Annotated in this window: 106 protein-coding genes, 2 pseudogenes and 1 riboswitch (2 of these 109 cut by a window edge); of the genes and pseudogenes, 54 read left to right on the forward strand and 54 right to left on the reverse strand. The window is 71.3% G+C overall.

Annotation, left to right across the window (positions count from 1 at the left end; translation table 11 throughout):
* From OCS65_RS22740 to OCS65_RS22755, 4 genes are all read left to right on the forward strand, one after another.
* A protein-coding gene (locus OCS65_RS22740; RefSeq protein WP_006936086.1) for a TetR/AcrR family transcriptional regulator crosses the window boundary here: on the forward strand, positions 1–610 show its 3' portion. 26 nt of this gene lie to the left of the window's left edge; 610 of the gene's 636 nt are visible here — the last part of the coding sequence; its start codon lies beyond the left edge, outside the window; the stop codon is at positions 608–610.
* On the forward strand, positions 607–1,302 hold the full coding sequence (locus tag OCS65_RS22745; protein ID WP_006936087.1) for a response regulator transcription factor: 696 nt from the start codon (positions 607–609) through the stop codon (positions 1,300–1,302). Before OCS65_RS22740 ends, OCS65_RS22745 begins: the two co-directional genes overlap by 4 nt.
* The gene (locus OCS65_RS22750; RefSeq protein WP_065922931.1) at positions 1,299–2,627 is read left to right on the forward strand and encodes a sensor histidine kinase; all 1,329 of its coding nucleotides are present in this window, start codon (positions 1,299–1,301) and stop codon (positions 2,625–2,627) included. The genes OCS65_RS22745 and OCS65_RS22750 overlap by 4 nt, the downstream gene beginning before the upstream one ends.
* 88 nt (positions 2,628–2,715) lie before the next feature.
* On the forward strand, positions 2,716–3,003 hold the full coding sequence (locus OCS65_RS22755) for a hypothetical protein (protein ID WP_065922932.1): 288 nt from the start codon (positions 2,716–2,718) through the stop codon (positions 3,001–3,003).
* Positions 3,004–3,080: 77 nt separating this feature from the next.
* Here the strand turns inward: OCS65_RS22755 and OCS65_RS22760 are convergent, their stop codons facing one another.
* The 5 genes and pseudogenes from OCS65_RS22760 to bla all read right to left on the reverse strand — a co-directional run bounded on the left by OCS65_RS22760 (position 3,081) and on the right by bla (position 7,258).
* Positions 3,081–3,434, reverse strand: a complete 354-nt coding sequence (locus tag OCS65_RS22760) for an FKBP-type peptidyl-prolyl cis-trans isomerase (RefSeq protein ID WP_373566478.1) — start codon at positions 3,432–3,434, stop codon at positions 3,081–3,083.
* Positions 3,435–3,455: 21 nt separating this feature from the next.
* Positions 3,456–3,806, reverse strand: a pseudogene (locus OCS65_RS22765) (FKBP-type peptidyl-prolyl cis-trans isomerase); the annotation flags it as partial.
* A 26-nt stretch (positions 3,807–3,832) separates the two neighbouring features.
* Positions 3,833–5,131, reverse strand: coding sequence for a citrate synthase (locus tag OCS65_RS22770; RefSeq protein ID WP_084648665.1), 1,299 nt, complete (start codon positions 5,129–5,131; stop codon positions 3,833–3,835).
* A gap of 273 nt (positions 5,132–5,404) precedes the next feature.
* Complete coding sequence (locus OCS65_RS22775) at positions 5,405–6,343, reverse strand: aldose 1-epimerase family protein (protein WP_263507698.1); 939 nt, start codon at positions 6,341–6,343, stop codon at positions 5,405–5,407.
* Between the two features lie 24 nt (positions 6,344–6,367).
* Positions 6,368–7,258 carry a class A beta-lactamase gene (gene bla / locus OCS65_RS22780; protein ID WP_373566464.1) on the reverse strand — a complete coding sequence of 297 codons (891 nt, stop codon included), beginning with the start codon at positions 7,256–7,258 and terminating at the stop codon, positions 6,368–6,370.
* On the opposite strand from bla, the pseudogene OCS65_RS22785 reads away from it, so the two are divergent.
* Positions 7,221–7,439: pseudogene (locus OCS65_RS22785) on the forward strand (serine hydrolase); the annotation flags it as partial. The gene bla and the pseudogene OCS65_RS22785 overlap by 38 nt on opposite strands.
* 22 nt (positions 7,440–7,461) lie before the next feature.
* Positions 7,462–8,379 (forward strand): MBL fold metallo-hydrolase, encoded by a 918-nt coding sequence (locus tag OCS65_RS22790; RefSeq protein ID WP_006936116.1) that lies wholly within the window; start codon positions 7,462–7,464, stop codon positions 8,377–8,379.
* 4 nt (positions 8,380–8,383) lie between these two features.
* Here the strand turns inward: OCS65_RS22790 and OCS65_RS22795 are convergent, their stop codons facing one another.
* Together OCS65_RS22795 and pdxH are read right to left on the reverse strand one after the other, a co-directional pair.
* Positions 8,384–9,652, reverse strand: coding sequence for an MFS transporter (locus OCS65_RS22795; protein ID WP_006936119.1), 1,269 nt, complete (start codon positions 9,650–9,652; stop codon positions 8,384–8,386).
* Positions 9,649–10,302, reverse strand: a complete 654-nt coding sequence (pdxH, locus tag OCS65_RS22800; protein WP_029541828.1) for a pyridoxamine 5'-phosphate oxidase — start codon at positions 10,300–10,302, stop codon at positions 9,649–9,651. The genes OCS65_RS22795 and pdxH overlap by 4 nt, the downstream gene beginning before the upstream one ends.
* Before the next feature lie 245 nt (positions 10,303–10,547).
* Between pdxH and OCS65_RS22805 the strand changes: the two genes are divergently transcribed.
* The 4 genes from OCS65_RS22805 to OCS65_RS22820 all read left to right on the forward strand — a co-directional run bounded on the left by OCS65_RS22805 (position 10,548) and on the right by OCS65_RS22820 (position 14,809).
* Positions 10,548–11,675, forward strand: a complete 1,128-nt coding sequence (locus OCS65_RS22805) for a citrate synthase 2 (RefSeq protein WP_006936122.1) — start codon at positions 10,548–10,550, stop codon at positions 11,673–11,675.
* Positions 11,676–11,789: 114 nt separating this feature from the next.
* On the forward strand, positions 11,790–12,911 hold the full coding sequence (gene serC, locus OCS65_RS22810; protein ID WP_029541824.1) for a phosphoserine transaminase: 1,122 nt from the start codon (positions 11,790–11,792) through the stop codon (positions 12,909–12,911).
* Between the two features lie 245 nt (positions 12,912–13,156).
* Positions 13,157–14,044 (forward strand): septation protein SepH, encoded by an 888-nt coding sequence (gene sepH, locus OCS65_RS22815; RefSeq protein ID WP_006936128.1) that lies wholly within the window; start codon positions 13,157–13,159, stop codon positions 14,042–14,044.
* Between the two features lie 15 nt (positions 14,045–14,059).
* On the forward strand, positions 14,060–14,809 hold the full coding sequence (locus tag OCS65_RS22820) for a DUF6928 family protein (RefSeq protein WP_420833215.1): 750 nt from the start codon (positions 14,060–14,062) through the stop codon (positions 14,807–14,809).
* A 41-nt stretch (positions 14,810–14,850) separates the two neighbouring features.
* On the opposite strand, the gene OCS65_RS22825 is transcribed toward OCS65_RS22820, so the two are convergent.
* From OCS65_RS22825 to OCS65_RS22840, 4 genes are all read right to left on the reverse strand, one after another.
* Positions 14,851–15,132, reverse strand: coding sequence for a DUF2537 domain-containing protein (locus OCS65_RS22825; protein ID WP_065922937.1), 282 nt, complete (start codon positions 15,130–15,132; stop codon positions 14,851–14,853).
* A complete protein-coding gene (locus OCS65_RS22830; protein ID WP_065922938.1) occupies positions 15,129–15,935 on the reverse strand; it encodes a TrmH family RNA methyltransferase in 807 nt (268 codons plus the stop codon). The genes OCS65_RS22825 and OCS65_RS22830 overlap by 4 nt, the downstream gene beginning before the upstream one ends.
* A 105-nt stretch (positions 15,936–16,040) precedes the next feature.
* Complete coding sequence (locus OCS65_RS22835) at positions 16,041–16,472, reverse strand: Rv0880 family HTH-type transcriptional regulator (RefSeq protein ID WP_029541818.1); 432 nt, start codon at positions 16,470–16,472, stop codon at positions 16,041–16,043.
* A gap of 43 nt (positions 16,473–16,515) precedes the next feature.
* A complete protein-coding gene (locus tag OCS65_RS22840) occupies positions 16,516–18,000 on the reverse strand; it encodes an NCS2 family permease (RefSeq protein WP_006936143.1) in 1,485 nt (494 codons plus the stop codon).
* A 75-nt stretch (positions 18,001–18,075) separates the two neighbouring features.
* Between OCS65_RS22840 and OCS65_RS22845 the strand changes: the two genes are divergently transcribed.
* Positions 18,076–18,324 (forward strand): DUF2530 domain-containing protein, encoded by a 249-nt coding sequence (locus tag OCS65_RS22845; protein WP_065922939.1) that lies wholly within the window; start codon positions 18,076–18,078, stop codon positions 18,322–18,324.
* Positions 18,325–18,361: 37 nt separating this feature from the next.
* Here OCS65_RS22845 and OCS65_RS22850 read toward each other — a convergent pair whose 3' ends face one another.
* From OCS65_RS22850 to OCS65_RS22860, 3 genes are read right to left on the reverse strand one after another with little or no spacing between them, the layout of a single operon-like run.
* Positions 18,362–18,901, reverse strand: a complete 540-nt coding sequence (locus tag OCS65_RS22850) for a phosphatase PAP2 family protein (RefSeq protein WP_006936149.1) — start codon at positions 18,899–18,901, stop codon at positions 18,362–18,364.
* Entirely contained in the window at positions 18,898–21,666 is a 2,769-nt protein-coding gene (locus OCS65_RS22855) for a sacsin N-terminal ATP-binding-like domain-containing protein (protein WP_065922940.1), read from the reverse strand. The genes OCS65_RS22850 and OCS65_RS22855 overlap by 4 nt, the downstream gene beginning before the upstream one ends.
* A gap of 2 nt (positions 21,667–21,668) precedes the next feature.
* Positions 21,669–22,652 carry a DUF3027 domain-containing protein gene (locus OCS65_RS22860; RefSeq protein ID WP_065922941.1) on the reverse strand — a complete coding sequence of 328 codons (984 nt, stop codon included), beginning with the start codon at positions 22,650–22,652 and terminating at the stop codon, positions 21,669–21,671.
* A 49-nt stretch (positions 22,653–22,701) separates the two neighbouring features.
* On the opposite strand from OCS65_RS22860, the gene OCS65_RS22865 reads away from it, so the two are divergent.
* The 3 genes from OCS65_RS22865 to OCS65_RS22875 all read left to right on the forward strand — a co-directional run bounded on the left by OCS65_RS22865 (position 22,702) and on the right by OCS65_RS22875 (position 25,722).
* Positions 22,702–23,496, forward strand: coding sequence for a glutaminyl-peptide cyclotransferase (locus tag OCS65_RS22865; RefSeq protein ID WP_065923527.1), 795 nt, complete (start codon positions 22,702–22,704; stop codon positions 23,494–23,496).
* A gap of 61 nt (positions 23,497–23,557) precedes the next feature.
* Positions 23,558–25,255, forward strand: a complete 1,698-nt coding sequence (locus OCS65_RS22870) for an MFS transporter (protein ID WP_029541807.1) — start codon at positions 23,558–23,560, stop codon at positions 25,253–25,255.
* Positions 25,255–25,722, forward strand: a complete 468-nt coding sequence (locus OCS65_RS22875) for a DUF2771 family protein (RefSeq protein ID WP_006936161.1) — start codon at positions 25,255–25,257, stop codon at positions 25,720–25,722. The genes OCS65_RS22870 and OCS65_RS22875 overlap by 1 nt, the downstream gene beginning before the upstream one ends.
* Before the next feature lie 82 nt (positions 25,723–25,804).
* On the opposite strand, the gene OCS65_RS22880 is transcribed toward OCS65_RS22875, so the two are convergent.
* Complete coding sequence (locus tag OCS65_RS22880) at positions 25,805–26,215, reverse strand: cold-shock protein (RefSeq protein WP_029541805.1); 411 nt, start codon at positions 26,213–26,215, stop codon at positions 25,805–25,807.
* Positions 26,216–26,382: 167 nt separating this feature from the next.
* Here OCS65_RS22880 and OCS65_RS22885 point away from each other — a divergent pair, with 167 nt between their 5' ends.
* From OCS65_RS22885 to OCS65_RS22895, 3 genes are all read left to right on the forward strand, one after another.
* On the forward strand, positions 26,383–26,625 hold the full coding sequence (locus OCS65_RS22885) for a hypothetical protein (protein WP_065922942.1): 243 nt from the start codon (positions 26,383–26,385) through the stop codon (positions 26,623–26,625).
* Positions 26,622–27,014, forward strand: a complete 393-nt coding sequence (locus tag OCS65_RS22890) for a YccF domain-containing protein (protein WP_006936165.1) — start codon at positions 26,622–26,624, stop codon at positions 27,012–27,014. Before OCS65_RS22885 ends, OCS65_RS22890 begins: the two co-directional genes overlap by 4 nt.
* Before the next feature lie 211 nt (positions 27,015–27,225).
* A riboswitch (cyclic di-AMP (ydaO/yuaA leader) is annotated at positions 27,226–27,451 on the forward strand.
* Positions 27,452–27,460: 9 nt separating this feature from the next.
* Positions 27,461–28,045 carry a resuscitation-promoting factor Rpf1 domain-containing protein gene (locus OCS65_RS22895; RefSeq protein WP_006936171.1) on the forward strand — a complete coding sequence of 195 codons (585 nt, stop codon included), beginning with the start codon at positions 27,461–27,463 and terminating at the stop codon, positions 28,043–28,045.
* 64 nt (positions 28,046–28,109) lie between these two features.
* On the opposite strand, the gene OCS65_RS22900 is transcribed toward OCS65_RS22895, so the two are convergent.
* Positions 28,110–28,298 (reverse strand): hypothetical protein, encoded by a 189-nt coding sequence (locus OCS65_RS22900; protein WP_006936172.1) that lies wholly within the window; start codon positions 28,296–28,298, stop codon positions 28,110–28,112.
* A gap of 59 nt (positions 28,299–28,357) precedes the next feature.
* Here OCS65_RS22900 and OCS65_RS22905 point away from each other — a divergent pair, with 59 nt between their 5' ends.
* Together OCS65_RS22905 and OCS65_RS22910 are read left to right on the forward strand one after the other, a co-directional pair.
* The gene (locus OCS65_RS22905; protein WP_065922943.1) at positions 28,358–30,646 is read left to right on the forward strand and encodes a helicase-associated domain-containing protein; all 2,289 of its coding nucleotides are present in this window, start codon (positions 28,358–28,360) and stop codon (positions 30,644–30,646) included.
* 76 nt (positions 30,647–30,722) lie between these two features.
* On the forward strand, positions 30,723–32,381 hold the full coding sequence (locus OCS65_RS22910) for a DNA repair helicase XPB (protein ID WP_006936177.1): 1,659 nt from the start codon (positions 30,723–30,725) through the stop codon (positions 32,379–32,381).
* A 12-nt stretch (positions 32,382–32,393) separates the two neighbouring features.
* On the opposite strand, the gene OCS65_RS22915 is transcribed toward OCS65_RS22910, so the two are convergent.
* The 4 genes from OCS65_RS22915 to OCS65_RS22930 all read right to left on the reverse strand — a co-directional run bounded on the left by OCS65_RS22915 (position 32,394) and on the right by OCS65_RS22930 (position 36,852).
* Entirely contained in the window at positions 32,394–33,062 is a 669-nt protein-coding gene (locus tag OCS65_RS22915; protein WP_006936178.1) for a response regulator, read from the reverse strand.
* Positions 33,044–34,717, reverse strand: a complete 1,674-nt coding sequence (locus OCS65_RS22920; RefSeq protein WP_006936181.1) for a sensor histidine kinase — start codon at positions 34,715–34,717, stop codon at positions 33,044–33,046. The genes OCS65_RS22915 and OCS65_RS22920 overlap by 19 nt, the downstream gene beginning before the upstream one ends.
* Before the next feature lie 67 nt (positions 34,718–34,784).
* Positions 34,785–36,185 carry a CitMHS family transporter gene (locus tag OCS65_RS22925; protein ID WP_065922944.1) on the reverse strand — a complete coding sequence of 467 codons (1,401 nt, stop codon included), beginning with the start codon at positions 36,183–36,185 and terminating at the stop codon, positions 34,785–34,787.
* A gap of 109 nt (positions 36,186–36,294) precedes the next feature.
* The gene (locus OCS65_RS22930; RefSeq protein WP_263507707.1) at positions 36,295–36,852 is read right to left on the reverse strand and encodes a hypothetical protein; all 558 of its coding nucleotides are present in this window, start codon (positions 36,850–36,852) and stop codon (positions 36,295–36,297) included.
* Between the two features lie 358 nt (positions 36,853–37,210).
* Here OCS65_RS22930 and OCS65_RS22935 point away from each other — a divergent pair, with 358 nt between their 5' ends.
* The 3 genes from OCS65_RS22935 to OCS65_RS22945 all read left to right on the forward strand — a co-directional run bounded on the left by OCS65_RS22935 (position 37,211) and on the right by OCS65_RS22945 (position 38,866).
* Positions 37,211–37,495, forward strand: coding sequence for a hypothetical protein (locus OCS65_RS22935; RefSeq protein ID WP_232334102.1), 285 nt, complete (start codon positions 37,211–37,213; stop codon positions 37,493–37,495).
* Between the two features lie 136 nt (positions 37,496–37,631).
* Positions 37,632–38,300 carry a DUF3239 domain-containing protein gene (locus OCS65_RS22940; protein ID WP_006931132.1) on the forward strand — a complete coding sequence of 223 codons (669 nt, stop codon included), beginning with the start codon at positions 37,632–37,634 and terminating at the stop codon, positions 38,298–38,300.
* Between the two features lie 2 nt (positions 38,301–38,302).
* Positions 38,303–38,866, forward strand: a complete 564-nt coding sequence (locus OCS65_RS22945; protein WP_006931131.1) for a GNAT family N-acetyltransferase — start codon at positions 38,303–38,305, stop codon at positions 38,864–38,866.
* A gap of 25 nt (positions 38,867–38,891) precedes the next feature.
* On the opposite strand, the gene OCS65_RS22950 is transcribed toward OCS65_RS22945, so the two are convergent.
* The 6 genes from OCS65_RS22950 to OCS65_RS22975 form a co-directional block, all read right to left on the reverse strand.
* Positions 38,892–39,878, reverse strand: a complete 987-nt coding sequence (locus OCS65_RS22950) for an LLM class F420-dependent oxidoreductase (protein WP_006931130.1) — start codon at positions 39,876–39,878, stop codon at positions 38,892–38,894.
* 7 nt (positions 39,879–39,885) lie between these two features.
* On the reverse strand, positions 39,886–40,320 hold the full coding sequence (locus OCS65_RS22955) for an MFS transporter (RefSeq protein ID WP_102800338.1): 435 nt from the start codon (positions 40,318–40,320) through the stop codon (positions 39,886–39,888).
* A 181-nt stretch (positions 40,321–40,501) separates the two neighbouring features.
* Positions 40,502–41,854 (reverse strand): LLM class flavin-dependent oxidoreductase, encoded by a 1,353-nt coding sequence (locus OCS65_RS22960; protein ID WP_065922945.1) that lies wholly within the window; start codon positions 41,852–41,854, stop codon positions 40,502–40,504.
* A 33-nt stretch (positions 41,855–41,887) separates the two neighbouring features.
* Complete coding sequence (locus OCS65_RS22965; protein WP_006931126.1) at positions 41,888–42,760, reverse strand: ABC transporter permease; 873 nt, start codon at positions 42,758–42,760, stop codon at positions 41,888–41,890.
* Positions 42,753–43,577 carry an ABC transporter ATP-binding protein gene (locus OCS65_RS22970; RefSeq protein WP_029541783.1) on the reverse strand — a complete coding sequence of 275 codons (825 nt, stop codon included), beginning with the start codon at positions 43,575–43,577 and terminating at the stop codon, positions 42,753–42,755. Before OCS65_RS22970 ends, OCS65_RS22965 begins: the two co-directional genes overlap by 8 nt.
* Positions 43,574–44,662, reverse strand: a complete 1,089-nt coding sequence (locus OCS65_RS22975) for an ABC transporter substrate-binding protein (RefSeq protein ID WP_050034701.1) — start codon at positions 44,660–44,662, stop codon at positions 43,574–43,576. The genes OCS65_RS22970 and OCS65_RS22975 overlap by 4 nt, the downstream gene beginning before the upstream one ends.
* 358 nt (positions 44,663–45,020) lie before the next feature.
* On the opposite strand from OCS65_RS22975, the gene OCS65_RS22980 reads away from it, so the two are divergent.
* Positions 45,021–45,950 carry a sigma-70 family RNA polymerase sigma factor gene (locus tag OCS65_RS22980; RefSeq protein WP_065922946.1) on the forward strand — a complete coding sequence of 310 codons (930 nt, stop codon included), beginning with the start codon at positions 45,021–45,023 and terminating at the stop codon, positions 45,948–45,950.
* A 41-nt stretch (positions 45,951–45,991) separates the two neighbouring features.
* Here the strand turns inward: OCS65_RS22980 and OCS65_RS22985 are convergent, their stop codons facing one another.
* Positions 45,992–48,337: a galactose oxidase-like domain-containing protein gene (locus OCS65_RS22985; protein ID WP_065922947.1), complete on the reverse strand. Its 2,346-nt coding sequence runs from the start codon at positions 48,335–48,337 to the stop codon at positions 45,992–45,994.
* A 113-nt stretch (positions 48,338–48,450) separates the two neighbouring features.
* On the opposite strand from OCS65_RS22985, the gene OCS65_RS22990 reads away from it, so the two are divergent.
* Positions 48,451–48,864 (forward strand): VOC family protein, encoded by a 414-nt coding sequence (locus OCS65_RS22990; RefSeq protein ID WP_006931112.1) that lies wholly within the window; start codon positions 48,451–48,453, stop codon positions 48,862–48,864.
* On the opposite strand, the gene OCS65_RS22995 is transcribed toward OCS65_RS22990, so the two are convergent.
* Positions 48,846–49,448: a carboxymuconolactone decarboxylase family protein gene (locus OCS65_RS22995; RefSeq protein WP_006931110.1), complete on the reverse strand. Its 603-nt coding sequence runs from the start codon at positions 49,446–49,448 to the stop codon at positions 48,846–48,848. The two genes, OCS65_RS22990 and OCS65_RS22995, sit on opposite strands and share 19 nt — an antisense overlap.
* A gap of 117 nt (positions 49,449–49,565) precedes the next feature.
* On the opposite strand from OCS65_RS22995, the gene OCS65_RS23000 reads away from it, so the two are divergent.
* A complete protein-coding gene (locus tag OCS65_RS23000; RefSeq protein ID WP_080688542.1) occupies positions 49,566–50,759 on the forward strand; it encodes a pyridoxal phosphate-dependent aminotransferase in 1,194 nt (397 codons plus the stop codon).
* Between the two features lie 2 nt (positions 50,760–50,761).
* Complete coding sequence (locus OCS65_RS23005; RefSeq protein ID WP_006931106.1) at positions 50,762–51,760, forward strand: AraC family transcriptional regulator; 999 nt, start codon at positions 50,762–50,764, stop codon at positions 51,758–51,760.
* A 10-nt stretch (positions 51,761–51,770) separates the two neighbouring features.
* On the opposite strand, the gene OCS65_RS23010 is transcribed toward OCS65_RS23005, so the two are convergent.
* Positions 51,771–52,196, reverse strand: a complete 426-nt coding sequence (locus tag OCS65_RS23010; protein WP_006931104.1) for a VOC family protein — start codon at positions 52,194–52,196, stop codon at positions 51,771–51,773.
* Positions 52,197–52,226: 30 nt separating this feature from the next.
* Entirely contained in the window at positions 52,227–53,270 is a 1,044-nt protein-coding gene (locus OCS65_RS23015) for a zinc-binding dehydrogenase (protein WP_006931096.1), read from the reverse strand.
* Positions 53,271–53,438: 168 nt separating this feature from the next.
* Between OCS65_RS23015 and thpD the strand changes: the two genes are divergently transcribed.
* Positions 53,439–54,326, forward strand: a complete 888-nt coding sequence (thpD, locus tag OCS65_RS23020; protein WP_029541769.1) for an ectoine hydroxylase — start codon at positions 53,439–53,441, stop codon at positions 54,324–54,326.
* Between the two features lie 75 nt (positions 54,327–54,401).
* On the opposite strand, the gene OCS65_RS23025 is transcribed toward thpD, so the two are convergent.
* Positions 54,402–55,283 (reverse strand): glycosyltransferase family 2 protein, encoded by an 882-nt coding sequence (locus tag OCS65_RS23025; RefSeq protein WP_065922948.1) that lies wholly within the window; start codon positions 55,281–55,283, stop codon positions 54,402–54,404.
* A 113-nt stretch (positions 55,284–55,396) separates the two neighbouring features.
* Positions 55,397–56,479 (reverse strand): 3-deoxy-7-phosphoheptulonate synthase, encoded by a 1,083-nt coding sequence (locus tag OCS65_RS23030; RefSeq protein ID WP_029541763.1) that lies wholly within the window; start codon positions 56,477–56,479, stop codon positions 55,397–55,399.
* Between the two features lie 305 nt (positions 56,480–56,784).
* Between OCS65_RS23030 and treS the strand changes: the two genes are divergently transcribed.
* Both treS and OCS65_RS23040 read left to right on the forward strand, forming a co-directional pair.
* A complete protein-coding gene (treS, locus tag OCS65_RS23035; RefSeq protein ID WP_006946891.1) occupies positions 56,785–58,623 on the forward strand; it encodes a maltose alpha-D-glucosyltransferase in 1,839 nt (612 codons plus the stop codon).
* The gene (locus tag OCS65_RS23040; RefSeq protein WP_180987064.1) at positions 58,620–60,017 is read left to right on the forward strand and encodes a maltokinase N-terminal cap-like domain-containing protein; all 1,398 of its coding nucleotides are present in this window, start codon (positions 58,620–58,622) and stop codon (positions 60,015–60,017) included. Before treS ends, OCS65_RS23040 begins: the two co-directional genes overlap by 4 nt.
* Here OCS65_RS23040 and OCS65_RS23045 read toward each other — a convergent pair.
* The 6 genes from OCS65_RS23045 to OCS65_RS23070 all read right to left on the reverse strand — a co-directional run bounded on the left by OCS65_RS23045 (position 59,983) and on the right by OCS65_RS23070 (position 69,180).
* Positions 59,983–62,361 carry an MMPL family transporter gene (locus OCS65_RS23045; RefSeq protein WP_263507722.1) on the reverse strand — a complete coding sequence of 793 codons (2,379 nt, stop codon included), beginning with the start codon at positions 62,359–62,361 and terminating at the stop codon, positions 59,983–59,985. The genes OCS65_RS23040 and OCS65_RS23045 overlap by 35 nt on opposite strands.
* Before the next feature lie 37 nt (positions 62,362–62,398).
* The gene (locus OCS65_RS23050; protein ID WP_006946894.1) at positions 62,399–63,415 is read right to left on the reverse strand and encodes an NAD(P)/FAD-dependent oxidoreductase; all 1,017 of its coding nucleotides are present in this window, start codon (positions 63,413–63,415) and stop codon (positions 62,399–62,401) included.
* Entirely contained in the window at positions 63,408–63,923 is a 516-nt protein-coding gene (locus tag OCS65_RS23055) for an isoprenylcysteine carboxyl methyltransferase family protein (RefSeq protein WP_006946895.1), read from the reverse strand. The genes OCS65_RS23050 and OCS65_RS23055 overlap by 8 nt, the downstream gene beginning before the upstream one ends.
* Before the next feature lie 10 nt (positions 63,924–63,933).
* Entirely contained in the window at positions 63,934–65,073 is a 1,140-nt protein-coding gene (locus tag OCS65_RS23060; protein WP_231771931.1) for a type III polyketide synthase, read from the reverse strand.
* Between the two features lie 365 nt (positions 65,074–65,438).
* On the reverse strand, positions 65,439–66,434 hold the full coding sequence (locus tag OCS65_RS23065; protein ID WP_050034694.1) for an MCE family protein: 996 nt from the start codon (positions 66,432–66,434) through the stop codon (positions 65,439–65,441).
* A 319-nt stretch (positions 66,435–66,753) separates the two neighbouring features.
* Complete coding sequence (locus tag OCS65_RS23070; protein WP_029541747.1) at positions 66,754–69,180, reverse strand: ATP-dependent Clp protease ATP-binding subunit; 2,427 nt, start codon at positions 69,178–69,180, stop codon at positions 66,754–66,756.
* 149 nt (positions 69,181–69,329) lie between these two features.
* Between OCS65_RS23070 and OCS65_RS23075 the strand changes: the two genes are divergently transcribed.
* From OCS65_RS23075 to OCS65_RS23085, 3 genes are all read left to right on the forward strand, one after another.
* Positions 69,330–69,821 (forward strand): MarR family winged helix-turn-helix transcriptional regulator, encoded by a 492-nt coding sequence (locus OCS65_RS23075; RefSeq protein ID WP_029541744.1) that lies wholly within the window; start codon positions 69,330–69,332, stop codon positions 69,819–69,821.
* Positions 69,818–70,240, forward strand: coding sequence for an organic hydroperoxide resistance protein (locus tag OCS65_RS23080; RefSeq protein WP_168579254.1), 423 nt, complete (start codon positions 69,818–69,820; stop codon positions 70,238–70,240). Before OCS65_RS23075 ends, OCS65_RS23080 begins: the two co-directional genes overlap by 4 nt.
* Before the next feature lie 98 nt (positions 70,241–70,338).
* Positions 70,339–72,654: a DEAD/DEAH box helicase gene (locus OCS65_RS23085; RefSeq protein ID WP_263507725.1), complete on the forward strand. Its 2,316-nt coding sequence runs from the start codon at positions 70,339–70,341 to the stop codon at positions 72,652–72,654.
* Here OCS65_RS23085 and OCS65_RS23090 read toward each other — a convergent pair.
* Complete coding sequence (locus OCS65_RS23090) at positions 72,614–73,999, reverse strand: wax ester/triacylglycerol synthase family O-acyltransferase (RefSeq protein WP_029541738.1); 1,386 nt, start codon at positions 73,997–73,999, stop codon at positions 72,614–72,616. The two genes, OCS65_RS23085 and OCS65_RS23090, sit on opposite strands and share 41 nt — an antisense overlap.
* A 395-nt stretch (positions 74,000–74,394) precedes the next feature.
* On the opposite strand from OCS65_RS23090, the gene gvpJ reads away from it, so the two are divergent.
* From gvpJ to OCS65_RS23110, 4 genes are all read left to right on the forward strand, one after another.
* On the forward strand, positions 74,395–74,814 hold the full coding sequence (gene gvpJ / locus OCS65_RS23095; protein WP_006946912.1) for a gas vesicle protein GvpJ: 420 nt from the start codon (positions 74,395–74,397) through the stop codon (positions 74,812–74,814).
* Between the two features lie 114 nt (positions 74,815–74,928).
* Complete coding sequence (locus OCS65_RS23100; protein WP_006946913.1) at positions 74,929–76,305, forward strand: TrkH family potassium uptake protein; 1,377 nt, start codon at positions 74,929–74,931, stop codon at positions 76,303–76,305.
* 19 nt (positions 76,306–76,324) lie between these two features.
* Positions 76,325–76,963, forward strand: a complete 639-nt coding sequence (locus tag OCS65_RS23105; protein WP_029541736.1) for a potassium channel family protein — start codon at positions 76,325–76,327, stop codon at positions 76,961–76,963.
* Positions 76,964–77,059: 96 nt separating this feature from the next.
* Positions 77,060–78,130 carry a potassium channel family protein gene (locus OCS65_RS23110; RefSeq protein WP_006946916.1) on the forward strand — a complete coding sequence of 357 codons (1,071 nt, stop codon included), beginning with the start codon at positions 77,060–77,062 and terminating at the stop codon, positions 78,128–78,130.
* A 64-nt stretch (positions 78,131–78,194) separates the two neighbouring features.
* Here the strand turns inward: OCS65_RS23110 and OCS65_RS23115 are convergent, their stop codons facing one another.
* On the reverse strand, positions 78,195–79,064 hold the full coding sequence (locus OCS65_RS23115; protein ID WP_006946917.1) for an oxidoreductase: 870 nt from the start codon (positions 79,062–79,064) through the stop codon (positions 78,195–78,197).
* A gap of 167 nt (positions 79,065–79,231) precedes the next feature.
* Between OCS65_RS23115 and OCS65_RS23120 the strand changes: the two genes are divergently transcribed.
* From OCS65_RS23120 to OCS65_RS23130, 3 genes are all read left to right on the forward strand, one after another.
* On the forward strand, positions 79,232–79,972 hold the full coding sequence (locus OCS65_RS23120; RefSeq protein ID WP_029541731.1) for a GntR family transcriptional regulator: 741 nt from the start codon (positions 79,232–79,234) through the stop codon (positions 79,970–79,972).
* Positions 79,973–80,099: 127 nt separating this feature from the next.
* Positions 80,100–81,671: an NCS1 family nucleobase:cation symporter-1 gene (locus OCS65_RS23125; protein ID WP_006946924.1), complete on the forward strand. Its 1,572-nt coding sequence runs from the start codon at positions 80,100–80,102 to the stop codon at positions 81,669–81,671.
* Positions 81,672–81,676: 5 nt separating this feature from the next.
* Complete coding sequence (locus OCS65_RS23130; RefSeq protein ID WP_029541727.1) at positions 81,677–82,423, forward strand: aspartate/glutamate racemase family protein; 747 nt, start codon at positions 81,677–81,679, stop codon at positions 82,421–82,423.
* Here OCS65_RS23130 and OCS65_RS23135 read toward each other — a convergent pair.
* Positions 82,398–83,276: an oxidoreductase gene (locus OCS65_RS23135; protein ID WP_006946928.1), complete on the reverse strand. Its 879-nt coding sequence runs from the start codon at positions 83,274–83,276 to the stop codon at positions 82,398–82,400. The two genes, OCS65_RS23130 and OCS65_RS23135, sit on opposite strands and share 26 nt — an antisense overlap.
* Positions 83,269–84,270: an alpha/beta hydrolase gene (locus OCS65_RS23140; protein ID WP_174824773.1), complete on the reverse strand. Its 1,002-nt coding sequence runs from the start codon at positions 84,268–84,270 to the stop codon at positions 83,269–83,271. Before OCS65_RS23140 ends, OCS65_RS23135 begins: the two co-directional genes overlap by 8 nt.
* Before the next feature lie 129 nt (positions 84,271–84,399).
* On the opposite strand from OCS65_RS23140, the gene OCS65_RS23145 reads away from it, so the two are divergent.
* A complete protein-coding gene (locus OCS65_RS23145; RefSeq protein WP_263507730.1) occupies positions 84,400–85,299 on the forward strand; it encodes a universal stress protein in 900 nt (299 codons plus the stop codon).
* Between the two features lie 2 nt (positions 85,300–85,301).
* On the forward strand, positions 85,302–86,480 hold the full coding sequence (locus OCS65_RS23150) for a site-2 protease family protein (RefSeq protein ID WP_168579249.1): 1,179 nt from the start codon (positions 85,302–85,304) through the stop codon (positions 86,478–86,480).
* On the opposite strand, the gene OCS65_RS23155 is transcribed toward OCS65_RS23150, so the two are convergent.
* Positions 86,477–87,337 carry a universal stress protein gene (locus OCS65_RS23155; RefSeq protein WP_050034685.1) on the reverse strand — a complete coding sequence of 287 codons (861 nt, stop codon included), beginning with the start codon at positions 87,335–87,337 and terminating at the stop codon, positions 86,477–86,479. The two genes, OCS65_RS23150 and OCS65_RS23155, sit on opposite strands and share 4 nt — an antisense overlap.
* A gap of 100 nt (positions 87,338–87,437) precedes the next feature.
* Between OCS65_RS23155 and OCS65_RS23160 the strand changes: the two genes are divergently transcribed.
* The gene (locus tag OCS65_RS23160) at positions 87,438–88,358 is read left to right on the forward strand and encodes a pseudouridine synthase (protein ID WP_168579248.1); all 921 of its coding nucleotides are present in this window, start codon (positions 87,438–87,440) and stop codon (positions 88,356–88,358) included.
* A gap of 29 nt (positions 88,359–88,387) precedes the next feature.
* The gene (locus OCS65_RS23165; RefSeq protein ID WP_006946948.1) at positions 88,388–88,894 is read left to right on the forward strand and encodes an SRPBCC domain-containing protein; all 507 of its coding nucleotides are present in this window, start codon (positions 88,388–88,390) and stop codon (positions 88,892–88,894) included.
* 24 nt (positions 88,895–88,918) lie between these two features.
* On the opposite strand, the gene OCS65_RS23170 is transcribed toward OCS65_RS23165, so the two are convergent.
* On the reverse strand, positions 88,919–89,926 hold the full coding sequence (locus OCS65_RS23170) for an Acg family FMN-binding oxidoreductase (RefSeq protein ID WP_044476558.1): 1,008 nt from the start codon (positions 89,924–89,926) through the stop codon (positions 88,919–88,921).
* Positions 89,916–90,449, reverse strand: a complete 534-nt coding sequence (locus OCS65_RS23175) for a flavodoxin domain-containing protein (RefSeq protein ID WP_006946953.1) — start codon at positions 90,447–90,449, stop codon at positions 89,916–89,918. The genes OCS65_RS23170 and OCS65_RS23175 overlap by 11 nt, the downstream gene beginning before the upstream one ends.
* 221 nt (positions 90,450–90,670) lie before the next feature.
* Between OCS65_RS23175 and OCS65_RS23180 the strand changes: the two genes are divergently transcribed.
* The 3 genes from OCS65_RS23180 to OCS65_RS23190 all read left to right on the forward strand — a co-directional run bounded on the left by OCS65_RS23180 (position 90,671) and on the right by OCS65_RS23190 (position 94,238).
* Entirely contained in the window at positions 90,671–92,197 is a 1,527-nt protein-coding gene (locus OCS65_RS23180; protein WP_263507735.1) for a CYTH and CHAD domain-containing protein, read from the forward strand.
* A 102-nt stretch (positions 92,198–92,299) separates the two neighbouring features.
* Positions 92,300–93,292: a zinc-binding alcohol dehydrogenase family protein gene (locus tag OCS65_RS23185; protein ID WP_263510382.1), complete on the forward strand. Its 993-nt coding sequence runs from the start codon at positions 92,300–92,302 to the stop codon at positions 93,290–93,292.
* Between the two features lie 52 nt (positions 93,293–93,344).
* The gene (locus OCS65_RS23190; protein ID WP_044476559.1) at positions 93,345–94,238 is read left to right on the forward strand and encodes a universal stress protein; all 894 of its coding nucleotides are present in this window, start codon (positions 93,345–93,347) and stop codon (positions 94,236–94,238) included.
* Between the two features lie 38 nt (positions 94,239–94,276).
* Here OCS65_RS23190 and OCS65_RS23195 read toward each other — a convergent pair whose 3' ends face one another.
* Both OCS65_RS23195 and OCS65_RS23200 read right to left on the reverse strand, forming a co-directional pair.
* A complete protein-coding gene (locus OCS65_RS23195; RefSeq protein ID WP_006946958.1) occupies positions 94,277–95,002 on the reverse strand; it encodes a VIT1/CCC1 transporter family protein in 726 nt (241 codons plus the stop codon).
* Between the two features lie 52 nt (positions 95,003–95,054).
* Entirely contained in the window at positions 95,055–96,536 is a 1,482-nt protein-coding gene (locus OCS65_RS23200) for a bifunctional aminoglycoside phosphotransferase/ATP-binding protein (protein ID WP_263507738.1), read from the reverse strand.
* A gap of 170 nt (positions 96,537–96,706) precedes the next feature.
* Here OCS65_RS23200 and OCS65_RS23205 point away from each other — a divergent pair, with 170 nt between their 5' ends.
* The 6 genes from OCS65_RS23205 (at position 96,707) to OCS65_RS23230 (ending at position 104,457) form a co-directional block, all read left to right on the forward strand.
* Complete coding sequence (locus OCS65_RS23205) at positions 96,707–99,049, forward strand: glycerol-3-phosphate 1-O-acyltransferase (protein ID WP_263507740.1); 2,343 nt, start codon at positions 96,707–96,709, stop codon at positions 99,047–99,049.
* Positions 99,046–100,479: an HAD-IB family hydrolase gene (locus OCS65_RS23210; protein WP_006946961.1), complete on the forward strand. Its 1,434-nt coding sequence runs from the start codon at positions 99,046–99,048 to the stop codon at positions 100,477–100,479. The genes OCS65_RS23205 and OCS65_RS23210 overlap by 4 nt, the downstream gene beginning before the upstream one ends.
* Positions 100,476–101,645, forward strand: coding sequence for a lysylphosphatidylglycerol synthase transmembrane domain-containing protein (locus OCS65_RS23215; protein ID WP_263507742.1), 1,170 nt, complete (start codon positions 100,476–100,478; stop codon positions 101,643–101,645). The genes OCS65_RS23210 and OCS65_RS23215 overlap by 4 nt, the downstream gene beginning before the upstream one ends.
* 99 nt (positions 101,646–101,744) lie before the next feature.
* Positions 101,745–103,286: a sodium-dependent transporter gene (locus OCS65_RS23220; protein ID WP_006946971.1), complete on the forward strand. Its 1,542-nt coding sequence runs from the start codon at positions 101,745–101,747 to the stop codon at positions 103,284–103,286.
* Positions 103,283–103,420 carry a methionine/alanine import family NSS transporter small subunit gene (locus OCS65_RS23225; protein ID WP_072634473.1) on the forward strand — a complete coding sequence of 46 codons (138 nt, stop codon included), beginning with the start codon at positions 103,283–103,285 and terminating at the stop codon, positions 103,418–103,420. The genes OCS65_RS23220 and OCS65_RS23225 overlap by 4 nt, the downstream gene beginning before the upstream one ends.
* Before the next feature lie 212 nt (positions 103,421–103,632).
* The gene (locus OCS65_RS23230; RefSeq protein ID WP_006946975.1) at positions 103,633–104,457 is read left to right on the forward strand and encodes a hypothetical protein; all 825 of its coding nucleotides are present in this window, start codon (positions 103,633–103,635) and stop codon (positions 104,455–104,457) included.
* A gap of 48 nt (positions 104,458–104,505) precedes the next feature.
* On the opposite strand, the gene OCS65_RS23235 is transcribed toward OCS65_RS23230, so the two are convergent.
* The gene (locus OCS65_RS23235; protein WP_006936229.1) at positions 104,506–105,153 is read right to left on the reverse strand and encodes a TetR family transcriptional regulator; all 648 of its coding nucleotides are present in this window, start codon (positions 105,151–105,153) and stop codon (positions 104,506–104,508) included.
* A 160-nt stretch (positions 105,154–105,313) separates the two neighbouring features.
* Here OCS65_RS23235 and OCS65_RS23240 point away from each other — a divergent pair, with 160 nt between their 5' ends.
* Both OCS65_RS23240 and OCS65_RS23245 read left to right on the forward strand, forming a co-directional pair.
* Positions 105,314–106,165, forward strand: a complete 852-nt coding sequence (locus OCS65_RS23240; protein ID WP_263507746.1) for an LLM class F420-dependent oxidoreductase — start codon at positions 105,314–105,316, stop codon at positions 106,163–106,165.
* A gap of 28 nt (positions 106,166–106,193) precedes the next feature.
* The gene (locus OCS65_RS23245; protein ID WP_029541694.1) at positions 106,194–107,663 is read left to right on the forward strand and encodes an FAD-dependent oxidoreductase; all 1,470 of its coding nucleotides are present in this window, start codon (positions 106,194–106,196) and stop codon (positions 107,661–107,663) included.
* Positions 107,664–107,704: 41 nt separating this feature from the next.
* On the opposite strand, the gene OCS65_RS23250 is transcribed toward OCS65_RS23245, so the two are convergent.
* The 6 genes from OCS65_RS23250 to OCS65_RS23275 all read right to left on the reverse strand — a co-directional run.
* Complete coding sequence (locus tag OCS65_RS23250; RefSeq protein ID WP_263507749.1) at positions 107,705–108,505, reverse strand: hypothetical protein; 801 nt, start codon at positions 108,503–108,505, stop codon at positions 107,705–107,707.
* Between the two features lie 145 nt (positions 108,506–108,650).
* On the reverse strand, positions 108,651–109,898 hold the full coding sequence (locus tag OCS65_RS23255) for a hypothetical protein (protein WP_373867489.1): 1,248 nt from the start codon (positions 109,896–109,898) through the stop codon (positions 108,651–108,653).
* A 5-nt stretch (positions 109,899–109,903) separates the two neighbouring features.
* A complete protein-coding gene (locus OCS65_RS23260) occupies positions 109,904–110,455 on the reverse strand; it encodes a Cif family virulence factor (RefSeq protein WP_029541690.1) in 552 nt (183 codons plus the stop codon).
* A 17-nt stretch (positions 110,456–110,472) separates the two neighbouring features.
* A complete protein-coding gene (locus OCS65_RS23265; protein ID WP_006936239.1) occupies positions 110,473–110,667 on the reverse strand; it encodes a ferredoxin in 195 nt (64 codons plus the stop codon).
* An 11-nt stretch (positions 110,668–110,678) separates the two neighbouring features.
* Complete coding sequence (locus OCS65_RS23270; protein WP_263507751.1) at positions 110,679–112,037, reverse strand: cytochrome P450; 1,359 nt, start codon at positions 112,035–112,037, stop codon at positions 110,679–110,681.
* On the reverse strand, positions 112,034–112,757 hold the 3' portion of the coding sequence (locus OCS65_RS23275; protein ID WP_050034676.1) for an SDR family oxidoreductase. Its footprint extends 77 nt past the window's final position; only the last 724 of its 801 coding nucleotides appear in the window; the start codon falls outside the window, past its right edge; its stop codon occupies positions 112,034–112,036. The genes OCS65_RS23270 and OCS65_RS23275 overlap by 4 nt, the downstream gene beginning before the upstream one ends.

The following is a 112,757-nucleotide window of genomic DNA, read 5'->3' on the forward strand; positions in this document are numbered from 1 at the left end:
GGACGACCTCACCGGCATCTTCACCGAGGTCGAATCCGACGTCGCGCGTCGTCTCATCGGCTCGGCCGTGGAGTCCTTCGCCCGTCGCGGCTACCACGCCACCACCACCCGTGACATCTCCGTCGGCGCAGGCCTGAGCCCGGCCGCACTGTACGTGCACTTCAAGTCCAAGGAGGAGGTGCTGTTCGAGGCCAGCCGCATCGGGCACCAGCACGTCCTCGACGCCGTCGTCGCCGCGGCCGCCTCCGCCACCGAGCCGGCCGACCGGATGCGCGCGATCGTGGACGGCTTCGTGCGCACCCACGCCGTGCACCACACCGTCTGCCGGGTGGCGCAGTACGAACTGCACGCCCTCACCCCGGAGCACTACCGGACGATCGCCGCGATCCGCCGCGACACCGACGCCGTGATCCGTGCCGAGATCGAGAACGGCATCGCGGCCGGGGTGTTCACCGTCCGCGACGTGCCGACCACCGCCCTCGCGATCCTGTCCCTCGGCATCGACGTCGCTCGCTGGTACCAGCCGGGCCGTATCGACGTCGACACGCTCGCGGGCAACTACGTCGAGCTCGTCCTCGGCATGCTCGGCGCGGGCACAATGCAGGGGTGACCGAGCCAGCCACCGTCCTCGTCGTCGACGACGACGAGGACGTCCTCGCCTCCCTGCAGCGCGGGCTGCGCCTGTCGGGGTTCGACGTGCTCACCGCCGCGAGCGGCACCCAGGCGCTCGACGTCGTCGCCCGGCACCGCCCCGATGCGATGGTGCTCGACATGAACATGCCGGTCCTCGACGGCACCGGCGTGGTCACCGCCCTGCGCGCCGGCGGTCACGACATCCCGATCTGCGTGCTCAGCGCGCGCAGCACCGTCGACGACCGCATCGCCGGGCTCGAGTGCGGCGCCGACGACTACCTGACGAAGCCGTTCGTGCTCGCCGAGCTCGTCGCGCGGATCCGGGCGATGCTGCGGCGCAGCGTGCCGGGCGCTCCCGGCGCCGGCTCCGTCGTCCGGGTCGGCGGGCTCGAACTCGACACCGCGGGCCGCCGGGTGCGCATCGACGGCAGCGACGTGGAGCTGACCAAGCGCGAGTTCGAACTGCTCGAGGTGCTCGCCCGCAACGCGGGCATCGTCCTGAGCCGCGACCGCCTGCTGACCCTGGTGTGGGGCTACGACTTCGACGCAGACACCAACGTCGTCGACGTGTTCGTCGGCTACCTGCGCCGCAAGCTCGAGGCCGGCGGGCGGCCACGGCTGGTGCACACCGTGCGCGGGGTGGGCTTCGTGTTGCGGGATCAGGCGTGACACACCGTTTCTCGCTGCGTGCACGGGTCGCCGCGGCCACGGCGCTCGGCACCACGCTCGTCGTCGCGGTCCTGGGCGTGCTCGTCGCGCTGGCGATCACCCGGAACAACCTCGCGCAGCTCGACCGCCGCCTCGAGACGGCGACACAGGTGCTGGTCGCCAACGCCGGCACCGCCGGTCTGTTCCTGCCCGCCCTGGGCGACGCCGGCGCCTTCGCCGTCACCATCCGCACCGAGTCCGGGCGGTTGCTCAGCAGCACCCCGACCGAACTGCCGGTCCTCTCCCCCGGCGCCCACACCGTCGACCTCGGCGGCACCGCCTACCGGACGTACACCGCGCCGACCGACCGGGTGCCCTCGCTCCTGTCCGTCGCCGTGCCCTACGCCGAGGCGCAGGACATCACGACCGAGCAGCACCGTCAGCTCGCCGTCGCCGGTGCGATCGCCGTCGCGGTCGCCACGGCCCTCGGCTGGGTGTTCGGCGGGCGGGCCGTGCGTCCCCTGGTGGATCTCACGCGCCGGATCGCGGCCCGCGAACCGACGCTCGCGCCGCGGCGCTCCGGCATCCGCGAGGCCGACGAGCTCGCCGCCGCGGCCGGCGACATGCTCAGCGACGTCGCCCGCGCCCAGGCCGCCACCGACGCCGCCCTCGCCACGGCGCGGGACTTCGCGGCTGCCGCCGCCCACGAGCTGCGGACCCCGCTGACCGCCATGCGCACCGACCTCGAGGTGCTCTCCACCCTGGACGCGACCGGCGACGTCCTGAGCGTCGAGGAGCGCACCCAGATCCTCGCCGACCTCACCCGGACGCAGAGCCGCGTCGAGTCCACTCTCGACGACCTCGAGCGGCTCGCCCGCGGCGACCTGTCCACCTCCCGGGACTTCGTGCCCACCGACCCGGTGGAGATCTGTGACGCCGCGGCCGCCGATGCGATGAGCCGGCATCCCGGCGTGCAGATCGAGGTGGTCGGCGAGACGGGACGCGAGATCCGGGCGCTGCCGAGCGGACTGCGGCTCGTCGTCGACAACGCCGTGGCCAACTCGGTGCGGCACGGCCACGCCCGCCGGATCCGGCTGGCGGTCACCGCCGACGGCACCGACACCGTGCTCACCGTCGACGACGACGGCCGCGGGGTGCCCGCCGACGAGCGCGGCGTGGTGTTCGAGCGGTTCCGCCGGGGCAGCGGCGCCGCCAGGGGCGGCTCCGGGCTGGGGCTGGCGCTGGTGGCGCAGCAGGCGGCGCTGCACGGCGGCGCGGCGCGGCTGGAGGCGAGCCCGCTCGGCGGGGCACGGCTGACGGTGCGGCTCGCCGGATCGGCGGGGTGAACGTTTTCCACCCCTCGGGTCACTACGACGCGGGACGGGGCGGGCGCAGGATCGTAGGCAGCCCCTCCACCGATCCCAGGAGATCCGAATGTCGAAGAGCCGCAAGCTGATCGTCACCGCCGCCCTGATCGTCCTGCCGGTCCTCGGCGGTGCCGGGACCGCAGCCGCGTCCTCGGACCACCGCGACGACCACGACCGCCGCGACCGTCACGACCGCGGTTGCGCCATCACGCATTTCGACAGGAACGGCAACTTCCAGCGCACCGAGTTCCGCAACCACGGCTCCCGGTTCGACGGGCGGATCTGCCGCAGCGACGACCAGTGGCACTTCCTCGACAGCGGCGACATCGCCCCCACCCCCTTCGTCCGGCACTGACTCCCGCGGGAATCCCCCGCATGCGACGGAGCCCCGCATCGCGACAGGCGATGCGGGGCTCCGGCCGTGGGCGGGACCTACTCGGTGCCGAGGAGGTCGATGACGAAGACCAGGGTCTTGCCGCCGAGCGGGTGCCCGGACCCGGCCGGGCCGTAGGCGAGCTGCGGGGGCACCGTCAGCTTGCGGCGACCGCCGATCTTCATGCCGGGGATGCCCTCCTGCCAGCCGGGGATGAGCCGGCCGAGCGGGAACTTGACGGACTCGCCGCGGGCGAACGAGGAGTCGAACACCTCGTTCGTGTCGTACTCGACGCCGTGGTAGTGCACGTCGACGACCGACCCGGGCTGCGCCTCGGGCCCGTCCCCGACGGTGATGTCCTCGATCACGAGCTCGGCGGGAGCCGGGCCGGTCGCCGGCTCGATCTCCGGCACCTCGGGCTTGGCCTCCACCCCGAGCAGATCGATGACGAAGACCAGGGTCTTGCCGGCGAGACGGTGACCCGAGCCGGCCGGGCCGTACGCCATCTCCGGCGGGATCGTCAGCTGCCGGCGGCCACCGACGCGCATGCCGGGGATGCCCTCCTGCCAGCCGGCGATCAGGCCGCTGAGCGGGAAGGTGATGGATTCGCCGCGGCTCCACGACGAATCGAACTCCTCGCCGGAGTCGAACTCGACGCCGACGTAGTGGACCTCGACCTTGGCTCCGGGCGTCGCCTCGGCGCCCTCGCCGACGGTGAGGTCCTTGACGACCAGGCCGGTCGGGGCGGGACCCTCCTGGAACTCGATCTCGGGCTTGCTGCTCATGTATCGGTCTTCCGGTAGGGGACGGGTCAGCGTGCGTCGATGCTGTTGTAGTCGCGCTCGGTGTAACCGGTGTAGATCTGCCGCGGGCGGCCGATCTTCAGCGTCGGGTCGGAGTGCATCTCGCGCCAGTGCGCGATCCAGCCCGGCAGGCGGCCGAGTGCGAACAGCACCGTGAACATGCGGGTCGGGAAGCCCATCGCCCGGTAGATCAGACCGGTGTAGAAGTCGACGTTCGGGTACAGCTTGCGCTCGATGAAGTAGTCGTCGGTGAGCGCAGCCTCCTCGAGGGCCTGCGCGATGTGCAGCAGGTCGTCGTCGCCGCCCAGCTTGGCGAGCAGGCTGTCGGCGGTCTTCTTCACGATCGCCGCACGCGGATCGTAGTTGCGGTAGACGCGGTGTCCGAAGCCCATGAGCTTGACGCCGTCTTCCTTGTTCTTGACCTTGCGGACGAACTCCTTGACGTCGCCCCCGCTGGTCTTGATCTCGTTGAGCATCTCGAGCACGGCCTGGTTGGCGCCACCGTGCAGCGGGCCCCACAGCGCGTTGATGCCGCCGGAGATCGAGGTGAACAGGTTGGCGTCGGAGGAACCGACGAGCCGCACCGTGGAGGTCGAGCAGTTCTGCTCGTGGTCGGCATGCAGGATCAGCAGCATGTCGAGGGCCTGGGCGATCTCGGGATCGACCTGGTACGGCTCCGCCGGGAAGCCGAAGGTCATGCGCAGGAAGTTCTCGACCAGGTTCAGCGAGTTGTCCGGGTACAGGAACGGCTGACCGACGGACTTCTTGTAGGCGTAGGCCGCGATGGTCGGCAGCTTGGCCATCAGCCGGATGGTGGACAGCTCCACCTGCTCCGGGTCGTCGGGATCGAGCGCGTCCTGGTAGTACGCCGACAGGGCGTTGACGGCGCTGGAGACGACGGGCATCGGGTGCGCGTTGCGCGGGAAGCCGTCGAAGAAGCGCTTGAGATCCTCGTGCAGCAGCGTGTGCCGGCGGATCTTGTCGGTGAAGACCTCGAGCTGCTCCGCGGTGGGCAGCTCACCGTAGATCAGCAGGTAGCTGACCTCGATGAACGTGGACTTTTCCGCCAGCTGCTCGATGGGGTATCCGCGGTACCGCAGGATGCCCTTCTCCCCGTCGATGAAGGTGATGGCCGACGTGGTGGAGGCGGTGTTGACGAAACCGGGGTCAAGGGTGGTGTACCCGGTCTCCGCAAGGAGCTTGCCCAGCTCGATGCCGTCGTTGCCTTCCGTCGCCTTGGCGATAGACATTGTGTGCTCGCCACCGGGGTAGCTGAGGGTGGGTCGGGTGTCATTCTCAGCGGGCACGAAGGATCCCTCTCAAGCTCAGATCAACGCGATTCTTCCGAACATTCACGTAGAACCTAGCCCTTGCGCAGGCCATGTGCCCAGGGAGGGTCCGTCGAAGGTCCCGGATCGCGCCGGATCGGCGGTGTGCCACGAGGGCACCGAAACCGTCGGTCGTGCCCCCCGCAACGGCGCTCACCTGCGTCGATATTGCATATCACGTTCCCTGCGCCGTCGCGGTGAGCGCCCGTCGGCGTGTCCGCACCGCCGGTGCACCGGCGGTGCGGGAACCGGTCAGGCGGCCGGCAGGGCGGTCAGGCCCCACCGGCCCGTCCACGTCTCCCCGGGCTGCAGCACGACGAGATCGATGCCGAGATTGAAGGCGTCCGGCGGACACGTCATCGGCTCGAGCGCCAGGGCCCGCCCCCGCCCCGGATATTCGAGCTCGGGGACGGCACCGGCGGTGAACACCTGCAGCCAGGCGAACTCGCGCCCGGCCCACAGTTGCACGCCCCTGCCGTCCGGGCCCCGCAGGTCGTGCCGGGCCCGGCCGTCCACGTCCACGTCCAGCGCGCTGTAGGGGGCCTCGAGCTCGCTCCCGCGCAGCGGCCGCGGCGCGGTGAAGTCGAACTCGGTGCCCTCGACCGGCTGGGAGTACGCGTTCGGCAGTCCGCGCCCGGGGTCGAGCGGCAGCCGGGTGCCGGCGGCCAGGCGCAGCGTGCACTCGTCGAGCGGGGCGTCGCCCGCACGCACGTAGGGATGCACCCCGAGCCCGAACGGCGAGTGGTAGCCGCCCACGTTGGTGGCGGTGTGCGTGACGGTGAGCCCGTCGTCGCCCACCTCGTGGGTCGCGGTGAGCCGCAGCTGGTACGGCCACCCCTTGTGCAGCCCCACATCCAGCGCCTGCTCGATGCGAGAATCGTTGTGGGAAACCAGAACCCAGTCTCGATGCCAGGCGAACCCGTGCACCGCGTTGCCGCGTTCGGGTTCGGTGAGCGCGAGCTGATGCTCGATGCCGTCGAAGTAGAAGTGCCCGTCCCGGATGCGGTTCGGCCACGGGGCGAGCACCGTGCCGGAGCGCAGCGGGGGCCGCTCGTTCTCCGGCCAGCTCTCCGTCAGCCGGTACGGCCCGGTCGCCGATTCGTGCTCGAGCACCCGCAGGGCCGCCCCCGAGCTGGAGACCTCCGCGCGGTACCCGCCCCCTCGGATCCGGTAGTTCTTCGGATCGGACATGGGCCCAGTGTCCCGCGGACGGACTCAGCGGGTCAGGGATTCGACGATCACGGCTGTGGCCTCGGCGATCGCGGCGTTGTCGTGCGTGGCGTCCGGCAACCCGGTGACCGAGTCGCTGAGGAGCACGAGCACGAGCGGCGAACCGTCCGGGGACCACAGCACCCCGGCGTCGTTCACGGTGCCGTACCGGCCGGCCCCGGATTTGTCGGCCGCGGTCCAGCCGGCCGGCAGCCCCGCCCGGATGCGCTGCCCGGAGGTGACACTCGCCCGCATCCAGTCCGTCAGGGTCTGCTGTCCCGCCGCGGGCAGGCCGGACCCGAGCAGCAGCTCCCGGTAGCCGCGCGCGAGACCGGACGCGGTGGAGGTGTCGCGCACGTCGCCGGGCTCGGCGCTGTTGAGCTCGGGCTCCCAGCGGTCGAGGGTCGTGGCGGTGTCGCCGAGCGACCGGGCGAAGGCGGTCACGGCGGTGGGCCCGCCCGGCCGCCGCAGCAGGAGGTTGCCGGCGGTGTTGTCGCTGCGGGTCAGGGCGGCGTCGCACAGTTGCGCCAGCGTCAGGGTCCGGCCCTGCGCCTCGGAGGTGACGGGCGAATTCTCGACGATGTCCGCAGGATCGACCGGAACCGTGTCGTCGAGCCGCAGACTGCCCTGCGATTCGAGCCGCAGGATCGCGGCGGCCGCGTACACCTTGAACGTCGAGCACATTGCGAACCGGTCGTCGGCCCGGCGGGCGTACGTCAGCCCGCGCCCCGGATCGTGGGCGAGCACGCCGAGCCGGACCCGGCGACGCTCCTCGAGGTCGGCGAGCACCGCGTCGAGCCGGGCGAACCGAGCGCCGGCCTCCGGCCCCGGCGGCGGCACCGTCGCCTCGGTGCGCGCGCCGCACCGCGGCGTGTCGGTGGCGGGCAAGACCGGCACCGTCGGCGTGATCCGCAACGAGGTCGCCGTCGTCGAGTTCCCGCACGAACAGCCCGTCGCGGTGGCGGTCTTCACCCGGGCCGCGCGCGTGGACCCGGTACTGCCGGTCGTCGACGCCGCGATCGCCGAGGCCGCCCGCATCGCGGTCACCGAGCTGCGTCGTCCGGCGCCGCACGAGTGATTCCCGCGCCTACGATGACCGGATGCGACTGCGCCTCGGCCGCCCGGACCTCGCCGCCTACGCCGACCGGTTCGACGTCCCCGCAGCGACGGCGGCGTCCCGCCCGGCCGTGACGTTCCTCGGCGTTTCCACCCTGCTCGTCGACGACGGCACCGACGCGCTGCTCACCGACGGCTTCTTCACCCGGCCGGGCCTCGGCGCCGTCGCGCTGGGCCGGCTCGCACCCGACCCGGCCCGGATCGACGCGTGCCTGGCCCGCGCCGGCGCGTCCCGGCTCGCGGCCGTGCTGCCCGTCCACAGCCACTTCGATCACGTGCTCGATTCCGCGGTCGTCGCCGAGCGGACGGGTGCGGTACTCGTCGGCGGCGAGTCCACCGCGAACGTCGGGCGCGGGCACGGCCTTCCACCGGAGCGGATCGTCGTCGCCACCCCCGGTGAGCCGCTGCGGTTCGGCGGGTTCACCGTCACGCTCGTCGCGTCGGAGCACTGTCCGCCCGACCGATACCCGGGCACGATCGACGCGCCCGTGGTCCCGCCCGCACGGGCTGCGGCGTATCGGTGCGGCGAGGCGTGGTCGACGTTCGTCGCGCACGCCGACGGCCGTACCCTGCTGATCCAGGGCAGCGCCGGATTCCGGCCCCGGGCGCTGGCCGGCCGGCGCGCCGACGTCGTCTATCTCGGCGTCGGCCAACTCGGCGTGCAGAGCGAGGAGTACATCCGCACCTACTGGGCGGAGACCGTCGGCACGGTCGGCGCGCGGCGGGCGGTGCTCGTGCACTGGGACGACTTCTTCCGCCCGCTCGACCGGCCGCTGCGCGCGCTGCCCTACGCCGGCGACGATCTCGACGTCACCATGCGGGTCCTCGGCGGGCTCGCCGAACGCGACGGCGTACGCCTGCACCTGCCGCAGGTGTGGCGGCGCGAGGATCCCTGGAGGTAACCGATCAGCGGATCGTGCGGTCGACCCGGTACCGCACGAACGCGGGGAAGGCGAGCACGCACACCAGCACACCGACCACGACGAGCACTCCCCCGCCCGCCGCGGCGATCGCGGTGCCCACCAGCGCGGCCGCGCCGCCGTGCAGGACGTCGCCGATGCGGGGTCCGCCGGCGACAACGACGATGAACACGCCCTGTAGCCGGCCGCGCATCTCGTCGGTGGCGACGGACTGCAGCATCGTCGAGCGGAACGCCGCCGAGACCATGTCGACCGCGCCGCCGAACGCCAGGAACGCCAGCGCGATCCACAGCCACACCGCGGTGCCGCCCGGTTCGGCCGCGCCCACCGCGACGCCGAAGCCGATCATCGCCAGGCCCCAGGCGACGATGCACACGATCACTGCCAGGCCCTGCCGGCGCACCCGCGGCAACCACCCCGAGAACACGCCGCCGAGCACCGCGCCGACCGACATCGCCGCGAACAGCAGGCCGAGCGCGAGCCCGCCCTGCGCGGGATCCCCGAACGAATCGTGGGCGATCTGCGGGAACAGTGCCCGCGGCATGCCGAACACCATCGCGACGATGTCGACGACGAACGAGGCGAGCAGGATCTTCTGTGTGGACAGGTAGCGGAACCCGTCGAGCACCTCGCGCAGGCCCGCCCGCCGGGCCTGCCCGGTCGGCGGGATCGGCGGCAGCGCGAGCACCGCCCACAGCGTCGCGAGCAGCGCGACGGTGTCGATCAGGTACAGGGTGGGCAGGCCGAGCACGGGGATCAGGGCGCCCGCGAGCAGCGGCCCGGCGATGGCGCCGAACTGCATCACCGTCATGTTCAACGAATTGGCCGCCGCCAGTTGGCCCTTCGGGATGAGTCGCGGGATCACGGCGCCGCGCGTCGGCTGGTTGACCGCGAAGCAGGCCTGCTGCAGCGACAGCAGCACCAGCACCAGCCACACGTTCCCGAGGCCCGCGGCGGCCTGCGCCCACAGCAGCAGCGACGTCACCCCCATGCCCACGGTGGTGAGCGTGAGCAACCGGCGCCGGTCCATCACGTCGGCCAGGGCCCCGCCCCACAGCCCGAACACCACGAGCGGCACGAGGGCGAACACGCCGGTCAGGCCCACGTACGCGGAGTTGCGGGTGATCTCGTAGATCTGTTGCGGCACGGCGACCACGCTGAGCTGGGCACCGATGACCGTGACGATGCCGGCGGTCCACAACCGGCGGTAGTCGCGATTCTCGAGCGGTGTGGTGTCGGCGAGCAGTCGCCTCACGGCTGCAGACGCTCGGTGATCCACCGCCCGTCGACCAGCCGGGTCCGGACCCGGTTGTGCAGGCGGTTGGGGCGGCCCTGCCAGAACTCGGCCGACTCGGGACGGATCCGCAGCCCACCCCAGTGCGGCGGCACCGGGATCTCGGCGTCCATGCCGTAGCGCTCCGCGACCTCGATGAGGGCGTGCTCGAGCGCGGCCCGCGACTCGATCGGCCGGGACTGCTGCGACGCCCACGCGCCGAGTCGGGAGCCGCGGGGCCGGGAGTGCCAGTACTCGGTGGTCTCGTGCTCGCCGACCCGCTCGACGGGTCCGCGCACGGTGACCTGGCGGAAGATCGGGATCCAGGTGAACGTGGCCGACGCGTAGGGCGTCGCGGCGAGCTGCCGGCCCTTGTCGGAGTCGTAGTTGGTGAAGAAGGTGACCCCGTCCGCGTCGACGCCCTTGCACAGCACGGTGCGGGTGACGGGCCGCCCGTGCTCGTCGACGGTGCCGAGCACCATCGCGTTCGGCTCGGGCAGCCCGGCCGCGGCGGCGTCGACGAGCCAGCGGCGCAGCAGCGGCAGCCACCCGTCGGCGAGCCACTCGGGCTCGAGATCCTCGTCGGCGGCGGAGGCGCCCTGCGGGCCGGCGGGGGTGTAGTCGACACGCATCGAGGCCAGGTCGGCGTGCTCGGCCGCACCCGGAGGCAGTCCCTCGGCGCTCTCGGCGCCGGGCTGTGGATCGGTGGACACGATGCTCGACGCTACTCCTGGGTATCCCATCGCTGAGCGTCCAGTCCGGGGGACTACAGTCGCACCGACGAACGGAGTGGGGCGCCGATCACATCCGCCGAGTCCCGCTTCACCGGCAGTGCTGCCCGGACCGGGTTGCACCGAACGAGGAGAGCCCAACCGTCATGGCATCGCGCGCGTCTGTACCCGAGGATTTCGTCGCCGGCCTCGAAGGCGTGGTCGCCTTCACCAGTGATATCGCCGAACCCGACAAGGACGGCGGTTCGCTGCGCTACCGCGGCGTCGACATCGAGGACCTCGTCACGCGCGGGGTGACGTTCGGGGACGTGTGGGCGCTGCTGGTCGACGGGAAGTTCGGCCAGGGCCTGCCCCCGGCCGAGCCGTTCCCGCTGCCGATCCACACCGGCGACGTCCGCGTCGACGTCCAGGCCGGCCTGGCGATGCTCGCCCCGATCTGGGGCTTCGAGCCGCTCCTCGACATCGACGACGCCACCGCCCGCGAGAATCTCGCCCGCGCCGCCGTGATGGCACTGTCCTACGTCGCGCAGTCCGCGCGCGGCATCTACCAGCCCGCCGTGCCGCAGAAGCGCATCGACGAGGCCGCGACCGTCACCGAGCGGTTCATGGTGCGGTGGAAGGGTGAGCCCGACCCGGCGCACGTCGCCGCGATCGACGCGTACTGGGTCTCGGCGGCCGAGCACGGCATGAACGCCTCCACCTTCACCGCCCGCGTCATCGCCTCCACCGGCGCCGACGTCGCCGCCGCGCTGTCCGGTGCGGTCGGCGCGATGTCCGGCCCGCTGCACGGCGGCGCCCCCGCCCGCGTGCTGCCGATGATCGAGGAGACCGAGCGCACCGGCGATGCCCGCGCGCTGGTCAAGGGCATCCTCGACCGCAAGGACAAGCTGATGGGCTTCGGCCACCGCGTCTACCGCGCCGAGGACCCGCGGGCGCGGGTGCTGCGCGACACCGCCAAGCGGCTGAACGCCCCGCGCTACGAGGTCGCCGCGGCGCTCGAACAGGCCGCCCTCGCCGAGCTGCGCGAGCGTCGCCCCGATCGCGCCATCGAGACCAACGTCGAGTTCTGGGCCGCGGTGATCCTCGACTTCGCCGAGGTCCCGGCCGCGATGATGCCGGCGATGTTCACCTGCGGCCGCACCGCCGGCTGGTGCGCGCACATCCTCGAGCAGAAGCGCCTGGGCAAGCTGGTGCGCCCGGCCGCGATCTACACCGGCCCGGACCCGCGCAGCCCCGAGAGCGTCGAGGGCTGGGACTCCATCACCCACAACTGACCCGCGAGCCGGGCGGACGGCCCCTGCGCCGGGCGCCCGTCCGTCCGGCCGCCCGACGGGGGCCGTCTAGACTACCGGTGCACTCGTTCCTCGACGTTTAGGACACGCATACCGATGGCTGACGCTACACCGATCATTCCCGCCGACCTCAAGCCCGCAGACGGCCGCTTCGGCTGCGGCCCCTCCAAGGTTCGCCCCGAGCAGCTGCAGTCCCTGGTCGAGGTCGGTGCCTCGGTGTTCGGTACCAGCCACCGGCAGAAGCCCGTCAAGGACGTCGTCGCCCGCATCCGCTCGGGTCTGCGCGAGCTGTTCTCCCTGCCCGACGGTTACGAGGTGGTGCTGGGCAACGGCGGCACCACCGCGTTCTGGGACGCGGCCGCGTTCGGCCTGATCCGCGAGAAGTCGCAGCACTTCACCTACGGCGAGTTCTCGTCGAAGTTCGCCACGGTCGCCAAGAAGAACCCGTTGATCGGTGACCCGATCGTCGTGGACAGCGCGCCGGGCACCGCACCGGAGATCGTCGCCGACGGCTCGGCCGACCTCATCGGCTGGGCCCACAACGAGACCTCGACCGGTGTCGCGGTGCCCGTCACCCGCCCGGCCGGCTCCGGGAACGCCCTCATCGCCATCGACGCGACGTCCGGTGCCGGCGGTCTGCCCGTCGCCGCGGAGGACTTCGACGTCTACTACTTCGCGCCGCAGAAGTGCTTCGCCGCCGACGGCGGCCTGTGGATCGCGCTGATGAGCCCGGCCGCGCTCGAGCGGGTGGACGAGATCAAGGCCTCGGGCCGCTTCACCCCCGAGTTCCTGTCGCTGCCGATCGCCGTCGACAACAGCACCAAGGATCAGACGTACAACACCCCGGCGGTGGGCACGCTGCTGCTGCTGGCCGACCAGATCGAATGGATGAACGGCAACGGCGGCCTGGAGTGGACCACCGCCCGCACCAAGGACTCGTCGTCGCGGCTGTACGAGTGGGCCGAGGCCTCCGAGTACGCCACCCCGTTCGTCGCCGATCCGGCGCTGCGCTCGCAGGTGGTCGGCACCGTCGACTTCGCCGACTCGGTGGATGCCGCGAAGGTCGCAAAGATCCTGCGCGCCAACGGGATCGTCGACACCGAGCCGTACCGCAAGCTGGGCCGCAACCAGCTGCGCATCGGCATGTTCCCGGCCATCGACCCCGAGGACGTCACCCAGCTGACCAAGTGCGTCGACTGGGTGGTCTCGCAGATGTAGGGCGGTAGCGCAACCGTTCGGGGCGGGGTCGGATCCGGGTCGGGTCCGGCCCCGCTCGCCGTCTCGCACACCTCCCAAACTCTCGACGAGTAGTAGAGACTTTCGGGGAAACCTTGGACAATAGCGCCACGTCGACGGATTCGTGCCACAGGGTCCCCCGGCGTGTCGGCGTGTCCTGCTCCGCAGGGGTCACGAGTCCGTTACAGTCGGGCGGGTCAATCGCGATTCCCCGCGAGGAGGTCATGGTGCGAGAGCTTCGAGTGGTCGGCCTCGAGCCCGACGGAACGCACGTCGTGCTTGCCGATCCCGAAAACGGCGACAGATTCCGCATCCCGATCGACGACACGCTCCGCGCCGCCTCCCGCGGTGACCTCGCCCGCCTCGGGCAGATCCAGATCGAGACCACCAGCCAGCTGCGCCCCCGCGAGATCCAGGCCCGCATCCGCTCCGGCGCGTCCGTCGAGCAGGTCGCCGAGGAGGCCGGGATCCCGCTCGCGAAGGTGGAGCGGTTCGCCTACCCGGTGCTGCTCGAACGCTCCCGCGCGGCCGAGATGGCCCAGCAGGGACATCCGGTGCGCCCGGACGGCCCGGCCGTGCACACCCTCGCCGAGATCGTCGCCCAGGCGTTCCGGGCGCGAGGGCACAGCATCGACGCCGCCACGTGGGACGCGTGGCGCGACGACGAGGGCCACTGGGTGGCTCAGCTGCAGTGGGCCGCCGGCCGGTCCACCAACACCGCGCACTGGCGCTACCAGCCCGATGCGCACGGCGGCACGATCCTCCCGCTCGACGACACCGCCACCGAGCTGATCGACCCGGACTGCGGGCGGCCGCTGCGCTGCCTCACGCCGGTGTACACGGCGCGCGACGTCGACGACAGCGGAGACAACGACGGGCCCGACCGGGAGGACGTCGTCGCCGAGGCGATCACCCTCGATCCGCCGCCCGCGGTGATCGACGCGGAGGTCGAGGAGGTCCGGCCCATGGCGTCGAGCCTGCCCGAGCCCGACGCGGAGGAGGACCGGCCGAAGCTGGCGCCGCAGCAGAGCCCGGGCAAGGACAAGCGGGGCAAGCCCGCCCTCCCCTCGTGGGACGACGTGCTGCTCGGCGTGCGCAGCAACGGGCGCGTCTGAGGTTCGGGCCCACCGATGGTGGCGGCGGCCGTGTCGACCATCTGGTACGTCGACGCCCCCGACCCCGGTGCGGTGCTGCGCGCCGCGCGGGCCGACCGGAAGACGGCCCACGCACTCGTCGGGCGGCTGCACCCCGGGATGTCGTCCGAGCCGCTGGACCGGGTGCCGCTCGCGCAGGCCGCGGCCGGTGACCCCGGCCGGGTCTACGTGGGCAGCTTCCCCGGGGTGACGGTGGTGTGCAGCCCGGACCTCGCGGCCACGCGTCCGTCGCAGCTACCCGAAAGCTGGAGGCGCACCGTCGCTTCCGAAAACACCTACCTCGTCGTGTCGGACCCCACCGGGGCCCGCGGCGCCGTCGGGGCCTGGCGGCGCGGCATGCTGCGACGGGCGTTCGACGCCACGCCCGTCGACATCGCCGAGGACGACGGCCTGCCGTTCGTGTGGGAGCGGCCGTTCTGGGGTGGGGAGTTCCCCATCCGCTGGCCGCTGGACGTGCTGCCCGATCCGCAGGCGCTGCCGTTCCACCCCCGCCGGTTCGCCGAGGCCGCCAACTCCGCGTGGCTCGGGTTCCGCTACACGGGCCGCGCCGGCGGCGAGCTCGACCCCCACGAGATCGAGGTGTGGGGCTTCGAGGTGTACCGCGAGGGCGAGCGACCGCCCACCGCACGCGACGAGCCGGCCCGCCCGCCCGCGCGACGGTGGTGGTGGCCGCGACGGACCTCCGCACGCGGTCGCGCGCTGTCCGGTCACCCGCACGCCGAATAGCCAGCCGGTCCGTCCGGTGTCGCGCGCGGCTGCGGAGCCGCTCAGAACGTCGTCACGCCGAGCAGCACGATCCAGCCGACCGGAACTCCGGCCGCGACACCTGCGACGATCCACCGCCACAGCGGCACCCGCCGCCACCACCACAGGGTCGGGGCGATCCCGGCCGCGGCGACGAGGTTGACGATCACCGCGAGCAGGGGGTGCACGCGCCCGAGCTCGAGCCCGAACGCGACGATCGTGACGACGGTGACGACGAGGGCGAAGCCCGTCAGCGTCAGCCCCGTCGACCACGGCGTCGACGGGGCGCGCAGGGGTGCGATCACCGCGGGAGCCGTACCCGCTCGTAGAACGCCATCGCCGCGGCCGTGGCGACGTTGAGCGAGTCGGTGCCCGGCGCCATCGGAATGCGTGCCCGCACGTCCGTCGCGCGCATCGCGTGCTCGGTCAGCCCCGGGCCCTCGGCGCCGAGGAGCAGGGCGACCTTCTCCCCCGTCATGGCCTCGGCCAGCGGCACGGCCTCGGGATTCGGCGTGAGCGAGATGAGCTGGAAGTCCCGCGCCCGCAACCGGTCCAGGTCGTACGGCCACCGCTCGACGTGGGCGAACGGAACCCGCAGCACGTGCCCCATCGACACCCGCACCGCCCGCCGGTACAGCGGGTCGGCGCAGCCCTTGCCGAACAGGACGGCATCGACGCCCAGGCCGGCGGCGTTGCGGAACATCGAGCCGAGGTTCTCGTGGTCGTTCACGCCCTCGAGCACCGCGACGGTGGTGGCCTTCTCGAGGACGTCGTCGAGGTCGAGCGCCGGCGGCCGGTGCGCCGCGGCGAGTACCCCGCGGTTGAGATGGAAGCCGACGACCTCGGCCATCACCTCGGCCGAGGTGCGGTAGAACGGCACGTCGACGTCGCGCAGGTCGTCGGCGAGTTCACCGAGACGGCGATCCACCCCGAGCAGGCCGCCCGGCGCGAACCGCGAATCGAGCATCCGCTGCACGACGAGCACGCCCTCCGCGATCACCAGGCCCTTGCCCGCGGGCAGGTCCGGCCGGCGATCCGACGAGTTGAGGTCTCGGAAGTCGTCCAGCCGGGGGTCGGCGGGATCCAAGATGTCGATGACGTGAACCACGCCGTCGATTCTCCCAGGTCGCACCGGAGTCTCGTCGGCGGGTTCTCGCTCCGCGCTACCCCGTGCCGTCCGGGCGCAGACTCGTCCCTACGGGCCCGGACCGGCTCACTCCGCTTCGCTGACCAGCTTGTTGATGATGCCCACGGCGTCCTGCAACGTGGCGAGGTGGTCCTCGTCCAGCGTGGCCAGCCGTTCGGTCAGCCACGCCTCGCGGGCCTGCTGCTCGTCGACCAGCAGTGCCAGGCCCGCATCCGAGAGCGAGACGATGACCTGCCGGCCGTCCGTGGGATGCGGAGTCCGCTCGACGAGCCCGAGCTCGTCGAGCGATGCGATCACCCGCGTCATGGACGGCGGCTGAACCTTCTCGCGCGCGGCCAGCGCGCCGGGGGTCATCGCTCCCTCCTGCCTCAGCGTGGTCATTGCCGACAGCTGAGTCAGGGAAACCCGGGAATCGGAGCGCCGCCCCCGCAAATGGCGCGTCAGGCGCACAACTGCCAACGAGAGGTCGCCGGCGAGCGTGCGATGTTCCGATGTCATGGCGTGCACAATACGGGACCGACCGGACACATCGCGCCGTGTGTCAGGTGAGCAGTTCGGTGATCGGGTCCACCGCGAAGTAGGCGACGAACAAGCCCGCCACCACCCACAGCAGCGGGTGCACCGCCCGCGCCTTCCCGGCCGCCGCGTGCAGGACCACCCACGTGATGAAGCCGACGCCGATCCCGTTGGCGATCGAGTACGTGAACGGCATGACGACGATCGTGAGGAACGCCGGCAACGCGACGGCGAACTGCGTGAAGTCGATGTCGCGGACCTGCCCGATCATCAGGGCACCCACCACCACGAGGGCCGGGGCGGCGGCCTCGACGGGCACCATCTCGTAGAGCGGGGTGAGGAACATCGCGGCGAGGAACAGCACGCCGGTCACCACGTTCGCCAGGCCGGTGCGCGCACCCTCGGCGATGCCGGAGGCGGACTCGACGAACACCGTGTTCGACGACGCGGATCCCACGCCGCCGGCGATGGCCCCGGTGCCCTCGACGACGAGGGCACGGCCGATACCGGGCAGGTTGCCGTCCTTGTCGGCGAGACCGGCCTCCTTACCGAGGCCGGTCATCGTGCCCATCGCGTCGAAGAAGTTGGCGAGGACGAGGGTGAACACGAGCAGCGTCGCGGCGATCACGCCGATCCGGGTGAACGCGCCGAAGAGGTCGACGTTGCCCACCAGGCTCAGATCCGGCACGCCGGCCACCGTGTCCGGCACCTCCGGCGTGCTCAGATTCCAGCCCTTCGGGTTGGTGCCCTGCGACGGCCCGACCCCGGCGACCGCCTCGACGATCGCGGCGACCACCGTGGTCACGACGATGCCGATCAGCAGCCCGCCGGGCACCCGGCGCACGATGAGCACACCCATGAGCAGCACACCGAACACGAACACGGCGGTCGGCCACGACGCGATCGAGCCGTCGATGCCCAGCCCGACGGGGACGGTGGTGCCGGCCGCGTCCGGCAGGCGGCGCACGAATCCGGCGTCGACCATGCCGATCAGGGCGATGAACGCACCGATGCCGGCCGCGATGGCCGCCTTCAGCTCGGGCGGGATCGCGTTGAACACGGCGGTGCGGAAGCCGGTGAGGGCGAGGACCACGATGATGATGCCGTCGATCACCACGAGGCCCATCGCTTCGGGCCAGGTGACCTGGGGTGCGATGGTGACCGCCAGCAGGGTGTTGATACCCAGGCCGGCCGCGATGGCGAACGGATAGTTGGCGACGACGCCGAAGACGATGCTCATCAGTCCGGCCACCAGCGCGGTGACGGCGGCGACCTGGTTGATGGGCAGAATGTTGCCGAGCACGTCGACCTTGGCCGAGGCGTCGTCCGGGGAGAAGCTGCCCAGGATCAGCGGATTGAGCACCACGATGTAGGCCATCGCGACGAACGTGACGACGCCGCCGCGCACCTCCCGCGAGACCGTCGATCCCCGTTCGGTGATCTTGAAGTAGGTGTCGAGGAACGAGGTGCCGACCGCCGTGCCGGACTTCCGCTCTGAGGATTGGGCCATATCGACTTCCGCTCTGGGATGGGGGCTGCGTCGCAACGGGAGATTATTGCAATCGGGCTGGACTAGCCTGAAATCGTGAACGACGCGCAAACGGTTGCCGAGCGGATACGGCGCCTCGCCGATCCCCGTCCCGCGCTGGCGATCGGCACGGCACTGTGGACGGTGGCGACGATCGTCGTACTTGCCACGGGCGACCGGTGGCCGGCCGCCCTGCCCGTGTGCGTAGCGGGAATCATCGTGGGGCTCTTGGGATTCGCCGTCTACCTCGTGCAGCGCCGGGCCGCCCGGCTGGGTCGGCGCGGCGCGCAGGTCGGACTGGACTGACGAGCGGGTCCCACGCCGCCCGGCCCCACGGCCGCGGTCACAGCCGGGCCCGCACCCGCGTGATCAACCCCACCCACAGCAGCGCCCACAACGACCCCAGCAGCCACCCGGCGACGACGTCGGTCAGCCAGTGGGCCGCGAGATAGACCCGCGAGAGCCCGACCGCGAGCGTGTAGGCGCCCAGGGCGCAGTACGCCACGAGCGCCCGGCGGCTGCCGGGCGGCGACTGCCGGGCGATCACGACGGCGAGCACCGTCGCCAGCATCGCGGTCATCATGGCGTGCCCGGAGGGGAACGAGTGGGTGGTCAGCTCGACGAGGCGCGCGGGCTGCGGCGGGCGCTCCCGCCCGAACTGCAGCTTGAGCAGGCTCATCAACGGCCAGCCCGTCAGGATCGTCGCGGACAGGAGCAGCGCATCGTCGCGACGGCCCGCGCGCAGCATGAGCATCGTCAGCGCCGTCGTGACCACGGCGACGGCGACGGTACCGCCGGTGTGGGTGACGGCGGTGACGACGGCGGTCAGCGCGGGTTCGCGGAGCTCCACCACGCCGTCGAGGGTCGTCGTGTCGATGCTCATCGTGGCTCCGGCGGCGAGAGCGCCGCGACGGCGGCGGCCAGTCCCGGGCCGGTGCAGTGCGTCGTACCGCTCTCGTCGACCCACCACGAGACGTCGCGCTCGCCGGTGACCGCGCCGGAGCAGCGCACGGTCAGTCGCTCGTGCACGACGAGGGGTCCGCGCGGCAACGGCCGCTGCGCGACGGCCGCCGCGAGCACCGCGGCGGGCTCGTTCCGCCACCCGGTCGCGCGGCCCGGGCCGGTGACGTGTCCGGACACCTCGGCCGAGGCGAGGGCGACGTCGAGGAGGTCGGCGAGGACCGCTGCGGTCGGCAGGGCGCCGAGCACGAGCCGGTCGGCGGGCACCACGGCGGCGAGCCACGGCCGGTCCAGCACCAGCGCGTCCGCCGCGTCGACGATCGACCCGGCGAGGCTGCGGACGGCGTCGGGCAGGTGCAGGGCGTCGAGGTCGAGCATGCCGGCGGCACTCGCCGCGGCCAGGGCGGCGTGGGCGCGGGCGGTGACGGCCGGGGCGGGGGTGCGGTCGGGGTCGGCGAGGCGGTCGAGAAGCAGCGCGGCCGTCTCCGTGCTCTCGACGCCCGTCGCGGCCAGGCACGGCCGCAGACGGTCCGCGTCCGGGTGCGGGCAGGGGTCGAGCAGACCGGCGAATGCCTCGTCGTCGGGGGCGCGCAGGTGCCCGAGGGTCCGGCCGCCCAGCGACGCGTAGGTGCGCAGCCACCAGGCGGTGTAGCCGCGCCGGTCGCCGAGGGCCGCAGCCGTGCCGGGTTCGGCGACGAGGAGCGACAGGGCCCGATCCCAGCGGGCGTCGTCGACGAGGTCGAGGTCGCGCACCGCCACGAGCGACTCGGGATCCTCGTCGAGGGTTCCCCACCACTGCTCCTCGTCGGGCAGGTCGTGATCGGGACCGGTGGGCAGCTCGGCACGCAGCACCGTGAAACCCCATCCGACGCCGACGGCCCGCAGCGCCTCGGCGTCGTACTGCTCCGCCACCTGCGGATCGAGGATGGCGAAGGGCGCGTCCTCGACCAGCACATCCGCGAGGGGCGCCCCCGGCAGCAACAGCTCGTCGGCGGGCACGAGTTCGCCGTCGGCATCGGGCAGGAGCAGCGCCCCCAGCTCCCGGGGCACCGCTTCGGCCGGTACCTGCGCCGCCAGCCGGAGCACGACCTCGGCGAGCTCGGCCGTCGCCTCGTGGTCGTCGACGTCGACGTCCTCGACCGCCGCGAGCAGCGCCGGGTCCGCGAGCAGATCCACCGCCGTGACCGTGCCGGCGCCGAGCCGGGTGAGCAGGGGATGCGCGGCGTCGGGGTGCACGAGGCGCACCCACGGCATGCGCAGATGCCCGACGTCCGTGCCCAGCACGGCGGTCCGCGGCCCGGTGACGGTGCGGCCGTCCGACAGCGGCACCGGGATCGCGGCGAGTTCCTCGGCCACCACCGAGTCGACGACCAGCGGGGTGAGCGCCTCGTACAGCCGGTACCACCACGCAGGCTCGCGCTCGACCCCGGCGAGCAGCTCGGCGATCCGCGCCGGCCCGAGGCGGTGCACGTCGACGGCGCCGAGCGCCGCAGCGTACCGCGGCCCGCACAGATCGGGCCGGATCAGGCCGGGCACGACGTCGGCGAGGACGGCGGCGAGCTCGTCGGTGAGACCGGTCAGCGCGGTGGCCCGGTCCGGGACCAGATCGTCGCCACCGCCGGCCGGGGGCAGCCACGGATGCGCGCGCAACTCCTGCAGCACGGCCTCACGCAGCAGCGCGTCGACCTCGCTGCGCGCGAAGCCGGGAACCGGAACCATCGCCGGCCGCTGCCGCGGCGGCAGCGCCGCGACGAAGCCGGCGTAGCCGCGCGCGAGGCCGGCCACCGGGGCGCCGGGGAGCAGGCGGCGCCGGTCGGGCTGCATCGGCACGTCGGCGATCACCAGCGCGGGCAACGAGAGTTCCTCGTCGGAGCGGGTGGGAGCCCGCAGCACGTCCTGCGGCACCGGCACCGCCACCCCGTCCACGACGGGAACGAGCCAGCGGGCGTGGGGCCCGGCGTACTCCCACCAGGTCCGCTCGCCGACGGCGACGACGCGCAGTCCGGACTCGGCTTCGGTGCAGGTGCGGGTGAGCTCGCGGCCGCCCACCGTGACGGCGGCCAGTGCGGGCAGCTCGAGGAGCAGGTCGACGGCCTCCGCGGCGAACCCGTCGAGCAGCGTCTCCGCGTCGATCCCGGGACGCAGCCGCAGCACCACCTCGGTGTCCCAGCCGGGCGCCGGCGGCATGGACGCGGGCCACGCGAGACGCAGCACCGGGATGCCGGACTCCGGGGCGGGCACGCCGCGGTCGGCCAGCGCGTCCCGGGTGTGCGCGGCGGAGAAGCGGATCGAGCCGGACCGCGAACGGATCTCGATGTCCTCGCTCACCGCGGCCGCGGCGGTGAAGCCGACCCCGAACCGGCCGACCCCGCCGGTCTTGCTCGACGCCCGCAGCGCCGTCAGCGCCTGCACGCCGGCTTCGTCGAGCGGCGCGCCGGTGTTCGCGACGTGCAGGTCGTCGCCGTCGCGCCACAGGCACAGCGCGCCCGGCACGCCCGCGCGCGCGGCCGCGTCGGCGGCGTTCTGCGCGAGTTCGGTGAGCACCCGGTCCCGGTAGCCGGCCCGGACGAGATCGGCCTCGGTGGCGGCATCCTCCCGCAGCCGCGTCGGGGACGACGCCCAGGCCAGCAGGGTGCCCTCGCGCAGCGCCGCGGTCCCGAAGGGGTCGGCGGGGTCGGGGCGCGGCATCCTCAGTCGGTCTGTTCCGGCGGCGCGACCGCGGCCGGCTCGGCAGTCGTGTCCTCGGTGCTCTCGGTGTTCTCGGTGCTCTCGGTGCTCTCGGTGCTCTCCGTGTCCCCGGCGCTCCCGGACCCGGTCTCCTCCGAGGCCTCCGGGACCGTGCCTTCCGCGTCCGCCGGGGCGTGCGCCTCCGCACCCGCCTCGGCCGGCGGCAGGGCGACGACCTCCACAGCGGAGTCGTCGTACGCCTCGTGGACCGGGGAGCCCGCGCCGGTCGGCAGGGTGGTGTCCGAGTGGGCGCCGCACCCGTACGCCGAGTGCACCACGTGGCCGTCGGCGGCGAACTCGTTGCCGCACACCCCGAACGCTGCCCGCAGGGAACCCGCGAGGGGAAGGTAGAACCCGCACAGCCGACACGTCGAGGGCGCGGCCTTGGCCATCTCCGAGTCGGGGCCGTAGTCGCCGTCGTACCAGCGCTGGGCTGCCTCGAGGCGGCCCTCGAGGCTCATGACCTGCGTGCGGCCGAGGCCGATCTCGAGGGCCGTCTCGTCGATCTCGGGGTCGCCGGTGGCGACGTAGCCGGGCACGAGGCGCGGATCCCCCGCCGGGGGCGCGAGCAGGTCGCCGGGACCGAGGTCGCCGGGCCGGATCCGCTCGTTCCACGGCACCCACCGCGGCGCGACGAGCGCGTCCGGTCCGGGCAGCAGCGCCAGCTCGCTCACCGTCACCCGGTCCGAGCCGGGTGCGGCGGCGACGACGACGGCCCACTGCCAGCCCCGGTACCCGGGCAGTTCCGCGGCGAACCGGTGGGTGGCAGCGCAGTCGTCCTCGGCCGCGACGCCGAGGTACGCGCCGACGCCGGTCTCGCCCGCGTCCAGCAGCGCGGCCCGCGCGACGTCGACGGCGTCGGCCAGCAGAGGCTGCACGAGCTGTTCGGTAGAGGCGGACGCGGAGCCGGACGCAACTGAGGAAGGCACACCACTCACGGACCCCATTCTGCCGCACGGAACCGCCACCGCGACCCTCGGCTGCCATCATGTGGGCATGCGCCGCCGTCCGCTCTCCGTCGCGGCCGCGGTCGCCGCCTGCGTCGCGGCAGCCGCGTGCGATTCCGCCCCGGCGGATCCGGGTCCGCCGCCCGAGCGCCTGCGGGCCGAGGTCGTGGCCGTGCATCCGCACGATCCCGCCGCGTTCACGCAGGGCCTCGAGGTGTCCGGCGACGAGTTGCTCGAGGGCACCGGCCTGTCCGGCCGGTCGTGGATCGCGGCGCGGTCGCTGGCCACCGGCGCCGAACGGGTCCGGGTGCCGGTGCCGGACGGCATGTTCGGCGAGGGCATCACCGTCGCCGGCACCACGGTGTGGCAGCTGACGTGGCGTGACGGGGTCGCGGTCGCCCGCGACCGGGACACCCTGGCCGAACGCGGCCGCGCCGGCTACGACGGGGAGGGCTGGGGGTTGTGCGCCCAGGACGACCGGCTGGTGATGAGCGACGGCACCGCGGAGCTGACGTTCCGGCACCCCGGGACCTTCGCGGAGACGGGCCGGGTGACGGTCCTGCGCGAGGGCCGCGCCGTCACCCGCCTCAACGAACTCGAATGCACCGACGACGGTGCCGTGTACGCCAACGTGTGGAAGACCGACGAGATCCTGCGCATCGACCCGGACGAGGGCCGGGTGACCGCCGTGGTGGACGCCGGGGCGCTGCGCGAGCAGCTCACCGACGGGCAGCGCGAGCGTATCGACGTGCTCAACGGAATCGCGCACCTGCCCGGTACCGATCGCTTCCTCGTCACCGGCAAGTACTGGCCGTCGGTGTTCGAGGTGCGGTTCGTGCCGTGATCGCGCCGCAGGTGGGGCACGCCACCGAACACCGATCCGCCCGGTGCGACAGAATTGTGCCGTGACCGATTCGGACGAGGAACGCGCACACGACGACGCGGGCCGTGGCGCCGACGTCGGCGGTCGTCCCCGCCGGTCGGCCCGGGCCCCGCACCCCGGCAACGGCAACTATCCGCCGCCGCGGCGCACGTCTGCGCGACGTACCCCCCTGCCGCCGCTGCACCCGGTCGAGGACGCCCGCAGGTACCGGGGCGACGACTTCTCCCGCGAGGAGCGCGCCGGCGCCCCGCGGGCCCCACGGATGCCGCGGAAACTGACGGTCACCCGCGTCGCGGCGCTGCGCAGCCGTGAGCTCACGAGCAAGGGCATCGCGACGTTCCGCCGGGCCGCCACCGCGGACGGTGCGGACCGCTCGGGCCTCACGGCCCTGACCTACGCGACGATGGCGAACTTCGCGAGCGACGCGGCGGTCGCCGTGGCCCTGGCCAACACCCTGTTCTTCTCGGCGGCCACGGGCGAGGACAAGACCAAGGTCGCCCTGTATCTGCTCATCACGATCGCCCCGTTCGCGGTGATCGCCCCGCTGATCGGTCCGTTGCTCGACCGGTTGCAGCACGGTCGCCGGCTGGCGCTGGCCACGTCGTTCGCCGCGCGCACCGTGCTCGCCGTGGTGCTGGTGTTCAACTTCGACAGCTGGGGGCTGTACCCCGCCGCGCTGGCGATGATGGTGCTGTCCAAATCGTTCGCGGTGCTCAAATCGGCGGTGACGCCGCGGGTGCTGCCGCCCGAGATCGATCTGGTCCGGGTGAACTCCCGGCTCACGGTGTTCGGCCTGGTGGGCGGCACGATGGGCGCCGGGGCCGTCGCCGCCGCCGCGGCCTGGCTGTTCGGATCGTCCGGCGCACTGTGGCTGTGCGCCGTCATCACGGCGTTCGGCGCGTACCTGAGCATGCGGATCCCGTCGTGGGTCGAGGTCACCGAGGGCGAGGTGCCGGCCACGCTGTCGTATCACGGCGCCGAGGCCCGCACCGAGGTCACCGGGACCCGCACCGAAGTGATTGCGACGCCCGCGCGCGCCGGCGGCGCGAAGAGCCGTCGGCAGCCGCTGGGGCGGGCCGTGCTCACCGGTTTGTGGGGCAACGGCACGATCCGGGTGCTGACCGGCTTCCTGACCTTGTTCATCGCGTTCGTCGCCAAGTCGAAGACCGAGCACGAGCCCCTGGTCCAGGCGGGGATGCTGGGTCTGGTCGGCGCGGCCGCCGCCATCGGCAACTTCACCGGCAACGCGACCGGCGCGCGGCTCACGCTGGGCCGTCCCGCGCTGATCGTGGTGCGGTGCACCGCGGCCGTGACGGTGATGGCGGCGCTGGCCGCCGCGACCGGCAACCTGATCACGGCGGCCCTCGTGGCGCTGGTGGGATCCTGCGCGAGCGCGCTGGCGAAGGTGTCGCTGGACGCGTCGCTGCAGCAGGACCTGCCGGAGGAGTCCATCGCGTCCGGGTTCGGTCGCTCGGAGACGGTGCTGCAGCTGAGCTGGGTGTTCGGCGGGGCCCTGGGGGTCCTGCTGCCGACCGAGTACTGGCTCGGGTTCACCGTGGTCACCGTCGTGCTGGCCCTCGGTCTGACGCAGACGATCCTCACCTACCGTGGAGGCACCGTCGTTCCGGGCTTCGGTGGCAAACGCCCGGAACACGCCACCCAGGAGACCACCGGTCGCATCCCGCGGCCAGGCGGACGTACGACGAGAAACGGAACGTGATGAGACTGCAGCCCCGGACGAAGAAGACGATCGCGATCCTGGTGATCGTGGCGCTGGTCGCGATCGGCGGGCTCACCGCGGTCGTGGTCTCCCTCGTCCGTTCCGCACCGCCGAGCGTGCCCACGGTGACGGCGTACGCGCAGGGCCGTACGGTCACGGTCGAGCCCGGCCTGTGCAGCGCCGACGGCACGTGCGCCGGCCTCGAGGCCGTGATGCTCGAGGTGCCGGCGGGCCGGCCGCTGCAGCTGTCGTTGCCGTCGGAGATCACCGACTCGGACTGGCGGCTGAACGTCACCTACGGTGATCCCCGCACCGGCGAGATCTTCGAGGGGTTCCGCGACTACACGCCCGGTCAGGCCCGGGCCGTGACGGTGCCGTCCGACCCCGGCGCGCAGTTGCTGAATGTGGTGCTGCAGCTTCCCGCCACCGGGGAGCAGGCGCCGGTGTGGGCGATCCAGACGTTCTGACCCCCGTCCGGCATGCGAGAGGGGCCCTCCGGGTGCTGTCCCGGAAGGCCCCTCTCGCGTCGGGTCGGCCCGACGCCGGGCGTCAGGAGTCGAGCTCGCGGGCGACGGCCCGCATCACCTCGGAGATCCGCTGGGCGGTCTTGCGCTCGGGATGGCGGCCCTTGCGCAGCTCCGGCTGCACGGTGGCCTCGAGCAGCTTGATCATGTCCTCGACCATGCCGTGCAGCTCGTCGGGCGTGTGCCGCTTCTGGGGGGCCGCCTCACGCCGCCCGCCCTGGCGCACCGACGGCAGCGGATCGAGCAGTTTCAGGCTGAGCGCCTGCGGTCCGCGACGGCCCGCGGCCATGCCGAACTCCACCCGCTGACCCGGCTTGAGGCCCTCGACCCCGGCCGGGAGCGCGGAGGCACGCACATAGACGTCCTCGCCCTCCTCCTGGGACAGGAAGCCGAAGCCCTTCTCCATGTCGTACCACTTCACCTTGCCGGTAGGCACTGCGTTCACCCGCTCCTCGACAGCCGTGCCCCGGTGGGCACGAGTGGATATGCAAAACAACGCGCCCCGCTTCGAGTGCGGGACGCGCAGACATGCGTCAGTGTACCCGCGGCGGAGTCCACCTTCGAAAGTCCGGCGGCGGCGCGGGCGGGTGGGGAAGCACTACGGTGGAACCCGTGGGCACCTCCAGTTCTTCCGCACCGGGCAACGGCCTGCTCAAGGCCGCGCTGGCATGTTTCCTGGTCGGGATCGTCGCCGTGGTGGCGATCTTCCTGACCCCCGCCGTCACCGACGGCCGGCCGGGCCTGGTGCTGTATCTGCTGACTCTCGCCTGGCCGCTCGGCTTCGTGCTGGCATTGACCTTCGCGCTGCGCTCCGGCCGGCGCTCCCGCGGAAGGGATCACACGTGAGGATTCTGCTCAACATCATCTGGCTGGTCTTCGGCGGCCTGTGGCTGGCGCTGGGGTACTTCCTGGCAGGCCTGATCTGCTTCGTGCTGATCATCACCATCCCGTTCGGCATCGCCTCGTTCCGCATCGGCATGTACGCGCTGTGGCCGTTCGGCAAGACGGTGGTGGACAAGCCCACGGCGGGGGCCGGGTCGCTGATCGGCAACGTGATCTGGGTCGTCGTCGCCGGCATCTGGCTGGCCCTCGGTCACGTCGTGACGGCGATCGCGATGGCGATCACGATCATCGGCATCCCCCTGGCGCTCGCGAACCTGAAGATGGTGCCGATCTCGCTGCTGCCGCTCGGGAAGGACATCGTCCCGGTGGACAACCGCCCGAGTTACATGTGACGTTCCTCACATAACACGGGCATAACGGCGAGGTCGCGAACCGGCACCGGCGATGGACTTTGGTCCCTACCTGCGACTTCATCCCGCCACACGCGCCACTCACGCGCCGCCCTCGCTGCGCTCGGCGTTATCAATTGGTGACAATCCCCGCCTCGAGCCGTTACCGTCGTCTCCGGCCGGTTGGTTCGGCCACCCCGGGTCCGTCGCGCCAAATCCTGCTCCGCGGATTCCGGGTGTCCCGACGAACGATCCACGGGAGCAGGAAGCGGGGGACCCAACGGTCTCCCAGGGAACACCGATTCCCAGGAGGCACCCGGATCGCCGCCCACGGCGACGGTCCTTGGGGTGAAGCCGAATCGCCCACCGGCGAGGAGGCCGGGCTACCTCTTCAGCCCGAACCCGACAGCTGACCTCGTAGGCGCGTACGGAGAGGAACCGGAACCGACATGAGCGGACGCCATCGCAAACCCACCAACACCGGCCGCACCGTCGCCAAGTTCGCGCTGACCAGCGCGGTTCTCGGCGTCACGGGCGTCGCCTTCAGCGGCACCGCCAACGCCGCTCCCGACTCCGACTGGGACCGCCTCGCGCAGTGCGAGTCCGGCGGCAACTGGGGCATCAACACCGGCAACGGCTACCAGGGTGGCCTGCAGTTCTCCCCCAGCACGTGGAACGCCTACGGCGGCGGCGAGTACGCGGCGACCGCCAACCAGGCCACCCGCGAGCAGCAGATCACCGTCGCCGAGCGCGTGCTCGCCGGCCAGGGCTGGGGCGCGTGGCCGTCCTGCTCCTCGAGCCTCGGCCTGAGCAGCGCTCCGACGCAGCGCAGCGCCCCGTCCACGAGCGCCGGCACCGTCCAGAACACCCCGGTCGTCGAGGCCGCCCCCGAGGTGCCCGAGCTTCCCGCTCTGCCCGCGGAGGCCCAGGGCCTGCGGGCCGGCTTCGAACAGGGCCTCGACGCCCTGCGCCAGGCCGGCATCGCCGTCGACCAGAACCTCGTCGACGCGGTCAACGCCGCCCTGCCGAACTGATACCCGGCACAGACGCACGAAAGAGCCCCGCACCGTTCCGGTGCGGGGCTCTTTCGTGCTTCGATCAGCGGTTGATGACGGTGCGGGGGTGGGTGTACGGCAGGGAGTCGACCGGCAACGGGAACTCCATCTCCTCGCCGTACGGGGACAACGGGCCGGAACGAGTCGAGGACAACTCGGTGACGGCGTGGTCCCCGTCCGCCACCTTGGGCCACCCCGGATCGACATACTGCTTCTTCGAATTGTCAGCCATGCGCTCATTTTGGCAGGCAGGTTCACGGACAGCTACTTCAGGTCTCTAATCTGGTCTCGATGACCGCCACCGACCCCGCCGCGCCGGAGACCGGGCCGGAGTCGCTCGCGCGCTGGCTGAGCGACCGCCGCGACGCCGACCTCGCCGAGCTGCTGCGCGCGCGCCCCGACCTGGTGGTCCCGCCACCCGCGACGATGGCCGTCCTGGCCGGCCGCGCGCAGCAACGTGCCTCGGTGTTCCGCGCCGCCGACGAACTCACCGTCCTCGACTTCGGTGTGGTCGACGCGCTGACCCGGCTGGGCGCCGACCGGGAGCCGGTGACCCGCCGGGCGCTGCTCGACTCCGTGTCCGGCCGCGTCACCGCCAAGAACGTCGACCGGTCCCTCGACCGCCTGCGCCGCCTGTCGCTCGTGTGGGGTCCCGCCGACGGGCTGCGGCTGGTCAAGGCCGCGGCCGAGGCGGTGCCGTGGCGAATCGGCCGCAGTCCCGACCCCGAGCAGCTGCCGGGCCCGGCCGAGGTCGGCGCCCTGCTCGCCGACCTCGATCCGGCGCAGCGCAGCCTGCTCGACACCCTCGCGCGCACCTCGCCCGTCGGGCGTACCCGCGACGCCGCGGCGGGCACACCCGCCGACCGGCCCGTGCAGCGCCTGCTCACCGCCGGGCTGCTGATCCGGCTCGACGACGAGACCGTCGAGCTGCCGCACCGGGTCGGTCAGGCGCTGCGCGGCGAGGCCCCCTTCGACCCCGCCGCCCTCACCCCGCCCCGGCCGCTGCCCGCGACGCACGTCGTCGCCGAGGTCAACGCCACCGCTGCGGGCGCCGCCCTCGAACTGCTGCGGCACTGCGAGAACCTGATCGACGCGCTCGCCGCGCTGCCCGCCCCCGCGCTCAAGTCCGGGGGACTCGGAGTGCGCGAACTGCGCCGCCTCGCCAAGACCGTCGACGTCGACGAGCAACTCGCCGCGCTGCTCGTCGAGGTGCTCGCCGCGGCCGGCCTGATCTCGCGGGGTGTGCCCCAGCCGCCGCCCCCGACGGACATCGACGACTACTGGGCGCCGACCACCGCCGCCGACGGCTGGTCGAACGCGCCGCCCGCGCAGCGCTGGGCCGTGCTCGCGGGCGCGTGGCTCGACGCGCCGCGACGTCCGTGGCTCGTCGGGCGCCGCGACGCGACGGACAAGCCGATCGCCGCACTGTCCGACGAGTGCCAGTCCACCGCCGCACCGCGCGAGCGGCGCCTGCTGCTCGAGCTGCTCGCCGAGGTGCCCGGGTCGGCGCCCGGCGCGGATGCGGCGCGAGCCGTGCTGGCCTGGCGGCGGCCGCGGTGGGCGGCCCGGCTCGGCGCCGACACGGTGGCCGAGACGCTGCGGGAGGCGACGGCGCTGGCCGTCGTCGCGCACGGGGCTCTCGCCTCGCCCGGCAAGGCGCTGCTGCACGGCGGCGACCCCGAGGCGGAGATGGCCGCGGTCCTGCCGGAACCGGTCGACTACGTGCTGGTCCAGGCCGACCTGACGGTGGTGGCGCCCGGCCCCCTGGTGCCCGAACTCGCGGACCGCATCGCCCTCGTCGCCGACGTCGAGTCGGCGGGCGCGGCCACGGTGTACCGGGTGAGCGAGCCCGGCGTGCGCCGCGCTCTGGACGCGGGCACCGGCGCCGCCGAGCTGCACGCCCTGTTCGCCACGCATTCGCGCACTCCCGTCCCCCAGGCGTTGACCTACCTGATCGACGACGTCGCCCGCCGCCACGGCCGGCTCCGCGCCGGGATCGCCGCCTCGTTCGTCCGCTCCGACGACCCGGCGCTGCTGGCCGAGGTGCTCGGTCACCCCGTCGCCGGCCACCTCGCCCTGCGGGCCGTCGCGCCGACGGTCGCGGTGTCGCAGGCGCCGCTGGCGGAGGTGCTCGCCGAGCTGCGCGGTGCGGGCTTCGCGCCCGCGGGCGAGGACGCCACCGGCGCGGTGCTGGACCTGCGGCCACGAGGCGCCCGGGTGTCGGTGCCGCGGGCACGGCCCCGCTACATCGGACCGACGCCGCCCACCGGGGAGCAACTCGACACCCTGATCCGCACGCTGCGCGCCGGGGACCGGGCCGCGGCCGCCCCGCGCGGCACCACCGTCCGCGGCGACGGCACCCGCACGGGCGGTGCCGCGACGATGGCGCTGCTGCAACTCGCCGCGCACGGCAAGCGCAGCGTCCGGATCGGCTACGTCGACGCGCAGGGCGTCGCCACTCACCGCATCGTCGATCCCGTCGCCGTCGGCGGGGGGCAGCTCGAGGCGTTCGACCCCGCCGCGGGCACGGTCCGCAGCTTCGTGCTGCACCGCATCACCACGGTCGCGCTCGTGGAGTGACGGCGGCCGGTGGCGGGCCTGCCGCCGCACCTGGAGAATGGGGAGGTTCTGCCTGTTCCCGTGCTAGGAGGCGTCCGTGGCCGACGGACCGTTGATCGTCCAGTCCGACAAGACCCTGCTCCTCGAGGTCGACCACGCCCTCGCGAACGAGGCCCGGCAGGCCATCGCGCCGTTCGCCGAGCTCGAACGCGCCCCCGAGCACGTGCACACCTACCGGGTCACCCCGCTGGCGTTGTGGAACGCCCGCGCCGCGGGACACGACGCCGAGCAGGTCGTCGACGCCCTGGTCACCCACTCCCGGTTCGCGGTCCCGCAGCCGCTGCTCGTCGACATCGTCGACACCATGGCCCGCTACGGCCGGCTGCAGCTGGTGAAGAACCCCGCGCACGGCCTGACCCTGGTCAGCCTCGACCGGGCGGTGCTCGAGGAGGTGATGCGCAACAAGAAGATCGCGCCGATGCTCGGCGCCCGGCTCGACGACGACACCGTGATCGTGCATCCGAGCGAGCGCGGCCGGCTCAAGCAGATGTTGCTCAAGGTCGGCTGGCCGGCCGAGGACCTCGCCGGCTACGTCGACGGTGAGGCACACGCGATCAACCTCGACTTCGAGACCAACCCCTGGCACCTGCGGGACTACCAGGAGATGGCCGCGGACTCGTTCTGGGCCGGCGGCTCCGGCGTGGTGGTGCTGCCGTGCGGGGCGGGGAAGACGATGGTGGGTGCGGCCGCGATGGCCAAGGCGGGCGCCACCACCCTGATCCTGGTGACCAACACCGTCGCGGGCCGGCAGTGGAAGCGCGAGCTGATCGCCCGCACGTCGCTCACCGAGGACGAGATCGGCGAGTACTCCGGGGAGAAGAAGGAGATCCGCCCGGTCACCATCGCCACCTACCAGGTCATCACCCGCAAGTCGAAGGGCGAGTACCGCAACCTCGAGCTGTTCGACTCCCGCGACTGGGGGCTGATGATCTACGACGAGGTGCATCTGCTGCCCGCCCCGGTGTTCCGGATGACAGCCGACCTGCAGTCCCGGCGCCGGCTCGGCCTCACCGCGACCCTCGTGCGCGAGGACGGCCGCGAGGGCGACGTATTCTCGCTCATCGGCCCCAAGCGCTACGACGCACCGTGGAAGGACATCGAGGCGCAGGGCTGGATCGCGCCCGCGGAGTGCGTCGAGGTGCGGGTGACCCTGACCGACGCGGAACGGATGACGTACGCGGTGGCCGAGCCCGAGGAGCGGTACAAGCTGTGCTCGACCGCGCACACGAAGATCGCGGTGGTGAAGTCGATCCTGGACCGGCACCGCGACTCCCCCACCCTGATCATCGGGGCGTACCTCGATCAGCTCGACGAGCTCGGCGAGGCGCTGGACGCCCCGGTGATCAAGGGCTCGACCCGGAACAAGGAGCGCGAGGAGCTGTTCGACCGCTTCCGCGCCGGTGAGCTGAAGGTGCTCGTCGTGTCGAAGGTCGCGAACTTCTCGATCGACCTGCCCGAGGCGTCGGTGGCGGTGCAGGTGTCGGGCACGTTCGGCTCGCGCCAGGAGGAGGCGCAGCGCCTCGGCCGGTTGCTGCGCCCCAAGCACGACGGCGGGCAGGCGCACTTCTACTCGGTCGTCGCGCGCGACACCCTCGACGCCGAGTACGCCGCGCACCGGCAGCGGTTCCTCGCCGAGCAGGGTTACGCGTACCGGATCACCGACGCGGACGATCTGCTCGGCCCCACCATCGGCTGACCGCCGGCCGGTTCAGCCGGGCGGGAGGCGGTACTCCTGTTCCGGTCGTCCCGTGCTGCCGTACCGGAGCTGCATCCGCAGCTGCCCCTTGGTGACGAGCGCGGCGAGATAACGCTGAGCGGTCGCGCGGGACACCCCGATCGTGGCCGCCACCTCCCCCGCCGACATGGGCGTATTCGAGGACGAGAGAGCTTGCAGGACAAGTTCTTTGGTCACCGATCGGGGCGCCCTGTCGCCGGCGCCCGACGGCGCCGGGCGCAGCGCGGCGAGCGCCGAGTCGATCTCGGCCTGGGTGAGTTCGGCGCCGGCGACGAGACGCCGGTACTGCGCGTACGCCGACAACCGCCGCGCGAGTTCGGTGTTGGGAAACGGCTTGACCAGATACCCCGAGGCGCCGGCGGCCAGCGCGGCCCGCACCGTCGTGCCCTCGGCGGCTGCGCCGAGTACGAATGCGTCGCAGTCGAGTTCACGGATCAGGTCGATGCCGGAGCCGTCGGGCAGGTACACGTCCACGAGCGCGAGGTCGACCGGGGCCTCGCGGACCGCGTCGCGCGCGGCCGCGACGGTACCGGCGACCGCCGCCACGCGGAACCCGGCCACCGCGGCGACCACGCTCGCGTGCAGTTCCGCGACGCGGAAGTCGTCGTCGACGACGAGCACCGTCAGATCGGATCCGCCCACGCGGTGTCTCCTTCGTCGAGTACGTCGATCAGCGTGGCGACGAACACCGCGCCCCCGGTGGGATTGTCCGGGGTGCGCCGCCCGCCGGGATCGGCGAGGATCACGTCGCCGCCGTGCTGCCGGGCCACCTGCCGCGCCAGCGCCAGGCCCATTCCGCGACCGCCCGGGACGGCACCGTCGGCGTGGGTGGTGACACCCTCCCCGAAGACCTCCCCGGCGCGGCCGGCGGCGATGCCGGCACCGGTGTCCGCGACGGCCAGGTGCAGGTCGCGGCCGGCCTCGACGAGTTCGACCTCCACCTCGGCGGGGTCGTGCCCGTGCTCGCGGGCCGCCTCGATCGCGTTGTCGAGCAGGTTGCCCAGCACGGTCGTGACGTCCACGGGGCAGCGGACGGTGCCGCGCACCCAGGTGTTCTCGCCGAGGACCAGCGTCACCCCGCTCTCCCGCGCGTGGGCGGCCTTGGCGGTGAGGAAGGCGTGCAGGTACGGGTCGGCGACGGCGTCGAGCCCGTCGAGGGGCCGGCCGGTGGGCCCGGATCCGAGGAGCTGCTCGAGGTACTCGGTGGCCTGAGCGCTGCGGCCTTGCTGCAGCAGGCCGTAGAGCAGGTGCAGGCGGTTCGCGGTCTCGTGCCGCTGGGCCCGCAGGGCGGTGGTCAGCGACTGCACGGCGTCGAGTTCGCGGGTGAGCTTCTCGACGTCGGTGCGGTCGCGCACCGACATCACGGTGCCCAGGTCGCGGCCGTCGCGCAGGACCCGTCGCGCGACGGCCAGCACGATCCGGTCGCCCGCGGCGGCGGCCACCGGCTCGTCGCGGGGGCGGCGCGCGACGTCGAGCAGGCGCGGGGTGAGCCCGACGTCCTCGAGCCGGTCCCCCACTCCGCCGCGCAGGTCGAGCAGCCGCCGGGCCTCGGCGTTGACGACGGTGACCACCCCCTCGGTGTCGGCGCCGATCACCCCTTCCCCGATGCCGTGCAGCACGACCTCCTGCTCCCGGACCAGCTCGGCGAGCTGCTCGGGCTCGAGGCCGAGGGTCAGCCGCTTCCACCGGCGGGCCAGCAGCGCCGATCCCGCGGCGCCGCACGCCAGGGCGCCGGCCGCGACGAGCGCCGCCTGCGCGACGTCCTCGCGCAGCTCCGACCGGACGCGGTCGGTGGCGATGCCGACGCTGACCTCGCCGACGACCCGCTCCGAGCCGGGGGCGACGACGGGCACCTTGGCCCGGACGGAGTCGCCGAGGGTGCCGCGCTCGCTGCGCACCACCTCCCGTCCGGCCAGGGCCTCGTCCGGGTCGGTGCTGACCCGCAGACCGAGCAGCCGCGCGTCGGGGTGAGCCAGCCGCAGTCCCTGCTCGTCGGTGACCACCACGAACAACGCGCCGGTGGCCGCGCGCACCGCCTCGGCGGCCTGCTGGACCGTGCCGGTCGCGAGCTCCGGGTTGCCGGGTGCGACGACTCCGTCGTCGGCGGCCGCGAGCCGGGCCACCTCGGCCCGGACCGTGGCATCGGCTGCGACGGTCCGGGCGACGGCGAGGGCGCGTTGTCCGTATTCGTCGGTGACGCGGTCCTCGGTGGTGGTGACGAACGCCGCGAACCCGAGTCCGAGCGCCACCGCCACCACGGCGGACTGCAACAGCAGCACCTGGGTGCGCAGCCTCACGACGCCTCCGGCAATTCGGGGTCCGACACGTTGATCCGTTTCTCGCGACGGTACGTCGGTGCGGAGCTCAGCCGAGCGGGATCTGGCCCAGGAGGATGCCGACGGCCAGCATGGTGAGCGACACGAGCGTCGCACGCCACAGCACCTTGCGGTGGTGGTCGGCGAGCTGGACGCCGGCGAGGGTGACGAGCAGCAGGATCGCGGGCACCAGCGGGCTCTGCATGTGCACGGGCTGGCCGGTGATCGAGGCGCGGGCCATCTCGACCGGTTCGATCCCGTACTGGGCGGCCGTCTCGGCCAGGACCGGCAGCACGCCGAAGTAGAACGCGTCGTTGGTCATGAAGAAGGTGAACGGGATGCTGAGCACGCCCGTGATCACGGCCAGGTAGGGGCCGAGCGCGTCCGGGATCGCGCCGGTCAGCCACTGCGCCATCTCCTCGACCATGCCGGTGCCCTGGAACACACCGGTCAGGACGGCGGCCGCGAACACCATGGCCACGACCGACACGATGCTCGACGAGTGCCGGACGATCGCCTCGGACTGCTCCGACACGCGCGGGAAGTTCACGGCCAGCGCCAGACCTGCGGCGATCATGAACAGGACGGGGATGGGCAGGATGTCGAGCCCGAGGACGACGAGCAGGGCGACGGTGAGCAGCGCGTTGAACGGCAGCAGCCTCGGTCGCAGGGTCGCGCGGGTCGGGTCGAGACCTGCGACGAAACCGCCGGTCTCGTCGTCGCCGGGCGCGTCCGGGCCGGATCCGCTGCCGGCGCCACGCGAACCCGAACGACCCGCTCCCGTGGAGCCGCCGCGGCCGGCGCCGGCCAGGACCGGCTCAGCGGTCCACACCAGCTTGCCGAGGCGCCGGCGCTCCATGACACCGAGGTGCAGCGCGAACCCGAGCACGACGACCAGGCCGACGAGCAGCGACGGGATCATCGGGACGAACACATCCGACGGGGACAGGCCGAGCGCGCTGGCGGCGCGGACCGTCGGGCCGCCCCACGGGATGATGTTCATCGTCGCGTTCGACAGGCCCGCGACAACCGTCAGCACCACCGGGCTCACCCGCAGCTTCAGGTACAGCGGCAGCATCGCGGACGTGGTGATGATGAAGGTGGTCGAGCCGTCGCCGTCGAGGGAGACGACCATCGCCAGCACTGCCGTCCCCACGACGAGCCGCGCCGGGTCGTCCCGGACGAGCCGCAGGACGAGCCGCACCAGGGGGTCGAACAGCCCCACGTCGATCATGATCCCGAAGAAGATGATCGCGAAGAACAGCAGCGCGGCCGTCGGGGCGAGGTCGGTGACCCCGTCGACGATCATGTCGCCGAGATCGGCGCCCGCACCGGCGAACAGGCCGAAGGCGACCGGAACGAGGATCAGCCCGACGACGGGAGTGGCCCTCTTGGACAGGATCAGATACATGAAGACGGCAACCATGAGGAAGCCGAGGAAGACAAGCACGATCTGCTCGCTTTCGTCGGTGGACGGTGCGGAGGGGGTTCGAGAATCCGGGTCGTCGCCCGGTGTGATCTCTGCTACACGGAAGTGTGGGGCAGGCCACTGCGGGTGGTCACCGTTGCGTGCGATAGCGCCGTTGTGCGCATTCTGCTCGAGTGCATTCGCCCCGGTCGGCGGGTTTACCGGGACCGCATGAGGGGTACGCCTTCTGCATGGGCGCACGGGGCGACAAGGGTGGCCGGACCGCATCCGGCAGCCCCGGCCGAACGGCTACCAAGGCCGCGGACCGGGGCAGCTCGACCAGGACGACCGAGCGGCCGCGTCGTGCGGCCCCGTCGTCCGAGACGGCGAAAAGGCCGACGGCGTCGGCCACCGCCGGCCGGGAACGAGCGCCCCGCAGACGCTCGTCCGCCACGAAACCGACCGCCGCGAAGTCGGCCGCCACGAAGTCGGCCGCCACGAAGTCGGCCGCCACGGAATCGACCACGGCGGCACCGCGGCGGACGGCGTCGAAGCCGCGCACCGAACGGGCAACGGCCCCCCGTCGATCGGCGCCGGAGACACCCCGCCGATCGACGTCGGATGCCCCCCGGCGCCGCCCGGGGCAGGAGGCCGCCACGAAATCGACCACCACGGCGGCACCGCGGCGGACGGCGTCGAAGCCGCGCACCGAACGGGCAACGGCCCCCCGCCGATCGACGTCGGAGACCCCCCGCCGCCCGGGGCAGGAAGCCGCCACGCGCCCGGCCCGTCCGCGGACGCGGACCGCCGCCGCGGGGGAGGCACGGCAGCGGCCCCGCGAGCAGTCCCGCACCTCCACGACATCCCGGCCCTCGTCGGCATCCCGGCCCTCGTCGCCGGAGCGCACGCCCCGCCGGCCGGCCTCGACCTCGCAACGCCCCGGACCCACTGGTCGCGGCGAGCCTCTTCCGAGCCGCAAGCCCGGACCCTTCGCGGCCCTCGTCGAGTGGCTGAAGATCCGCGTTCGCCGACTTGCGCGCGCGGCGCGGAGGCAAGGAGCCGCGGTGATGCGCAAGATCCCCGGGTGGACGGATCAGCTCACCGACTCCGTCACCGAGGGCCACCCGATCAAAGGTGCCGTCCTGGAGGGGATCCGGGCCTTCCTGACCGGCAAGAACGTCGTGTGGGCAGCGTTCAAGGGCCTGCTGTCCGGACTGAGCATCAAGGCCAAGATCCTCCTTGCTCTCGCCGTCGTCCTGGTGGCGCTGCTGGCTCCGGTCCTGCTCGTGGTCGCCCTGCTGGCCCTGCTCGTCGCCGGGGTGATCGCGGCGGTACGGGCCGCTACGCAGTGATCCGAAGGTCCTCGTGTCGAAGGGGTGGATCCTGCGCCATCGCGCGAGAGGGCTCCACAGCAACGCCCCCCTCACCACCGCTGCGGCCCCCCTACAGGGCTCCACCGCCGACCAGCCGGTCGCATAAGCTGACGGCGTGCGCCGTTTCGACTTCCCCGTGGACCTGCCCCACGCCAAGGCCGTCAATCAGACCGTCGCCGAGGTGCGGCGGCTGCGGGTCTCGGGGATCGTGCTGGCGGTGCTGTTCGCGGCGGCCGCGGTGTGGCTGCTCCTGATCGGCCAGGCGTGGTCCTTCGTCGTCGCGGCGGTGGTGATCGTCGCCGCACTCACCGCTGCGTGGGTTGCGGTATGGGCGCCGCGCAAGGTGGGCACGATCCAGCACCTGTACCGGGACAGTCCCCTGGTGCCGGCCGTGGTCTCCGAGCTCCGGCCGCGCGGGATGACGCTGCTCGCGCTCGTCGACATCGCCAAGCCGGAGACCGGCGTCCACCGCTATGCGCTGGTCGCCCGGGACGTCACGGCCGTACCGGGGCACCGGGTGCAGGTCGGCGAGCGCGTGCCGTGCGTCGCGGTGCTGTCGGACCGCACCACCCGCAACACGAGCGGCGCGTGGCAGATGGTCAGCCCGATGCCGATCGCGTGGGGCACCCGCGACGCCTCGGTGCTGCGGGAGGCCGCGGCCGCCATCGACGAGACCGAGTGGAAGGTGGTCGAAGGCAAGCTGTCCCTCTCGGACGAGGTCGCGGCCAGCGACGAGCGCCGGCTCGTGCTGGACCCGAAGGACCTGCCCCCCGACCTCCGCTGACCATGCGACCCGTCGTCCTCGCCGGAAGCACCGTCGTTCTCACGGTGCCGGGCCCGGACGACGTCGACGCGATCACGGCCGCCTGCCGGGACCGGTCGATCGTCCGGTGGACGACGGTCCCCGACCCCTACACCCGCGCCGACGCGCAACGGTTCGTCGGCGACGTGGTGCCCGCCGGCTGGGAGGGACACAGTCCGGTGTGGGCGGTGCGGACCACCGCCGACGGCCCGCTGCTGGGCACGATCGGGCTGATCGCGCGCGACCCGTCGGCCGCGGAGATCGGGTACTGGATCGCTCCGGCCGCACGCACCCGCGGGCTCGCGACGGCCGCGGTGAACGTGTTGTGCGACTTCGCCTTCCGCGCGGACGGTCTGAAACTGGGCCGTATCGAATGGCGGGCGCTGGCCGCCAATCTCGCGTCGGCGGCGGTGGCGCGGCGCGTCGGCTTCCGCTTCGAGGGGGTGCAACGGCGCGGCGTGCTGCAGCGCGGGGTGCGGCACGACGCGTGGGTCGCGGGTCTGCTGCCCGACGACCCACGCGTGCCGGCCGACGGGTGGCCGATGTGATCGGCACGGCCGCCGGCGACCCCGGTCAGCGCAGTTCGGGCAGGACTTCCCTCTCGAACAACTCGATGCCCGAGGTGTCGTACGCGGCCTCGGGGAAATAGAGGATCGCGTAGGTCATGCCCTGCTTCTTCAGCGCGGTGAAGTTCTCCACGATCTGCTCGGGAGTGCCGACGGCGGGCAGCCCCCGGAACGCGTCGAGCGCGCTGTCGGCCTTCTCCGGCCCGACGTACGGTTCGAGCCGCGCGCGCAGCGCATCGAGGCGCTCCTGCACCTCGGCCTCGGTCCGGCCGATCGCGACGTTGTAGTTCGCCGAGCGGACGATGGCGTCGAAGTCGGTGCCCACGTCGGCGCAGTGCCCGCGCAGGATCTCCGACTTGTGGGCGAAGCCCTCCGGGGTGCCGTCGAAGTTGGTGTACTGCGCGTACTTGGCCGCGATCTTCAGGGTCACCTTCTCCCCGCCGCCGGCGATCCACAGCGGGATGCCGCCGTCCTGCAGCGGCAGGGGGCGCACGACGGCGCCGTCCACCTGGTAGTGCCTGCCGTGCAGGGTCGCGGTGCCGGTGGTCCAGGCCTGCCGGAAGATCTGCACGCCCTCGTCGAGCCGGCGCAGCCGTTCGGCGGCGGGCGGGAAGCCGTATCCGTACGCGCGCCACTCGTGCTCGTACCATCCGCCGCCGATGCCCATCTCGATGCGGCCGCCGGAGATGATGTCCGCGGTCGCGGCGACCTTCGCCAGGTAGGCGGGGTTGCGGTAGCTCATGGCGGTGCACATCTGTCCGATGCGCACGTTCTCGGTGACCGCGGCGAATGCCGACACCAGCGACCAGGCCTCGTGGGTGGCCTCCTCGGTGGGCAGAGGCACGGTGTGGAAGTGGTCGTACACCCAGATCGATTCCCACGGGCCGGCGTCGGCGCGCTGCGCCAGGTCGCGCATCACCCGCCACTGCTCGGCGGGATCGATGCCGACGAGGTCGAGCCGCCAGCCCTGGGGGACGAAGAATCCGAAACGCATGTGGGTCCTAACTCGGTGTCGTGGTGTGTGCTGCCTTCTCGGACGCCGACGCCGGTTGCAGCGTGCGACGCGGCCAAGCCGAGTATCGCGGAATGTACCGGTACATGACGGCGGCACCGAGCATCGCGAGTCCTCCGACGGTCAGTGCGCCGGCCGCCAGCGACAGCGCGGCGACGGCCCCGACCGCGAACGGGCCGGCGAACATACCGCTGTCGTGCATCAGTCGCCAGGCCGCGAGAAACTCCGCACGCGTCCGCGGCGGGGCGGTGTCGGCCCCGAGCGTCATGATGACGCCGTTGCCCAGGCCGTTGCCGATTCCGAGGAGCACGGCCACCGCCACGAGGGAGACGAGATCGTCCGCGATCGGGAGCGCCAGAAACGCCACACCGATCACGAGCAGCGACGGCACCGCCACGACGCGGCGGCCGAAGCGGTCCATCATCTGTCCCGCCGGATACGAACAGAGTAGGTCGACGCCACGATCAACCCGGCCACGGACACCGGGGCCCCGAGGTCGCACGCGAGAAGCGCAACCACCGGGGCCCCGGCACCCTGCCCGATCCCGAAGATCGCGGACGGGACGAACACCGTCCGGACGAGCGACGTCGGTTCGAGGGGCGGACTCACGCCGTCGCGGCACCCGCGTATGCGGTGGCCGCGAGGCGACCGGCCGGGCGGTCGAGCCCGTAGTGGCCGCGCAACGTCGTCGCCGTGTACTCGGTGCGGAACAGCCCGCGCTCCTGCAGGATCGGCACCACGCGGGTGGTGAAGTCCTCGAGTCCGCCGGGCAGATACGGCGGCATGACGTTGAAGCCGTCGGCGGCCTCGCTGTCGAACCACAGCTGCAGTTCGTCGGCGATCTGTTCGGGGGTGCCGGCGAAGGTGCGGTGACCGCGGCCGCCGCCGAGCTTCCCGATGAGCTGGCGCACGGTCAGGCCCTCGCTCTCGGCGAGGTTCCTCACCAGTTCGTAGCGGCTCTTGTTGCCCTGGATCCGGTCGATCGGCGGCAGCGGAGGCAGGGGCGCGTCCAGGGCATGCTCGGTGAGATCAACTCCCACCATCCCGGAGAGCTGGCGCAACGAGTACGCCGGTGAGATCAGGTCGGTGAACTCCTGCTCGAGCGCCTTGGCCTCGGCCTCGGTGTCGCCGATGAACGGCACGATCCCGGGGAGCACCTTCAGGGAGTGCGGATCCCGCCCCGCCTCGGCCACGCGGGCCTTCAGGTCGCGGTAGAACGCCTGCCCCTCGGCCAGGGTGCGCTGCGCGGTGAAGACCGCCTCGGCGTACCGGGCGGCGAAATCCTTTCCGCTCTCCGAGGATCCGGCCTGTACCAGCACGGGACGGCCCTGGGGTGAGCGCGGGGAGTTCAGTGGGCCGCGCACCGTGAACCGCGCGCCGTCGTGGTCGATGGTGTGTACCTTGGCCGGGTCGGCGAAGCGGCCGCTGTCGACGTCCAGCTCGACGGCATCGTCGTCCCAGCTGTCCCACAGGTCGACGGCGACGTCGACGAACTCGGCGGCGCGGTCGTAACGGCCGGCGTGGTCCGGTGTCTCGTCGTAGCCGAAGTTGGCCGCCTCGTCGGCGCCACCCGAGGTCACGATGTTCCAGCCGGCGCGGCCGTGGCTGATGTGGTCGAGCGAGGCGAACTTGCGGGCGAGGTTGAACGGCTCGTTGTAGCCGGTCGACGCGGTGGCGATCAGGCCCACCCGCTCGGTGACGACGGCCATCGCGGACAGCAGGGTGATCGGCTCGAAGACCGCCTGGATGTTGTGTTCCACGCGGGGACCGGTCGCGAGGCCGTCGGCGAAGAACACCGAGTCGAGCTTGCCGCGTTCGGCGATCTGCGCGAGCTCCTGGAAGTGTGCGACGTCGAGGACGCGGCGCTCGTCGGTGCGCGGGTGCCGCCAGGCGGCCTCGTGGTGGCCGACCCCCATCAGGAAGGCGTTGAGGTGGAACTGCTTCGGAGACTGGGACATGACAACCTATCCGAGTACGTGGGAACGGACGGACTACTGGTCTGCGCGCCAGCGGGACAGTCGGCGCTCGACTGCGACGAGGATCCCGTTGAAGGTCAGACCGACGAGGGAGATGGCGACGATGCCGGCATACATGTTCGGGATCTGGAAGTTGAGCTGCGAGGCGGTGATGAGATAGCCGAGACCTGCTTTGGCGCCGACCATCTCGGCCGCAATGAGCACGAGGATCGACGAGGCCGCAGCCATCCGGATGCCGGTGAAGATCGTCGGCACGGCAGCCGGCAGGATCACCTTCTGGAACAGGCGGTAGGAAGGCAGACCGAGGGAACGGGCCGATTTGACCAGCAGCGGATCCACGGTGCGCACGCCGGAGATGGTGTTGAGCAGGATCGGGAAGGTGCTCGCGTAGATCACCAGCGCCACCTTCGAGGTCTCGCCGATGCCCAGGATCAGGATGAACACGGGCAGCAGTGCGAGCGCGGCGGTGTTGCGGAACAGCTCGAGGATCGGGTTGAGGAACTCGGCCACCGGCCGGTACCAGCCGATCGCCACCCCGAGCGGGATCGCGACGAGCACTGCGATCACGAATCCGGTGACGGCCCGGGACAGGCTGGCGCCGAGGTGTTCGGCGAGCTGGCCACTACCGATCAGCTGGGTGAAGGCCTCCGCGACCACGGTGAAGGGCGGCAGGAACACCTCGTCGACGAGCCCGAGCCGGGGCGCGGTCTCCCAGACCGCGAGGAAGGCGAGGATCGCGAGGGCCGGCTTCACACCGCGCCATACGACGGCACCGACCCGGCGTCCGGTCCCGGCGCCCGGGGCGGGCACGGCCGGCGCGGGTCGCTGCTCCGCGAGGGCCCCGTCGAGCTCGACGGGGTCGATCAGCGTGGCGCTCGGACTAGACATGCTGCACCTCCTGGGTTGCGGCACCGAACTCGTGGTGCTGCGCGCGCTCGACCTCCGAGTGCAGCAACGACCAGATCCGGTGTCGATAGTGTCGGAACGCCTCGCCGGACCGGACGTCGTCGACGGTGCGATCGATGTCGATGTCCACGACGGTCTTGATCCGCCCGGGCCGGGACGTGAGCACGGCGACGCGCTGTCCGAGGTAGATCGCCTCGTCGATGCCGTGGGTGATGAACAGGATGGTCTTGCCGGTCTCGTGCCGGATCCGCAACAGCTCGTCCTGCAACGACTCCCGGGTCTGCGCGTCGAGGGCGGCGAACGGCTCGTCCATGAGGAGCACCTCGGGGTCGAACGCCAGGCTCCGGGCGATCGCGACGCGCTGTTTCATGCCGCCGGACAGCTCGTGCGGATAGCGATCGCCGAACCCGCGCAGCCCCACCAGCTCGAGGTAGTGCTCGGCCAGCGCGCGGCGCTGACGCCGGGGCAGGCCCTTCGCCTCGAGGCCGAATTCGATGTTGTGCCGCGCGGTGCGCCACGGCAGGAGCGCGTACTGCTGGAAGACGATGCCCCGATCCAGGCCCGGCCCGGAGATCGGCTGTCCGTCGAGCAGGATCCGTCCCGACGTCGGGCTGCTCAGCCCGCCGAGAAGGTCGAGCAGCGTGGACTTGCCGCAGCCGCTGGGGCCGACGAGGACGAGGAACTCACCGTCGGCCAGGTCGAGGCTGACATCGTCGAGGGCAGTGAACGCGGTGTCCGTACCGCGGACCGGGAACTGCTTGGTCACGTGCTCGAGACGGAGCTTCGGGGTGGTGCTCATTTCGCCTCCTCGACGGGTTCACCGTTCGGACCGCTCGACGGTTCGTAGGTGCCGTTGGCGTAGGGGTTGAATTCGTTGGTGTAGATGTCGGCCGGGGTGAACGTGCCCTCGGGCAGTTCGCCGTTCCGGGCGAGCCAGTCGAGCCAGGTCTGGATCTCCTGTTCGGTGATCGTCCCGCCCGGGCCGGCGACGCCGGGGCTCTTGTAGAACTCGACGAGGTTGGTGTTCTCGTTGCGGCCGCGGCCGTTGATGATCTCCTTGTACTCGGCGATGACCTCGTCGCGTGGGGTGGTCTGCGCCCAGCGAATGGCCCGCGCCGTGCCCTGCACGAAATCCGCCACCGCGTCCCGGTTCTCGGCGATGAAGTCGTCTCGGAAGACGTACGTGCCGTAGCTGAACGCCCCGAACAGGGACTCGTCGGTGAACAGCGGACGGATCCCGCCGCGCGAGACCGCGGTCTCGCGGAACACGCTGCCGAGGGTGCCGACGTCGATCTGCCCTTCCCGCAGCGCCTGCTCGGTGTTCACCGGGGGCACGACGATCAGTTCGACCTGCTTGATCTCGTCCGGGGTCAGTCCCTGCTGGGCGAGCCATTCGCGGACGAGGAACTCGTGGTGGGCACCGAGCGTGTTCATCCCCACCTTCTTGCCGATCAGATCCCGGGCGGTGCGGATCGGGCTGTCCTCGAGCACGTAGTAGCCGTTGAACGACTCCTTGTCGGAGCCGTAGTAGCTGATGACCGACGTGATCGGCGAGTTGGCGGCGGCGAGCTTGATGACGGCGCCGTTGAATGCGCCGCCGAACTCGGTCTGGCCGGTGGCCGCGGACTGGATGTCCTGCGGACCGCTGGTGGTGTCGCCCACCCAGTCCAGCGCGACGTTCTCGTAGTAACCGAGGTTCTCCGCGAGTTCGGGATAGGTGACCTGGCCGGCCGAGCCCTGGTAGCGCAGGACGGTGCGACCGTCCTCGGTGGTGGTGGTCTCCGACCCCGAGGAGCAGGCCGCGACCCCCGCGGCGAGGGTGACGAGAGTGGCTGCGACCGCAGCCGACCGGACCAGTCGGCTGCGCAGCGTGGAATACGACATCGCGAGAGTTGTCCCTTACGTTCGACGAAGAGGCCCGGCACGGCGGGCACGGAGAAATGCGGCGCGCGGCGACAGTGAAGGCGTACGCGACACCGGGATTCGCGGTGCGGCAACGGAAGATCGCGCGACGGCGGCCGGCCGGACGGGCCGGCACGCCGGGCTACACCGGGAGGGTCAGCGACAACAGTCCGGACACTCGTACACGGTGGACTCCTTCTGCGGCGATCGGACTCCGGAAGTCTGTCCCGGGCCGCCGCGACGGGTCAACGCTTCGGCGCATCCGTGTGCGGATCCCTTGACATGTTCGGTCCGGTGCCGTACCGGTCGCGATCGCGCCGTCGGTCGGTACGATCGCCCCATGCGCACCGCCGTGCTCGCCGACGCCTTCGAGCAGCATCGGCCGCACCTGCTCTCCGTCGCCTACCGGCTGACGGGCAGCGTCGCCGACGCCGAGGACGCGGTCCAGGACGCGTGGCTGCGCCTCGACGGCGCCGACACCGACCGGATCGACGATCTGCGGGCGTGGCTGACCACCGTCGTCGGACGCCTGTGCCTCGACCGGCTGCGGTCGGCGACGGCGCGCCGGGAGAACTATGTCGGCCAGTGGCTGCCCGAGCCGATCGTCACCCCGCTCGGCGGATCGCCGGCCCCGGATCCACTGGAAGCCGTGGTGCGGCAGGAGGACAGCAGGATGGCGGCGATGGTCGTGCTGGACACGCTCACCCCCGCCCAGCGCGTCGCCTTCGTCCTGCACGACGGGTTCGCCGTGCCGTTCGACGAGATCGCCGGCATTCTCGACGTCACGCCGGCGTCCGCGCGCCAGCTCGCCTCCCGCGGTAGGCGGGCCGTCGCGGCCGCGCCGCCCCCCGTGCCGGCCGCCGAGCACGTCGAGGCGGTGCAGCGGCTGATGACCGCCCTCGCCTCCGGGGACCTCGCGGCGGTGGTCGCGGCGCTCGATCCCGATGCCCGGGTGATCGGAGACGCCAACGGGGTGACCCGCACGGCCGTCAACGTCGTCGTCGGCGCGGAGCGGTTCGCCCGGTTCTTCCTGGGCCTGATGCAGCGCTACGGCGCCGAGGCGTTCCTGGCCGGCACACCGGCGCTCGTCAACGGCGAACTCGGGTTCGTCAGCGGGGGCGGCCCCGGCGACGAGACCCACCGGGCCTTCGCCGGCCGGGTCGTCGGCTGCACGGTCCGCAACGGACGGGTCTGGGCGGCCTACGACATGGCGAATCCCGACAAGCTCCGCGGCGTCCTGCTCGCCCGCGGGGACGACCACCGAGCGTAGCGAACCGGGCCGAATCCGCCGACCGGACGGTGCGATCGGTTTCACCCCAGGTGCAGCCATCGGCCGATCGACGGCACCTCGTGCTCGTCGACCGCGAACACGAGGTACCACCCCGGCGGCGCGAGGTCGGGGTCGGTGGGCAGATGCAGCGTGACCGATCCACCCGCCCCGGTGGTGAACGCGACGTCGACCAGGCGTTGCTCGCTGTCGCACGAGTGGGTGCAGGCGCCCGGACGGACGAGGCCGACGGTCTGTACGGCGCCGCGCGGGTGCACGGTCGCGGCAACGGTTCCCCCGTACCCGCCCTCGGCGGCGGCCAGCTCGAGGGTCGGCCGGTCGCCGTGGAACAGATACGGGGGCCAGTAGATCTCGATGCGCAGGTCCTCCGTCTTGCGGGCCGGATTCGAGCCGGCGGTGACCACTTTCCCGTCGGGGGTCAGCAAGGCGACCGAGTGGTAGAGCCGGGGCACCCGAGAGGGCGCGGTGTGCGTCCACACGCCGGTGGCGGGCCGGTAGATCTCCGCATGGGGCGGTGCGCCGTGCGCCGTCTCCTCCACCGCCGAACCGCCCGTGGCGAGCACCGTGCGGTCCGGGAGCAGCACCGCGCTCAGATGCATGCGGGCATGGGCCATCGGGGGACCGGGCCGATAGGCGGGCTCCGGGTCGGTGAGGTCGACGATCCGCGTGTCGGCGAGTGCAGGTGCGGGACTGTGCAGGTCGAATCCTCCGCCGCCGAGGATCATGACCCTCTGCTGCTGGGCCGGCGGCAGCAGCACGCTCGCCGCCTGATTGCGGGAACCGGGCACGGCCAGGCCGGCCACGGCGGTGACGTGACCCGTATCGGGATCCCACACGGACGGCCGCATGCCGTTGTTCCCGCCGTATTGACCTCCGGAATAGAAGATCCGGCCGTCCGCGAGCAGGAACAGGTGCGCATACATCGGGATCGGGCCCGGCGACGGCAGTTCCGACCACGTCGCGGTCGCCGCGGTGTACCGCTCGGGGACGACCGAAAGATGGTTGTCGGCGCCGAGTCCGGACACCGCGACCACGTTCCCGTCGCCGAGGGTGAGCAGCGTCGGGTACCACCGCCCGTACGTCATGTCGGCGGTCGCCGACCACTCCCCCGTGACCGGATCGAAGACGAGCGCGTCCTTCAGACCGTAGAACGGGTCGTACCGTTCGGTGCCCCCGGCCGCGAGAAGGCGCCCGTCGGGAAGAAACGCCTGCCCGACGCAGAACAGGTCGATCGGTGTGGCCGGAGCGTCGAGTTCGGGAGCGGGATAGTGCCAGACTCTGGTGCGGAATCGATGGGCTGCATGGTGGTCGGGATCGTTCCCGGAGCCTGCGAAGAAGAGCACGTCCCCGGTGTGCAGCAGCGCCGCGTGCACGGGATTGATCTCGGTGCCGAAGTCGAGCAGCCGCCAGAGGCCCATGTCGGGCGCCTCGTCGACGTCCGTGACGAGTTCGACCACGCGGAGGTATCCGGTGTTGCGCTGCGGTGGGTTGTCCGTCGCGAGCACGACCAGTTCGGGCCGGGAACCGTCGCCCCGATCCAGCACTGCGGCTGCCGCACCCTGGTTCTCCCAGAAGCCCCACGCCGGGATGGTGGACCACACGCTCCAGCCGTCGAGGGCGTGACCGGATCCGTCCAGACCCCAGCCGATCGTGTAGTGACCACCGTTCTCCCCCGGCGGATTGTCGACGGCGAGCACGATCAGTTCGGGCCGACCGTCGCCGTCGAGGTCGGTGACGGCGATGCCCGCACCCTGGTTCTCCCAGCCGTACCAGTCCGGTACGGGCACCCAGGGCGTCCAGCCGGCGGTCAGCGTTCCCTCGGGAGTCAACCCCCGGCCCAGCCGGAACTGTCCGCTGTTCTGGCCGGGCGGGTTGTCGACGACGAAGACCACGAGGGTGGGCAGGCCGTCGAGGTCGGCGATCGCGATGTCGGCGCCCTGGTTCTCCCACCCGTACCAGTCCGGGACCGCGATCCACGGCGTCCACCCTCCCGTGACCGTTCCGTTGGCGGCCAGGTCGCGGCCGATGCGGAAGTATCCGGAGTTCTGACCGGACGGGTTGTCGACGACGAAGACGACGAGGTCGAGCGTGCCGGTACCGCCGAGGTCCGCGACGGCGATACCGGCGCCCTGGTTCTCCCAGCCCCACCAATCGGGAACGGGGATCCAGGACTCCCAGTTGCGCACCGTTCCGTCGGCGGCCAGCCCGTGTCCGACCCGGTACCAGCCGGTGTTCTGCTCTCGCGGGTTGTCGATCATGAGAGCGACGACGTCCGGTGCGCCGTCACCGTCGAGGTCGGCGACGGCGACGCCGCAGTCGTGATTCTCCCAGCTGAACCAGTCCGGAACAGGCACGAAACCACCGGCCATGGCGCCTCCCAGTATCCGGGTCCGGCCGCGGTCGGGTCCGCGAACGAGACACCACGAACAGTGTCGCCCATCCGCACTCGCGTGTCCGGGACGGACACGCCTAGGCTTCGGCCATGGAGCAACGACTGAGCTTCGTCACTCTCGCCGTCGCCGACCTCGAGCGCACCCGGCGCTTCTACGTCGACGGACTCGGCTGGACCCCGGTCGTCGACGTCCCCGGCGAGGTGGTGATGATCCAGGTCGGCCCGCACCTCGTCCTGTCCCTGTGGGACGAACGGCAGTTCGCGGCCGAGGTCGGCCCCGTGCAGCGGGGCGGCGTCCCGCCCGTGACGCTCGCCCACAACGTCGCCGACCGAGCGGACGTCGACCGGGTGCTGGACACCGCCCGCCGCGCCGGAGCCGATCCGGTCTCCGACGCGGTCGAACGTGAGTGGGGCGGCTACACAGGGTATTTCGCGGACCCCGACGGATTCCGGTGGGAGATCGCCTGGAATCCGGGTCCCATCGGTCAGCTCGTGCTGCCCTGAGCCGCGTCGTCCTGCAGCCACGGCACCCGGCACGCGTCGGTGCTGAATCCCTGCTCGTGGATGCCCAGGGCCGAGTTCATCCGGGCCCGCATGTTCTCGAGCGCGATCTGGTACGTCAGTTCCACCACCCCGGCCCGCCCGAAGCGACGCTCGAGGTCGGCGACCTGCTCGTCCGTCACCGCGACGGCCGCACCGCCGGCTCCCGTCATCGCGTCGGCGTACGCGATCGCCGCACGCTCGTCGTCGCTGTAGGCGTCGGAGGTCGCGTAGTCGGCGATGTGCTCGAGGCGGTCCACGTCGAGTCCGTCGAGCCGCTGCAGCATCGCGCCGAAGTCGACGCACCAGGAGCACCCGACGCTCCAGGCCACCCGGTACACCGCGAGCTCGCGGACGTGCGCCGGCAGCACCGTCGAGGCGCGCTCGACGAGCATCTCGTGCACGGCGCTCGCCCGCATCAACGCCGGATGGTGGGCGTAGACGGCGAACGGCTCGGGCACCTCCCCGAAGCGGCGCCGGGCCACCCGGTAGGCGATCTTCGTCGTGACGCCGGCCTCGGCCGGTGTCACCGCGGGAATGCGCGCCATGACCTTCTCCGTTCCTCGGGTCCCGAGCGGGACCGTTCATCCTTTGGACGAGACAGCCCCGCCGGATGTGACACGACCGCTGCCGGAGGCCGGGAAGGGCGCGGCTAAGCTGCAGAAATGGCAGAAATCGCGTCCTCACATCGGGTCCGCACCGTCCGCAGGCTGCGCCCGTTCGCGTCCACGATCTTCGCCGAGATGACCGCCCTGGCCGTTACGCACGACGCCGTGAACCTCGGCCAGGGTTTTCCCGACACGGACGGCCCCCGCGCGATGCTGGACGTCGCGCGCCAGGCCATCGCCGACGGCGTCAACCAGTACCCGCCCGGGCCGGGCACGCCCGAGTTGCGCCGGGCGATCGCGGCGGACCGCGCCGCCCGGTACGGGCTCGAGCACGACCCGGACACCGAGGTCCTCGTCACCGTCGGCGCCACCGAGGCGATCAGCGCCGCCATCCTCGGTCTCGTCGAACCCGGCGACGAGGTGCTGCTCACCGAGCCCTACTACGACTCCTACGCCGCGTCCGTGGCGCTGGCGGGGGCGAGCCGCCGCACGGTGCCGCTCGCCCGCGCGGGGTCCGGGTTCGTCCTGGACGTGGACGCGCTGCGCGCCGCGGTCACCGAGCGCACCCGCATGCTCGTGGTCAACACCCCGCACAACCCGACGGGCACGGTCTACGACGACGCGGCGCTCGCCGCGGTCGCGGCACTGGCCTGCGAGCGGGACCTGCTGGTGCTGTCCGACGAGGTGTACGAGCACCTGGTGTTCGACGGCCGCCGGCACCGCCCGCTCGCGTCGCTGCCCGGCATGGCCGAACGCACCGTCACCGTGTCCAGCGCCGCGAAGACGTTCAACGTCACCGGCTGGAAGATCGGATGGGCGCTCGGCCCCCGCGAACTGATCGACGGGGTGCGCGCGGCGAAACAGTTCATGTCGTTCGTCGCCGGGGCGCCGTTCCAGCCCGCCGTCGCGTACGCGCTGACCCACGAGCAGCCGTGGATCGCCGCCCAGCGCGACGATCTGCAGCGCAGGCGCGATCTGCTCTCCGGCGCCCTCGCCGACGCCGGATTCGGTGTGTTGGACTCGGCCGGCACGTATTTCGTGTGCGCGGACATCACCCCGTTCGGCGCGACGGACGGTGTCGCCTTCTGCCGGACCCTGCCCGAACGCATCGGGGTGGCCGCGGTCCCGGTCAGCGCCTTCGTCGACGACCCCCAGCAGTGGAACCATCTGGTGCGCTTCGCGTTCTGCAAGCGCGACGACGTCCTCCTCGAGGGCGTCCGGCGGCTGCGCAGCCTGCGGGAGCACGGCTGAACATGACCGCCCCCGCCACCATTCCCTCCGACTTCGTGCGCCGCTCGGTGGTTCTCGCCGCGGCGAACGGCGTGGATCTGGCCCCGGCCCTGGACGCGGCCCGGATCAGTCGCGCGGTGCTCGCGCACCCGCACGCGCGCCTCACCCCCGAACAGGTCACCCGGTTCACGCAGAAGACCTGGGAGCTCACCGGTGACGAGTTGTTCGGCCTCGGCCCGGGGCCGGTGCCCCGCGGCACCTTCCGCGTGATGTGCCTGACGCTGATCCACTGCCGGGACCTCGCCCAGGCCCTCGAACGGATGATCGAGGTCAACCGCGTGCTGCCGACGCTGCCGAGACTGCGGCTGACGCCGGGCCCGCAGACGACCCGGCTCGAGGTGGTGCTGCCGGAGCCGTGCGACGACAAGACCCGCGTCATCATCGATTTCCTGCTCATCCTGCTGCACCGCTTCGCGGCCTGGCTCGTCGGCGGACGAGTACGGCTGGCGTCGGTCACGGTTCCCTACGGCGAGCCCGATCCGGTGCTCGCGAAGAACTACGACGCGATCTTCGGGGTGCCGGTCACCTTCGACGCCGACGGGGCGGCGCTCGAAATCGACAACGCGGCACTGCGGTCGCCCATCGTCCAGACCGAGGAGACGCTCGAGGACTATCTGCGCGAATCGCCGAATCTGATGATGTCGGAACGCGACTACGACTCCACCGCCGCGTCGCAGGTGCGGCGGATCTTCGAGTCGGGCATCGAGGGACGCACGGCGACCGCCGAGGAAGTCGCGGAGATGCTGTCGGTGAGCGCACCGCATCTGCGGCGCCTGCTCCGGCAGGAGGGCACCTCGCTCGGGCAGTTGCGCGAGGAGGTGCTGCGCGACACGGCGATCGCCGGGCTGCGCCGCGGCGAACCGGTGGACGCGCTGTCGGCCCGCCTCGGCTTCTCCGAGCCGAGCGCGTTCCGGCGTGCCTTCAAGCGATGGACAGGCAAGACCCCGCGCGCGTATCGGTAGGTCCGCCGGTTCACCCGACGCAGAACTCGTTGCCCTCCGGGTCGGTCATGGTGATCCACTCGCTCGGCCCCTGCCGGCCCCGGTGCAGGACGGTCGCGCCCGCCTCGACGAGCCGCCCGGCGAGCGCCTCACGTTCTTCCCCGGCCCGGATGTCGAAGTGCAGCCGGTTCTTCACCGTCTTGCCCTCGGGCACCCGCTGGAAGAGCACGCGCGGACGCGCGGGCACCTCGGGATCGGAGATCGCGGCGCCCGCCTTCCAGACCAGGACGCCCTCGAAGATCTCGGTGTCGTCCTCGCGGGCGTGGCCGGCCGCGACCAGGCCGCGGATGAAGTCCTCGTTGCTCGGCTCCACCCGCCAGCCCAGCGCGGCCGCCCACCATTTCGCCAGCGTGTGCGGGCTGTTGGAATCGACCGTCACCTGGAATTCGTAACCCATGCGGCGACGGTACGACGAGACTCCGACAGGTCAGGGCTGAACGAGGATCCGGATCGGATCCCCGATGTGGTTGTGCAGCTTCTCGATGCCCTCGGCGATGTTCTCCAGCGGCACGATCTCGCTGATCGAGCGGGAGATGTCCAGGCGGCCGCGGGAGACGAGCGCGGCGAGCGTTTCGATGTCGACATTCTTGTAGCCGAGGTGGCCCATCACGTGCTTGCGCGACAGTCCGAACGTGGCGGTGGGGCCCAGGGAGGCCTCCTGCCCGCTCAGCCCGACGACCACGACGCGGCCACCCGTCATCACGCACTGCAGGGCCTGGTCGAAGGTGGCCTTCACGCCCGCCGAGTCGAAGGCCACGTCGAGCATCTTCCCGCCGGTCGCCTCGGCGACCCTCTGCACCAGGTCCGGGTCGCGGGAGTCGAACGCATAGTCGGCGCCGAGTTCGAGGGCCCGCTCCCGCACCGCGGGGTTGATGTCGAACGCGAGGACCGGCACGGCACCGATCAGCCGGGCGAGCTGCACGATGTGGGTGCCCACTCCGCCGACCCCCCACACGCCGACGGCCTCGCCCACCTGCACCTGCCCGGTGCGCACGACGGCGCCGAACGGCGTGGACACCGCGTCGGCGAGGATCGCCGCCTGCTCGAGCGGGACGTTGTCGGGCACGAGGGTGAGACCGCCCGCCTGTGCGACGGTGTACTCGGCCCAGGCGCCGTCGTACGCGAAGGCCATCAACTGGATGTTCAGGCAGTTGGTCAGGTCGCCGCGCCGGCACTTGCGGCACTGCATGCACGGTCGTCCGGCCGAGGGCACGACGCGGTCCCCGACCTCCCACCCGGTCACGCCGTCCCCGACGGCCGCGATGATCCCGGCGGCTTCGTGGCCCTGGGTGACCACCGGCAGCAGGGCCGGGAAGGTGCCGTCGAGCAGGCTCAGGTCCGAGTGGCAGATGCCGCAGAAGGCGACCTTGACGAGCACCTCGCCGGGGCCCGGCGACGGAATCGGAACATCTTCCAGCACATTGGTTCTGGTGTCCGCATGAAAACGCGCGGCGCGCATCGTCTCGGTCATGATCCCCTCATCCTGTTGTGCGGCGGCAGCCAGGGGCGACCCTACTCCCGGCGCATGCGGCGTTGCGCATGTTTGTGCCGCGGATCTCCGCGACGGGTTGCATCCGCCCACGGTGGGTGAGAGCGTCGGAAGGAACCGTCATCGACTTCGAGAGGGTGATTCGCAACAATGCAGACGGCCGTCATCGACGACTACCCGACCCGGAACCGCACGAACTGCGTGAGCGTGTCCCGGCCGGATCCGGTGGTGTGGGGATCGGCAACGGGGCCGCCGGACGCCCCGGCCGTCGCCGAGTACGACCGGCGCGGGTTCCACACCGTCGACGCGCTCCTGCCGGCGCACGACGTCGGAAATCTGCTCGACGAGACGGCACGTCTGGGCCGGGATCTGGCCGACGACGAGCGGGTCGTGCGGGAGGCGGGAAGCGGGGACGTGCGCTCCGTGTTCGACGTGCACCGCCTCTCCGGCACGGTCGCCGAGATCGTCCGGCGACCGGAGATCGCCGGAATCGCCCGCCAACTCCTCGGCTCGGCGGTCTACATCCACCAATCGAGGCTGAACGTCAAGCCGGGATTCCGCGGCGGACCGTTCTACTGGCACTCCGATTTCGAGACCTGGCACGCCGAGGACGGGATGCCGCGTCCGCGGGCGCTGAGCATCTCCGTCGCGCTGACCGAGAACTACGGTTACAACGGCGGTTTGATGATCATGCCCGGTTCGCACCGGACCTTCGTCTCGTGCGCCGGTACCACCCCCGACGACTACTACCGGCAGTCCCTCGTCACGCACGTGCCCCCCACCGGTTCGCCCGACGAGGACACGCTGACCTCGATGGCCGCCGAGCACGGCATCGCCACGTTCACCGGCTCGGCCGGTTCGGCCACGGTGTTCGACGCGAACTGCATGCACGGTTCGAACGGCAACATCACCCCGTTCCCCCGGTCGAATCTGTTCGTGGTGTTCAACAGTGTCGAGAACGCGCTCGTCGAGCCGTTCTCGGCGCCGCGCCGGCGGCCGGACTACCTCGGCAGCCGGGACTTCACTCCCCTGCACTGACCCGAACGGACGTGCTGACACGAACGGACGCGGGGTGCGACCGGCGCGGGCCGGGCGCACCCCGCATCGCGGCGCTCACACGCGGGCGGTGTCCGCCACGTCGATCGGCAGCGTGCGGGCACGCGGTGTGCGCAGCAGCCGGGTGAGCGTGAACCGGCCCAGCTCCGGATCGTAGGGCCGGTAGGCCAGATACACGAGCACGTGGAACGCCCAGTGCGCCCGCAGGATTCGGCGAAGCACCGGATTCATCCGGCCGTGCAGTTCGAACGTGGCGGTTCCGGAGCGGATGTACTTGGTGTACTCCCGCGGCGGCGTCAGCGCACGCCGTGGGGAGATGTCGACGAACAGCTCGGAGAGCTGGGCGATCTCGATGTCGGCCTCGCGCAGGCACAGGGCCAGGTCGAGGTCTTCGTGGATCCCGGCATCCGTGCTGACCGCGTCGCGGACGCGCTGCCAGGCCGACCGGCGCACGGCCATGTTGGCACCGTGCAGGTTGTCGATGCGGCGCTCACCGCCGAAGAAGCCCTTGCGCACGCGCTGCTCGATATACCGGCGCTTGAGCTCCCGGTACGGCGAGTCGTAGGAGTTGCTGAGTCCGCTGACGGCACCGACGCTCTCGGTGTCTGCACGCGCGAAGAAGTCGAGGATCGCGCGGGCCCATCCGGGCCGCACCCGCGTGTCGGCGTCGATCCGGCCGAGGAGATCTCCTGCCGCCGAGTCGAATCCGGCATTGCGGGCGAATGCGACGCCGGGGCGGGGCTCGACGATCCGGCGGACGATCGGAGACCGCTCGGCGATCGCGTCGACGATCTCGCCCGTCCTGTCCGTCGAATTGTTGTCCACTACCACGATTTCGCGGATGTCCGCTTCCTGCTCCAACAGCGCCGCCAGGCACGGACCGATGTAGCGTTCCTCGTTGTACGCCGGCACGACCACCGACAGCGTGTGCTGATGCATGCCTCCGACGCTACCGCGACCGGCCGCGCGCCGCGGAGCGCCGAGGGCGGGAACCGTTCCGGGACATCCCCCGAAACGGTTCCCGGGCACCGGCGTCAGGGGCGCCGCGGGCCTCAGGCGCGCCGGCGGCGCACCGCGTCGGCCAGCCGGTCGAGCTGGTCGGCCGTGGTGGCCCAGTCGAGGCACGCGTCGGTGATCGACTTGCCGTACTCGAGCTCGTCGGACCGGCCCAGGGTCAGGTCCTGACGGCCCGCCGCGAGGAAGCTCTCCAGCATCACACCGACGATGCCCTTCTCGCCCGCGACGAGCCGCTCGGCGATGTCGGTGACGACGTCGACCTGCTTCTCGTGGTTCTTGCTGCTGTTGCCGTGGCTCGCGTCGATCACGACGCGCTCGGGCAGACCGGCCTTGCGCAGGCGGGCCATGGTGTCGGCGACCGTCCCGGCGTCGTAGTTGGGGCCGGCGGAGCCGCCGCGCAGGATGACGTGGCAGTCGGGGTTGCCGACGGTCTCGATGAGCGCGGCCTGCCCGTCGAGATCGGTGCCGGGGAACACGTGGCTCGCGGCGGCGGCGCGGGTGCCGTCGACGGCCACCTGCACGTCACCCTCGGTGGAGTTCTTGATGCCGACCGGCATGGACAGGGCGCTGCACAGTTGCCGGTGTACCTGGCTGGCCGCGGTGCGGGCACCGATCGCGCCGTAGGTGACCAGATCCGCGTAGTACTGCGGCAGGATCGGGTCGAGGAACTCGCACCCGACCGGCAGTCCGAGGCCGGACACGTCGAGCAGCAGCTTGCGGCCGATGCGCAGACCGGTGTTGATGTCGTAGGTGCCGTCGAGGTGCGGGTCGTTGAGCAGGCCCTTCCACCCGAGGGTGGTGCGCGGCTTCTCGAAGTACACCCGCATCACCACGTGCAGGTCGTCGCGCAGATCGTCGGCCTTGGCGGCGAGGCGGCGCGCGTAGTCCATCGCGGCGGCGGGGTCGTGCACCGAGCACGGCCCGACCACGACGAGCAGCCGGTCGTCGGTGCCGTCGAGGATCGCCACGGTGTCGGCGCGGCCCGAGCGCACGGTGGCGGCGGCCACCTCGTCGGGGGCGTGCTCGCCGCGGACGACGGCCGGGGCGACGAGCGGGCTGATCCGCACGGTCCGCTGTTCGTCGAGATTCGCGGTGGAGATGGAGGTGCTGGTGGTCATCGGGGTTCGGTTCCTGTTCCCGGGCCGACCCTGGCTGAACCTGAAAGATCCCAGCGAGCCGGTCCGTGTCCGGCTCGTAGGTGGAAGAAGTCAGCGCGCGGTTACGCCGACCGACCCACCCCGGGCCGGCCTGCTAAACCAGAAATATGCACGCTGCATGACGGACACCCTACCCGAGCCCCCGCGGGGGTGCACATCGGGGGCCCGGGGCGAGTCCGCATTGCCAGCGCGACGGCGCCGACCCCCCTACGATCGGAACGAACCGAGAACACTGCCCGTACCGCCGAGACGATCGCCGAGGTGTTATGCCGCTCGAAGGTTCACACGAGTCCAGGGACCGGTCGAACGAACCGGAACACACAGCCGACGGCCATCTCGTCGAGGCCCAGTCCGAGGACTTCTCCCATGCCAGAAACCTCGCGGTGGATCCCGACTGGTTCAAGACCGCGGTGTTCTACGAGGTCCTGGTGCGCGCCTTCAACGACTCGAACCACGACGGGACGGGTGATCTGCGCGGGCTGACCGAGAAGCTCGACTACATCGCCTGGCTGGGCGCCGACTGTATCTGGCTGCCACCGTTCTACGACTCCCCGCTGCGCGACGGCGGGTACGACATCCGGGACTTCCGGGCGGTGCTCCCGGAGTTCGGCACCGTCGACGACTTCGTCACGTTCCTCGACGAGGCGCACAAGCGCGGTATCCGCGTGATCACCGACCTGGTCATGAACCACACGTCCGACACGCACGCGTGGTTCCAGGAGTCGCGTACGGACCCGGACGGCCCGTACGGCGACTTCTACGTGTGGTCCGACACCGACGAGCGCTACCCGGATGCGCGCATCATCTTCGTCGACACCGAATCCTCCAACTGGACGTGGGATCCGGTGCGCAAGCAGTACTACTGGCACCGGTTCTTCTCGCACCAGCCGGACCTGAACTACGACAATCCCGAGGTGCAGGACGCGATGATCGACGTCCTGCGCTTCTGGCTCGACCTGGGGATCGACGGGTTCCGGCTGGACGCGGTGCCCTATCTGTTCGAGCGCGAGGGCACCAACTGCGAGAACCTGCCCGAGACACACGCGTTCCTGAAGAAGTGCCGCGCGGTGATCGACGCGGAGTATCCGGGCCGGGTGCTGCTGGCGGAGGCGAACCAGTGGCCCAGCGACGTGGTGGAGTACTTCGGCGAGCCGGAGGTCGGCGACGAGTGCCACATGGCGTTCCACTTCCCGCTCATGCCGCGCATCTTCATGGCGGTGCGGCGCCAGAACCGGTTCCCCATCTCCGAGATCCTCGCCCAGACACCGCCGATTCCGAGCAGTGCGCAGTGGGGCATCTTCCTGCGCAACCACGACGAGCTGACCCTCGAGATGGTCACGGACGAAGAACGTGACTACATGTATGCCGAGTACGTCACCGACCCGCGGATGCGGGCGAACATCGGCATCCGGCGCCGGCTGGCCCCGCTGCTCGAGAACGACCGCAACCAGCTCGAGCTGTTCACGGCTCTGCTGTTGAGCCTGCCCGGCTCGCCGGTGCTCTACTACGGCGACGAGATCGGGATGGGCGACAACATCTGGCTCGGCGACCGCGACGCCGTGCGCACGCCGATGCAGTGGACACCCGACCGCAACGCGGGCTTCTCGCGGGCGGACCCCGCGCGGCTGTACCTGCCGACGATCATGGATCCGACCTACGGCTACCAGTCCGTGAACGTCGAGCGGCAGATGAACTCGACGAACACGCTGCTGCACTGGACGCGCCGGATGATCCAGGTCCGCAAGCAGCATCCGGCGTTCGGCAAGGCCGCCTTCACCGAATTGGGCAGCGCCAACCCGGCCGTCCTGTCGTACCTGCGGGAGATGCCGCTCGGCCCGGACCGCAACTACAGCGACGTCATCCTGTGTGTGAACAACCTGTCCCGGTATCCCCAGGCCGTCATCCTGGACCTGTCCCGGTTCGCAGGGTGGATTCCGGTGGAGCTCACCGGTTCCGTCCCGTTCCCACCGATCACGGAGGAGGGGTACATGATCACCCTGCCCGGTCACGGTTTCTATTGGTTCGCGCTGCAGCCCGATCCGACGAGGGAAGGCGTCGGCGAACATCCGGTGAGCAGCGAAGCCGAGGCGGCGGTGCAGCCATGAGGGATCCGAACGTGCAGCACTACTCCGATGCGGAGCTCGAGGCCCTGCTGGCCGAGTGGCTTCCCCACCAGCGTTGGTTCGCCGCCAAGGGCAGAACCGTCGCCGCCGTCCGGATCATGCTGCGGGAACCGCTCACCGACACCCCCGCGTTCGGAGCGGACCATCTGCTGGTGACCGTCGAGTTCGAATCCGACGCCGAGCAGATCTACCAGGTGCCGCTCGGGTATCGCCCGCACCTGCCCGACGAGCTGGCACCCTGGGCGCTGCCGCGGCCCGACGGGAGCGGCGACGACCGCCCCCACGCCTACGACGGCCTGCGCGACCAGGAGATCATCGACCTGTACGCGCACTCGATCGCCACCGGGCAGGTGTACGGCCCGGTCGAGCTGCACACCGTGCCCGGCACGGTCATCGAGGAGGGACTGCGCGGGCGGGCGCTCAGCGCCGAGCAGTCCAACACCTCCGTCGTACTGGGCGAGCAGTTGCTGCTCAAGCTCTTCCGCCGGATCACTCCGGGCGTCAACCCCGACGTGGAACTGCACCTCGCGCTCGGTGAGGCGGGCTGCCGGTCGGTCGCCCCCGTGCGCGCGTGGATCGACGCCGAGATCGGCGGCGTGCGCACGACGCTGGCGATGGTGCAGGACTTCGCGGCCAACTCCGCCGACGGCTGGTCGATGGCTCTGGGCAGCGTGCGGGACCTGCTGCTCGAGGCCGACCTGCGGGCGGACGAGGTGGGCACGGACTTCGCCGGCGAATCGCAGCGGATGGGCGCGGCCGTGGCCGAGGTGCACGCGCTGCTGGCGCAGTCCCTCGGGACGTCGCAGCGACCCGTCGGCGAGATCGTCGACGGCATGCTGCGCCGCCTGGACGCGGCCGGTGCCGTCGTACCGGAACTGGCGGAATTCGCCCCGGCGGTGCGGGAGCGGTTGGCGGAGGCGGCGGCCACCGGCACGACCACGGTGCAGCGGGTCCACGGGGACCTGCACCTCGGGCAGGTGCTGCGCACCCCGGAACACTGGCTGCTCATCGATTTCGAGGGCGAGCCCGCCAAGTCCCTCGACGAACGGCGGGAACCGGACAGCGCCCTGCGCGACGTGGCGGGGATGCTCCGCTCGTTCGACTACGCGGCCCACCACTCCCTGCACGATGCGACGTCGGAGGCCGCCGCCGCGCAACGCGAGTTCCGGGCGCAGGAATGGGCGCAGCGCAACTCCGCCGCGTTCTGCGACGGCTATGCGGGCGCGTCCGGCGCGGATCCGCGCGAGTCGGCCGCGCTGCTGCGCGCGTACGAACTGGACAAGGCCGTTTACGAGGTGGTCTACGAGGCCCGCCACCGGCCACAGTGGATCCGGCTGCCGCTCAACGCGATCCGTCGGCTGGTGCAGGCGACGTAGGGCTGTGGCCGTCGGTGGTATCCGCCAGGGGATCCTCACCCGAGGGTGCCGGGTCGTCGAGTCCGCCCCGATGCGGCCGGTGGACCGGGTCGATCGCGGCCGCCCCCCGGTCCGGGGAGGACCCTTTCCGGCGTGGTCGGCGCAGGTCCACGGAGGACCGGTGCCGGCCCGCGGCGGGTGTCGACCGGCCTCCCGCGGTGGCCCGGTGGCGCGGGCCCCGGCCCTCGGACCATCCGTGCACGATGCGTCGGTGCAGGCGTGCCAGGGGTGCCGGCGCCCACCAGTTCGCGTCGCCCATCAGCTTGATCAGTGAGGGAACCAGCAGCATGCGGACCAGCGTGGCGTCGATGACGAGGGCGAAGATCATTCCCAGTCCGATGAACCGCATGATCGTCATCGGGGAGAGCGCGAAGGCCGCGGTGACCGTACCGAGTATCAGCGCGGCGCAGGTGACGACACGACCGGTGAGGGCGGTACCGGTGTGCACCGCCGTCTCGGTCGACGCCCCCGCAGCATGCGCTTCGACCATCCGCGACATCAGGAAGATCTCGTAATCGGTCGACAGGCCGAACACGACGGCGAGGATCAACACGACCAGGGTGGGCTGGACGGGCTCCGGAGCCACACCGATGAGACCGGCGCCGTGTCCTTCCTGGAAGATCCAGGTCAGCAGCCCGAAGGTCGCCCCGAGGCTCAGTCCCGCCATGGCGACCGCCTTGACCGGCAGCACCACCGTGCCGAAGGCCAGGAACAGCAGCAGCAGTGTCGCGCCCACCATGACGGCGATCATGGTGGGCAGCGCCTCGGTGATCGCGTGATTGTTGTCGGCCTCGAGGGCGAACGGTCCGCCGACCTCGATCCGGGTTCCTGCCGGCGGCGCCAGCTCGCGCAGTGCTGCGACGGCCGCGTTCGCGCGCTCGACGTCCGATCGGTCGGTCACCGCCGCGGAGATGACGGTGAAATCCGAGGTCGTGGCGATGGGCTGCGCCCCGGTGACCCCGTCGACGGCATCGGCCTGTGCCACGAACCCGAGGCTCGCATGCAGGGGCGGGGGCGAGCCGGCTGTTCCGTGCACCAGGACGGTGATGTCGCCACCAGGTGACCGAAATTCCTGGACCAGCTGTTCGGTGGCCGCGCGAACCGGATTGCCGGGCGGCAGCGAGGTGTAGCTGATCGAGCCGAACCGCGTCAGAAGGACCGGGGCCGCGAACACCACCAGCACGAGGGTGATCGGGACTGCGACGCGCAGCGGATGGCGCATCACCCGGTCGGCGACGGCTCCCCAGAATCGGTGGGCTCGCACCTCGCCGCGCTCGACCGCCCCGCGGCGCCAGGTCAGACTGTTGATCCGGGCACCCAGAACGGCCAGGGCCGCGGGCACGGCGGTCAAGGACAGCAGGGCCGCGCTGAGGGCGGCCGAGATGGCGCCCAAACCCAGCGACCGGATCACCTCCTGGGGAAAGACGAGCATTCCGGCGAAGGCACATACGAGCAGCAGCGCGGAAAAGCACACGGTGCGGCCCGCGGTGAGAACGGTCCGCCGAACCGCGTCGTTCGGCGAGGCGCCGGAGCGGAGTTCTTCCCGGAACCGGCTGACGATGAACAGTCCGTAATCGATGGCCAGACCGAGACACAGAAGGGAGGTGACGTTGAGGGCAAAGGCATTGACCGCGGTGAACATGGTCAGCAGCCGAAGCGTCCCGAGCGCGCTGAGCACCGACAGCGCGGCGACGAGAACCGGCACCGCCGCGGCGGTCAGTCCGCCGAAGATCATCACCAGCAGAATCAGGGTCAGCGGAAGCGACACCGACTCGGCGACGACGAGGTCGGTCTTCAGTTGCGTGTTGAACGAATCGTCGACCACGGTCTTGCCGGTCAGCTGGGTGTCGACTCCGGGAACCTGCAGCACGGACAGCAGATCGTGGTACGGCGGCCGATCACCCGACCCGGAATGCTGCAGGGTCACCGTCGCGAGCGCTCGGGTGCCATCGGCGGAGCGCAAGTACGGTTTCTCGACCACGGGCACCGTCCAGTAGGTGTCGACGCGCTCGACCCGGGTGCGATCGAGAGCGGCGAGGTGCCCGGCCACCTCGGGTCCGATGTCGTCGATGCTCTGCCCGGGTGGGGCGGTGTAGATGGCGACGATGTCCGGCTCCCGGCGGCCGAGGTGCTCCTCCACCTGGTGCGTGACGTGCGCGGCTTCGCTCCCGTCGTCGAGGAAGCCCTCGAACCTCAGATGGGGGAAGACCCCCAGCCCCCATGCGCCGCCGAGCACCAGCGCGGTGACGGTCACGATCAGCACGAGCCACCGGCGTGCGAGAAGAAATGCGGCCCAGCGGGTCATGGCCGTGGCGGAGGCCGGGTCGGGGACGTCGACATCGTCATCGTGCGACCTGATGGACGGCGGCAGCGAACAGGCGTGGTGACCGCGCAGCCAACGGCACGATGACAGGGCCGAGGCGGGGTTGCCGACGCGCCCACAGCAGGGAGGAGGTCAGCAGGCGTGAGCGCCGCGACGCCCGTGACCATGCCCGTTCGTAGCGTGCCGGTTGCCCGCATTCGAGGCACTGCACAAGGGCGCGTGCGCATTTCAGAGCGACGTCGATGCCCTCGCCGGTGATCGCGTCCACGTATCCGGCCGCGTCGCCGACGAGCAACACACGGCCCGCGACGCGGGCCCTGGCGTCCTGACGCATCGGTCCCGCCCCCCGGACAGCGGTCGCCGCGGTGTCGGGGAGCCGCTGGGCAAGGGCGGGGAATTCGGCCAGCTGCCGGGCGAACGACCCGCGGGTAGCGGAGAGCAGCGCCACGCCGACGAGGCGGGGACCGACCGGGGTGACGTAGGCCTCGCGGTCGCGGGCCCAATGCACTTCCACGAAGTCGGTCCATGGGGCCACCTCGAAGTGCCGGCGTAGCCCCCACCTGTGGTGACCGGACGGTGGGCGGTCCAGGCCCAGCTGCCGTCGGATGGCGGAGTGCAGCCCGTCGGCCGCGACGAGGTACCGCGCCGTGGCGCCTGCGGCCGTCACGCACCGGGCATCCTGCGTGATCTCGGAGACCCGGCGCTGCAGCACCGGAACACCTCGTGTCACGACCTCGGACTGCAATGCTGCCTGCAGATCGGTGCGGCGCACCCCCAAGCCGTGGCCGTCGCGGAAGACGGCCTCGGCCCGGCAGTGCCCGTCCGTGTACCGGATCCCCCGGAGGGGATGTCCGTCGAGCGGCACACCGAGTTCGCGCAGGCAGGCGACCGCGCCCGGCATCAGACCCTCCCCGCAGGCCTTGTCGATCGGCGACGGCCTCGACTCGATCACGACCGTATCGAGGCCGGCCCGGGCGGAATACAGGGCCGTGGCCAGCCCGGCGGGGCCGGCGCCGACGACGATCAGGTCATGCATCGCGCACCAGTTCGCGCAGGGCGGCGTTCTCGGCGCGGATCCGCACCCGAAGTACCACGGCATCGAGCGCAGTGAAGGTCACCGCGGTCACCCACGCGGAGTGGACGAGCGGCAGTGCCGCACCCTCGACGACGACGGCCACGTAGTTGGGGTGCCGGAGCCGGCGGTACGGCCCACGGCGGATCAGGGGCAATCCGGGCACGATCACGATGCGGGTGTTCCAGCGGTGTCCGAGGGTGAGGATGCACCACCATCTCAGGCACTGCGACGCCAGGACGAGTGCCAGCATCGGCCGGCCGAGGGCCGGCACGTACCGGCGGCCGACGCCGAACGTCTCGATCAGGCATCCGGCCAGCAGCCCCGCGTGCAGTGACGCCATCACCGGATAGTGTCCGCGGCCGCTCTCCCGGCCCCCGCGCTCCATGCTCCACGCCAGGTTCCGCCGGGACACCACCAGCTCGGCAAGCCGCTCCGTGGCGACCGCGGCGACGAGCAGGAGATAGAACATGGCGTCCGCGCTACCACTCGAGGAGGACGAGTTCGGAGCAGAACCCCGGCCCCATGGCCATCATGAGCCCCGGAGTTCCCGGTTCCGGGGGGCGCTGTTCGAGCGTGTCCCGCAGCACGTGCAGGACCGACGACGAGGACAGGTTCCCCACCGCGGCCAGCGACCGGCGGGTCATCTCCAACGCCTGCGACGACAGACCGAGCACGGACTCGACCGCGCGGATCACCCTCGGCCCTCCCGGATGGCAGACCCAGGCGGTGATGTCGTCCGTCCGCAATCCGTGTTCGGCCAGGAACGAGCGGACGTCCGCACCGAGGTACTTTTCGATCACGACGGGCACCTGGGCATCGAGGACGATCTTCAGGCCGCTCGACCCCACATCCCACCCCATGGTCCGCTCGGTGTCCGGGTACAGGTGGCTGCGCGACGCGATCACCCGGGGCCCGCGCGCCCGGGTCCGTTCGGCGCGCCGGGCGCCGACGGCCGCCACCGCTGCCGCACCGTCGCCGAACAGCCCGGTCGCCACGAGATTGGCGATGGAGTGATCGTTGCGCTGCACCGTCAGCGAACACAGTTCCACCGACAACAGGACGGCCACGTCGTCGGGGTGCCCGAGCAGATAGTCGTACAGACGCGCTGTTCCCGCCGCACCGGCAACGCACCCGAGCCCGAAGATCGGCACCCGTTTGACGTCGGGTCGCAGCCCGACCCGATACGCGATCCGGGCCTCCATCGACGGGGCGGCGACACCGGTGACCGTGGTGGACATGATCAAGTCCACCTCGTCGGGTCGAATCCCGGACTGGGCGAGCGCGCCGGTCACGGCGGCCGCACCCAACTCGATCGCACCTTCGATGAACGTGTTGTTGCAATCGTCGAAGTCGTGCAGCTCCGGATAGCGCTCGAGCGGGCGCACCAGGTGCCGCGTCCGGACCTCGGCATTGGCGTGCAGCCGCTGCAGCAACCTGATGTCGCCGTCCTCGCCGAGGCAGTAGTCGGCGAACATCTTGGTGAGCTCGGCCTGAGCGTAACGGTGCGGTGGTACGACGCCGCACACCCCCGCCAGCGTCGTCCCCTCGACGAGGGGTTTCGGTGTGGAGCGCTGCCCCGGACCGGCCCGGGGGTCTGCCTGCAGGTTGACGATGCTCATGAGTGACTCCTCGCATCGCGCGGCTTGTGGCGCCGCGCCACTTACCCAGCTCGACACTTGTCCGAGATCGGGAGCCTCGATAGCCACCCTAGGGGTGAGAAGTGTGACCCTGGGGGTGAGAGCCGGGGGCGCGGGGACGTCCGGTTCGGAACCCGGAACGGCGTCCCGCCGCCGGGGCCACGTCTTCGGAGGGTGCGGTCGCTATGGGACGTGGGCGCCGGACCGAACGATCATCCCTCGGTTGGGGATGCCGGTGCAACTGCTCGGATGTGCAGTCCCGTGTCGGCGAGCGGAGGTGGGCCGGTGGCGGTGCGGGCGAAGCGGCGTGACCTGTCTGCGCTGCGGCCTCATGCGACGTCTGCCGGTCAATTGCCTTCCATCGTGCGAATGGGACTGCGCGGCGCCGAAATATCCGGCAACCCGGGCGGGGTGAGATTCACGATGACTCCCTCGAACCAGCGTCCGTTGCCGATGATGTTCGTGTACATGCGGATGAAGGGGTAGTACAGCTCCAGCGCCCGGTTCAGGTCGTCGTTGCGGGCGTCGAGGATCTGCACGACGCCGCGGAGTTGTTCGAGTGCCGGTCCGATGGTGGCTTCGTTGTCGCGCACGAGTCCGGTCAGTTGCCGGGACAGGCGCTGGGTTCCGTTGAGCAGCTGGGAGATCGCCTGCTGCCGGCTGTTCAGTTCCCCGATGAGCAGTCCGGCGTCGGTGATCAGTTGAGTGAATTCGGCATTGCGGTCGGCCAGCACCCCTGTGGTGTGCTCGGTCGCGTCGAGCAGTCTGCGCAATTCTCGGTCGCGGCTCGCGATGGTCTGTGAGAGTCGGGTGACGCCGTCGAGGGAGGCGCGGATGTCGTCGGAGGTGTTGTCGAATGCCTGGGACAACACCGTCAGGCTCTGGGCGAGTTGGGTGGAGTCGATCTCCCCGATGGTCTGTGCCGCCGCCGAGAAGGCCTCGAGCACGTCGTAGGGAGACGTGGTGCGGTCGCGTGGGATCACCTCCCGCGGATTCAGGACCTCGGAGCCACGGGGGTCGAGGGCCAGGTACTTCTGCCCCAGGATCGTCTTGATCTGTATGGAGGCGGAGGTGTTGTCACCGATCCACGCGTCCTTGGCTCCGAACGTCACCTCGACGTGGTCGCCTTCGAGTTCGACCGACATGACCTTGCCGACCTTGACACCGGCGATCCGGACTTCGTTGCCGGGTCTCAGGCCCGCTGCTTCGGTGAACTCGGCACGGTAGAGGGCGCCGGCTCCCAGGAGCGGTAGCGAATCGAAGGAGAAGACCGCCAGCGTCGCCAACAGCATCACGAGGATGGCGAGGGCCCCCACCGCGGCCGGGCTGCGAGGTTCGGCCATGGCGTCTGCAACTCCTCCTCGTCGACCGCGATCCGCGTCTCCCCCTGCTGCACATCCACCTGGGCGGCTCCTTCGTTGCGACCCCGGGCCCGCACGGGATCGCAGACCGCTGCCCAGTCAGTGTGATCACTGTCACTGCGGGTGACAAGTTGCGCGCCCGGACAACGGACAAATGCCGCAGGGGCCGGTGGAACAGGGCCGCGTCGCCGACGCCCGGTCGGAGCCGGGCTCGACGACGACCCGCGGACCCGTTGCACAGCACGCGGGGCGGTGACCGGTTCCGGTCACCGCCCCGCGTCCCTGCGCGTCGGTGGCAGCGTCAGCGCACCATCAGGTCCAGTTCGTCGTCGGCGACGTCGACTCGGACCTGCCCACCCTCGACGAGCACGTCGTCGAGCAGCAGGTCGGCGATGCGGTCGTCCACGGCGCGCTGGATGGACCGGCGCAACGGCCGCGCCCCGAACTCCGGCTGGTGGCCGTGCTCGGCAATCCAGTCGACGGCGGCCTCGGTGAACTCGATCTCGATTCCCTTGGCGTGCAGTCGCTTGCGGCTGTCGTCCAACAGCAGGTCGGTGATCCGGTGCAGCTGCTCGGTGTCGAGCCTGCGGAAGATCACGATCTCGTCGATGCGATTGAGGAACTCCGGCCGCATCGACTCGCGCAGACGACCCATCACCCGGTCCCGCAGCGGCTTCTCGGCCGCCTCGGCGTCCCCGGTGCTGAAGCCCAGCGCCCCGCCGCGGCTCGAGATGATGTCCGAGCCGAGGTTGCTGGTCATGATCACCACGGTGTTGGTGAAGTCGACCGTGCGGCCCTGGCCGTCGGTGAGCCGGCCGTCGTCGAGCACCTGCAGCAGGGTGTTGAACACGTCCGGGTGCGCCTTCTCGATCTCGTCGAGCAGCACGACCGAGTACGGGTTGCGCCGCACCTGCTCGGTGAGCTGACCCGCCTCGCCGTAGCCGACGTAGCCCGGGGGCGCCCCCACGAGACGGCTGACCGTGTGCCGCTCGCCGAACTCGCTCATGTCCACCCGCAGCATCTTGCGCTCGTCGCCGAACAGCACCTCCGCCAGCGCCTTCGCCAGCTCGGTCTTGCCGACGCCGGTGGGACCCAGGAACAGGAAGCTGCCGACCGGCCGATGCGGATCGCTCATGCCGGCGCGGCTGCGCCGCACGGCCCGGGCCACGGCCCGGACGGCCTCGTCCTGCCCGACGACGCGCCGGTGCAGTTCGTCCTCGAGGCCGCGCAGCCGCTCCTTCTCCGCCTGGGTCATCCGCGTCGCCGGGATGCCGGTGGCGCGGGAGACGACCTCGGCGATCAGTTCCGCGGTCACCTCGGGCACCTCGGCACCGGCGGGGGCGCCGGCATCGAGACGGGCCTGCACCTCGGTGATCTGGTCGCGCAGTCGCGAGGCCTGCTCGTAGCGTTCCGCCGCGACGGCCCGGTCCTTGTCGGCCTCGAGCCGGGCCAGCTGCTCGCGCAACGCCTTCTCGTCGACGCGCGGTGAGCGCAGCCGCAGCCGGGCACCGGCCTGGTCGATCAGGTCGATCGCCTTGTCCGGCAGGTGCCGGTCCGGCAGGTACCGCACCGAAAGGTCCACGGCGGCGTCGAGCGCGTCGTCGGTGTACCGCACACCGTGGTGTTCGGCGTAGCGGTCCCGCAGGCCGCGCAGGATCGCGACCGCGTCGTCGTGGCCGGGTTCGCCGACGGTGACCGGCTGGAAGCGGCGCTCGAGCGCCGGATCCTTCTCGATGTGCTTGCGGTACTCGTCGAGCGTGGTGGCGCCGACGATGTGCAGTTCCCCGCGGGCGAGCTTGGGCTTGAGAATGTTGCCGGCATCCATCGCGCCTTCGTTGCCGCCGCCCGCGCCGACGACGGTGTGGATCTCGTCGACGAAGACGATCAGCTCGTCCGAGTGCGCGGCGATCTCGTCGAGCACCTTGGTCAGCCGCTCCTCGAAGTCGCCGCGGTACCGGGTGCCGGCGACCATACCGGTCAGGTCGAGCTGCACGATCCGCTTGCCGCGCAGGCTGTCCGGGACGTCGCCGTCGACGACGCGCTGGGCCAGGCCCTCGACGATCGCGGTCTTGCCGACACCGGCCTCACCGACCAGAACCGGGTTGTTCTTGGTGCGGCGGGAGAGGATCTCGACGGTCTGCTCGATCTCGTCGGCACGGCCGATGACGGGGTCGATGCCGCCGCCGCGGGCACGCTCGGTCAGGTCTACGCCGTACTTGTCCAGGGTGGGGGTGGCGGACTGCTCCTGCGCCGCCTCGGCGGGCGCGGCGGGCTGCAGGGCGGCCTGGAGCGACTGAGCGGTGATCCCGGCCGAGACGAGCAGCCCTCCGACCCCGTGTTCCTGGTCGGCGGCGAGGGCCACGAACAGGTGCTGGGGTTCGATGTAGGTCGCGCCGAGGGCGCGCGTGAGCTGGTGCGCCTCGAGCAGCACCGTCTTGATCGCGCCGGTGAGGGCGGGAGCGGTGACCGCGGTGCGGGTCTGTTCCTGCGGGAGCCGTTGCTCCACCGCGGCCAGGACCTCGGCGGGATCGGCCCCGGCGCGGGTCATGACCGACCGGACCGGGTCCTGTTCCGCCATCACGTGCAGGACGTGGAGCGCGTCGAGGTCCGTGTCGCCGCGTTCGGCGGCGAATCGGGCCGCAGCGGCCATGAGTTCCTGGGTGCCACGGCTCAGGTAGCGGGTGATGTCGATACGCCCAGGGCCACCAGGCCCGAAGAATGCCGGCATTCCGAAGCCTCTCTCTCGGACTTGAGTCTTTCTCACTCAACTAACGTGTCGGGTCCCCTGTCAATTCCACAGATGGTGTGATGTGCGCCATATCCCCGAGGCCCGAATTTCAGTTGTGCACAACATAGCGGTGCGCTACTTTATTTCTCGTGTCCGACGATCTCGCGCTCGACCGGCAGGTCTGCTTCGCGCTCTACTCCGCCTCCCGGGCCACCACCGCCGCCTACCGCGGCATGCTCGACCGGCTCGGCGTCACCTACCCGCAGTACCTCGTACTCCTGGCCCTGTGGGAACAGGAAAGCCGCGGGGACCACGGCGGCCGCGGCGTCCGCGACCTGTGCGACGCCCTCGACCTCGACACCGGCACCCTCTCCCCGCTCCTCAAGCGGCTCGAGAGCGCCGGACTGCTCGAACGCCGGCGGCAGAGCAGCGACGAGCGCCGCGTGCAGATCCACCTCACCGAGGCCGGGCGCGAGCTGCGCGCCCGCGCCGAGGACATCCCCGCGCGCATGGCCCGCGCGAGCGGCCTCGCGGCCGACGAGCTGGCCGCCCTTCGCGACACGCTCCACCGCATGACCGAGGCGCTGCACCGCCCCGAAACACCCGATCCCCATCCCGCCACCCCACAGGAGAAGCCATGAACGTGCTCTACACCGCCGAAGCACTCGCCACCGGAGAGGGTCGCAACGGCCGCGCCCGGACCTCCGACGGCACGCTCGACCTGGGCCTCGCCATCCCCACCGAAATGGGCGGCACCGGCGAGGGCACCAATCCCGAGCAGCTCTTCGCCGCGGGATACGCCGCCTGCTTCCACTCGGCGCTGCAGCTCGTCGCCCGGCAGGACAAGGCCGACGTCGCCGACTCGGCGGTCGGAGCACGCGTCGGCATCGGCCGCACCGACGGCGGCGGCTTCGGCCTGAAGGTCACGCTCGAGGTGTCGCTGCCCCACGTGCCGCGCGCCCAGGCCCTCGAACTGACCGAGAAGGCCCACCAGGTGTGCCCGTACTCGAACGCCACCCGCGGCAACATCGATGTCGAACTCGAGGTCACCGAGGACTGACCCGCGCGGCTCGCCGCGGTCACTCTCGCGCGGCTCGCCGCGGTCACTCTCGCGCGGCTCGCCGCGGTCCGTCCCCAGGCACGCGTAGCGTGGATTGCGTGTGCAGGCAGGACGGGCCGCGGCTCGCGCAGTTCACCGCGGGACTCGGCTTCACGCTCGACGACTTCCAGGTCCGCGCCTGTCGCGCTCTCGACGAGGGCCGGGACGTGCTCGTCTGTGCCCCCACCGGCGCCGGCAAGACGATCGTCGGCGAGTTCGCGGTGCACCTGGCGCTCGCCGCCGGCGGCAAGTGCTTCTACACGACGCCCATCAAGGCCCTGAGCAACCAGAAGCACGCCGACCTCGCCGCGCAACTCGGGGACGAGCGGGTCGGCCTGCTCACCGGAGACGTCTCGGTCGACCCGCACGCACCCGTGGTCGTCATGACGACCGAGGTGCTGCGCAGCATGCTGCACGGCCGCTCGCCCCTGCTCGACGGGCTCACCCACGTCGTGATGGACGAGGTCCACTACCTCGCCGACCGCGAGCGCGGCGCGGTGTGGGAGGAGGCCATCCTCTATCTACCCGGCACCGTGCGCCTGGTGAGCCTGTCCGCGACGGTCAGCAACGCCGAGGAGTTCGGTGCCTGGCTGGGCCGGGTCCGCGGCGCGACCACCGTCGTCGTCGAGGAGACCCGGCCGGTTCCGCTGCACCAGCACGTGCTCGCCGGGGGCCGGCTGTTCGACCTGTTCTCCCCCACCACCGGTGCGATCGACGAGAACCTCGTGCGGTACGTCGCGCATCGCCAGCTCGTCGACGCCGCCCCCGCCGTCCCGTCGCGTCGCCGGCGCCGCCGCACGGCCACGCCCGGCCCGGCCGGCGTCGACCGGCCCGAGCTCGTCGCGCGGCTCGAGGCCGAGTCGCTGCTGCCGGCGATCTGGTTCCGCTTCAGCCGCAGCGGCTGCGACGAGGCCGTCGCCGAATGCCTGCGCTCGTCGCTGCGGCTCACCGAGGCCGCCGACGTCACCCGCATCCGCCGCATCGTCGACCGGCACACCGCCGGCCTCTCCCCCGCCGACCTCGACGCGCTCGGATTCGCCGACTGGCTCGACGGACTCGAACGCGGCTTCGCCGCCCATCACGCGGGCATGGTGCCGGTATTCCGGCACGCCGTGGAGGAGCTGTTCGGCCTCGGCCTCGTCCGGATCGTCTTCGCCACGGAGACCCTCGCCGTGGGCGTCAACATGCCCGCACGGACCGTCGTGCTCGAACGCCTCGTCAAGCACACCACCGCCGGGCCGGTCCGCCTCACCGCCGGCGAGTACACCCAGTTGACGGGACGGGCCGGCCGTCGCGGCATCGATCGGGAGGGCCACGCGGTCGTGCTGTGGAGCCCGGAGGTGCAGCCGGCCACCGTCGCGGGGCTCGCCTCCACCCGCACCTACCCGCTGAACAGCTCCCTGCGGGTGGGCTACAACACCGCCGTCAACCTCGTCGACCGGCTCGGCGTCCCCGGAGCCCGGGACCTGCTCGGCCGGTCCTTCGCCCAGTTCCAGGCGGAGCATTCGGTGGCCGCGCTGGCCACCGCGGCGACGACGAACGCGGCGACGCTCCACCGGCTCGACGACGAACTCGGGGACGCCGAGGGTTTCGCCGAGTACCAGCAGTTGCGCGAGCGGCTGGCCGCGGCACGCACCAGCGGCACCGCCGACGCGGTGACCGCTCTCGCGCGGGCCGTGCGTTCGCACCCCGGGCACCGGCACGCCGATCGGGAACGCCTGATCACCGTCGCCGAGCGCCGTCGCGCGCTGGCCGCCGACACCGAGGTGCTGCGCGGGCAGGTCGCCGCCGCCACCGGCCGGCTCGTGGAGACGTTCGACCGTGTCCTCGGGCTGCTCGACGAACGCGGGTACATCCTGTCCGACCCGTACACCGGCGAGGCGGTGGCCACCGACCACGGCCGGATGCTGGGCCGGATTTATTGCGGCAGCGACCTTCTCGTTGCCGAGTGCCTGAGAACCGGCGTGTGGGCGGGCCTCGATCCGGCCGAGCTGGCCGCCGTCGTGTCGAGTGTGCTCGGCGAATCGCGACGGCCGGCGCCCAGCGGCGGAGCCCCCACGGCCGGTGTCGACGCCGCGTACCGCGCGACGGTCCGGCTGTGGCGGGAGCTGTCGGACGCGGAGCGCCGGCACGGCCTGCCCGCGGGCCCCGAACCGGATCCGGTGGCGATGCGGGCGATCCACCGGTGGGCCCGTGGCGACGGCGTGTCCGCGGCCCTGCGCGAGGCGGCGGAGTCGGATCTGTCGGCGGGCGATCTCGTCCGGCGCTACCTGCGCACCCTCGACCTGCTCGGGCAGATCGGCAGGGGCGAGTGCCCGGTGGAGCCGGCCGGCTTCACCGCGGCCGGGTACCCACAGCGCTCTCCAGTTCGGTGAGCGCGCCCTCGAGGAGCTCGACCAGCCGGTCGAGGGCGGGCACCGCGTGGCGGTCGCCGACCACCCCGAGATCGAGCCGGCCGTCGTTCCCGGTGAGGGTGATGCTCAGTGCCTGCCCGTTCAGCACGGCCGGCACGGGGTAGATGCCGGTCAGCCGCGCACCGTTCCAGTACCGGGTGCGGGAAGGTCCCGGCAGGTAGGAGATCAGCACGTTGAACGGCGGCGGGATCTCGTCGACGAACCGCCGCACCGGCTCGAGCGCGAGCGGGCTCAGCGACAACGCGCTGAGCATCAGGAACTGGGTTCCGCTCAGCGCGGTGACCACCCGGTCGGTGTGGACGAGCGAGTCGGCGATCCGGGCGAGCCGCACCGCGGGATCGGGTTCGTCGGTGGCCAGGCCGATCACCATCGCTCCGACGCCGGGTTCGCGGCCGCCGGGACCGACCGCGGCGCCACCGAGGTTCATCGGCACCGGGAGCATCGCGGTCAGCGGTGCCTCCGGGAGCGCGTACCGCTCGGACAGATACGCGCGCAGGCCGCCGGCGCACATCGTCAGCACGACCGCGTCGATCGTGGTGTCCGCCGACGTCGCAACCGAGTGGAGCCGCTCGATCGGCCAGGAGCGCGCCGCGAGGGTCCGGCCCCGCCCCACCGCGACGTTGAACATCGTGGGCGGCGTCTGCCACGGCAGCGCCACCTGGTGCCGGCGCACGCCCTCCGTGACCAGCCTGCCGATCTCCGGGGTCATCGCGAACACCTCCGCGCCGACCCGGAGCCCGGCGCGCAGCCACGAGGTGGGAAGGGGCGACAGCCGAGCCCGGGGGGCCACCACCTCCGGGCTCCACGGCGCGGGGCAGTCGCGGGCGGCGGGGTCGGTGGACATGCTCCGGTGCAGCAGGCGCAGGCCGGCCGGGCCGTCGGCGAGGGACAGGTGGATCTTCGCGTACATCGCGGTGCGCCCGTCCTCGAGTCCCTCGATGACGTACACCTCCCACATCGGGTGGAGCGGGTCGAGCGGCGAGCCGTGGATCCGGGAGACGAGGGCCAGCAGGTCGGCCATCGAACCGGATCCGGGCACGGCGGTGTGACGTACGTGAAACCGCAGGTCGACGTCCTCGGGACGCGACCACCACGGGTAGCCGGCCCCGCGCAGCGTCCGCACCGGACGCCGGCGCAGCGGATCCGCCACCTCGTCGTGGGCGAGCAGGGTCTCGTACATGCGACGGGCATGGTCGTCCCCGGCATCCGGCGGGGGCTCGAACAACGCGAGAGCCCCGAGGTGCAGTGGACGCGACGAGGTTTCGAGCAGCACGAACAGCGCCTCGGGAAGGCTCATCACCTGCATTCCCCCATCGTGGCGCCGAAACAGCCCGCGCGTGCGGTAACCCGGCCATCTCCGCAGGGACGTGCCCGCGACGCGCGGAAATGGTGTGACGTCTCCGCGCCGCGGGGACTACCCCTCGTCCAGTCCCGGACGACGCGGAGACGTAGGGGGCCGGGACTCCCCGCTCGCATGCCAGGCGGAGTGACCTCCCTGCCGGGATCGCGGCCCGAAGCGACGATAGCAACAAACCGGTCGCACGGTATGTCTTTGGAGCTGGTCCCGCCCGTATTTCTCCGCGCGGGCGTGTTTCGACTCGGGAGCGCGTGGCTATAGCCCTTACACGGGCACCGCCCCACGAGAGGTCTCCCGCGCGGCGCGGCGGCTCGCGGACCGTTGGAGCGACAGGAGCGCGGACCATGACCATCCAATCCGCAGGCGGAGGTGGGGGCGGCGGCACGATGGCACGGCCGAACTCGTCCGGCCTCGCCGACGTCATCGACACCATCCTCGACAAGGGACTCGTCATCGACGCATTCGTCCGCGTCTCGCTCGTGGGCATCGAGATCATCACGATCGACGCACGGGTCGTGGTGGCGAGCGTCGACACCTACCTGCGTTTCGCCGAGGCAGTCAACAGGCTCGAGATCTCCACGACCGAGCCGAAGGGCCTGACGGACGTCGTCGGCGGCGTGGCCGGGAACGTCGTCGAGAAGGCCGCCGAGCACAAGACGAAGGGCGCACTGGACTCCGCCGGCGAACGGGTCCGTGGCCTGCTCGCCGGCAACGAGGACGAACGGGAGCCGGCGCCACGCCGATCCCGCAGCAGAGACCGGTGACGTTCACCTCCGCCGATCGGCGGCCCGCACCCGCCGCCGTCATGGCATGGGTCCGAACTCCGGCCACCGCCGTCCGGTTCCCCGGCGGCCCGGAGCGGGTCTAGTCTCCTCCGGGTGAGGACACGCACCGGTGCGTTCGCGCCGTCCCTGCTGCGGCGCATGGCGGCGCGGGCGACGCTCACTCCTGTCCGGGTCGTGGCGCTGAGCTTCGCCGCCGCGATCGCCGTCGGCACGCTCCTGCTCCTCACGCCCGCGGCGAGCCTGCCCGGTACCGCGACCTCCCTCGTCGACGCCCTGTTCACCGCTACCTCGGCGATGTGCCTGACGGGCCTGGTCGTCGTCGACACGCCCACGCACTGGTCCGGCTTCGGCCAGGGCATCATCCTGGCCCTGATCCAGGCCGGCGGGTTCGGGATCATGACCATGGCCTCGCTCGTCGGCCTGCTGCTCGCGAACCGGATCGGCCTCAAGGCCCGATTGAATACCGCGGCCGAGGTGCGTGCGTCGGGGCTCGGCGACGTCCGCTCGGTCGTCGTCGGCGTCGTGCGGATGAGCGTGTTCATCGAGTCGGTCACCGCGGTGGCGCTCGCCCTGCGGTTTGCGCTCGGCTACGAGGAGCCGCCCCTGCGTGCGGTGTGGCTGGGAGTGTTCCATTCCGTCTCGGCGTTCAACAACGCCGGCTTCGCGCTCTACAGCGACAACATCATCGGCTTCGCCGACGATCCGTGGATCTGCGTGCCGCTGATGCTCGCGGTGATCCTGGGCGGCATCGGGTTCCCGGTCCTGTTCGAAGTGACCCGGCACCTGCGCGGCCGCAGCCACCGCTGGAGCCTGCACACCCGCCTGACCGTGACCGTCACCGCGGTGCTGTTGGTGGTGGGACCGATGCTGGTGCTGGTGCTCGAGTGGACCCGCACCCTGCAGCACTACCACTTCGGCCAGAAGCTGCTCGTCGCCGCGTTCCAGGGCGTGATGCCCCGCACCGCCGGCTTCAACAGCGTCGACTACGCCCAGATGGACCCGGCCACCCTCCTGGTGACGGACGTGCTCATGTTCATCGGCGGCGGCAGCGGCGGCACCGCCGGCGGAATCAAGGTCACCACCTTCGTCCTTCTGCTGTTCGTCATCCTCGCCGAGGCCCGCGGCGAGCGCTCGGTGAGCGTCTTCGACCGGCGCATCGACACCCGGGTCCAGCGTCAGGCGTTGTCGGTGGCCCTGATCGGTGTCGCCCTGGTGATGGTGCCGACCATCGCCCTGTTGGCGGGGACCTCGTTCGACCTCAACGTCCTGTTGTTCGAGGTCACCTCCGCGTTCGCCACCGTCGGCCTGTCCACCGGGATCACGGCCCAGCTGCCCGTCTGGGGGCAGCTGATCCTGGTGCTCCTGATGTATCTGGGCCGCATCGGATCGATCACCCTCGTGAGCGCTCTCGCCGCCCGCGATCGCGGCCGGCGCTACGAACTCCCGGAAGAAAGGCCCTTCATTGGCTAGGAAATCCGCCGCCGACGTGGTGGTCGTGCTCGGGCTCGGGCGGTTCGGCAAGTCGCTCGCGCTCGAGCTGATGAGCCAGGGCACCGAGGTCCTCGGCATCGACTCCAGCGACGCCGTGGTGCAGAAGGTCGCCCACCGCCTGACCCACGCCGTGGTCGCCGACACCACCGACGAGGAATCGCTGCGGCAACTGTCGGTGCACGAGTACGGCCGCGCCGTCGTGGGAATCGGTTCCGATCTCGAGGCCAGCCTGCTCACCGCCTCCGCCCTGATCAACCTGGGCGTGCACAACATCTGGGCCAAGGCGATCAGCAACGCGCACGCGAAGATCCTCACCCAGATCGGGGTGCACCACGTCGTCCGGCCGGAGCACGACATGGGCAAGCGGGTCGCCCACCTGGTGCGCGGCCGGATGATCGACTACATCGAGTTCGACGACGGCTTCGCGATGGTCAAGACGACCCCGCCGGCGTTCGCGATCGGCCGGCGCCTCGGCGACACCGCCGTCCGCTCCGACTTCGGCGTGACCGTCGTGGCGATCAAACGTCCCGGCGAGGACTTCACCTACGCCACCGCCGACACCGTCCTCGCCCCCGGGGACACCATCATCGTCTCCGGGCGGGTCCGGAACACCGAACGATTCAGCGAACTCACCTGACAGCACCGGAACGACGTAGGCTGCAGACGATGTCACCGACAGCGCACCAGGAGCGACCGGACCCCCACCCGGCCGCGGCACCGAACGGCACCGGTCGTGCCCGGTAGCACGCTGAGGACCCGGTTCAGCCGTTCCGACGCCCTGACCGAGCGACCCGACTTCGCGCTGGTGGGCATCCTGCGGGTGCCGCAGCTACAGACCAGCCCGGGCCGGGCGATCGTGCGCCGGATCGGATACGCCCTGATCGCCCTGGCCCTGGTGGTGCTCGTCGTCTACCTCGACCGCGACGGCTACTCCGACGCCCAGGACAACGAACTGTCGTTGCTGGACTGCCTCTACTACGCGACGGTGTCGCTCTCGACCACCGGCTACGGCGACATCACCCCCATCACACCGCAGGCCCGCCTCGTCAACGTCCTGGTCATCACCCCGCTGCGGATCTTCTTCCTCATCATCCTGGTCGGCACCACCCTCTCCGCCCTGACCGAGAGCTCCCGCCAAACCTTCCGCATCCAACGCTGGCGACACCGCGTGCGCAACCACACCGTCGTCGCCGGCTACGGCACCAAGGGCCGCACCGCGGTCGAGGCGATGCTCGGCGACGGCGCCGCGCCCTCGGACATCGTCGTCGTCGACACCGACCCCGTGGTGCTCGACGCCGCCAGCGGCCAGGGCTTGGTCACCGTCCAGGGCTCGGCGACCAAGTCCGACGTGCTGCGCCTGGCCGGGGTGCCGCACTGCGACTCGATCGTCGTCGCCGCCAACCGCGACGACACCGCGGTGCTCGTCACCCTCACCGCCCGTGAACTCGCCCCCGCCGCCAAGATCGTCGTGGCCATCCGCGAATCGGAGAACACCCATCTGCTCCGCCAGTCGGGCGCCGACACGGTGGTGATCTCCTCCGAGACGGCGGGCCGGTTGCTCGGAGCCGCCACCATCACCCCGAACGTCGTGGAAATGATCGAGGACCTGCTCACCCCGGAGGAAGGCTTCGCGATCGCCGAACGCGAGGTCGAACCCGGCGAGGTCGGCGGCTCACCGCGGCACCTCCCCGACATCGTCCTGGGCGTCGAACGCAACGGCCGCCTGCTGCGTGTCGGGTCCCCGGAGGTCGAGGCGGTGGAGGCCGGCGACCGGCTGCTCTACCTCCGGCGCGTCTCGGACTGATCGGAACGTCCCGGACCGGCCGGGGCGTCTCGGACCGACCGTGCGGTTGCCGTCCCGGGTTCCGCTATCCGGCCGGGGCGCACAGCCGCGCCGACAGCTCCCAGAGTCCGCGGGCGACAGCCTCGTCGTGCGAGCGCGAATTGGATTCGACACGCTCGGGGGCGCCCCGCAGCTCGAACAGGCCACCGGGACCGTAGTACCCGCCGGGCTCGACGCCGGGCGCGGTGGCCGCGTACAGCAGCGGCAGCGCTCCGGTCTGCGGGGACTGCCCCACCAGCCGGTTCGCCACGCCCAGGAACACGTCCTGGATCGACTCGGTGTGTGACTGCAGGTTCGTCGAGGAGTATCCCGGGTGCGCGGCCACCGCCACGACCGGGGACTGCTGCTCGGTGAGCCGGCGCTGCAGCTCGTGGGTGAACAGCAGGTTGGCCAGCTTCGACTGCCCGTACGCCAGCCACCGGTCGTAGCGACGGTGCTCCCAGTTCAGGTCGTCGAGATCGATGCGACCGATCCGGTGCATGCCGCTCGACATCGTCACCACGCGGTCGGTGACGCGCTCGCCCAGCAGGGCGGTGAGGGCGAAGTGGCCGAGGTGATTGGTTCCGATCTGCATCTCGAATCCGTCGACGGTGCGGCGCAGCGGTACTGCCATCACGCCGGCGTTGTTGACCAGCACGTCGACCTCGTCGACGCCCCCGGCGAATTCACGCACCGATGCCAGGTCGGCCAGATCGAGGCGCCGCACCCGCGCGTTGGGCCCGATCTCCCGGGCCACGGCCTCGCCCTTGGCCACGTTCCGGCACGCCAGCACCACCCGCGCCCCCGCGGCCCCGAGTGCGCGGGCCGCCACCTCGCCCAGGCCGCTGTTGGCGCCCGTCACCACGAAGGTGCGGCCGTCCTGCTTCGGGATGTCGCGTGTGGTCCAAGCCGTCATGTCGGCCACCCTACGGGGAACGGGACATCCGGGAAAGGAACCCGCTCGGCCACCCGCCCGGCGCCGACACGTCGCCGACACGTTCCCGAAACAGGCCGGCGATAGGGTCGCCTCGCTTCCGTCGCCCGTCGCGCCGGAATTCCGAAGGGAGCAGTAGGAGGGGTCCCGTGCCGCCACGTCGCAGGTCGATACTGCTCGACCGGCTCGAATCCGGGACCCCCGGCCGTCCCCAGCAGGCCATCCTCGACGAACTGCGCCGCGTCATCCTCTCCGGCGCCGTCCCGCCGGGAACCCCCATCCCGGTACCCGAGGTGGCGGAACTGTTCGGCGTCAGCCGCATCCCGATCCGGGAATCGCTGAAAACCCTCATCGGCGAGGGACTCGTCGACCACCGGCGGAACCACGGATACACCGTCGCCCGGCTGACCGCCGCCGAACTCCGCGAGATGTATCTCGTGCGGGAAACCCTCGAGACGGCAGCACTGACGGCGGCGGTGGCGCTGGCCACCGAAGCCGATCACGCCCACGCCGCATGGGTCCACGCACGCCTCGAACGCGCCGTCGCCGACGACGATCCGCACACCTACCACCGCGAGAGCCGCGAGTTCCACCTGGCGCTGGCCGGCCCGTCGCGCATGCACCGGCTGCTGCACATGCTCGAATCGGCTTGGAACATCACCGAACCCGTGCAACCGATGGTGCACGTGTCCGCGGTGCAGCGGACGGTTCTGCATGCCGAGCACGAGCGGATGCTGACCGCGTTCCTGGCCCGGGACACGGCGGGGCTCCTCGCCGCCGCCGACGCCCACAACCATCGGCTCGATTCCGTGATCGCGACGCTGCCCGCCGACGCCGGGTTGCTGACCCCGGAAGATATACCGATCGGGAAACCCACCGGCAACACCTGATCGTTACCGTTCACCTCATCGGAATTCACCACCGTCGCTGAGATTCCGGGTCCACTGCCTTCCTCGCGGACCTGCGCCGTGCCGAACCGATCGGCACCCCGCCGGTCGTCGACGTCCAGGAGTACCCATGACCGAATTGATCTCTCCCCGCCGTGATCTGCCGCGCGGCGCCGTGCTCGGCGCCGACGACCTCGTCGAAGCGGCGGGCCACCCCGTCGGCGGCGGGCTGGTCGAGCCGGACTACGACCCGCGGCTCACCAACGAGGACCTCGCCCCGCTGAAGAAGCAGAGCTGGGGCTCGTACAACATCTTCGCGTTCTGGATGTCCGACGTGCACAGCGTCGGGGGCTACGTCACCGCCGGCAGCCTCTTCGCCCTCGGCCTGGCCAGCTGGCAGGTGCTGGTGGCCCTGCTCGCCGGCATCACGATCGTCTACTTCTTCTGCAACCTCGTCGCCAAGCCCAGTCAGGTGACCGGCGTGCCCTATCCGGTGATCTGCCGCAGCGTCTTCGGGGTGCTCGGCGCGAACATACCCGCGATCATCCGCGGCCTGATCGCGGTGGCCTGGTACGGAATCCAGACGTTCCTCGCCTCGGCGGCGCTCGATGTGGTGCTGATCAAGCTGTTCCCGTCGCTGGCCCCGTACGCGGTGGTGGAGGACTACGGCTTCGCCGGACTCTCCGCCCTGGGCTGGGGCAGCTTCCTGACCCTGTGGGTCGTGCAGGCCTGCGTATTCTGGCGCGGCATGGAGTCGATCCGTAGGTTCATCGACTTCTGCGGTCCCGCAGTCTATGTCGTGATGTTCCTGCTGTGCGGCTACCTGATCTCCCAGGCCGGTTGGAGCGCAATCGATCTGAATCTCGGCTCGGTGACCTACACGGGCCTGGATGCGATTCCGGTGATGCTGGGCGCGATTGCGCTGGTGGTGTCCTACTTCTCCGGACCGATGCTGAACTTCGGCGATTTCTCCCGCTACGGAAAGTCCTTCGCCGCGGTGAAGAAGGGCAACCTCCTCGGCCTGCCGGTCAACTTCCTGGTGTTCTCGCTGCTCGTGGTGATCACCGCGTCGCTGACCCTGCCCGTGTACGGCGAGCTGATCACCGATCCCGTCGAAACGGTCGCCCGCATCGACTCGACCTTCGCGATCGTGCTCGGTGCCCTGACGTTCACCGTCGCCACCATCGGCATCAACATCGTCGCCAACTTCATCTCCCCCGCCTTCGACTTCTCCAACGTCAGCCCCCAGCGGATCAGCTGGCGCGCCGGCGGAATGATCGCCGCCGTCGGCTCGGTGCTGATCACCCCGTGGAACCTGTACAACAACCCCGATGTCATCCACTACACCCTCGAGACGCTCGGCGCGTTCATCGGTCCGCTGTTCGGCATCCTGATCGCGGACTACTACCTGGTGCGGAGGCAGAAGGTGATCGTCGACGATCTGTTCACCATGTCCGAGCGCGGCGCGTACTGGTACCGCAAGGGCTACAACCCCGCCGCGGTGATCGCCACCGTCGTCGGCGCCGCCGTCGCGGTGATCCCGGTGCTGGTCAAGTCCGCGCCCGGCATGCACACCGCCGCGCAGTACAGCTGGTTCATCGGGTGCGGCCTCGGCCTGGCCGTCTACTACGTCCTCGCCACCCGCACCGCCCTCGCGGTCCGCGTCGGCGACGGTTCCGCCGAACCGGTGAGCGTGGGCTGATCGGAATGCGCATCAAGGTCGTCAACCCGAACACCACCCGGTCGATGACCGCCACCATCGAGGCGTGTGCCCGGACCGTCGCCGGCCCGGGCACCGATGTCGAGGCGGTCAGCCCCACGATGGGTCCCGCCTCGATCGAGAGCCACTACGACGAGGCGCTCGCCGTACCGGGTGTGCTCGCCGAGATCGCCGCGGGCGAGGAGGCCGGCGTCGACGGATACGTCATCGCCTGTTTCGGCGACCCGGGGCTCGACGCAGCGCGGGAGATCGCCGCCGGACCCGTCGTCGGCATCGCGGAGGCCGCCATGCACGCGGCCGCGCTCCTGGGCCGTGGCTTCTCCGTCGTCACGACGCTGGGCCGGACCACCGGCCGGACGTGGGATCTGGCCGAACGGTACGGCCTGCGCCGGTCCTGCCTCGGCGTGCACGCGTGCGAGCTGCCGGTGCTGGACCTCGAGACCGATCCCGACGCCCGCAAGATCGTCACGGAGGCCTGTTTCGAGGCGCTCGACTCGGACGGCTCCGACGCCGTCGTGCTCGGGTGTGCCGGCATGGCCGACCTGTGCGCACACATCTCCGAGGAGCTCGGCGCCCCGGTCGTGGACGGGGTGGCCGCGGCGACGTTGTTCGTCCAGTCCCTGGTCACGCTGGGTCTGCGCACCGGCAAACGGGGCGAGTTCGCCGTCCCGCCGGCGAAGCCGTACGCGGGCCTGCTGGCGCCGTTCGCTAGAGCTCGAACCGCACGCCCGTGAGCTTCTCCGACAGCTCCCACAGTTGCCGGGCGGTGTCCGGATCTCCGGCGCGGCGGCTGTAGGCGGCCACGGTCGGCGGGCCGTACAGCTCGAAGAAGCGGTCCGGCCCGATGTAGCCGCCGGTCACCTCGGGATCGGCGGCGGCCACCACCACGGATTCGGCGCCCTGGGCCGGGGTGCGCTCGAGCACTCTCTTCCCGAGGCGGAACAACTGGTCGAACCACGTTCCGGTGTGCGTGCCGACGTCGGTGGCCGCGTAGCCCGGATGCGCGGCCACCGCCCGCAGCGGCGATCCGGCGGCCGCCAGCCGGCGCCCGAGCTCGAGGCTGAACATCAGGTTCGCCAGCTTCGATTCCGCGTAGGCCAGCGAGCGGCTGTAGTGCCGGCGGCGCTCCCAGTTCAGGTCGTCGAGATGGATGCGCCCGAACCGGTGACTCATGCTCGAGACGGTGACCACGCGGTCGGTGAGCCGATCGAGCAGCAGCCCGGTCAGCGCGAAGTGCCCGAGGTGGTTGGTGCCCATCTGCATCTCGAAGCCGTCCACCGTGCGGCTCAGCGGCACACCCATCACGCCGGCGTTGTTGACGAGCACGTCGACGGTCTCGATGCCCGACGCGAACTCCCGCACCGACGCCAGGTCGGCGAGATCGAGCCGGCGCACCTGCGCGTGCGGACCGATATCCCGCGCGACCGCCTCGCCCCTGGCCACGTTCCGGCACGCGAGCACCACGTCGGCACCGGCGGCACCGAGCGCCCGGGCGGTGGCCGCACCGAGGCCGCTGTTCGCGCCGGTCACCACGAAGGTGCGGCCCCGCAGGGTGCCGGGTGCCGGCGGGGAGAACCGTTCAGGCACCGATGGAGGACTTCATCATGGGCAGCATCGCCCACAGTTGGTCCTGCCAGTAACCCCACGTGTGGGTGCCGGCGGCCGGGAAGTCGAAGTGGGCGGAGTTGATGCCCAGGGTCGCCAACCGCACCTGGAACGCGCGGTTCTGCGCCAGGGCGAGCGCCTCGAGTCCCATCGCGTTACCCGTGTTGAACACCCCGATCGCGGAGTTCGGCCGGTCGTGCTGGCCGGGCAGGCCGCTGCCCGCGGAGATCCACATCGGCAGCCCCCGCATGCTGGGCGCGGCGACGAACGGGTCGTTGCGCAGCCACGCCGAGTTCCACGGCGGGCCCCACATCGAGTCGGCGTTGTAGCCGCCGGAGTCGATCATCGCGAGGCGGATCGCCTCGCGCATACCGGGCGCGGACAGGTTCAGGTAACCGGACATGGAACCGGCGAAGCGGAACTGGTCGCGGTGGTAGGCCGCGAGGATCAGCGCCGCGTTGCCTCCCATCGACAGGCCCACGATCGCGTTGCTGGAACGGTCGATGCCGTACGTACCGGCCAGGAAGTCCGGCAGGTTCTGGGTGAGGAAGGACTCCCACTTGTAGGTGTAGCGCTGGCCGTTGAGGTTGCTCGGCGCGTACCAGTCCGTGTAGAAGCTCGACTGGCCGCCGACCGGCATCACCACGTTGACGCCGTGATCCGACAGCCACGCGGCGTTCGTCTCGTGCTCCCAGCCGCTCACGTCGTTGGTGGCGCGCAGGCCGTCGAGCAGGTACATGGCCTTGTTGCTGCCGTTGTTCGCCAGCCAGATGCGGACCTTGATCTGGCCGACCCCGCCCGGCGCCGGCACCCAGTGTTCCCGCAGGCGGGAGTAGGGGTCCGCCGAGGCGGTGCCCGCGCCGGCGAAGGCCACCGCGAGCGGCAGCACGAGCGCCGCGATCAGGAATCGGACGAGCGCCCGAACCCCTCGGCGTCCGGCCTTGGTTCTGGAAGTATGAGTCACACCAGGCTCCATCAGCACATCTGTAGCAACAACAACTGTGGCCCCGACAGTTACGCAACAACACGGTAGAGGTCCACGTCGGCCTGTACGAGGCTTGCACATAATCGTTATCGAGCAAAGCCGAACCGAAAGGCAGGCGCAATGAGCAGCGACCTCGGCAGGCGGCCGGTCACCGTCGGAATCGACGGCTCCGACGCCGCGAAACAGGCCGCGACCTGGTCCGCAGCCGTCGCCGCGCGGCTCGGCACGAACCTGCAGCTCGTCCATTCGCTGCCGGGCCCCCGGAATTATTTCAGTGACGCCGCGCTGCGCGCGCGGACCGAATACACCCAGCGCCTCGCCGATATCGGCCGTGAACTGCTCGACGACACCGCGGCGGCGCTGCACCGGCGGCACCCGGATCTCGAGGTGGTCACAACCGTCCATGACGGCCCACCCGACCTGGCGCTGCTCGAACACGGCGACCGCAGCCGGATGCTCGTGCTCGGAGCCACCGGCACGGGTGCGCTCGGTTCGCTGCTCACCGGCTCCACCGCGCTGCGGGTCGCCAACCGGTCCACCTGCCCGGTCGTGGTCTGGCGGGGCGATCCGGTCCCCGAACCGGGCACGGACCGCCGGCCGGTGCTGGTCGGCATCGACGGCAGCGAGGACGCGGGCCCGGTGGTCACCGCCGCGTTCGACATGGCCGCGGCGCTCGGGGTCGGCGTCCTCGCCGCGCACGCGTGGGGTGCCGGGGAGGTGGCGGGCCGCACCTCGGCGCTCGAACTGATCGACTGGGCAGTCGTCGAGGCCGAGGAGACGGCGTTGCTGTCCGAGTGCATCGCCGGGCAGCGCGAGCGGTACCCGGACGTGCCGGTCACCGAGATCGTCGAGCAGATCGGCGCCCGGCACCTGCTGCTGCGGCTGGCGACGCACGCTCAGTTGAGCGTCGTCGGCAGCCACGGCCGGGGACTGCTCGGCGGCCTGCTCCTGGGCTCGACGAGTCAGGCGCTGCTGCACCACGCGCCGTGCCCGACCATGATCTGCCGTCCGGGGGTGTGACGATGCTGCGCGGATCGATCCGGCTCGGCCGGGTCGCGGGGATAGAGATCCGGGCCCACTGGTCGCTGCTCGCGACGCTCGGGCTGCTGTCGTGGCTGCTTGCCGGGGCGATCCTGCCCGCCCGGATCAGCGGTCCGAGCCCCGCACAGTTCTGGATCGCGGGCGTCGCCGCGGCGGTGGGCCTGCTGGTGTCGCTGCTCGCCCACGAACTTGCGCACTCGGTGGTGGCGGGCCGCTACGGAGTCGGGGTGGACGGGATCACGCTGTGGCTGCTCGGCGGCGTCTCCGAGCTGCGCGACGAACCCCCGAACCCGAAAGCCGATCTGCGTATCGCGCTGGCCGGACCGCTCACGAGCGTCGGGATCGGCGTCGTCGCGCTGGCGGCGGCCTCGTTCCTCGGCCCGCCCGTCCCGGAGCTGGTGACCGCGACGATCGGCTGGCTCGGCGCGACCAACCTGGTGCTGGCCGTGTTCAACCTGTTGCCGGGTGCGCCGCTGGACGGGGGACGGGTCGTGCGGGCGGTGCTGTGGCGCCGCACCGGCGACCGCCTCGCGGCCGCGAGCGGCGCCGCGCGCTCCGGCCGCGCGGTGGGGCTGGCGCTGATCCTGCTCGGCGCCGCCGAGACGCTCGCCCTCGGCAGCGCGGGCGGCCTGTGGCTGATGCTCCTCGGCTGGTTCCTGCGGACCGCGGCCAACGCCGAGCTCGCGAACGCGTCGCTACGGCATCAGCTCGGCGACACCCGGATCGGCGACGTCATGACGCCGTCGCCGGTGGCCGCCCCCGCGCGCTGGAGCGTGGCGCAGCTCCTCGCCGTCGCGGCCCGCGGCTCGCACCACCGGGTCTTCCCCGTCGTCGACGACGGCCACCGGCCCACCGGGGTGGTGTCGCTGTCCGACCTGACGCCCGTCCCGGAGGGCGAGCGCACGGTCGTCGCGGTCTCGGACCGGGCCCGGCCGCTGCCCGCGGCGGCGCGGGTGCCCGCCGACGCGTCGCTCGCCGAGGTCGCGAGCCGGGTGCTGCTGCGGCCGGGGCTCGACCTCGTGGCCGTCGTGTCGGGCGAACGACTGGTCGGCATCGTCACGGCGACGGACCTGGTGCGGGCCTGCGATCGCAGCGCGCTGGGCCTGCCCATCCGCCGCACACCGCCGCCGGACGAGCAGACCCGACCCGGGTATCCCTAGTCGCGCCGGACCACGAGCAGCGGGCACGGCGTCGTGTGCAGCAGCGCCCGGCTCGTCGAGCCGAGCAGCATGCCCTCGAAGCCGCCGCGGCCGCGGCTGCCGACGACGAGCAGCCGGGCGTTCTCCGCCCGCTCGAGCAGGTGGCGCACCGGGCGGTCCCGCACGACGACCCGTTCCACGTCGACGTTCGGATAGTCCTGCGTGCGGCCGGCGAGGGACTCGGCGAGCACGACGCTCTCCTGCTGGTCGACGTCCTCCCAGGTGGCTCCGGGCGTGCCGGCGACGACGTCGACGAGGTCTCGGTCGGACCATGCGTGCACCGCCACCAGCGGCGCCTTGTAGCGGTCTGCGGCCTCGAACGCGACGTCGAGGGCGTGCAGGCTCGCCGGCGAGCCGTCGACACCGACCACGACGGGGCCGTCCGCGCCCCGTCCGCTCTCGTCGGGCCCGGGGATCACCGCGACGGGACAGTGCGCGTGCGCGACCACCGCGGAGGTCACCGATCCGACCAGTCCGCCGGTGAACTCGCCGAGACCGCGCCGGCCGAGGACGAGCATCCGTGCCCGACCGGAATACCCGAGCAGCGCCTGTGCGGCCACCAGGCTCGACTGTTCGGTGCGTACGGACAGCTCGGGGTGCTCGCGTTCCACGGTCTCCGCGGCGGACGCCAGGTTCCGTCGCGCGGTGAATCGCAGTTCGTCGACGAACGGCGACGAGGCGCCGATCCCGCCGGCGTTCGCGCTGGAGACGAGCAGCAGCGGCACCCCCGTGGAGACGGCCTCGCCGGCCGCCCACCGCAGCGCGGCGCGCGCCGGCGCCGATCCGTCGACCCCGACCACGATCGGCGCATCATTCATCGCCCGCTCCTTGTCCCGTTCCGTCCGGTTCTTCCGCCACCAGTGTCGCCATCCTGCGGTCGCCGCGCGGTCGGTTGGCGGAAACAGTTACCGTGCGGGTGTGCGCCGTGCCCCGCTGCCCGTCCGCGACGGCCTGAATCCGACCCGCCTGCGCCTGCCCGACGGCGGCTCCTGGGCGACGGTGGCGGAGTTTCTGCTGGCGCGCTTCCCCGCCGACGCGGCGCGCGTGCAGGAGAAGGTCGCGGCCGGTGAGGTCGTCGACGGTGCCGGCGCGGCGATCACCGGGAACACCCCGTACGCGGCAGGCCGATTCGTGTACTTGTACCGCGATCCGCCGGTCGAGGAGCGGGTGCCGTTCGAGATCGATGTCCTGCATCGCGACGAGCATCTGCTGGTGGTGGACAAGCCGCACTTCCTGGCGACGACACCGCGTGGGTCGTGGGTGGCCGAGACGGCGCTGGTGCGGCTGCGCCGGGAACTCGACCTGCCGGAGCTGAGCCCGGCCCATCGGCTCGATCGACTCACGGCGGGCGTGCTGGTCTTCACCGTCCACGCCGGTGCGCGCCGGGCCTACCAGTCGCTCTTCGATGCCCGCCGGGTCGACAAGGAGTACGAGGCCGTGGCCCGGCACGTGCCCGGGATGCGGTTTCCGCGCGAGGTGCGCAGCCGCATCGTCAAGGAGCGCGGCGTGTTGCAGGCGCGGGAGGTGCGGGGTGAGATCAACGCCCTCAGCCGCGTCGAACTGCTCGAAACGGACGCCGGGCTGGGCCGTTACCGGTTGCTGCCCCGCACCGGCAAGACGCACCAGTTGCGCGTGCACATGAATTCGCTCGGCCTGCCGATCCTCGGGGACAACCTGTATCCCGATGTATATGACGTTGCGCCCCAAGACTATTCACGACCACTGCAGTTGCTGGCCCGCGCCGTGGAGTTCGACGATCCGTATACAGGTCGACGGACCCGCTTCGCCAGCGCCCGAAACCTGGCAGCATGGAGGCACAGCACACCAGGACCCCGTTGATCGCACGGGCTCACGTCTTGGAGGACCCCATGGATAACGGCACCGTCTCGCGCACCTACGACGGCCGCGTCGCCCTGCGCTTCCAGCACGCCTTCGCCCATCCCCCGGACCGCGTATGGCGGGTCATCACCGACCCCGAGTACCTACGCGCCTGGTTCCCGGCCCGCGTAGAACTGGATCTCACCCCCGGTGCCCAGCTCGTCTTCCATGCCACCGAGCAGCAGGCCGAGCGCCTCGGGCTGCCCGCCGACCACACCGCCACGGGGACCGTCATCTCCGTGCATCCCGGGCGCATCCTCGAGTACATGTGGGACGCCGAGGTCCTGCACTGGGAACTGGTGCCGGACGGGTCCGGGGGCTGCTGGCTGACGCTCACGCACACCGTCGAGGACGAGGACTCGGCCTACGCGCACGGCGCCGACTGGCACGCCGGGTTCGAGGTGCTCGAGGCCCAGCTGGAGGGCCGGGACGTGAACTGGTCGCCGTGGGAACGCGCCCGGGAACTCGCCGACAAGTACCGCAACCCGTCCGACTGATCCCACTCGTCCGGTTGCCGGCGGCTATCCGTCCCGTCCGCTCCGGTCGACGAAGACCTCGTCGACCGGACGTCGCGACGTGGTGGGCAGTCCCCGCGCGCTGCGGGCCCCCAACCGGATCACCACCTGGGGAAATCCCGCGACCTCCCCGGTCCGCGCCGTCGCCGTGCGCACGATGCCGCGGCTGGCCTCGATCTCCGTCACGTGGGTGAGCGGGCACGTCGCCAGATGCGCCGCGGTGGCCTCGAGCAGTACCGCGGACATCGCCTCCCCCGCCCGCAGCCAGTCGATCCGCTCGTCGGCCCGGGTGCTGAGCACCGCCAGCGCCGACGCGTCCGCCTTCGGCTGCGCAGTGTCCAGAGTTCCTGCGCCCGTGGGGAACCGCCGTCCCACATCGATGTCCCCGGCGGCCTCGTCGTCGAGCAGCGCGGACGCCGGCACGCCCGTGTCGCCGGGCTCCGCGCGACCGGTCCACCAGGCCAGCTCCTGCCGGTATGCCTCGTCGCCCTCGCGGATCGCCGCGCTCAGTTCCGACGCCCGCGCGAGGTCCGAGCGGGCCTCGGCGTCGAGGATCGACAGCGACGCCCCCTCCCGGCGGGCGGCGTTCTCCAGATCCACCAGGCTCTCGCGCAGGGTCGTGGGCGCCGCGAACGGCCGCCGGTCGGTGTGCCGGGCGCCGATCGCGAGGGCGAGGGCGGCGTCACGGGCGTCGACCGTGTGGGGCCGGTCGAAGTCGAGAACGGCCAGCAGGTCCGGTCGCGACGGATCCGGAAGCCGGGTCACGGTGGGGATCCACGACGCGGCGGACAGCGCGACGCGGGCGTGGTGCAGCGCCGCCCCGCAGCCGAGAACCAGCTGCCGGCCGCTCGGATCGGTGTGGCCGAGCATGCGCTCGGCGACGGCATACAGTTCGAGCCGTTCGCCCGTCCACTCCCAACGCCACGGCTGGCTGTTGTGCAGGGATGGCGCCCGGCACGCCGACTCGACCGCATCCCGGATCGCCGCGGTGTCCGGCCGGATCTCAGTAACCATCGTTGTCTCTCCCCCAGCCGCTCGACTCGACCGCATGCCGCTCCACGGACTCGACGATCTGCGCGGCCCAGGTCCCGATCGCGTCCCAGTCCCGGAAGTCTCCGGTGCGTCCTCCGGTCATGCGGGCAACCACGCGTTCGCCGGCGCCGAGCACCTCCGGATCCAGTTTCCCGGCGAACATCCGGTGCTCGCGCGCGCCCGTGCGCTCCGTCGCCAGGGAGGCGTCGTACGGCCTGTTCACGGGGCGGTCCTGGTCGCCGATCGGGCCCGAGGAGAACAGGAACACGGCGCGCTCCCGCAGCGCGCCGGCGTGCCGATCGACGAAGGTCTTGGCGGGATGCAACCAGTGCCCGAGGTAGACGGCGCTGCCGAGGACCACCGCGTCGTAGCCGTCCACGGCGTCGACCTGCTCGGGCGCGACGACGTCGACGTGCGCTCCCTTGTCGCGCAGGGCGGCCGCGAGCGCCGTGGCGATCTCCGTGGTGGAGCCGTGCCTGCTCGCCGCCGTCACCAGAATCCTCATCTGTGTCCTCCCCGGCCCAGGTTATTCGATGATCGCCCGACGGGCACGCGGTCGGACAGAGTCGAAGGGCCCCGCTCCCGGGCCGGCCGCAGCCGGGCCGTTGCGGCGATCACGTGCGACGGGCACAGGTCGGCGCCGGGGTGGCAGAGTGGTCTGACGAACGCCGCCGACGAGTGCGACGAGGACACGCAGGGCAACCGCCGGAACAGGAGTCGGATCGCATGACCACGCCGCCCAGGATCGACGCGGTTCAGGAATCGGAACGCAAGTACGCGGTCGGGCACGCGCAGCAGCTGCCGGACCTGTCGGGCCTGCCCGGCGTCGCCGGACACCCCGAACCCGACCTTCAGCAGCTGTCGGCGCGGTACTACGACACCGACGATCTGCGACTGCTGCGCGCCGGGATCACCCTGCGCCGCCGCGAGGGGGGTCACGACGCCGGCTGGCACGTGAAGCTCCCGGCCGGCACGGACACCCGGACCGAGGTGCGCTTCCCCCTCGGCGACGACACCGCCCGGCCACCGGCCGAACTGCTCGCCCTCCTGCACGGGGTGCGCCGTGCGCGTCCCGTCGCGCTCGCGGCGGTGCTGAACACGCAGCGGTGGCGCCACCGCCTGATCGACGACGAGGGGCGGGCCCTCGCCGAGATCGTCGTCGACGACGTCGTCGCGACCCGAGGGGAGGGCAGCGAGCCGCAGCGGTGGCGCGAGATCGAGGTCGAGCTCGCCTCGGCCGGAACCGATCTGCTCGATGTCGTCGAGGATCGGCTGACCGCCGCCGGAATCGAGCGCGCCCCGAATCCCTCCAAGCTGCATCGGGCGCTCGCCGATCTGCTGCCCACCGAGGAGCCGGTGCCCGGCCCGGCCGGGCACCTGCGCGACTACCTGCGCGGCGAGCTGCGCACCCTCGAGCTCGCCGAGATCGGCGTGCGCCGGGACGCCCCGGACGCCGTCCACAGCATGCGCAAGGCCCTGCGCCGGATCCGCAGTGCCCTGCAGACGTATGCGGGAACCTTCGCGATCGACGACAGCCTGGTCGACGAACTACGTTGGGCGGGAAGGAAACTCAGCCCCTCGCGCGACCTCGAGGTGCAGTGGGAGCGCATCGTGGACCGCGTCGGGGAGGTGCCCGTGGAAGCGCAGCGCGAGGCCATCCGCGCCCGCGTCGACGAGTACTTCTCCGCCCGGTCGGACGCGGCCCGGCTCGAGGCCGTCGGCACCCTCGACTCGGACCGCTACGCGGCCCTGCTGGGTTCGCTCGACGCACTGATCGACGGGCTGGCGAGGGGGGCAGTCGGATCCGGTCCAGGCGAACAGCGACGAGAGGTTCGCCCGAAGGACCTCGACCGCGCCCTCGCCCGCCTCGCGAAGAAGGTCTCGCGCCGGGTCCGCAACGCCGGGGAGGCAGCCACGCACGCCGAGCGGGACGAACTCGTCCATCGGGCCCGCAAGGGCGCCAAGCGGATGCGCTACGCCATCGAGGTGCTGCGGCCGCTGCATCGCAAGCGCGCCCAGCGCGCCCTCGATCATTTCGACGACTTCCAGGATCTGCTCGGCGAATTCCAGGACTCGGTGGTCGCCCGCGAGCACCTGCTCGACATGGTCTCCGAGCAGGACCACACCGCCGAGTCGAGCTTCGGCCTCGGGATCGCCTACCAGCGCGAACTCGAGATCGGTGAAGCGCAGGTCGCGCAGCTCGAACGCGCGTGGAAGCGGGCGCGGCGGGCGGCGAAACCGCTGTGGAAGTGAACCACTGCCGACCGTGTCCTTGTCCCCTGGCCGACCACCGCCGAGAAAGGGCATGCTGAGCCCGGACGACGGAAGGAGGCGCGCATGAGCACCCCTGGAGAGATGCGAGCATGGCGTGTCGACATCCCACGCCCCGCGGCGGAGCATCCGCTGCGACCGGTCCGGGAACCGATTCCCGAACCGGCGCCCGGGGAACTGCTGGTGCGTGTCCTCGCGTGCGGGGTGTGCCGTACCGACCTGCACGTGAGCGAGGGCGACCTGCCGGTGCACCGGCCGCACGTCGTCCCCGGCCACGAGGTCGTCGGCGAGGTGGTCGGTGGCGACCTCGGCGAGCACCGGGTAGGCGACCGGGTGGGCATCCCGTGGCTGCGCAGCACGTGCGGCCGGTGCCGGTACTGCCTGCGCGGGGACGAGAACCTGTGCCCGAACTCCACCTACACGGGCTGGGACGCGGACGGCGGTTACGCCGAATATGCCACCGTCCCTTCCGCTTTCGCACTGCCGCTGCCGTCCGGGTACGCCGACGCGGAACTCGCCCCCCTGCTGTGCGCCGGCATCATCGGCTATCGGGCGCTGCTGCGCGCCGAGGTTCCGGACGGCGGCGTGCTCGGCCTGTACGGCTTCGGCGGCAGCGCCCACCTCGCCGCGCAGGTCGCCCTCGCCCGGGGCGCCCGCGTGCACATCATGACCCGCGGCAAGACCGCCCGGCGGCTCGCCCTCGAACTCGGCGCGGCCTCCGCGCAGGGCGCATACGACGAGCCGCCCGAGCCGCTGAACTCGGCGATCCTGTTCGCCCCCGCCGGGGAACTGGTGCCCACCGCTCTCGCCGCACTGGACGCCGGCGGCACGCTCGCCGTCGCCGGCATCCACCTCAGCGACGTGCCCCCGCTGAACTACCAGCAGCACCTGTTCCGCGAACGCCAGGTGCGCAGCGTCACGGCCAACACCCGCTCCGACGCACACGAGTTCCTCGGCTTCGCGAACGAACACCGCCTGCGCGTCACCACCACCGCGTACGGGCTCGACCGTGCCGACCGCGCGCTCGAGGACCTGTCCGCGGGGCGTTTCGGCGGCGCGGCGGTCCTGGTTCCGTGAAACACTCGACATGCGCCCCCGAGCGCGGAGAATGCACCGAGAAGGAGTTCGAATGAGCACACTTGCCAACCGGAATGCCGTCGTAGCGGGCGTGGACGGTTCCGCCGTCGCCACGAGTGCGGCCCGGTGGGCGGCCGCCCTCGCCGCTCGTCTCGGAGCGCCCCTGCACCTGGTGCACTCGCTGCCCAGCGAGGGCATCTTCTACAGCGAGGCCGCGGTGCTCATCCAGGCGCAGATGGTCGACCAGCTCCGGGAGGACGGCGAAGCGATCCTGTCGAACGTCACCGACGTGGTCCGCTCCGACCATCCGGATCTCGAGGTGCAGAGCTTCATCGGTCCGGGCCCCGCCGCCAACTCACTGCTCGAGGCCGCCGAGGACGCCCGCCTCGTGGTGATGGGCGCCACCGGTGCCAACGCCGTGGAGAATTTCCTGCTCGGCTCGACCGTGCTGCGCGTGGCCAACCACGCCCCGTGCCCGGTGGTGGTGTGGCGCGGCGACACAGCACGACCGCTGCCGGACACCCGGCCCATCGTCGTCGGCGTCGACGGCAGCGAGCTGTCGACGGCCGCGGTCGGGCACGCCTTCGAGTACGCCTCGCTGTTCGGTGTGCCGCTGGTCGCGGTGCACTCCTGGATCGGGGACGCCGCCCTCGGCGTCGGCACGGTCGCGACGCTGGTGGACTGGGAGGCGGTGGGTGAGTCCGAATCCGCGGTCCTGTCCGAGACTCTCGCCGGCTGGCACGAGAAGTTCCCCGACGTGGAGGTCCGCCGCGTCGTGGACCGGGGCCCCATCGCGAAGGTGATCCTGCGCCAGCTCGAGGACGCACAGCTCGTCGTGGTGGGCAGCCACGGCCGCAGCCAGTTCACCGGCGCACTGCTCGGGTCGGTGAGCCAGAACCTGCTGCACAACGCGCCCTGCCCGATCATGATCAGCCGCAAGAAATGACGACCGGCCGGTGCCGCCCGTCGCCGGGCGGCACCGGCTCAGGCCGTCACGGTCCCGAACGCCATACCCACCGCGTACGTCACGATCATCGCGAGCGCACCGCCGATCACCACGCGGGACGTCGCCCGGCCGCGGCGCGCGCCGCCGAGCCACGCGCTGACCGAACCCGTCAGGGCCAGCGCCACGAGCACCGACACGAACGTGACGGGGATCCGCAAGCTCGCCGGGGGCAGCACGATCACGAGCAGCGGCACGAGGGCGCCGACGGTGAACGAGACCGCCGACGACAACGCCGCGGCCCACGGATTGGCCAGCGCCTCGGGATCGATGCCGAGTTCGACCTCGGCGTGCGCGGCCAGCGCGTCGCGCTTGGTCATCTCCTTCGCCGCGGAGCGCGCCGTCGCCCTCGACATCCCCTTGCCCTCGAGCAGCGCGGTCAGCTCCTCGAGTTCGGCGTCCGGCATCTCCTCGAGCTCGCGACGTTCCTTGTGCAGCAGCGCCCGCTCGGTGTCACGCTGCGTGCTGACCGACACGTACTCCCCCAGGGCCATCGACACCGCGCCGGCCGCGAGCCCGGCGAAACCCGCTGTGAGGATCGTCGATTCGTCGGTGGTGGCGGCGGCCACACCGACGACGAGGCCGGCCGTGGAGACGATTCCGTCGTTCGCGCCCATCACGCCGGCGCGCAGCCAGTTCAGTTTCGCCGAGATGCCTCCGGAGTGCGGCTCGACGTCGGCGTGATTGAGGGAAGGATCGGTCGACATGCCGCCAGGCTAGGGCGATTCCGCGCGCCGCGGTAGCAATGCGAGCCTGTCCTCACCACGGTCCCGGACCGAGTTCCCGCTCCAGCCACGCGGCATCGGGGAGGGCGCCGTCGCTCGTGTCCACGACGCGAGCCGTGGGCCACTCGTCGCGCACGTGCAGCTGCTCGTCCAGGACGGCGGGCGTGGCGTCGGACGCGTCGTCGCCCCGCTCGCGCCGGGCCACGATGCGGCGGACCAGCACCGCCGGGTCCGCCCGGCACTCGATCTCGACGAGGTCGGCGGTCGCGGCGGCCGCAACCGCACGCGCCGCCGCGCGACGAGCCTCGGTGAGCCACGTCGCGTCCAGCACGACCGACTCGCCGTGGGTGAGCGCGACGGCGGCGCGGCGCAGCACCTCCCCGTAGGTCTCGTCGGTGTGGGCGGCACTGTAGAGCCCGGCACCGACGGCGGCGGTCGCATCGGCGGTCGGGGCGAGACCGGCCAGTTCCTTGCGGACCACGTCGCTGCGCAGCACGGTCGCACCCAGGTGCTGCCCGGCGAGATGGGCCACGGTGGTCTTGCCGGTGGCGGACAGACCTCCGACGACGACGAGGCGGACGCGGCCCCGGTCGAGGTTGCGCCGCGTCTGGTCCAGGAACGCGAGCGCGCCGGCGCGCGAGTGCTCGTCACCCTGTTCGTGCCGCAGCGCGGCGACCTTGGCCCGGACCACGGCCCGGTACGCGATGTAATGGTGCATCAGCGACGGCGGGAACGCGTCGGCGGAGAACTCGGCATAGGCGGGCAGCAGCTGCCGCGCCGCCGCCTCGCCGCCGAGCCGTTCGAGATCCATCGCGAGGAAGGCGATGTCGAGTGCGGCGTCGCCGTAGCGCAGCCGGTCGTCGAACTCGAGGCAGTCGATGATCCGGGGGCCGTCGTCGAGGCAGAAGATGTCGTCGGCGAGCAGATCACCGTGGCCGTCGACGGCCCGCCCGGCGGCGATCCGCTCGTCGAGCACCCGTTCGCGGCCCGCGAGATAGCGGCCGGCCATGTCCCGGATCGCGGTGAGCGCGTCGCCGGCCTCGGCCCCGACGGGCAGGCGGTCGAGGTGGTCGAGGCTCTCGCGCCACAATCCGTCGAGGAACTGCGCCGTGGCACACCGGTCGATGGCCGGATCGCGCGGCGACGCGGCGTGCAGGGCCGCGACCTGCCGCGCGACGGCGGTGACGACCCCGGCGACGGGCTCGCCCCGCTGCACCAGCGCGGCGAGCCGCCGGTCGTCGGGCAGCCGGCGCATCTCGACGAGGTGCTCGCACACCTGCCCGTCGGGCCCGCGCACGTCGGCGACGCCGAGGTAGACGTCCGGGGCGAGACGCCGGTTGAGTTCGACCTCACGGTGGCAGGCCCGCTCCCGCGCCTGCCGGGTCCGGTTGTCGAGGAACCCGAGATCGAGTGGCTTCTTGAGCTTGTGCACGCGGCCCCCGACGAAGAACACCACCGAGGTGTGGGTCTCGCGGATCGCCGCGTATGCGGGTTCGGATCGGTCGGTGCCGGTCACGGAGTTCCTCCCCGATGAGGCTTGTCGAACGTCGGTACGCTGCCCACCTTGCCTCAGGGTGGACCGGATCGCGCGCCGGCAGAAGTGCCGAAGGTCTCTCGTGTGGTTGCACCGGAGCCGGTGCCGGAGACGCGGTACGTTTCACTCGGGCTATCCGGGAATGGGGTGACATGAGCACGAACGGGCGAGGCTCGGAATCCGGGAGACAACCGACGGTGGTCGTCGCCGAGACGACGACACCGATCGAGCGCAAGCTGATCGCGAGCTGGCTGCGGTCGGACCGGGTGCCGAAGGAGTACCGCGCCGACGGACCGGTCGAGGAGATGGAACTCGACCCGCGCCGGCTCGCGCGCGATCTCGTGAACCGGGACGACGATCCCCTCGTGCTCCCAGTCGGGGTGGTGTGGCTGCCGGAGGCCCGGGACGGCGAGCGCCGGGTCCGGTTCTCCGACGTCGTGGCGCTGACCAACCCGCGCAGCCCGAACCGGCTCCTGCAGAAGTGGCTGGTCGGGCGGTCCCCCGACCGGTATCGGATCGTTCTCGCCGAGCCGGCGCGGCTGAGCGAGCTGCGGGCCCGGCACCTGGCCGAGGACGGCGATCCGGCACCCGAGTCGTTCGCCAGGTTCGTGACGCACCGCGCGGTGGTGGGCCTCGACCGGGCGGAGCGTGCCGTCATCGGCGACCGGTACAAGGTGCCGAGGCTGGTGGCGGAGCAGATCATGGATTCGGCGTCGTTCCGGCGGCGGCTCGACGCGATCAGCACCGAGCACAACATCGCGCCCGAGGAGGTCCGGTTACGAGCGACGTCCGCCCTCGGGGAACTCGTCGCCGTCCAGTCCCGGCTGGTGACCGACCTGTTCACCGAGATGATGCGCCCGTTGCACTCCGCGGCGTGGACCGTGCACGCCGACGAGTCCGGGCTGCGGAGCCTGCGCGACGTCAACCGCCGGTATCCGCTGGTGTTCCTGCCGTCGCACCGGTCCTACGCGGACGCGTTCGTGCTCGGCGACGTGCTGGCCCGGAACGATTTTCCGCGGAACCACCTCATGGGTGGCGCCAACCTGACGTTCTGGCCGATCGGCCCGATCGCCCGGCGCACCGGCACCGTCTTCATCCGCCGTAGCTTCGGCGACGACGCCGTCTACAAGGCGGCGCTCGAGGAGTACTTCGCGTATCTGCTGACCAAGCGGTTCAACCTCGAATGGTATTTCGAGGGTGGCCGCACCCGCACCGGCAAACTCCGCGCGCCCCGCTACGGCCTGCTCAACTATGTGGCCAACGCCATTCGGAGCGGCCGGGTCGAGGACGCGATGCTCGTGCCGGTGTCCATCACCTACGAGGGGCTCGCCGAGGTCGCGGCCGTCGCGGCCGAACAGACGGGCGCCCAGAAGAAGCCCGAGGGCCTGGCCTGGCTGGCCCGGTACGCGCGCAATCAGCGGCGTCGTGCGGGCAACGTGTACGTGCGGTTCGGCGAACCGCTGTCGATGCGCTCGCAGCTCGCCACGAGCGGGGACCCCGAGCTGTCCGGGGAGCCGGCCGAGCCCGGGAGCGAGCGCAGCCGCAAGGCGCTGCAGAAGGTCGCGTTCGAGGTGGCCGTGGGCATCAACTGCCACACCCCGGTCACGGTGAACTGCCTGGTCACCCTCGCTCTGCTCGGCGTCCGGGACCGGGCGCTGACCCTGGACGAGGTGCGGGCGGTGATCGCGCCGGTGCGCCGGTACATCGACGCCCGCGGGATACCCCAGGGCGAACTCGGCGTCCTCGACATCGAGGGCGGCCTCGCGAACGTCCTCGCCTCGCTGAGCGATGCCGGTGTGGTCACCACCTACGCCGGCGGGGACGAGCCGGTCTACGCGATCCAGCCCGGGCAGCACCTGGTCGCGGCGTTCTATCGCAACAGCGGCGTGCACTGGTTCGTCAACCGTGCCCTGATGGAGCTGGCCATCCTCCACGCGCACGCCAATCCGGGCCTCGACCCGGTGCGGGCGGCGTGGGAGGAGGCCAAGGCGGCGCGCGACCTGCTCAAGTTCGAGTTCTTCTTCCCCGACCGGGACCGGTTCGAGGCCGACATGCGCGACGAGATCGCCCTGCTGATGCCGTCCTGGCGCAACGCCTTGCCGGACGTGGAACTCGCGCTGGCCGCGCTCCTCGAAACCGGGTTCTTCATGGTGCACCGAGCTCTGCGGTCCTTCTTCGACGCGCAGCTCGTCGTCGCCGAGCGGCTCGCGCGGCGCGACCCGTCCCTGCAGGTCGACCGCAAGGCGTTCCTGGACGAGTGCGTCGCGGTCGGCCGGCAGATGCTGCTGCAGGGCCGGCTGTTCGGACCCGAATCGGTCTCGTCGGAACTGTTCACGACGGCGTTACAGCTTGCCGCCAACCGCGGGCTGCTGGAACGTGGGGGCGAGGAGATTCGGCAGAAGCGGGAGGAGTTCGCGGTACAGCTGCTGGCGGTGGGTGAGCGGGTCCGGCTCGCCGAGTCTCTCGACGTATCCAACAGAAAGGCGGAGCGGTGATCCTCGAGGAAGCGCTCGAGCGCGTGCGTACCGGGCCGAAGGGTCCGGAGATCGCGGCATTCTTCGACTTCGACGGCACCATCGTCCACGGCTTCTCCGGTCTGCACTTCTTCCGCGACCGGTTGCTCGCCGGGAAGGTCGGCGCCGCCGAACTCGCCGCAACCATGCTCAACGGCCTGCGCGGCCACGACACCGAGGCGGACTTCGAGCGGTTCGTCGCGGTGGCGTTCAAGGCGTGGGGCGGGCACACCGAGGAGGAGCTGTACGAGATCGGGCGCCGGCTGTTCGCCTCCACGATCGCCGGCCACATCTATCCCGAGGCGTGGCAGCTCATCCGGGCGCATCAGGCGGCGGGGCACACGGTGGTGATCGCGTCCTCGGCGTCGCGCTACCAGATCCAGGCGACGGCGGATGCGCTCGGCGTCGAGCACGTCCTGTTCAGCCCCCTCGAGGTGCGCGACGGGGTGCTCACGGGCCGTGTGGACGGGAAGTCGTTGTGGCGCAGCGGTAAAGCGCAGGCCGTGGTGGCGTTCGCGGAGGCGAACAACATCGATCGCGAGCAGAGCTACACGTATTCCAACGGGGGCGAGGACGCCGACTTCCTCGCCACGATGGGCAATCCGACGCCGACCAATCCGGACCGGAACCTCGAGCGCACCGCCGCCGAGCAAGGCTGGCCGATCCTGCGATTCAGGCCGCGCGGAACGCCGGGCACCAAGGAGGTGATCCGCACCCTCGCGGCGTACGGCGGACTGTTCGGCTCGGTGTGGACGGGCGTCGGCCTCGGCCTGCTCAACCGCAACAAGAAGGTGGCGCTCGACTCGATCGCCACCCTCACCGGCGAGGTGCCCCTCGCGCTCGCCGGCATCGACGTGAACATTCGGAACGAGGCCAACGCCTGGTCACATCGCCCCGCGGTGTTCATCTTCAACCATCAGAGCCAGCTCGATCCGGTGATCATGGCGCGGGTGCTGCGGCACAGCTTCACGGGGGTCACGAAGAAGGAGATGGCCAGCGACCCGCTGTTCGGGCTGGTGCTCCGCTTCGTCGGTGCGGCGTTCGTGGACCGGGCCAACACCGAGCAGGCGAAGGCCGCACTCGGTCCTGTGGTCGACACGCTGCGCGAGGGCACCTCGGTGATCATCGCACCGGAGGGCACCCGCTCCCTGACCCCGGAGATCGGCCGGTTCAAGAAGGGCGCGTTCCACATCGCGATGCAGGCGGGCGTGCCGATCGTGCCGGTGGTGATCCGCAACGCCGGGGAGGTGCTGTGGAAGCACTCCACGGTCCTGCGGCCGGGAACCGTCGACGTGGTGGTCCTCGATCCCATCGACGTGAGCGACTGGACCCTCGAGGAGCTCGGCACACGGGTCGCGGAGGTCGAGGACCTGTACCGGAAGACGCTGGCGAACTGGCCCACGACCACATGACCGATGCGGGTGAGAACGGGGGCGCGTCCGTGGGCGAACACGACCACACCCCGAGCCACGGAAGAGACAACGGCAACGGCAACGGCAACGGCAACGGCAACGGCAACGGCAACGGCAACGGCAACGGCGGAATGTCGCCGACCCGGCGCCGGCGCCTCAAGTGGCTGCTCGGCCTCGTGCTCGTCTTCGTCCTCACCGTGGAGGTCGTTCTCGTCTGGCCGGAACTGAAGACCAGCGTCGGCAGCCTCGGCGACCTGCGCTGGTGGTGGGTGGGCGCGGCGATCCTGGCCGCGCTGACCGAGATGTCGAGCTTTGCCCGGGTACAGCGCACCCTACTGTCCGCGGCCGGGGTCACCGTGACGCAGCGCCAGTCCCTGTCGGTGGCGTACGCGGCGAACTCGATGAGCGTGACCCTGCCCGGCGGACCCGTGGTGGCCACCACCTTCACCTACCGGCAGATGCGCAAGTGGGGGGCCAGCCCCGTCGTCTCCACCTGGCAGCTGGTGATGGCCGGTCTGCTGCAGGCCGCGGGCCTGGCGCTGCTCGGTCTGGTCGGCGCGCTGCTCGTCGGTGCCACCACCAACCCGTTCTCGCTCATCTTCTCCCTCGGCGGATTCGCGGCGTTCGTGGTGCTCGTGCAGTACGCGGCAAGCCGGCCGGATGCGTTCGAGTCGATCGGCATCATCGCGCTGCGCGGCGTGAACCGCCTGCGCAAGAAGCCCGCGCGGGCCGGCGCCCGCGCCTGGAAGCGGATCGTGGCGCAGCTCCAGGCGGTCCAGCTCGACCGCACCCACGCCGCGCGCGCGTTCGGCTGGTCGTTGTTCAACTGGCTGTGCGACGGTGCGTGCCTCGCCTTCGCCGCGTACGCGATCGGCGGCAAGCCCAGCCTGGCCGGCATCGCCGTCGCGTACGCCGCGGGTACCGCCGCCAGCCGCGCAATCCCCCTCCTGCCGGCCGGGCTCGGGGTGATGGACGCCGTGCTCGTGCCCGCGCTGACGGCCAGCGGGATGACCGGCGCGCAGGCCCTGGCCGCCGTCGTCGTATACCGGCTCGTGAGCTTCCTGATGATCGCGTCGATCGGCTGGGTGATCTTCGCCCTGCGCTACCGCGGCGCCCCGCCGGACGAGGAACCGGGTCCGGAACTCGACAAACTGTGGCGGGACTGAGCTCCGCTCCGACACACCGCGTCCGCCCTCCCGGATCAGCCGCGAGGCAGCCGCGGGGGCGCTAGCGTCGACAGTCTGTAACCGAGGAAAGGTACGTCAGTGACAGAGGACGCAGCGGTGCGCAAGAGAGAGGTCTGGTCCGGCCGGTCGGTGTTCATTCTCGCCGCCATCGGCTCGGCGGTCGGGCTGGGCAACATCTGGCGTTTCCCGTACATCGCGTACGAGAACGGCGGCGGTGCGTTCATCGTGCCGTATCTGGTGGCCCTGCTGACCGCGGGCATCCCGTTGCTGTTCGTCGACTACGCGATCGGTCACAAGTTCCGCGGGTCGCCGCCGCTGGCGTTCCACCGCCTCAAGCGCGCCACCGAGAGCCTCGGCTGGTGGCAGGTGGGCATCTGCTTCGTCATCGGCGTGTACTACGCGGTGATCATCGCGTGGGCGCTGCGCTACACGTTCTTCTCGGCCACGCAGGCATGGGGCGACGACGCGGAGACCTTCTTCCTGCAGGACTTCCTGCAGATGAACGCGGACGCCACGTTCGGCCTCGACTTCGTCCCGGGCGTGGCGTGGCCGCTGCTCGGGATCTGGCTCGTGGTGCTCGTCATCCTGGGTCTGGGCGTGCAGCGCGGCATCGGCGCGGCGAACCGGTTCTTCGTGCCGTTGCTGCTGGTGCTGTTCGCCGGCATGGTGGTGCGGGCGCTGACCCTCGACGGCGCCGCCACCGGTCTCGACGCGTTCTTCCGGCCGGACTGGTCGGCGCTGACCGACACCGGGGTGTGGATCTCCGCCTACGCGCAGATCTTCTTCTCGCTGTCCGTCGCGTTCGGCATCATGGTCACCTACTCGTCGTACCTCAAGCACCGGACCAACCTCACGGGCTCCGGTCTCGTCGTCGGCTTCTCGAACTCGAGCTTCGAGATCCTCGCCGGAATCGGCGTGTTCTCGGCGCTCGGCTTCATGGCACAGGCGCAGGGCGTCGCCGTCGACGAGGTGGTCAGCGGCGGTATCGGGCTGGCGTTCATCGCGTTCCCGACGATCGTCTCGGAGATGCCGGGCGGTTCCCTGTTCGGCCTGCTGTTCTTCGGCTCGCTCGTCTTCGCGGGTTTCACGTCGCTGATCAGCATCATCCAGGTGTGCGTGTCGGCCGTCGAGGACAAGACCGGCCTCACCCGCGTGCCGGCGGTCCTGATCGTCGGTGGCGTCGCAAGCGTCACCTCGCTGCTGCTGTTCCCGACCACCACCGGCCTGAACACCCTCGACGTGGTCGACCGCTTCGCCAACCAGTTCGGCATCGTCGGGGTCGCCTTCGCGACGCTCGTGGTGCTCGCATGGGGGCTGCGCCGGCTGCCCGAACTGCAGGACCATCTCAACTCGGTGTCGTCGTTCCGGGTAGGCCTGCTCTGGCGGGTCTTCGCCGGCGTCCTCACACCCATCGTGCTCGGCTACATGCTGATCAGCGAGATCGTGGATCGGAGCCGGGAGGGCTACAACGACCTGCCGGATGCACTCGTCATGACGTTCGGGTGGGGCGTGCAGGCGCTGGTGATCGTGATCGCGGTGGCATTGTCCTTCGCACCGTGGGGCCTGACCGACGCCGAGCTGGCGCATACCGAATCGACGGAAGCGGGAGAGAGACTGTGAGTGGATCTGCGATCGGGATGATGCTCGTCGCGCTGGGGCTGGTGTGGGGCGGTCTCACCGTCAGCCTGCTGCATCTGCGCCGGAATCCGGACGAGACTTCGGGGCAGACGCCGGTTGAACCCCACCACGACTGAAATGTCCGGTCTCGAACCGGCCACAACTCGTTTCGTTTGAATAACGCCACGCCGCGCCGGACTGGCCGGTCTGTTCTTCCTGTGGTCTGCTAGATCCCACCAACACCATGAGTCACACGAGTAACACCAGACCCATGGGTCTCCGCCCCGGAGCCGTCGCACGACTCCGGGGCGGGGGGTGTTCCGGTTCCGACCACGTACAGGAGCGAAGCATGACCACCAGGACCACCCGGCGCAGGCTGCGCCGGCTCACCGCCGCAGCCTCCCTCACCGTGGCCGCTGCTCTGGCGCTGCCGACCGTCGCGGCCGCCGAACCCCCCGCGGACCCCGCAGTCGCCGCGGCGCCGGCGCCCGACCCGCTCCTCGGCGCCCTCGAGACGCTCCGGGCCCAGCCGGGCGCCGATGCGCTCGCGCTCGCCGCCGCCGAGGCCATCGGCTCCGCCCGCGGCGGTGCCACCGACGTCGCCGAGAACTCGCCGCTCTCCGCCTACGAGGACGCCGTGGAGTTCCTGCGCGGCCTCGGCATCGAACCGTTCCTCTACCCCACCGGCGCGCCCTTCTGCACCGAGGGCGGCAGCCTGCCGCTCGGTATCGCCCCCGCCGTCGCCGGCGCGGCTCCCGGCCCGTGGCCCAACCTGAACATCCCGATGGTCGGTCCCGTCAATGCCGTCGATCCCGGCGAAACCCTGTTCGCCTTCGTGCCCATGGGCGTCGAGAAGGACAGCGGGAACACCACCGGCATGCAGGTCGCCTGGTTCAACGTCAACACCTTCCAGGGCGGGTTCGTGCCCATGGGCACCATCGCCGAGGCCGCAGCCCTCGCCGTGCCCGGCGGCCTGCCCGAGTTCGCCAAGCCCCTCGTCGCCGCCGCGGTGCAGAACTTCTTCGCAGGCGCGGTCCCGCTCGGCGGAGTCCGCGCGGCACCGGTCGCGACCGGCTCGGGAACTGTCCTGGCCGCCGTGTTCGGCACGGTGCAGAACGGCGAGACGTCGTGCTTCTTCCTCCCGACCGTGGGCATCGTGGAGGTTCCCGCCTGATCCGTCGCGTCCGGGGCGCGCATGCGCGCCCCGGACGCAGCGGCCGCGTCAGCCGATCGCCTGCAGCTTCTCCAGCCGGTCGAACACGAGCCGCACCACGCTGTCCATGTGCGCCATCACCTGATCCGCCGTGGCCCGACCGGCGGCCCAGCTCACCAGGTTCGACATCCACACGTCCGCGATCACGTGCACCGCGTTGAGGAGCTGCTCGCTGACCACCTCGACCCCGGCCGCCCGGGCGTACATCCCGGTGATGATCGCTCCGAGCCGGTCGAGCTCGGCCGACGACGAGGCATCCGCGAACATCGCCGCACGCACGAGCGCGTCGTAGAGGTTGTGGTCGCTCTCGAGCCGGCCGATGTAGCCGTGCAGCACCGACATGATCCGTTCGTGAGCCGAGTCGCCGGGGATGTCGGTGTCGCCGAACCTGTTGCTCAGATCTTCGAACAGCAGCACCATCGCCACCACCAGCAGGTGGTTCTTGGACGGAAAGTAGCGGTACACGGTGCCCAGCGCCACGCCCGACCGTTCGGCGACGGCACGCATCTGGACCGCGTCGTATCCGCCCTCGGAGGCCAGTTCCTTCGCGGCCTCGATGATCCTCAGGTAGCGGGCGCGCTGGGCCGGCTTCAGGTCCGCGCCGAGAAGCGAAGCGGACCGCGCCTTCGTTCGGGATGCTGCACTCGGCTCCGCCATCGTCCTCACCTTTCGTACGCCTGCCCGCCAGCGTAGTGCGCCTTCCCCGGGCCGGCGCCGGGACCTGACCGAAAAAATGGACAGGCGTCTGGAACGGGTTCCACCAATCACTAGAACGCGTTACAGTTGCGGGGACCCGACAAGTAGGGAGGCAGCTTCCGTGCGTCACGGCATCACCCTGTTCACCAGCGATCGCGGTATCCGGCCCGAGACGGCCGCCCTAGCGGCCGAGGAACGCGGCTTCGACGCGTTCTACGTCCCCGAACACACCCACATCCCCGTGCGCCGCGAATCCGCACACCCCGGCACCGGCAACGCGACGCTGCCCGACGACCGGTACCGCCGCACGCTCGACCCGTGGGTCGCCCTCGGACTCGCCGCGGCCGTCACCTCGACCATCAGGCTGGGCACCTCGGTCGCCCTGCCCCTCGAGCACGACCCCATCACGCTGGCCAAGACCGTCGCGACCCTCGACCACCTCTCCGGCGGGCGCGTCGTCCTCGGCGCGGGCTTCGGCTGGAACGCCGAGGAACTCGCCGACCACGGCGTACCTCCCGGCAAGCGGCGTACCGCCCTGCGCGAATACCTCGAGGCGATGCAGGCGCTGTGGAACGAGGAGGAAGCCTCCTACGACGGGCAGTTCGTCTCGTTCGGCCCGAGCTGGGCCTGGCCCAAGCCGATCCAGCAGCCCCGCCCACCGGTGCTGATCGGCGCGGGCGGCAGCGAACGCACCTTCGCGTGGATCGCCCGCTCCGCCGACGGCTGGATCACCACCCCGATCGAACGCGACATCGACGACAACGTCGAGCGGCTGCGCGCCACCTGGGCCGAGGCCGGCCGCGCCGGCGCCCCGGAGATCGTCGTCCTCGCCGGCCGGCCCGACCCCGCCAAGCTCCAGCAGTGGCGCGACCTCGGCGTGACCGAAGTGATGTTCGGCCTGCCCGACCGCTCGGAGGACGAGATCCTCGCCTACCTGGACAAGCTCGCCGCCACGCTGGAACCGACCCGCTGACGGTCACGACCGAGAAGGAAACACCTCCATGACCACAGCTCCCTTCCGCCCGCTCCGTGCCGCAGAGGTCACCGCCTGGGACCACGAAGCCGACATCGTCGTCGCCGGCTACGGCATCGCCGGCGTCTCGGCCGCCATCGAGGCCGCGCGGGCCGGCACCGACGTGCTGATCCTCGAACGCACCGGCGGCTGGGGCGGTGCCGCCTCCCTGTCCGGGGGAATCGTCTACCTCGGCGGCGGCACCCCGCTGCAGCGCGAGCTCGGGTTCGAGGACACCCCGGAGAACATGAAGAGATTCATGCTCGCCGCTCTCGGCCCCGGCGCCGACGAGGCCAAGATCTCGGAATACTGCGACGGCAGCGTCGAGCACTACCACTGGCTCACCGACAACGGAGTGGTCTTCAAACCGGCGTTCTGGGGCGAGCCCGGATGGGAGATCCCCGGTGACGACGGTCTGATGTACTCGGGGGGCGAGAACTCCGCGCCGTTCAACGAGATCGCCACACCCGCCCCGCGCGGCCATGTGCCGCAGATGAGCAACAAGCGCACCGGTGAGCAGGGCGGCGGGTACATGCTGATGAAGCCGCTCGCCGAGACGGCAGAATCCCTCGGCGTGACATCCGTCTTCGACATCCGGGCGCAGCGGCTGATTGTCGACGACACGGACCGGGTCGTCGGGATCGCCGCCAAGAAGTACGGGAACGAGGTCTTCGTGCGGGCGCGGCGCGGCGTCGTGCTCACCACCGGCAGCTTCGCCTACAACGAGGCGATGGTCACCTCGTTCGCCCCGCAGCTGATCGGCCGCCCGGGCGCCGCGATCGAGGAGCACGACGGCTGCTCCATCCGGATGGCCCAGGCCCTCGGCGCCGACCTCGCGCACATGAACGCCACCGAGGTGGCGTTCTTCGCCGACCCGCAGCTGATGGCGCGCGGCATCCTCGTCAACGGCCGCGGCCAGCGGTACGTTCCCGAGGACACCTACCCGGGACGCATCGGGCAGCTCACCCTCCTCGAGAACGACAACCAGGCGTACCTGATCATCGACGAGGCGGCATACGAGGAAGGTTGCACGACGACGAGTTCCACCCCGTACTTCCGGTTCCCGCCGAAGTGGGCGGCGGAGACCGTCGCCGAACTCGAATCCGACATGGGCCTGCCGGAGGGCACGCTGCAGGCCACCGTCGAGGTGTACAACCGGCACGCCGCGGCCGGCACCGATCCCGTCCTCGGGAAGAAGCCGGAGTGGGTCACGCCGATCGGCACCCCCGTCGCGGCCCTGGACCTGCGCAACTGCACCGCGGGCTTCACCCTCGGCGGCCTGCGCACCACCGTGAACTCGGAGGTCCTGCACGTCTCGGGCGAACCGATCCCGGGCCTGTTCGCCGCGGGCCGGTGCACCTCCGGCGTGTGTGCGGGGGGCTACGCGAGCGGCACGTCGCTCGGGGACAGCAGCTTCTTCGGCCGTCGCGCCGGCGTCGCCGCCGCCGCCGAGAACTGAGCGTTCCCGAATCCCGTTGTGTGGCCGAATGTCACATGGGTTCAATCTAATCGAACCCATGTGACATTCGGCCGGTTCGGGGTGCTCAGAAGCAGGTCGGCCGGGAACGGCACCGGGCCGGTGACGATCATGAGCGGACCGGCCGGATTCCCGAGGTCCTTGAAGCCGACGCACGCGGGACCGCCCTGCCATGCACCCGGACCGAGCAGCGTGGTCGTCACCGAGAACACGCGGTCTCCGTTGTTGCCCCATCCCGTTCCCACGGCGTCGGGCAGATCCGGGATCAGATCCTTCGCGAGCGCCTTGACGAGAAGCCTTGTGGTACCCGGTGATCCGGCACCGAGAAACAGCGCGTCGGCGACGATGCGCTTGCGTTCGAGTACCACACCGTCCATGGAGATCCGGTCCGTATGCGCGATCCACGTGCCGTCCCGTCCGCGCTCGATGTCGTTGACCCGGTGCAGCGTCTCGATGCGGACGTGACCCGTCGCCTCGGCCTCCGCCAGGTACGTCACGTCGACGGAGAACTTGCCGCCGTTGTTCACGCCGTAGATCAGGTCGCCGTTGGTGTACGACGGCGCCAGTTCGCCGGCCAGCTCCCGCCGGGCGAACTCCCAGTCGATGGGCATCGGCACACGGAGTGGCTCGAAGCCCTCCTCGGCGACCCGGTCGAGGAATTGCCTCGACGAGCGGTAGCGCTCGTGGTTCAGCAGATCGTCGGGGATGGTCTGCAGGCGCAGCGTCCGCGCCACGCGGGGAAAGTGCTCGACAGCGAGCAGGTCGTAGTCGATGCGCGACGACACGCTCTGCGCGAAACGCTCACCGTCGGGCTGCAGCGTCATCCCTTGGTAGAGAAGGGAACTGCCTCCCACCCTGACTGCACGCAGCCACCCGAGCGAATGTATCGCTCACCTCTTCAGGCCGACAGAACGATACATTCGCTCACCTGGGGGCGCGTGGGGGTGGGGGTGGGAATGGACGGGACGCTCAGACGACGGTGAGCGGCAGGGGGATTCCGCGGTCGGCGAACGTGAAGTTCGCACCGGTGCTGAAGCGGGTGATCGCCACCTCGCCGCATTCCTTCGCGGGTTCGGCGTGGCGGATCACCTCGACGGTGAGCGCGTGTGCGTCCTCGGACACCACGTGCGCGGTGAAGTGCGGGTCGACGCCGCGCACCAGCGCCTGCAGCGGCTCGAGGTGGTGCCCGTCGACCAGAGTCGGCCACGACCCGTCCGCGTCGGCACCCCCGGCTCGCCCGAGGCGCAGGCGCAGCCTGTCCGGCTCCCACCGGATGTCGCGCTGGACGTACTGCCTCGGCGCGAACACGGGGTGGACCGACAGCACCGTCGCCAGTCCCTCGAAGTCGCGCGGCAGGCCGAGGGCGTCGCGTATCCGCTCGGACGCCAGCCCGGCGATGCCGGTCAACTGCTTGCGGGTAAGGGCCAGCGCGGCGTCCTCGTCCGTGCGTTTGCGCACGCCGATGAGAAAACCCAGTGTGAGCAGATGCTGCTGCAGGCACACCTCCTCCGCGATCCGCACCAGGGCCGAGTGCGAGAAGTCCGCGAACCGCAGGTCGGAGAGCAGGGGCCCGGAATAGTCGCCGAGTCCCTCGTCCGCCGGGTCGATCGCGCTGAGTTCCACTGCGACGGCCGCGGTACGCCCGATCGCCTCGGTGTGGGGCGCGGCCTGCGGCGGAACGTGCGACGGGTCGATCGTCACCGTCCACGCGCAGTGCGGATGGCGGCCGGCCGGCCGGCGCGGCGGCCGGTGGATCGGCCGCACCCGGGCGTGCGGGTTGGTGGCAAGGGCGGTCGCGTCGAACGTGGGGTCCTCGATGTCGTGGCACATGGCCTTCACGTACGCGTCGCCCATCGGTTCGACGTCCATGAGCGCGCCGCAGTGGTCGAGCCGGAACTCACCGTGGTCGTGGTCGTCGACGCGGAACCGGAAGTCCATGAACTGCGGGGGCGCGCCGATGTCGAGTTGCAGCCCCTTGAAGATCGTCTCGACACCGTCGCCCTCGTACCGCAGGGCCCGCTGCATGCGCCGGGTGTACCACGGGCTCGACGCCTGCCACTCCTCGACGGCGACCTCGGTCATTCCCTCCCGTCCGAACGCCGAGATCAGGTGCGCCATCCCGGAGCGGTCGATGAGCTGACCGCACAGGAGCAGTTCGGGGACGAGGACGGCGAGGTCGGCCCGGGAGAGCGCCGCGAAGGAGTCGCGGACGTTCACCGGGCTCACCACAGCGGAACCGGCGCCTGTCCGGCCGGATACCAGCCGGGAAGACGTTTCGTCGAGGTCGACCGTTCGATCCGCTTGTTCATGCCGTCGGACAGGGCGTTGCCCGTGATCATCTCCAGGAAGAGGTGGGAGATGTTCCCGAAGTCGAAGAAGTCACGCTGCCAGGACCATCGGAAGTTCCCGCCGTAGCGGAACCAGCTGCCGCCGAAGCCGTGCACCTCGTAGTGCGACCCGTCGTCGCGGGTGGCGTCGGCGACCTGTTTCCAGAAGCCGATGACGTCGCCGGTCCGCTCGTCCACGACGAACCGCTGATAGGGATACTGCCAGCCCTCCAGGCCGGCCATCTCCTGGCCGAGCGCGAGTTCGCGGATCTCCTCGCGCCCGACGGCCATGAAGTCGTCCGTGGGACCGTAGTTCCAGCCGTAGGTCGCGTCCTCGGTGTACATGTCGGCCAAGGGCTTCCAGTCACCGGCTGCCTCGGCCTTCTTGTTGGCCTCGATCCAGCGCTCGATCATCTCGTCGAGTTCTGCTCGGTCGAAGGGTGCCATGACTTGTCTCCTCTGGATCAGTCCTCGACGATGCGGAGGGCTCGGGTGGGGCAGTACCGTACGGCGGATCGGACGTCGCCGCAAAGTTTTTCGGGTATGTCGTCCATCAGGATCCGGACCTTGCCGTGCTTGGGAACGTCGAAGACGTCCGGTGCCTCCAGCGAGCACATCGCGTGGCCCTGGCACAGATCGAGGTCTGCTTCCACTTTCACGGCGCGAGTCCTTACATCCGGGTGCGAGGGCGATAGCGCACGGCGCACGGCTGCGCGAGCTGCACCACCATCTTGGAATGGTCGTTGCGGTAGGTGTCGGCCGGCTGAGCCATCTCGAATTCGTAGTCGCGCAGCAGGACCGAGAAGATCGCCTTGAGCTGCATGAGGGCGAACGCCGCCCCCACGCACCGGTGCCGGCCGGCCCCGAACGGGATCCAGGTCCAGCGGTTGACGATGTCCTCCTGCCGCGGATCGAGGTAACGGCCCGGATCGAAGGCATCGGGCTCGGGGAAGTCCTCCGGGATGCGGTTGGAGATCGCCGGGGTAGCGCCGACGAGGTCGCCCTCGCCGATCCGGTACCCCTCGACCTCGAACTCGCCGCGCGCGACGCGCAGCAGCAGGATCAGCGGCGGGTGCAACCGCAGCGTCTCCTTGAGTACCGACTCGAGCATCGGGATCTGCCGCAGCGCATGGAAACTCACGCCCTCACCGTCGGCGTAGAGGACGTCGAGCTCGTCGGTGACCCCGCGCAGGTACTCCGGATTGCGCAGCAACTCGATCAACGCCCATGCCGCCGTCCCCGACGTGGTGTGGTGGCCGGCGAACATCATCGAGATGAAGATGCCGGTGATCTCGTCCGCGCTGAACCGCTCCTTGCCGTTCTCGTCCTTGATGGAGACGAGGACGTCGAGCATGTCGCGATCCTCCTTGCCCTGGGGCGGGTTCGCGATGCGGTCGACCATGATCTCCTCGACGAGGGCGACCAGCCCGCGGCGGGCCTCGTCGCGGCGACGGAAGCTCTCGATGGGCGCGTAGGGGTCGACGAAGGCGAGGGCGTCGGTGCCCTTCTCCAGGTCGTGGTAGAGGCTCGCGAACCGGCTGTCGAGCTGGTCGCGGAACTTCTTGCCGATCAGGCAGGCCGAGGACGTGTAGATGGTCAGCTCCGCGAAGAACTCCAACAGGTCGATCTCACCCTCGTCACCCCACCCGGCGACGATGTCACGGACCTCGCGTTCGATCGTGGCGGCATGGCCCTTCATCTGCTCGCCGCGCAACGCGGAGTTGTGCAGCATCTCCTTGCGGCGCTCGGGGCTGGCATCGAAGACCACGCCCTCCCCGAAGACCGGCTTCATGAACGGGTACGCGGCCTGCTGGTCGAGGTCCTCGTCGGCGGAGCGGAAGAAGAACTCGTTGGCCCGAGCCCCGGAGAGCAGCACGACGTTGCGGTCGGCGAGCTGGAAGGCGCCGACGTCGCCGCACTCCTCGCGGACTCGCTGCATCAGGCCGATCGGGTCGGTGCGCAGTTCCTCGAGGTGGCCGTGTTCGTGCTCGCCCCCCGAGACGCGCGTGGGGGTGGTGATCGTGGTCATTCAGGGTCCTTTCCCCGAGAATCCTTCTGCAGAGGCGCTTCCGGCTGCACTTCGGTCAGCACCAGGTGGGTTCCGCGCGGGGCCGAGACGACGGCGACGACGGCGTTCGCGATCTCGGAGGCGCGGAGGAAGTAGGAGTGCCGGGCGAAGCCCCATCTGGTCCAGTCGGCGATCAGCGGCTCGATGATCTCCGCGGGGGCATCGAGTCCCATCCCGGTCTGTGTCGGGCCGGGACGCACCACCGACGCGCGAACCCCCGTGCCCTCGAGTTCCATCCGCATCTGACGCACGAGCGCCTCGAGGCCCGTCTTGGCGGCGACGTAGGCGCCCATGCGGGGCCGCGCGACGTCGGCGCAGTCCGAACCGATGACGACGAAGTCGCCGCGGCGCCGTTCGATCATCCCCGGCAGCACGCGATGGGCGAGACGCTGCGTGCCGACGAGATGGACGTTCACCTGGAACTCGAACCGGTCCGGATCCATCTCGTGCACGAGCCGGAAATCCATGTCACCGGCGCCGGACAGGACGATCTCGGTGGGACCCAGGGCCTTCTCGGCGGCGGCGACGAACTCGTCGACCGATTCGGTGGACGCCACGTCGAGGAAGTGCGCGACGGCCTCGCCGCCCTCGCCGCGGATCTTCTCCGCGAGGGCCTCGCACTGTTCGACGCGCCGCGCACCGAGGGCGACCGGGTGACCGAGGGCGGCGAGCGCGAAGGCG

The sequence above is a fragment of the Rhodococcus aetherivorans genome, from assembly GCF_025722975.1.
GTDB lineage: Bacteria > Actinomycetota > Actinomycetes > Mycobacteriales > Mycobacteriaceae > Rhodococcus > Rhodococcus aetherivorans.

What these genes read in the sequence shown, in the direction of transcription:
- OCS65_RS22755 (WP_065922932.1), top strand. Translation starts at nt 2,716, where the DNA reads ATGTCGAAGAGCCGCAAGCTGATCGTCACCGCCGCCCTGATCGTCCTG.
- OCS65_RS22775 (WP_263507698.1), bottom strand. Translation starts at nt 6,343, where the DNA reads ATGTCCGATCCGAAGAACTACCGGATCCGAGGGGGCGGGTACCGCGCG.
- OCS65_RS22790 (WP_006936116.1), top strand. Translation starts at nt 7,462, where the DNA reads ATGCGACTGCGCCTCGGCCGCCCGGACCTCGCCGCCTACGCCGACCGG.
- pdxH (WP_029541828.1), bottom strand. Translation starts at nt 10,302, where the DNA reads ATGCGTGTCGACTACACCCCCGCCGGCCCGCAGGGCGCCTCCGCCGCC.
- OCS65_RS22805 (WP_006936122.1), top strand. Translation starts at nt 10,548, where the DNA reads ATGGCATCGCGCGCGTCTGTACCCGAGGATTTCGTCGCCGGCCTCGAA.
- serC (WP_029541824.1), top strand. Translation starts at nt 11,790, where the DNA reads ATGGCTGACGCTACACCGATCATTCCCGCCGACCTCAAGCCCGCAGAC.
- OCS65_RS22820 (WP_420833215.1), top strand. Translation starts at nt 14,060, where the DNA reads ATGGTGGCGGCGGCCGTGTCGACCATCTGGTACGTCGACGCCCCCGAC.
- OCS65_RS22835 (WP_029541818.1), bottom strand. Translation starts at nt 16,472, where the DNA reads ATGACATCGGAACATCGCACGCTCGCCGGCGACCTCTCGTTGGCAGTT.
- OCS65_RS22840 (WP_006936143.1), bottom strand. Translation starts at nt 18,000, where the DNA reads ATGGCCCAATCCTCAGAGCGGAAGTCCGGCACGGCGGTCGGCACCTCG.
- OCS65_RS22850 (WP_006936149.1), bottom strand. Translation starts at nt 18,901, where the DNA reads ATGAGCATCGACACGACGACCCTCGACGGCGTGGTGGAGCTCCGCGAA.
- OCS65_RS22855 (WP_065922940.1), bottom strand. Translation starts at nt 21,666, where the DNA reads ATGCCGCGCCCCGACCCCGCCGACCCCTTCGGGACCGCGGCGCTGCGC.
- OCS65_RS22860 (WP_065922941.1), bottom strand. Translation starts at nt 22,652, where the DNA reads ATGGGGTCCGTGAGTGGTGTGCCTTCCTCAGTTGCGTCCGGCTCCGCG.
- OCS65_RS22865 (WP_065923527.1), top strand. Translation starts at nt 22,702, where the DNA reads ATGCGCCGCCGTCCGCTCTCCGTCGCGGCCGCGGTCGCCGCCTGCGTC.
- OCS65_RS22875 (WP_006936161.1), top strand. Translation starts at nt 25,255, where the DNA reads ATGAGACTGCAGCCCCGGACGAAGAAGACGATCGCGATCCTGGTGATC.
- OCS65_RS22895 (WP_006936171.1), top strand. Translation starts at nt 27,461, where the DNA reads ATGAGCGGACGCCATCGCAAACCCACCAACACCGGCCGCACCGTCGCC.
- OCS65_RS22900 (WP_006936172.1), bottom strand. Translation starts at nt 28,298, where the DNA reads ATGGCTGACAATTCGAAGAAGCAGTATGTCGATCCGGGGTGGCCCAAG.
- OCS65_RS22905 (WP_065922943.1), top strand. Translation starts at nt 28,358, where the DNA reads ATGACCGCCACCGACCCCGCCGCGCCGGAGACCGGGCCGGAGTCGCTC.
- OCS65_RS22935 (WP_232334102.1), top strand. Translation starts at nt 37,211, where the DNA reads ATGCGCAAGATCCCCGGGTGGACGGATCAGCTCACCGACTCCGTCACC.
- OCS65_RS22945 (WP_006931131.1), top strand. Translation starts at nt 38,303, where the DNA reads ATGCGACCCGTCGTCCTCGCCGGAAGCACCGTCGTTCTCACGGTGCCG.
- OCS65_RS22950 (WP_006931130.1), bottom strand. Translation starts at nt 39,878, where the DNA reads ATGCGTTTCGGATTCTTCGTCCCCCAGGGCTGGCGGCTCGACCTCGTC.
- OCS65_RS22955 (WP_102800338.1), bottom strand. Translation starts at nt 40,320, where the DNA reads ATGATGGACCGCTTCGGCCGCCGCGTCGTGGCGGTGCCGTCGCTGCTC.
- OCS65_RS22960 (WP_065922945.1), bottom strand. Translation starts at nt 41,854, where the DNA reads ATGTCCCAGTCTCCGAAGCAGTTCCACCTCAACGCCTTCCTGATGGGG.
- OCS65_RS22965 (WP_006931126.1), bottom strand. Translation starts at nt 42,760, where the DNA reads ATGTCTAGTCCGAGCGCCACGCTGATCGACCCCGTCGAGCTCGACGGG.
- OCS65_RS22970 (WP_029541783.1), bottom strand. Translation starts at nt 43,577, where the DNA reads ATGAGCACCACCCCGAAGCTCCGTCTCGAGCACGTGACCAAGCAGTTC.
- OCS65_RS22975 (WP_050034701.1), bottom strand. Translation starts at nt 44,662, where the DNA reads ATGTCGTATTCCACGCTGCGCAGCCGACTGGTCCGGTCGGCTGCGGTC.
- OCS65_RS22980 (WP_065922946.1), top strand. Translation starts at nt 45,021, where the DNA reads ATGCGCACCGCCGTGCTCGCCGACGCCTTCGAGCAGCATCGGCCGCAC.
- OCS65_RS22985 (WP_065922947.1), bottom strand. Translation starts at nt 48,337, where the DNA reads ATGGCCGGTGGTTTCGTGCCTGTTCCGGACTGGTTCAGCTGGGAGAAT.
- OCS65_RS22990 (WP_006931112.1), top strand. Translation starts at nt 48,451, where the DNA reads ATGGAGCAACGACTGAGCTTCGTCACTCTCGCCGTCGCCGACCTCGAG.
- OCS65_RS22995 (WP_006931110.1), bottom strand. Translation starts at nt 49,448, where the DNA reads ATGGCGCGCATTCCCGCGGTGACACCGGCCGAGGCCGGCGTCACGACG.
- OCS65_RS23000 (WP_080688542.1), top strand. Translation starts at nt 49,566, where the DNA reads ATGGCAGAAATCGCGTCCTCACATCGGGTCCGCACCGTCCGCAGGCTG.
- OCS65_RS23005 (WP_006931106.1), top strand. Translation starts at nt 50,762, where the DNA reads ATGACCGCCCCCGCCACCATTCCCTCCGACTTCGTGCGCCGCTCGGTG.
- OCS65_RS23010 (WP_006931104.1), bottom strand. Translation starts at nt 52,196, where the DNA reads ATGGGTTACGAATTCCAGGTGACGGTCGATTCCAACAGCCCGCACACG.
- OCS65_RS23015 (WP_006931096.1), bottom strand. Translation starts at nt 53,270, where the DNA reads ATGACCGAGACGATGCGCGCCGCGCGTTTTCATGCGGACACCAGAACC.
- thpD (WP_029541769.1), top strand. Translation starts at nt 53,439, where the DNA reads ATGCAGACGGCCGTCATCGACGACTACCCGACCCGGAACCGCACGAAC.
- OCS65_RS23025 (WP_065922948.1), bottom strand. Translation starts at nt 55,283, where the DNA reads ATGCATCAGCACACGCTGTCGGTGGTCGTGCCGGCGTACAACGAGGAA.
- OCS65_RS23030 (WP_029541763.1), bottom strand. Translation starts at nt 56,479, where the DNA reads ATGACCACCAGCACCTCCATCTCCACCGCGAATCTCGACGAACAGCGG.
- treS (WP_006946891.1), top strand. Translation starts at nt 56,785, where the DNA reads ATGCCGCTCGAAGGTTCACACGAGTCCAGGGACCGGTCGAACGAACCG.
- OCS65_RS23040 (WP_180987064.1), top strand. Translation starts at nt 58,620, where the DNA reads ATGAGGGATCCGAACGTGCAGCACTACTCCGATGCGGAGCTCGAGGCC.
- OCS65_RS23045 (WP_263507722.1), bottom strand. Translation starts at nt 62,361, where the DNA reads ATGACCCGCTGGGCCGCATTTCTTCTCGCACGCCGGTGGCTCGTGCTG.
- OCS65_RS23050 (WP_006946894.1), bottom strand. Translation starts at nt 63,415, where the DNA reads ATGCATGACCTGATCGTCGTCGGCGCCGGCCCCGCCGGGCTGGCCACG.
- OCS65_RS23055 (WP_006946895.1), bottom strand. Translation starts at nt 63,923, where the DNA reads ATGTTCTATCTCCTGCTCGTCGCCGCGGTCGCCACGGAGCGGCTTGCC.
- OCS65_RS23060 (WP_231771931.1), bottom strand. Translation starts at nt 65,073, where the DNA reads ATGAGCATCGTCAACCTGCAGGCAGACCCCCGGGCCGGTCCGGGGCAG.
- OCS65_RS23065 (WP_050034694.1), bottom strand. Translation starts at nt 66,434, where the DNA reads ATGGCCGAACCTCGCAGCCCGGCCGCGGTGGGGGCCCTCGCCATCCTC.
- OCS65_RS23070 (WP_029541747.1), bottom strand. Translation starts at nt 69,180, where the DNA reads ATGCCGGCATTCTTCGGGCCTGGTGGCCCTGGGCGTATCGACATCACC.
- OCS65_RS23080 (WP_168579254.1), top strand. Translation starts at nt 69,818, where the DNA reads ATGAACGTGCTCTACACCGCCGAAGCACTCGCCACCGGAGAGGGTCGC.
- OCS65_RS23090 (WP_029541738.1), bottom strand. Translation starts at nt 73,999, where the DNA reads ATGCAGGTGATGAGCCTTCCCGAGGCGCTGTTCGTGCTGCTCGAAACC.
- gvpJ (WP_006946912.1), top strand. Translation starts at nt 74,395, where the DNA reads ATGACCATCCAATCCGCAGGCGGAGGTGGGGGCGGCGGCACGATGGCA.
- OCS65_RS23115 (WP_006946917.1), bottom strand. Translation starts at nt 79,064, where the DNA reads ATGACGGCTTGGACCACACGCGACATCCCGAAGCAGGACGGCCGCACC.
- OCS65_RS23125 (WP_006946924.1), top strand. Translation starts at nt 80,100, where the DNA reads ATGACCGAATTGATCTCTCCCCGCCGTGATCTGCCGCGCGGCGCCGTG.
- OCS65_RS23130 (WP_029541727.1), top strand. Translation starts at nt 81,677, where the DNA reads ATGCGCATCAAGGTCGTCAACCCGAACACCACCCGGTCGATGACCGCC.
- OCS65_RS23140 (WP_174824773.1), bottom strand. Translation starts at nt 84,270, where the DNA reads ATGGAGCCTGGTGTGACTCATACTTCCAGAACCAAGGCCGGACGCCGA.
- OCS65_RS23145 (WP_263507730.1), top strand. Translation starts at nt 84,400, where the DNA reads ATGAGCAGCGACCTCGGCAGGCGGCCGGTCACCGTCGGAATCGACGGC.
- OCS65_RS23150 (WP_168579249.1), top strand. Translation starts at nt 85,302, where the DNA reads ATGCTGCGCGGATCGATCCGGCTCGGCCGGGTCGCGGGGATAGAGATC.
- OCS65_RS23155 (WP_050034685.1), bottom strand. Translation starts at nt 87,337, where the DNA reads ATGAATGATGCGCCGATCGTGGTCGGGGTCGACGGATCGGCGCCGGCG.
- OCS65_RS23165 (WP_006946948.1), top strand. Translation starts at nt 88,388, where the DNA reads ATGGATAACGGCACCGTCTCGCGCACCTACGACGGCCGCGTCGCCCTG.
- OCS65_RS23170 (WP_044476558.1), bottom strand. Translation starts at nt 89,926, where the DNA reads ATGGTTACTGAGATCCGGCCGGACACCGCGGCGATCCGGGATGCGGTC.
- OCS65_RS23175 (WP_006946953.1), bottom strand. Translation starts at nt 90,449, where the DNA reads ATGAGGATTCTGGTGACGGCGGCGAGCAGGCACGGCTCCACCACGGAG.
- OCS65_RS23180 (WP_263507735.1), top strand. Translation starts at nt 90,671, where the DNA reads ATGACCACGCCGCCCAGGATCGACGCGGTTCAGGAATCGGAACGCAAG.
- OCS65_RS23185 (WP_263510382.1), top strand. Translation starts at nt 92,300, where the DNA reads ATGCGAGCATGGCGTGTCGACATCCCACGCCCCGCGGCGGAGCATCCG.
- OCS65_RS23190 (WP_044476559.1), top strand. Translation starts at nt 93,345, where the DNA reads ATGAGCACACTTGCCAACCGGAATGCCGTCGTAGCGGGCGTGGACGGT.
- OCS65_RS23195 (WP_006946958.1), bottom strand. Translation starts at nt 95,002, where the DNA reads ATGTCGACCGATCCTTCCCTCAATCACGCCGACGTCGAGCCGCACTCC.
- OCS65_RS23205 (WP_263507740.1), top strand. Translation starts at nt 96,707, where the DNA reads ATGAGCACGAACGGGCGAGGCTCGGAATCCGGGAGACAACCGACGGTG.
- OCS65_RS23215 (WP_263507742.1), top strand. Translation starts at nt 100,476, where the DNA reads ATGACCGATGCGGGTGAGAACGGGGGCGCGTCCGTGGGCGAACACGAC.
- OCS65_RS23230 (WP_006946975.1), top strand. Translation starts at nt 103,633, where the DNA reads ATGACCACCAGGACCACCCGGCGCAGGCTGCGCCGGCTCACCGCCGCA.
- OCS65_RS23235 (WP_006936229.1), bottom strand. Translation starts at nt 105,153, where the DNA reads ATGGCGGAGCCGAGTGCAGCATCCCGAACGAAGGCGCGGTCCGCTTCG.
- OCS65_RS23245 (WP_029541694.1), top strand. Translation starts at nt 106,194, where the DNA reads ATGACCACAGCTCCCTTCCGCCCGCTCCGTGCCGCAGAGGTCACCGCC.
- OCS65_RS23250 (WP_263507749.1), bottom strand. Translation starts at nt 108,505, where the DNA reads ATGACGCTGCAGCCCGACGGTGAGCGTTTCGCGCAGAGCGTGTCGTCG.
- OCS65_RS23260 (WP_029541690.1), bottom strand. Translation starts at nt 110,455, where the DNA reads ATGGCACCCTTCGACCGAGCAGAACTCGACGAGATGATCGAGCGCTGG.
- OCS65_RS23270 (WP_263507751.1), bottom strand. Translation starts at nt 112,037, where the DNA reads ATGACCACGATCACCACCCCCACGCGCGTCTCGGGGGGCGAGCACGAA.